Source organism: Reichenbachiella carrageenanivorans (genome assembly GCF_025639805.1).
GTDB lineage: Bacteria > Bacteroidota > Bacteroidia > Cytophagales > Cyclobacteriaceae > Reichenbachiella > Reichenbachiella carrageenanivorans.
In genome coordinates, this window is sequence record NZ_CP106735.1 from 2,558,187 (window position 1) to 2,673,529 (window position 115,343).

Here is a 115,343-nt window from a genome sequence, read left to right on the forward strand (position 1 = left end):
CTTCTATGGCTCCTTTTATGTTGTTATTTTTATCTCCAGCTTCTAGCTCTGCCTTGAGCCCTCCGCCAAATGTCACTTCATTTTTGTCTGCATTAGCGTCTTCGGCAAAGAGTTTATTTTCTATATCTTCTATACTTTCTTCGGCATCAGAGCTATCCATAGCACGATCCAAGACGCTTTTGTTCTTGTCTCCGTATATATAATTCAATCCATAATAAATGGCGGCTGAGGAGGTGAGGCCACTAGGGTTGACTACGACTGTTTCCCAGTCGTTGAGGATGTCTCCTGTCACACGACCCGCTTTATAAAATCCATAGGAGAGGAGTTGGGCAGTAGTGTCTCTGTTTGTACTCTCTGCACCTAAGAATACGTTGAGATCGGCCTTGCCTGATATTTCCTTGGAGATGTCCAGCGTGATGCCTGCTGTGGCCGAAAATTTCACACCTATGTGTGCATCTTCGGTGCTACTTGGCTTATCGTCTTTCTTTTCTTGCTCGGCTTCTAGCCCCAGTGAGACTGCTACTTTAGGATTGGATATGGGGATGTTGACTGTCAAATTACCGCTAAGCTTGGAGCCTTTGGTCCGTCCAAGAAATCTGGACATGCCTCTCATGACCGTCGCGAGGACGGACTTGATGGGGTCTTTGTCTGCTTTAGGTTTTTCTGCTTCTGCTTTTATTTTGTTGATCTGGGTCGAGTCGAGGATGTTGTTTAGCATAAACTCTACACCCCAAGGGTTTACGACGGTAGTGGCATCGTTTTCACAAGCATGTTGCGTCATCAAGTCATGATTGAGGTCAGGATATGGTGTCTCGTTCATGCTGTCCAGTAGTAGGGCATTTTCACTTTCTGGGATAGCCGCTGTTTTACCCGCTTTGCCGTCCTCCATGGCTTTGGCCCTGGGAAGAGCTTCGGCTTGTTTGGCCGGAGGTGTATGGGTTTTTTCTTTGTTGGTTTTCTGATGGAAAAGATTTGGCCAAGGGTCGTGAATGTTGGCTTCTTTTTTTGATGGAGGTATAAGAGGATTAGGTGTTTGTCCTTCTTTCTCAAAACTGGGTTGTGCAAACAGACTTCTCCAGTAGTCATTTTGAATGTCTTCTGTTTCCTTGGTATCTTTTTCTGTAGGAGCTAGAGGGCCGATACGACCCTGTGTTTTATTAGTACTGGTGTTTTGACGAGGCTTAGGGTCGAGGTTGGGTTTCTTCTGATATTGCATGAATCAATAGGGGATAATTGATGATACCAAATTAAGGAGTTTGGGTGATAGTAACAATAATCTTACTTTATTTACAGGTCGAAAAATCATGGTTTTTGAGTCATAAAATTTCAATGAATGTTGGTGAATAGTACTTTGTCTTTAGAAAGTGATATTAATTGGGTTAGGCAAGGGATATCCCTTCGGGTGGATCAATTTTTTAATCAAAAAGAGTTTAAAAACGAGCTGTTTGAAATGGCGCCAAAGGTGGAGAATTCTGATGTCTATGCTAAACTTCTGTTTGAGTATAATCTGACACTAGGTGAGCGGTTTGTGTTGGTTTTGTCATTGATGCCTTCGTTGTTTCCGGGTGCTTTGGATAAGCTAAGGGTAACTAATCCAGATACAGGGCAGGTTTATTCGGAGTTTGGCGGTGCTTACGTAGGGGCTGGTGTATTGGTGCCTACTGTCGAGACAGCTATTTTTTTATTGGCTGGCAGTAATATCTCTCATAGGATGGAGGTACAGGATCTTCTGGGGAGAAGTGGAAGGCTGGTCAAACACAACTTGGTTTGTCTGGATGAAGTAGTGCAAGGCATGCCTCCTATGAGTGCCACCTTGTACCCTACCAATGAATGCCTACACAAAATATTCAGGGGAGAAGACTACCACCCCAACTACAGTAGCTCATTTCCCGCACAGCGATTGGAGACGGGGCTGGATTGGGAAGACTTGGTGTTGTCTTATGACACCTTCGATGCACTGCAAGAGCTGGACGCTTGGCTGATGCACCATCAGGAAATGCAGGCTTTGCACGAAGTGTCCAAAAAATTCAAAAGAGGCTATCGAGCTCTTTTTTACGGGCCGTCAGGTACCGGCAAGACCCTGACAGCCTCGCTGTTGGGTAAAAAATACGGGCGTGAGGTGTACCATGTAGACCTAGCCATGATGGTATCTAAGTTCATCGGAGAGACTGAAAAGAACCTGAAAAACATCTTTGATACAGCCGAAAATAAGGATTGGATCTTGTTTTTTGATGAGGCCGATGCACTTTTTGGCAAGCGTACGCAGGCCAGTAGTTCCAACGACAGGCATGCCAATCAAGAGGTGTCTTATTTGCTACAGCGAATAGAAGACTATCCGGGATTGATCATACTGGCCTCCAATCTAAAATCCAATATGGACCAGGCCTTTCAAAGAAGATTTCAGTCTATGGTTTATTTTCCGATCCCTTCAGAATATGAGCGGCAAGCCTTGTGGGAAAAGGCTTTTTCGGCGTATCTCACCCTGGATGACGAAGTAGACCTGAGGCACATCGCCAAGCGACATGAGCTCACGGGGGGAGCCATCAGCAATGTGTTGCGCTACTGTACCCTGATGGCACTCAAGCGAAATGCTAAAAACGTGCAGGCTGATGAACTCGATGAAGGCATCCGCAGAGAACTGAAGAAGGACGGTAAGACGATGTAGCTGGTGGACAGAGTTGGTGTTGAGGTGCTGCCTTTGCCAGTCGGCATGACTTTTTCGCCTTGGTTTTCAAGTCTTGATCGAACCTTTCATTTTCATTCAAACATCTTTCCTTTGTCGGTCGTTTGTAAAATTGTGATTGACTGATTCGTCACTACATTGGCAGTGCCATGTACCAGAAGATGGTCTTGTGCTGTGATGCTGATCACATGGCCTATGTCGTCTCCATTCCCTCCAAAGGAAGTTTCCCAATCTATCGCTCCTTCTCTGCTCCATTTGGATAAGTAAATGTCTTTGTTTTCAGGGCCTGTGGATTGATAGCCAGTGACATAGTATCCACCCGTAGGGGAACTAATGGCATGAAATAGCTCATAAGAACTGCTCCGCTCGTTGGTTAATAGGTTGTTTATTTGCACGCCATTGCGGTATGAAAACTGGACGAGCATGCCCGATGTTTCTCCATTTGCAGTAGTGCTGCCAGAGATGAGATAGCTTCCAAAATCCGAACTCAGCGTATAGGCCTTGTCCTGCTTATTGTTGTTCAATCCGATTTGTGTGGTGCTCACTTTGAGGCCTGAGGTATTGAGTACATTGAGTGAGACGGAGGTTTCGGTTTCTGTAGAGCTGTTTTGTGAGCCTACCCATAGGATTCTGTCTGTAGCTACCTGTGCCAATCCTACCACATTGGCATTGGTGGATAGGAGTCCGTAGGATGTTTTCCAGATGGTACTATAGTCATTTGCGTCTAGTAAGTAGACAATATTGTCTGTGATATCATTGCCATTGGATATTTGAGCCGCTACTACATATCCCACCCCTTCTTCTAGTCTCATGATTTTGGGCAGTACTTCGTTGGCGCCAGCTATGCCTAAGGACAGGCTGTCTATGTCATTTCCTTCGAGGTCTGTTTTCCACAACACGAGGTCTTGATCGCCATTGCTGGTGGTCATATGGCCTGCGATGATGATGGACTGGTCTTGTACGATCATGTCTGACGCTACGGCAGCATGATTAGTGCCGATTTCTCGGAACCAGTCCGTATTGCCATAGGCGTCTGTTCGGAATAGAAAGTAGCTGCTAGTCAGGGTGTTATTAGGGTTTTTTGTAGCCAATACGATTTGTCCGCCATCTGAGAGGGCGTGAACCGTGCTTAGTTCTTCACGAGAGGCACCTCCTACGAATTTTTGAAAGAATTCGTCAGTGTTGTCGATGGAAGGTTCGTCTATGGTGCAGCTGGTAAAGATCGCGGCAACCATCAGAAAGGATAAGCAAATATTGCGCATGGTATGGTCTGGTTTATAGGTGGTGTTGGTTGGTCGTTTGAGACTCATGCCAGTCGAATGGCAAGTCGTGATTTTGTGTGACATTGAAAAACGGTCAGGTGGTGTAGGAGTGATTAATTGGTTTTTCGTTTGAGTACTTTGGGTTTGTATATCGGGATCGCGTAGCCTAGTTTGAGGCTGAAACTATTGAGTGAAAAGTCGTTGCTCACATAGTTGTAGTCGTAAATCAATTCGGTATTGTCGAATCGAGTAGTGGGGTTGGCAACATTAATTAACCCATAGCTGTAGCTGATCAGCCCAGTGAAATATCCAGGGCCTACAATTCCTTTCCAATTAAACCCTAGACCAAAGTCAATCAGCATATTCAGCTTTTCACGTTGTGCTAAGATGTCTATTGATGGGCCTACCACTGTTTGGTTACCTAATATCTCGCCCATGTTGTCTGAGCGAGAAGGAGTTGCATTAGCACTTAGCAGGTACTGAAAGGACAGGGTCGCTTGGGTGTATAGCCTGAATTTAGAATTGGTAATATAAAATTTGGCCCCGACAGGGAGCCCTACCCAGGTGGACTTTTCTAAGTAGTCTAAGGTGGAATAGCCGAACTGTTCTTTTTGATACTCATATTGTGTGGTCTGGTAGTCTAGCCCTGTGATCAGAGATAAGTGATCCCAGATAGCAAATTCTACAGAGATGCCACCTGTGATGCCAATACCAGAGGAATATTTGCCTAGCGAGGTGCTGGTGTTGTCGAGGCTGTAGTTATTTTGTACATGTACAAACGAAGAGTTGAGTCCTACATGTAAACCAAAAAGCAATATGGGTTTGGTTCTAAAGGTACCATACAACTGGATGAATTCGGGCGGGTCTTGGTTTTCATCTACTTTGTACTCAGGATCCATTTTCAAGAGTAGTTTCATGTATTTTTCTGCTTCTTGATTTTCATTGAAATACAAATAGGTAATAGCCAATAGGCGATAGCCTCTGATTCTGGTTTCAGCTGTCACTCTGGAGTTTTCAAGGCATGCTGGTAGTTTGGAACGAATGTCCTCAATTTGACCAGATCGGTACGATTGTTCTGCCTCGCTTACGCAGTTGCTATTTTCTTTCTGTGGTTTTTGGGCAAACGTTAGATGACTACACAAAATCAACAGCACATATAGGCAGAAAGTGTAAGCGGTTTTTTGGTGGGTGGTTTTCATTATTTTCATTAATTGTATGTCGTGCAAAAGCTGGTTTCAGGTCGTGCGATATCTTCGCCTACATAGTGTTTCCAGTCGGTATCACTGAAAGCCAGGTCAGCACCCAGCAAGTCACAAATTTCTATGGCCATGTCATGGGTTTTGGTTGGCCATGTTTTGATGTGGTAGTCCCGACTCCCTGCCCAGAGGTTGGAGCCATCGTGTGTGAATACGATAGACCAAACCCAGTCGTCGTGATCTCTCAGTATAATAGGTGCGTCGTCTAGGTGCTCTAAGTCCCACATCCTAACGGTTTTGTCAAAACTACCAGATGCCATGATTTTACCCGCTTGATCAAAAACAATTTGATTGACCCGGGCGTTGTGCACACGCAATATTTTTGGTGGCAGCGTTTGATCTTTTCCGTTGTACAGGTGGATTTTTCCTTCTTCATCTCCTACGGCTAAGTAAGTAGCGTTGGGGCTGAATTGAACTGCGTATAAAGGGATGCTTTGGTCTATAATGACTTCTGGAGGAGTAGAGCCGTCTAGGAAGTATCTGACCAGTTGACCATTTTCTTGTGCGGCCAGTACACTGTTGGAACCGGGATCTATGGTGAGTGCATTTATCTTGTTTTCACCATCGGATAGCGGCACAAAGACTCCGTCTGAAAGGAGCATGATTTTATTGCTAGACCCAACGGCTAATAATTTTCCATCTTTTGTGTAGGACAAAAACCAGGTGTCTGTCCAATTCGTGGGAATCGTTTTTGGTTTGTCGTCGGATTGACTCAAGTCGTATTCTTCTATATATCTAAAAAGTCCTCCGCAAGCGAGTCTGTTTTCGTCGGGGCTGAGTGCTAGCGATTTGTTCACTTTCACGCCTTTCGATTGGCTGATGGTTGTGGTGTTGGACTGATTTCCATTGATATCCCATTTGAGTATGGTGCCATCGCTTCCTGTGGAGTATATGCACTCGTTTTTAGCTGAGGAAATAAGGGCTCGAACATTTTGATCATGTTTGGTCTGATCAAATCTTTCAGGGTCAGTATTCAAAGCCTTTAGTGCATAATACAGTCCGTCGTAGATGTCGGGGTCGTTGGCGGTGCCATGATTCGATTGATTGAACTGATAGGCCAGACTGGCTACATAACCTTCCTTTTCAGGTGTTGTGATTTGCAGCGATTTGATGGCCATGGCTTTGCCGAGAGATCGAAGTCTTAGACTTTTGGCTTCTTCTGCATTTTGTATAGCGATTCCGCCCATGGAGTCAGCTTCAAGTTTTGCTAGTTCGGCTTCCAACTTTTTAGTCATAGCGTGAGACTGTGCTTTTCTGGCTTTTTCAGCACTTTTCTCTGCTTTTATTGCACTTATTTCCGCCTTTTCTCCCTCTTCTACTGCTTTCTTTTGGGCTTCTAGGGCTTTTAGGGTTTCTAGTTCAGCCCGCTCGCTTTCTTCTGATGCATAATAAAATGCGACAAAGGCACAGAAGCAAACAAACAACATGAGTGTGCCGAATTTTCTGGCGTTGTTTATTTTTCTCTTTTGATTTCTCTCATTGATGCGTTTTTTTCTTTCATATTCTTCGTCACTATGATCTAAAAATAGAATGGTACGCTCGTAGGCGGGGTCATATCTGAGGCCCCAATGCATGGTGGGTTGTTGTTCTTTCTTCCAGTTTTGAGCCAATAGAAGCCCAGGAGGTGTCCATAGACCTTCTTTGCCTTCTTGATGCATGGCCGCTGCGGTGGCTAGTGATAAATACAATTTTACAGATTCGGCTTCTTCGTCTACCCACTCAGCTAGCTCTACCCAGTTTCTCATCAAGCTTTCATGAGAAATGTCAATGATGGTGTCGTCTTCAAACTTTATCTGGCCAGAAGGTAGGAGTAGTGATCGGCCCGGCCTTCTGAATTGTTCTACAATGGCGACGACCTCTTCTTTGCTGGCACCCACTATTTGTGATATATCCTTCAGTGTAGTAGGTCGCCTTACACCTCTGCCATCTTCCCCTTTTTCAGTGATGCATTTAAAGATGCGCTTGCATAGTTGAAGTTCTTTGTGATTGAGATCACCGTAAGCTTCACGTGCATGTTTGGATAGTGCATTCTTCATTCCGCCTATCGCTTCGTAGTCAGATATGGCTATTGATTGTTCTCCAGACTGATTTTTTTTCCAGTAGTCAAATGTGCGCATGAGCGCATGCTGCATAATGGGCAATTGATCTGAATCGTCGCCCACTTCATCTAGGATTTTTTCAACTAAGTCATCTTCTACCTTGGCATTCATAAAATGAATAGGCCCTCTAATGGCTTTTTCTTTTTCTTCTCTTGTCAGCTGAGGAATGAGGTATTGACTGCTATTGATCGCACTTGTGAGTTGGGGAAACCGAGCGCAATCCCCAATGAAATCAGCTCTGATCGCGATGACAATGTGTACAGGCATTTCTTTTTGGGCGATGGTAGCCGTCAATAGATCCATCAAAGTTTTTACCGAATGGTAGGCATCATTGCTTTCCTGGGCAAACCTGAAAACTTCCTCGAATTGATCAATGAAGAGTAGGTGTTTCTTTTTGTTTTTTTTGAGTTTACCGTTTAATAGTTTAAATAATCTTTCTGGTTTTTTCCAGATCGTACGTTCTAGTTTGTCTATTTTTTCCTCTGTTTTGCTTGCGTCATTGTCAGATTCATCGTCTTTTTTCAGTATGCTGTTGTATATGCCTCTAGCAAGGCTTCTTGTGGGGGCGTGTCCAGGAGTAATAGACATCACGTTCCATCGATCTTTGTCGTTTGTGTCGGGATTGATCATGTCAGACAATACGCCACAAGACATGAAGGATGATTTGCCGACTCCTGAGGCTCCGATTACGGCGATGAACCCTTTTTCTTTTATCTGTTTGATGACATAATCCACCTGAGTTTCCCTGCCGAAGAATAGCTCTGCTTCATCGGATTTGAAAGGGCGAAGTCCTGGAAATGGGTTGCTGATTTTACTAGTTGTGATAGGTGTTTCGGTTGTTGGCATAATTAAATCTGGTGGTTGGTTGACGGTAATGAAGTATTGTTACACAAGTTCTAGAAGTGGGCGGTTAGCCGGAACACTTGTTTTAGCAAGAGGTGCACTGGCTAGGATTGAATTTGGGATTTCTTCATAGAAAGTCAACAGTTCATGAAAGACGACATTATCAATCTGCATCAATATAGCATCCGATATTGCATGTAGTTTGACGTTAGAATCTTCTGGCATGGTTAGAAAAAACCTGTGTGCCATTTCGTGGTTGAAATAGCTTAAGCTTTCTTTTTTATGGTTTAATTCAATACTTCCTTCATATACGATATAGTAGTCAAGGTTGGAAATGGAACCCTCAAATATTAAGTCTCCTTTTTTGTGCTTTTTCACCTTTACATAGCGGGTCATTTCGGAGAGGACCAAGCCTGGTATGTCTTTGAATTCGGGTATTTTTCTAATAAAGGAGATGATGTCGTATTTTAGAATATGGATGTTGTCTTGGTTGTTTTTTTGGTTTTCTACCGTTTGCATGGAGTGATGGGCAAATTGAAAATCACGTTCTTTTTCATATCTCACTTTTATCGATTCAAACAGAGGCTTGTGAAGTTCATAAAGCGATTGAGCTGCAGTTTCGCTCAATACAGGGTTGGGGTTGATCAAATGTGCAGCCATGATTTGACTGGAATCAAAGTCACTTATTTTTGAGAGTTCTCTTAGCGCACAAGTTTTGGTCCAGCTGTTGATCCATTTATAATCACGTTGTATGACATTGATAAGCAATTCTGATTTTCCCATCGGTTCGGTTGGGAAGGTGTTCATCAGTTCTTTTACTTTTTCAGCGTATGAGGATCTTTTGAATAACGGAATGAGAAAAAGCTTCATTTCATCGTAAATGAAAATGTCTAGCAATTGCGAAGCAAATTCAGACTCTTCAATTTGGTGGCTGTCGATGTTGTTTTTGACAGATTCTACAGATTTGGGGTCGTATAGCAAGGCTAATAACCTGAAAATTGTATTGTAATTGAAGGTGATTTCGTAATCGAGCGCATCAGTCAATTGCCTGTCGGACTGATGTCTAATTGCATCTTGATGAATAGACATGTTCCAGATCACCACATTGCAGACCTCATGGAGTTCTGACCTGACTTGTAAGGCCATTTTATCATTGGTGACAGTAAATCCACATCTACTTAGTGCATCCAAACAGGTCGTCACTACATTTTGATTTGGGTAGCTCAACTTGTCGAGCAGTAAGGTGACTGCCTGCTCTGAGCCTATTTTGCCATAGACTTGCAGTATTCTTTGCTGTAGCTTTTGATTCAATTTACCTAATTGAAAGGCCGTTTCTAGCTTCTCCACAAATGCATCCTGTGATGCTGCAATGGCGGACATCGAAGCGTTTACAAAAATGGGGTGGTTCAGCTTTTGAATTAAGTTGTTTTGAAGGACTGTGTCGTCGGTATTTACAGCTGAGAGTATGGCATTGAAAATAATCTTAGAAGAGTGATCGCCGAATAGTCGGTTTAGGATCTCTCCTTTTTTTGACGATTTGATGTGTTGGGCCAATAGGGCTCCATATACCCTTTCTTTTTCTAATTTGGACGAGGTTAATTGGTCTATATATTTGGTTTGCTTGATCCTTTTATTCCCTTCTTCCAAGGTCAGTATTGCATGCTTGACTTGACTCGATGTCCTCAAGTTTGGAAAGTGCTTCCATAGCGTGACCTTGGACAAGACAGGAGCCGCATCGATCAATTGATACTGGGCGATGTCGGTCACCGCATATTCCTGAATGTTTTCGTCGTTGTGATCGGCCAAAAAGACGAGCTTATCTCTGTACGCTTTAGGATCCATGACTTTGAGCAGGTTGAGTTGATAGATGGCCAATGGAAATTCATTGTTAGATATTTCATTTTCTAATTTTGAAATAATACTTTGGTTAAAAGAGTGCTCGTGTTTGATGAGTTGATTCTGCTCTCCTAGACTCTTTTGAAGCAGATCAGTATACAGACGGTACATGTAGGCCAGTGAGAAGAGCCACAAAATGCCTCCGGCAAGGACGATGAGCGAACAAGTCCATGGGAAAAAGGTGCCATCTACCTTGGTGAGTAGCCATGTGGCCGCACTACTGCTTTCCAATTTGGCGAGTAGCAGTAGCAGTAGACCAGTGATCAATACCCCCATATGTTTAATGATACCTTGTGTCAGGCTAAGGGTGTTTTCCCTCAAGGCTTCTTCTATAGGAGAAAAGAACAGTTCGAAGAGTGGTCTTTGAAGGCCAATAGTGAGGGAAGAAACGATGGCGATACCTGTGACTAAAAAGATGAAAAACAGAATGAAATCTAGTTCCTCGCTATTGAAACTATAGTAGCTACCGATTATTAAGCTAACAAAGGTGAAAAAGCATACCGCAAAAGGAATGGTTGTTAAGCTCAATTTGACCCCATATTGCCTGATGACTTGGCTTTTTGAGACGATCAAAAATATAAAGGTGAGTACGACCACACTCATGAGTAACTGGGCGAAAAAGGTGTACACCTCTATCATGCTCTTTCCAGACTCTTTTAATGAAAAGAGAAATAGACTGTTGAACGAGAGGGTAGAAATAGTAACACACAACGTGAATAGACTCAGTGCAATAAAGTACTTGTTTTTGATGAGCTTTTTGATGCGGGTATGGTACTTGATGAATTGGGCACTCCATTGCAACTCTCGAAGACTTTGGTTTTTGAAAGAGACGATTCGTATCACTATTATGCTTAAAAAACAGCTTCCAGAGGCTGTTAATAATAATAAAGAGATGATGTTATCGAAGAACTCTCCTTGGAGATGTGCTATATACACTAGAGAGGAGGCGATTGAAATGCTTCCTAAAATAATGCCAATATTAAGCTTAGGTGCATATGCTTTTCTTTCACGTATATCCATCAAGGCATTTGTAATGGATTGATAGAGGGCTATGGCGGTGGTGCTCACAGGTAGCAAAACTAATACGACTAGTTTGTTGAATTCCTTGTGGTTGAGCTCTATGATTTCAATGTGTAGAAAGAAATATAAGATAGATATAGTCAGAAGGTAGATCGTACTGATCACTGACGTGGAATATCTTTTTTGACAATAGTTTAGTGTCAGCGCAGTGAGTATGCCGATAGCTCCAGTTTCGACTAGCAACAACGGAAGTGCTGATATTTCAAATTGATCAATGAATATGCTGATCGTAGAGATGTAGCTGGAAGTCAAAAATATGCCCAAGCCGAAGCCTATTGCATTGACATACCAAAGCCGCTTCTTGAGCCTGGAGGTTGAGGTTAGGTTAGTTTTCATGTATTCTGATAATCGCTTTACATAAGCGCTTATTTAAAACGGTTTCGAAGATATTAATTTCGTGTTAAAATGGCTGATATTAATAGGTATAATTGAAGATATTTATTAGATATTTCATTTTGTGATAATCCAAATGCGTATTGAGCTTGTATTAATTTTGCCATTTTAGGCAGGAGAAAGGCGCAGGAGCTTGTATGTGCAATGAACCCTGAAGATTAAGCAAAAGATCAACTTGGAGTATGTGAGTAGGGTTGTCTCTAGTTATAATTGACTTTGCATTTCATTACGCTAAATCATTTGTATAATAGCTTTAAATGAACGATTGTGTTCGTTGAAGGGGCTGACTGGTGAAGTTTGTCTGTTTGGGCAGATTAAAGTGTAAATGAAGGTAGGGCTAGTGTCCGTCGAGATCGATTATCAATTTTTTATTTCTTTTAGATTCGTTTAGAAAAAAAGCAATTCGATCATCAACTAATATTATTGCATTTTTTACAGGTAAGTTGTAATTTTTATTATACTTGTGCCGTATTAGATTTTTAGTCTAATAAAGTTAATTTTTTATACCAACCGCCTGAATGAATATTAGCTTTTCAAAATCGTTGTTATTAACGATTTTATCACTTTATGTTAACGTACAGTTGACTTTCGCGCAAGCAGGTCTTAAGGACTTGATTAATGCGCGTATTGATCAGTACAGAAACATCCCCAGCAAACCTGTTGATTCTATTGCCAGTCCTACAGATTCGGTTGCCATCGATATTGTTGATGCCGTTGATGCTGTAGATGTATCAGAGGTAGAGGAGCGACCCGGAGTAGAGTTGTCGGGAGCTGAAATAAAAAATATTGACACAACATCCTTTGTCAGGCGAGCACTGTCTGTGAAGAAAAGAAAACCTGTCAGAGACTTCAAAAATCAATCAGAGTGGGATCGATATTTTAGAATAGAAGAAGGGGAGTCTTATAAGAAAGAACATGTCTTGGAAGAGGAATATCAGGTTTTTGGTTGGCATCCTTATTGGATGGGCTCGGCCTACGAGGACTACAATTATTCCTTGCTTTCCGTCTTGGCTTATTTTTCATATGAACTGAACCCAAGGACGGGCGGATACCAAAGTATCCACGATTGGAAGACGACCCATGTAGTGGATTCGGCACAGGCACACGGAACCAAAGTATTACTTAGTGTGACCAATTTTGGAGGGGAAAACAACAAACTGTTTTTATCCAATCACAAGGCTCAGAAGAAGTTTATCGTTCAGTTGATCTCTTTACTCAAAGAAAGGAATGCAGACGGTGTCAATATTGATTTTGAAAACATATATGGCTCCCTTCGAAATGAACTGACTGAGTTTATCATTGATTTGTCTAATAGTTTGAAAATGGAAAATGACAAATACATGATCACGCTGGCACTTCCGCCTATAGATTATTCTAACGTTTATGATTTCAAACAGATCAATCAGTACGTGGATCTATATGTCATTATGGGCTATGAGTTTTATGGAGTCAATAGTAGTGTAGCAGGTCCCGTAGCACCACTGGAAAGCGGAGATACTTGGTGGGATTATAATTTACAGCGTGCGATAGAAGATTACGAGTTAGAAGGGATTCCGTTGAAAAAGACCTTGATGGGGCTGCCGTATTATGGTGCCGAATGGCAAACTGAAAGTTTGAAATTCCCATCTACAGCCAAAAAATTCATCAAATATCCCATGTATCGCGATGTGAAAAACAAATATGGGGACTTGCCCTGTTGCGAGGATGAAGGTAGCAAAAGTAAGTACTATGTGTATAGAGATGAAGACAACGAATACCGGCAACTGTGGTATGAAGATAGCATATCCTTGGGCAAAAAGTATGATTGGATAAAGGAAAGCAAATTGGGAGGAGTAGGTATTTGGGCACTTGGATACGATAATGGACATGATGAACTGTGGAAGTTAATCGCCCTCAAGTTTGCAAAGGAATCAGGAGATGCAGCCATATCCAATATGAAGACTTTCTTTCAGAAGTTTTCACCGAGGAGACTGTTGGGACTGGTGGCTAGAGTGGCTAAAAACCCAGCATCCTTATTACAAAACCCTAGACCGCTTATGGGCATGTTTGGTATGATATCAGGAGTAAGCCTACTCGGTTTTTTCGTGATGTACAGATATGGCCATCGAATATCGAGAACATTTGGTGTGGTGATCAAAGGAAGCATCGTCATGGGGGTGCTGCTGGTCGTAGCCTTAGTATTTGTGGGGATGAAATTCATGAGCGTTCATTTCATGCTCTATTTGACTATTGGATTGCTAATAGGCGGAGGAGTCATGTTGCTGCTGAGTCGAAAATTTTTAAGAGAAAAAGATTTACCCTAAATCATTTTAAAACCTAACCTAATCTAACCGTACAACCTAAACAAACCAATGATCCATTCCGCATTTTCTACCGTGTCTAATTCGGTAAACGACTACTTTAGAAACCGTTTTTCTACAACAGAAGACAGGGTAGTAGTTTCTAGCCTGGTCAACCCAGATGGCACAGTGGCAGTTACAGAGCCTGACCGGGTCATCATGACCTTGGTCAATATTGAGCATGAAACCATAGGACCCAAGGGACACATATCCTCTAAAGACTTATTGAATCTAAATGTCTATGTGTTGTTTTCTGCCTCTTTTTCTGAAGGAAGTTATTTGGAAGGATTGCGGTATTTGTCAGGTATACTTTCTTTTTTCCAAGCCAATCGAGTACTCAGTCATTCGAATACTCCTGATATGGAACCAGGTATAGACAGGCTATCCTTCGAAATCGTAAAACAAGATTTACAAAATATGAGCCACCTATGGGGAGCTATAGGAGCCAAACATCTTCCGTCAGTATTGTACAAAATGAGGATGGTGACCATTAAAGATGGCGCGTTTAGTTTTGATAGGCCTATTTCTGGACTTGGAGTTAATTTATAATTGAATGATTGACCTGCAATTTCAATATAGCCCAATTGTGAATTTGAAAGTATCTCATGAATATTTTCAAAGCAACGCTGCCGAAAACTTACAATTTGTACCTACGGCCAAAACATTGAACACCCTCTCCAGTTTTGATCTGCTCTTTAGAAGCAACCATGAAGGGTTTCATGTGTTGGTGGATCAGGCAAGCAAGGATAGATGGTTGGAGTTGCTAAGAGACAAAAAACAGCTCTCTTTTGGGTTTTGGATTGGAGATACGAGTCCCTATTTTTCAAGTATCACAGAGGAAGCCTCACCCAGTCCAGATCAACTGTTTTATTTTAAAAATTTAAAGGAGTCCATAGGTGTGTCTGCACCGATGCATAAGGGAGATTTTGTTTCTAAAAACGAGATGACATCTGTGATGAATGCTAATTTCAAATGGGATAATATAAAAGAGGGGCAAGAGATGTCGATTATAGATTCCAATAGAATCGTACGATTGACAGGGGAGAAAGCTGCTTTAGAGGCGGCAGTTTCTGGTCTTCCAGAGGGGTACTATGAGGTTGAAGATAAATCTGGCAGTATACAGAGCCATTTTTTAGTGTTGCCATTTACAAAGCCGAAGTATCTAATTGGTTTTTTGGAAATAACGCTTGATGAGTCAATAATCGCTCAAATAACCGATGCCATCATCGAAGGAAGTCCAATTCCTAAATTAGATTTTTTTGTGGTATTCAAGGCACGACAAGCCTATTGGAGGTATGTACTGGTATCGCAGTATGTACAAGGCTTGGAGAAATCAAAACTAGAGGCAGAACAATCAGATATTGTGTTTTCTGGGCCTACTCCAGTGCGTTTGGCAAATGGAGGGGCTGCGGTAGAATTCTTATCCCAAAAACCATTGCGTATTACCAAGTACTCCGACCTTTCGTTTCGTCTATCAGCGAAAAAAAAAGGAAGTGGAGATGACGCAGAACGAATATTGGTAAAACGAATGCCTTTGCCTCGCATCGATAGTATTGTAGAAGATAGAATTAATCAAAAATTTATAGCAGAAATATTTATTAACATTTGAACCAATTTATTTAACCATGGCAATAAACTTAGCAACACCTGGTGTTTATATTGAAGAACTCAATGCGTTCCCAAATACTGTCGCAGGTATACCCACGTCAGTTCCGGCCTTTGTCGGATACACCGAAAAAACCAGCATGGACGGTAGGTCACTAATCAATGAACCTGTAAAAATCAGCTCGATGTCTGATTATATCAAGTTTTTTGGTGAAGGCACGAAAACCAAGTATAAAATCGAAGAATCAGATGACTTAGATGCATCGGCAGTCACTGTTGCGGGCAAGGGCTACAATGTAGTCCCAGAGTCTAGCAGCAGATTTATACTCTTTGATAGCATGCGACTTTACTTTGCCAACGGTGGAGGCACCTGTTGGGTAGTTACAGTAGGATCTTATACCACCACTCCAAAGGCTGCAAAAGGGCCAAAAGGAGAATCAGCAGGGTCTGCAGGTGCTCCACTTCCTACAGTGATTTCCAAAAAAGCATTAATAGACGGTATCCAATCTTTGGTGAAAGAGTCTGAGCCTTCTATACTGGTAGTACCAGAGTCTGTCATGCTTTCAGAAGGAGATTGTTTTTCAGTGCAGCAAGATATGTTGTCTCACTGTGGTTTCAAGATGAAAGATAGATTTGCGATTCTTGATGTACACAAGGGTAGCGAGGGGAGAACCAATGCTGCTGATGATGTCATAGACAAATTCAGAGCTGGTATTGGTCTCAATCAATTGGCCTATGGAGCTGCTTATTATCCATGGGTACACACGACGATCGTAGATGCCGACGAAGTAGACCTAACCAATATTTCTAATCTAGATGTATTGGCGACTGTACTTAGCAAAGAGGCTGATGTGATCAGTGAAACGCCTAAGAAAAGCGAAGAAGTCAAGAATGAGCTGAAAAAATTGACACAAAAGGATTTGGATGTTGAGTCTACAACACAGATGTTGAATGTGGTCAGCCCATTATTCAAAAAAATACAAAATGGTATCAGATCAAATCTGAATATTTTGCCTCCTGCTGCAGGTATGGCAGGAGTTTATTGTATGGTCGATAACGAAAGAGGTATTTGGAAAGCACCAGCCAATGTGAGCATCAATTCGGTAACAGCACCAACGGTTCGAATTACTCATGAAGAACAGCAAGACCTGAATGTAACGGTAAGTGGTAAGTCGATCAATGCGATTCGTGCATTTGTAGGCGATGGCACCACTGTATGGGGCGCACGTACACTAGACGGCAACAGTGGAGATTGGAAGTATATCAATGTTCGTAGAACAGTGACTTTCATCGAGCAGTCTATCAAAGGTGCAGCCAAAAAGTACGTGTACGAACCAAACACAGCTAATACTTGGGTCTTAATGAAAAGTATGATCAGTTCATTCCTGAACGGTATATGGAGGCAAGGAGGACTAGTAGGTCTCACTCCTGACCAAGCATATGATGTACAAGTAGGAGTAGGAGCAAACATGACGACTAACGATGTACTAGATGGCATCATGAGAATATCGGTAAAAATAGCAGTGTCAAGACCTGCAGAATTTATCGTTATCACATTCCAGCAAAAAATGCAGGAACTATAAATCATTCATTCAATAAAAAAATATAACATATCATGGCAGAAGAATTATGGCCTGTTCCCAAGTTTCATTTTGAGGTTTCTTGGGGCGATGTAGATTTAGGTTTTCAAGAAGTCACTGGGCTTGAAATGGAAACACAGTTAATAGAATACCGAGCTGGAAACGATTTGGGATTGATCACAAAAAAGATCCCAGGATTGAAAAAACACGGTACAATTACTTTGAAGAAAGGTGTATTTGAAAATGATACTACTTTCTACGATTGGTTCGCAGATGTGCAGACCAATACCGAAAGAAGAGAGGACATCATCATTTCTCTATTGAATGAAGAACATGAGCCTGTAATGACCTGGACAGTAACTAATGCTTTCCCAGTGAAAATTTCAGGGCCAGATCTTAAATCCGACGCTAACGAAATAGCCTTGGAATCAATCGAGTTGGCACATGAAGGAATAGAGCAAACTGCTGGCTAAGCAGAGTGCTGTTTTTAAGGGAAAGGACTTATGAAGAAAACTAGTATGGCGGCTAACAATGAATACCCATTGACAGGGTATAGGTTTGTAATTAATTTTGAAGGAGCTAAAACGCTCGGTAATAAAGCCACGGATGGTAGCGATGCTAGTTTTCAAGAAATATCAGGCATAAGTGCAGAAATCCCTGTGGAGGAAATCCAAGAAGGTGGGGAGAATCGGTTTGTACACCGACTCCCCCAACCTATCCGGTATTCAAATCTCATTTTGAAACGAGGGCTGACACAGAAAACTTCCGAATTGACCAATTGGTGCAAGACCACCATGGAGGGAGGGCTCAGGAAGCCGATCGAACTAAAGCAAGTAGTGGTTCAGCTTCTCGACGAAGAAAACAAACCCGTATTGGGTTGGAGTTTTTTGAATGCCTACCCTGTCAAATGGGAATATTCTGCCCTGGAAGCCTCTAAAGGAGACATATTCATTCAAACAGTAGAGTTGTCCCATCAAGGTTTTGTAGAATTAGACATGTGATCCCAATGGCCATAGAAATAAAGGAATTAAAAGTAATCATGCAGGTCAAAGACCCGCACTCGAGCACTGGAGCAAAAGTTGAATTTGAAAAAAATATGGAACAGCGAATTGTCGAAGAAAGCGTACGGAAAAGCGTAGAAATCGTGACTAAAAAGCTAGAACGGCTTTTCGAACGATAACCCAATGGGGCTATTCATCTATAAACCCTAACCTACTTATTCCAACCATACTTAACCATGCAAAACACAGGAAATTCAGATTCACTTCAAACGAAGGTTAAATTTATAGCCTATAGCGATGAAAAGGGCAAAGAAAAAAAAGGGACGCCTTATGAAGTGAAAATCAACCCTGCTTCAATTAGTCACAACAAGTCAATCGCCTATACCACGGAGGAGCAAGTCAAAGGCAGTATTGATCGAACCCATGCGTTTAAGCATATCAATGCAGAAACAATCAGCCTCGAAATCGTGATAGATGGAACGGGCGCTGGTGGAGCACTCAATGTAGTAGAAGATGTGAGTGAAGAGATAAAAAAATTAGAAGAAGTAGTATACCATTACGATGGTGAAATGCACGAAACCAATTATGTAGGGATTGTTTGGGGTGATTTAATGTTCTTTGGTCGATTGACCAATCTTGATTTTGCACATACGCTATTCAAACCAAGTGGACAACCACTAAGAACAAAGGTGAAAATGTCGTTTGTGAGCTCTAAGGGTATGTCGGCACAAGCCTTAGAAATGAATGTAAGTTCTCCTGATTTGAGTCACTTGGTCACCGTGACCATAGGAGATACTTTGCCTTTGATGTGTCAAAGGATATATAAATCAAGTCAGTATTACCTACAGGTGGCTAGACTCAACGGCTTGACTGATTTTAGGAATTTAGAACCTGGGAGACAGCTTTTGTTCCCACCTATAAAAAAGTAAATAATGGCAGGGAAAGGAGCAATGAGTGCAAGCGCAGGAGGAGTAGTTACTTATAAAATTAAAAGTGAAGGTCAAGAGTTGCCAGGTGAATACCTGCCATTTTCTATTAGAGTGTCCAAAGAACTCAATAGAATCTCTTATGCGAGAATAGAATTTTATGAAGGAGGGGTAGGTGAGACGGTAGAGTATGGCGTTACGGAGTCGGGCTTCTTTGAACCTGGCAAGGAAATAACCATTCAATTGGGGTATTCATCTGATGACGAAGATGTGTTTACGGGTATTGTCACCAAACATGCGATGAAGGTTACCGAATCGGGATCTTTCATGCTTCAGATTGAATGCAGAGACAAGGCAACCAAGATGACCATTGGGAGAAAGAATCAAATTTTCAATGAAAAGTCGGATAGCGATATTATCAAACAGCTCATAGAAGGCAATGGGTTGACCGCCAAAGTGGATGCGACCAGCACAAAACACCCTGAAATGGTGCAGCACTATGCGACGGATTGGGATTTTGTTATGACCAGAGCTGAGGCCAATAATCTAGTGGTGGTGAATGCCGATGGAGGAGTGACCGTGGTTGCGCCAAGTAAGCCAGGAGGGGATGACTTGGAAGCCAGGTTTGGTCAGAATATATTGGCATTTGAAGGTGCCATGGATGCAAGGACACAGCATGAGGAAGTTAGTGCAGTGTCTTGGGATCAAGACACACAGGAAATAGTGGAATCCACCAGCACCACTGCAAGAGTGGACGCTCACCAAGGAAATGTCACTTCGTCGGCGCTTTCTGACGCCATAGGCAACTCAGTTTTCCACATGCAGAGCGGAGCCAATGTCCCACAGTCCGTTTTGCAAGCATGGAGTGATGCCAAAATACAAAAATCGAGGCTTTCGAAAATATGCGGAACCATTAAAATATTGGGTATAGCTAAAGCAGCACCCAATACTTATATAGAAATAGAGGGGCTAAGTCCTACTTTCGACGGAACGGCCTTCATCAGTGGCGTAAGTCATGCCGTCGAAGAGGGTACTTGGGTGACAGAGCTGCACATTGGGCTGTCTGAAAAGTGGTATACAGAGCAGATGAGTGAAATAGAAGCCCCCTCTGCTTCGGGGTTGATCCCCGGGATCAAAGGCCTTCATATAGGAAAGGTGAAACAAATACACGATGATCCGAATGGGGAATTTAGAGTGAAGGTGGCGGTGCCTGAACTACAACAAGATAATATGCCCATATGGGCTCGAATGAGCAATATGTACAGCTCATTAGAAACGGGCTTCTTTTTTATGCCCGAGGTAGATGATGAGGTCATTCTTGGCTTTCTTAACAATGACCCCAATTACCCAGTCATACTTGGGTCATTGTATAATAAGATGAATACCCCGATGTACACACCTACTGAGGAGAATGAAATAAAATCCATACTCACCAAGAGTAAGCTGGAAATTAAGTTTGATGAGAAACTGAAAATTTTAACCCTGACCACGCCTGGAGTTCAACAAATCGTATTGGATGATGATGCCAAGTCTATCACTTTGACGGATGATGCCAATAAAAATAAGGTGGTATTGGGATCAGACGGAATTTTATTAGAGTCCCAAAAGGATATTGTTATGAAAGCACAAGGGAATATTACGCTTACCGCTACAGGCAACGCCGAAATTAAAGCCACGGGAGATTTTGCAGGAGAAGGCATGAACGTGGCTTTGAAGGGCTCTGCGAGCTTTGCTGCAGAAGGCCCTCAGGCAGAACTCAAAGGTTCGGCGATGACTACTATTTCAGGGGGAATTGTTCAGATAAACTAAGAAAATATGCCAATAGCAGCAGTAATGGGAGATAATCATGTGTGCCCTATGGTCACAGGTACAGTGCCTCATGTGGGCGGTCCACTAGTTGGGCCAGGAGAGCCTACCGTGCTGATCGGAGGGAAACCTGCCGCAGTATTGGGAGATACGGCTGTCTGCGTAGGCCCTCCAGATAGCGTGGCGATGGGATCGTTTACGGTCTTGATTGGAGGCAAACCAGCCGTTCGGGTAGGAGATACTTGTGGCCATGGTGGAGTAGTAGTAGGTCCAGGTGTACCTACCGTAATGATAGGATGAAATACGAAGAGTAATGAAACATAAGAAGTCATTTTTGGGTGTAGGGTGGAAGTTTCCTCCAAGCTTTGATCGAAAGTTGGGTAGTGTCATGCTCGTATCGGAGGAGGACGATATTCGTGAGAGCCTTTTTATTTTGCTTTCGACCAAACCTGGAGAGCGAATCATGACCCCAGAGTTTGGATGCAATCTACACTTCGTGGTTTTTGAAAATATAGACGCCTCTCTGATGACCGAAATTCGAAATGTGATCGAGCAGGCTGTCTTGTATTTTGAGCCGAGGATTACATTAGAAAAAATCAATATCGTACAAGATCCAGCAGATATGTCTAATCTGAATATAGAACTGATCTATACTGTGAGAAAAACCAACACCAGAAGTAATATGGTATACCCATTCTATATTATCGAGGGTACCAATGTCCAACACAAACCTAAAACCAAATCGGAGTAAGTGTCTATTATGAAATTAGATAGGAAGAGATTTAAGAATTTAGGTTCAGCTCAAAAGAATAGGTTTTTTGAGGCCATGGATAAAGAGTACGTCAAGATAGACGAGAAGAGCTTCGAAGATCATTTGGTCTTCGCTTCACGTTTGTCTAAGTTTTTTAGTTTCTACGGAGACGACAATAAAATACAAGGAGATTGGTCTCACTTCTTCTCAGACGATGTAGTTGTTCTTTCTTCTATTATTGATGTAGACCCCGCTAAAATTGAACGTAGGTTCAAATCATATATCAATAAAATAGCACTGTTCAAACGCTCCGAAAAGAAGAAAAAATATTTGTTGCGCTGCTTTTTGGAGGTGTATACGATAGCGAAGGATTTCGACAATTGGTACTTGCGTTTCAAAGAGGTAGAACATTTTTCTCAAGTCCAGCTGACAGTGCGTGTAGAGATAGATAGTGCTATTAGCACTAAGCTAGCCCCAGCACTTCGAAAATTCAAAACATTATATGGACATAGCTTTGACAAGCCAACTAAAAAAGTAAATCCTGAAATAGACTTTGATGCATTCAGCCCGATATGGGGACTGACTCAAGGGGATACGGCATCGTATAAAGGAAAAGCCAAGGAAGGCGAGGAAGAAGAGCTGCTCAGAACGATCCAAAATGTGTTTCAGAGCTTTTACGAAACACTGCTCTACCTCAAGACCAAAACGCCAGGATATCTCCAGCATGCTATGGAGAGTGACACACATTTCCCTGAAGTAGCTTTGTATCTCGCCTTTTTGAAACTCTATACCTATACGCAAGACAATATCAATGACCTGACAGGTAAGCATCTTGATTTTTATTATAAAGAAATACTGACACAAGTCTCTAGTGGATCTCAAGTAGACAAAATCTACTTGCAGATGGTGCTAGATCAGGGAGCCCGTACCACCAAAGTGCCAGCCCAAACCAAATTTATAGGAGTAGATGCTCGCTTCAATGACGATGTCGTGTACCGTTCTGTCGAAGATTTACTTGTCAGTCAAGCCAAGATCAAGAAAATATATGCTGTATTTGTAGACCAAACGATGTTGACTTTGGGCGAAAAGCAAATAAGAAAAATAGACAACATCCTGTTTTCTGAATTGTCTATGTCTGCATTGACCACCGACCTAGGAGGACAAGATCATGCAGGACATACTTCTGTAGCCTTGTTTGGCGAGGATCAAGGGGGTAAGGGGCATCTGGAAAAAACGATGGAAGATGCCAAAGTTGGTTTTGCTTTTAGTTCACCTAACTTATATCTCAAAGGAGGATTTAGAGATATTGAAATCTCTATTCAACTCAATGATGAGGCCTACGATCAGTTGATCGTACAGCTGACGGCACTAGGAAAAGCAGTGAAAGATGAAATCAATGAATTTTTCATCAAAGCATTTACCGCCTCATTTGTCATCTCACTATCTACGGCCGAAGGCTGGATGTCTATCGATCAGTACATCGTGAAGCGAGATGATAAAAAGAAGACCGTTAGTTTCACCTTTGATCTGACCAATACAGACCCTGCTGTTATCGGTTACGACCCAAATATTCATGGAGGAGGGTATTCCTCCGAATTGCCAATCGTACAGTTTATACTCAATAGTCAGACATTTATCTATCCTTACACCTTGTTGTCTCTATTGGAGATAGAGCAGGTTTGGTTTCATGTAAAAGTCAAAAAACTAAAGCATTTGCAGTTGCACAACAACATTGGTCAGCTGAGCCCTGATGCTCCATTTTTTCCCTTTGGCCCAAGCCCTAAATCTGGAGCTTACTTCGTCGTAGGTAGCAACGAAGCCTTTAGCAAAACGCTAGACGACATCAAACTCAATGTAGAATGGTTTGATCTGCCACTGCACAAAGAAGGTTTCAAAGAACACTATAAAGGATATGGCAAGGATTTAAACAACAGTTCTTTTGAAGTCAAACTTTCTATACTGGATGGCGGGTACTGGAAGCCGCAAGACAAAGGCGCACAGCAGAAGTTAAAATTATTCAGAACGGTAAATGGAGGCACTGAACATGAACCCATGCCTAATGGAGAACTTTCTGAACTGTCTGTGTTCTCAAACATCGACGCCAAGAAGGTGAATCAATCACCAGATTATGGTGAAATCACCAACACCGACCAATTGTCTTCGCTCTCGACTAGAGGCTATCTCAAGCTGGAATTATCCAGTCCTATACACGGTTTTGGCCATGGGGTATATCCTGCGGTTTTGTCCGAAACCATCATGGAAAATGCCAAACGAGGATTGTTTAAAACCAAGAGTGCATCGAAGCAAAAAGAGGCACCCAACCAACCGTATACGCCCCAGATAAAAACCATTTCTTTAGACTACACTTCTTCAGCGGCTATTTCGCTGGTAGAGCGAGGGCAGAAAAAAGCAGAGAGCACGGGGCAGATCTTTCACATTCATCCTTTTGGCCTGCAGCAAGTGCATCCAGAGGAAATGCATCGAAAAACTTTCCTGTTGCCTCACTACGATTACGAAGGGGCGGCCTATTTTGGCTTCGCTGATTTGAGTCCGTCCGAAACAGTGACCATACTGTTCGAATTGATCGATGAATACACCGAGTCTTCGGAGGAGGGGCTGCCAGACATACAATGGAGTTATTTGGTCAAAGACCAATGGTTGCCATTGGCGGCATCCAGAATCGTTAAAGATGAAACCAATCATTTTTTGAAAACGGGTGTGATCCAAATCGCCTTGCCCGATGGCCTCGAAAAAAACAATACCATTTTGGACCCCAACTTATACTGGTTGCGAGCTGCTGTGGTGAAAAATATCAATACGGTATCGTCCCTTATCAGTGTGGCAACTAATGTCACACAGGCCGTATTGTCTAATCTCGATTCGGTTTCTGAGGATTATTTAAAAGAACCACTGCCCAAAGGAACGGTCAAGCGTCTGGTCAATCACATTCCTGGGATAAAGGAAGTCAAACAATCTTTGGCCTCTTTCGATGGCGTCTCGGCTGAGCAGTCGGATCAGTTTCATACCAGAGTAGCCGAGAGGTTAAGACACAAAAGCAGAGCCGTCACTTCGTGGGACTACGAGCGAATGATCTTGGAAAAATTTCCTGAAATAGCACATGTGACCTGTCTGGCCAACATGACCAGCAAGAGCACCCATGCCCCAGGCAATGCCTTGATGGTGGTCATACCACGTCAGAGCGATTCTGCCAATAGAAATGAGCCCATGGTGAGTAGTGAGGTGCTCATCAATATAAAGTCGTATCTCAAAAATTATGCTTCACCATTTGTGAAAAATGAAATTAGAAACCCAAACTATGAGCGGATCAAGATCATTTGTGCGGTAAAATTTAACGAAGGGTCTAATCATGGCTACTATATTCAAAAACTCAATGAGCAGATCAACCACTACCTACGAGGTACGTTGCTGTCGCATGCTAAAAAAATAGAGCTTGGAGGCAGTTTGAATAGTTCAGATCTCTTGAGTTTCATCCGTACGCTGCCTTATGTCAACCTGATCACTGGGTTTTCTATGATTCAAGTGTCACGAGATGTAAATGGGGAATATCAGCTGGTAGACACAGCCAGAGAAGGCGCAGGTGACATTGGAGGGTCACTTCATGCCACCAAACCTTGGTCGGTGCTCGTGCCTGCGCCAGAGCATCAGATTTCAGTGATCAAGCATGAAGGGATGGATGCACAGGATTCACGTCAGGCAGGTATAGACCTGTTGGAACTAGGCCATGATTTTGTTATAGAGGAGTAAAACTAAGTAGTCAATAAAGGATTTTAAAATGTCATTACAGAACAGAGAAACGTTAAAGAATTATTTCAGGAAAGGCACATTGCCGTCCGAGAAAAGCTTTAATGATTTGATTGACTCGCTGATTAATCGGGTGGATGACGGTATGTCCAAGACCATGGACGACGGCCTGATGCTTGCCCCCATGGGAGATTCCGAAAAGCTTTTGAGTTTTTACAAAAGCATTGAAGAAAAAAGCCCAGCGTGGAGCTTTGGTATCGATAGAGGAGATGCCAAGTTGAACATCAAAAACCGAATGGGCGAACAGACCATGACCTTGACTCAAGCAGGAAGGGTAGGGGTCAACAACGAAGACCCAAAATCTGAGTTAGACGTGAATGGGGTCATTACCCAAAGAGGGCGAAGTGGTAGCGCACATACTGGCTGGGTGCCAGGCAATGGAGAGTGGCATACCATCATAGATGGACTGAACGGCTGCCATGCCTTAGAAATAGTGGCAGGCATCGGAAAAAAGAAAACAGGTAAATACGCTCTCATGGTAGCCAATGCCCTGTCTACCTATGGCAAATCCAACAGCTCGATAAAAATCATGCACGCCTATTATGGCTCTAGGGCAAATAGAATTCTCTTGAGATGGAGAGGAGACACCTACAACCACAGGCTGGAACTCAAGACAAGGGCCAACTATGGAGACGGGTTTGGGGTGCAGTTTCATGTATCGGCCTTGTGGCACGATACGCTCATGGACGGTAGTTTCCAGCCCAAAGAGTAATTCTTCAGTATAAAAAAAACAAAGACAATGGACAAAGAAGTAGAGTTGAAAGTAAGTGCTCAGGAGGTGAAACTCATTTTTCAAGCGCTGGGTAAGTTGCCATTTGAAGAGGTGTATGATTTGATAGGCAAGCTCAACGATCAAGTAAATGACCAGGTCAACGACCAGTCAAAGTAAGAAGTAAAATTTAAAAACCAATCATTCATATAGTGGAAGAAGCCAAGTTTATAGCCTACGAAAAAACCGACAATAAAGGGTTGGATTACGAGTTTCTTCGTGAAGAAGGAATACGTCTGGTTCAAAGTCTGACGGGAGCATTTTGGACGGATTACAACGTACATGACCCTGGGGTGACTATTCTTGAGCAGCTCGCCTATGCGCTCACCGAAATTTCATATCGAGCACAGTTCGACATCAAGGATATCCTGCATTCTGAAAATCAATCTGATAAGTCCTTTTTTGGACCAGGAGAAGTTTTACCATGCAATGCCCTTACGGTCAATGATTACAGAAAGTATTTGTTTGACTCCGTCTTCGAAATCAAAAATGTATGGGTGTTTCCAGTAGAGACCGAATCGAGCCGAATCAATGGCCTCTATCGTGTGCTTATAGATGTCGAAGAATCGGTGTCTACTCTGGAAGAAAAGGAGCAAGTGCGGGCACTTGCCTATGAGGCATACAACCAAGGGCGAAACCTTTGTGAGGATTTACTCACAATTGATGTGCTAGAGTACGTAGAGTTTCATCTTCAAATAGATATAGAACTGACCGGAGAGGTGAGCCAAGAAGAGGTAATGGGCAATATTTTTTATCTCGTAGATGACTTTTTATGTCCTGAAATGAAGTTTTACTCACTAGGAGAACTGCTGGATCAAGGGTATCAGCTCAACGATATTTTTAATGGTCCCCTCTTGAAACATGGGTTTGTAAAGACAGAAGACCTTCCTCCTAAGACAGACCGAATATTGATTTCTGAAATAATGAAAATCATCATGCAGGTGGAAGGCGTATCTAGTGTCAAAAACCTAAACCTAACTCTGGGTGATGAGATGTACGATACCCAAATCCACCTCAAATCCAACCAGCTCCCGAAACTATCAGGCGTAAAACCGAATGAAGAACAAGGGCATCAGATCCATTTTTATAAAGGAGAAGCGGTGCATCGCAAGTCTAATGTAGACGAGGTGAACCGGCTACTCAATGAATTAAAATCTGGAAACAAAAGAGTGTACAGATTGAATGAAAAGACCATGGATGTGCCTGAAGGCCAATCGTTGGACTTGAAAAATTACTATTCCATCCAAAATCAATTTCCAGATGTGTATGGCATAGGTCGAGATGGCATTCCTGGTGTACCTACCATCAAGAGAAAAGGACAAGCCAAACAGCTGAAAGGGTATTTGATGCTTTTCGAACAGATTTTAGCCAATGCCTTGGCGCAGTTGTCGCACGTCAAAGACCTCTTGTCTATTAGTGAAATCAACGATCAAAGCTATTATTCCCAAAGCTTGAGTACCGTGCCTGGAGCAGAGGATATTCTTCGTGACGTGGCCGGCAAAAAAGGTGAAAGCCCCGTGAGCTACGAAGACGGCCTGCATCAGATCATGAACTTGGGCGAAGATCATTTTGATCGAGTACATCGAATTTTAGACTATTTGCTCGCTCTGCATGGCGAAGAATTTGGGAATCACCTAGATGAGTTCAATTACTATTATACCGAGGACGAATTCCAAGAATATTTGATCAAAAACAAAACCTTCTTTTTGAGGTTTATTCCATTCATCAACCACGGAAGATTTAAAGGGCACAACTATTTGGAAGGCGACAGTGTGGTAGGCAATGTCTCTGGACTAGAGGTGAAAGTGTCCGTATTGCTAGGACTCAGTGCTTTCTTGAACTACGATGGAGGCGAATTGAACTACAAAAAAAAATCGCTACTCGATATATTTCAAAAAAACAAACTCACTTTGGCTACCGCCTACAAAGAGAAGGAATTTGACAAAGGCACAGTATTTATAGACAAAGAACTCGTAGCCGAAAGATTCGAACTGGTCGATGACGAAGACGTGGATATTAAAAACATGACTTCTGAAGAAAAATCGGCAGTGATCGATGGTTCGGCTTTCTTTTCGAGACCTTATATGGCTAGCGAAGAGTTGATCGCTGGATTGGAGGTAGAAAACTACCGGGTAGGGACATTGACGGATAAGTCAAAGACGGCTTCTGCACTCTATAAAATCGAACACGTAGACCAATGGATCGAACTCGGTCAATATAAAGATATCGTAGAGGCAGAGCGGAGTGTCATGCTACACATTGAGTTTTTTAAGACGCTCAATGTATCGACAGAAGGGGCACACCTCGTGGAGCATGTACTGCTCAGACCAGATCTCGAAGACCAACTTTTTGGGCTCTATCTGCTCAATGAAAAAGGGAAAAGAGTGTTGGGGTCTATTCAGACTTTTTCTTTTGAAGCTAGGGAACAAGAGGTGACTCAGTACCTAGCCGAACACCTAAAAGATCGAAAAAACTATTCCGTGGAAATCAATGGGGAACGAGATTTTGAAATACACTTTTCGGCAACGGTCGACGTCCCACAGGCAGTAGTTGATTCAGAAGAAGAGTCGGAGTCATCACAGCGGGGCAAGGACGAAGAAAAAGAGAAGACTAAAAAACTCAAAATAGAATTTGTAAGCCTGCATCCCAACAGTTCGGTAGAGGCAACTCATGAAGAAGTCGATTCTTTAGTGAGTTATTTTAATAATACGCAAATTTCGCTCAATAGTAGAATAGATTATTTTATTAGAAACAACGACAAGGGGCCAAGAATACCAGAAGATTTTTATGCCCACCAGTTGAGTGTGTTTTTGCCAGATTGGACGGCTAGATTCAAAAATCAAGAGTTTAGATCTGTAGCAGAAGAAATAATTTTTCGACAAAAACCAGCCACCATTGCTGCAAATATCAGCTGGCTGAGTTTCGAACAAATGACCGAATTTGAATCCCTGTACTTCACTTATAATGAGCTGAAAGTCCAGCGTAGAAACATGCCGAAAGCCTTTAGTCAACAGAAGGAAGTAGCTGGTCAAACCATCGAAAACAACGAAGCATATCACAAGGCCATCGACGAGTTGTCGCGATTTGTTTTTCAAATGCAGCAACAAAACCTCACATCGTAAGGTGTGGGTTCGCTAGTAAGCAGGCGGTGTAATGGGAGATCACAAAATACAAAGTTTAACATTTGACATCTCTGTAGCAGATGAGCAAACAGGAAGGGCGCAAATCTCCACCATCGAAAGCATTGTCAAAAACAGACTGATCCGAACGATAGAGCAGGTTTTTGATGAGTTCACAGGTCAAGATATTTCTCTCAGAGTCGATGAACTATCAATCGATTTGGGAGAGATTAGCCTCTATGAGTTAGACGCTGAGATGGAGTTTCGGCTGAGACAAAAGCTGAAGAGCCAGGTCATTGTACTTGTCGAGGAAAAGCAACAGGCTCTTGCCGTACAGCGTGCCGTGGCTGCACAGCAGGAGACCCAACAGAAGAAAGCCGCAAGTCAGGGGCAGGAGGAAATAAAGCGATCTGAATTCAAAAAAAAGACACAGCAGCAGGTGGATGAAGCCATGCTAACGGAGGAGGGAAAGCAAAAGCTAATTGTACAACAGGAGGAGGCTGCTCGATTGGCTGATATGGAAAAAGTCAAAGCGATCGACTGGTTAGAAAAGTTCTTCAGAACGGGGATACTGCCGTGGTGGATGAATGTAGGCACTTCGGATTTCAATACCGTGCAACAAGCCGTATCAGAAGTGCTTCGTAAGCATCCCGAAAGCATACTAGACCTGTTGGTTCGCAATTTTCTTCACGATCAGTTTCACCAGCGACTCATCAAGTACCTTCCGCTAGCCCAGCTCCACATACCATTTGGATTGGACTTTGGTGCACTCAAAAGCAACATCATTTCATTGACAACATCGATACCCGAAGCCCAAGGACTCACGCATGCGATATGGGAAGCTGTTCTGAAAGATCCTTCCCCTGAGACGGTTGAGTACAAAACCATACAGCATGTTTATCATGAAGTCAGCCGTCAGCAGCCAGTCACTTTATCAGAGTTTGTCCTGTGGGTCAGAATACAGACTCATCAGACCGCCCAGTTGAGTGCTGAAATGAAAGCTACACTGGAGAAAATGTACGAAGCAGCCGACTTCTCCTCGATTCAGTTTTTCCAACCTGCCGTACGGCTCAGTGTATTGCTACAGGACGTGAGGCAGCTGTCCGAATCCGCGAGGCGAGCGCTACTCTCTAAGCTATTTGCACCACGGCCAGAAATAGTCACCCATACCGATGCGGCAGTCAGACTGTTGACTCATGTAGCCGAATTGAGTGCTACTCAGCAGAGCCAGTTGGAGCTGCTTGTATGGATCGAGCTGATCCAAACATCGGTAAAAGCACCACTTCGCCAGATGAGCCCTGTGCACATTGTTCAGCAGGCACTAGCTCTGACAAGCAACCTGTCGGGACATGCTCGACAAATGATTTTGACGAAAGTCATGGCCTATGTGACGCAGGTATCTCGAAAGCCATCTGCAGTAGCGCAGGGGCTGTCGGGCATTACTAGCCATACGTACGATGCCTTGCGCAAAGACTTTGAGGAGGTGCAGCGAGAGGTCATGAAGAAAGAGAGCGTAGAAGAAAGACATCAGGAGAATGATAGCGTAGTACTTGGCCTGCAGTATATTTTGTTTGGGCTGACGAAAGTGAATGAGTCAGATGCCGCTACGCTTATCGCTGGTCTCAAGTATTTGATCGCCGGAGATCGACCCATTGCTTCACGATTTACCAGAGAAGAATACCAAGCACAGTTATCTGCTTTTGTACGTCGGCTACAGGGCGAGGAGGTTATTTTTGCTGTGGAGCGATTGCAGAAACTAGCTATGCCCGACAGCCAGCGAGACTCTCTTGCTCGGCTGATACTTGCAGCGCACCCTGAGATTATGCGGGCGTATTTAGCGGTCGAGCGTTTGGATGAATGGGCATCTGTTTTGGAATTTTCGCTTTCCTTTGCCATCAAGTACGGTAGGCTTCCCTTTCAAGACAAAGCGGCGTCCAAAACAGCACTAGTCTATTGGTATCAGTATCAGCCGGCGGATTTGGCTCGTGTCATGGAGCGGCTACTGCCGCTTGGAATCACACGTGCCACTCGTGCATCAGGCACCTCGGAGATACACGCTTTGATCTTAGGTGCGTTTGATCAGGCCATGGTGCCCTTGAGTAACCAAGAGCAAATCGAATGGAAACGAAAGTATCCTGCTTTGACTCCCACCCAAGCGTCTGCAGCGCAAGACCAAGTAAAAGAAGAGAAACCTAAAATGTCCATGGTACTCGAAGAGGAAGCGCAGCGGGCTTTGGCTTCTTCTGTGTTTATCAGAAATGCGGGTCTGGTTCTATTGGGGCCTTATCTCCCTATGCTGTTGGAGCGGGCGGGGCTGTTGGACGAAAAGAAAATGCTGAACGATGAGCAGCACAAGATCAAAGCCATAGAATGGTTCCATTATTTGGTCTTTGGGACGGAGGAGATGGAAGAATACGACGCCTTGTTGAGTAAAATATTGACGAATTTGCCAATCAGTGTTTCCTTGCCTTCCAAAATTAGCCTGAGCGATAGTGATAAAGAAATGTGTAATGGCCTACTGCAAGCCGTCGTGTCCAACTGGACCGTAAACAAGAGCAGTTCGGTGGCCAACCTGAGAGGCTCCTTTTTGATCCGTGAGGGAAAACTGACCAATGAAGAAGCACAATATACGCTAGTAGTGGAGGAAAAAGGCTATGACATGCTCCTAGACAAAGTGCCGTGGTCGTTTCGCCTGATCAAATACAAGTGGATGGACAAGGCTGTTTTCGTAGACTGGCGTTAGTCAGTCCTTTTGCTGGAATGGCGAAAAATAGGTAGCGATGTGGCTAACGGCCTTTGCCCTTTAAATTTTTCTTGATCTCTGTATGCTTTTTCAATAAAAAGTATAGCGCCTCCATGGCTTTAATGGTGGTAATCAAAAGGGGGTAAATGGATGCGAATTCAGACTCATCCCCAGATGCGGAGTGTTCCATTACTTACCTCCAAAAAACAAAAATCCCTTTTTCTCTTCTACAGCTCCGCCCACTTCTTCGGCGGCATTGGGTATTTCGAGAAGCTGATCGCCAGCCTGCTCCAGCTCCTCATTGGTGCCGTTGATCGATTGATCAAAGCCTTCTTTTAGACCTGAAGGAGTCGCTTCTATTTCTTCTCGCTTCTTAGCAAAGATTTTCCATAGGAAAAATGAAGGACGAACCTTAGGATCAGGCAGTTCTAAATAAAGCAGTCCCTTCATTGCTTTTTTTCCCTTCCTTTTCAATTTGTAGAAAGGATAAGTCTCAATATCGTTGATTACTTTTCTCCTGTTTTTCTGAATATAATAGTATTTGTTGGGCACGATCAGACTCATGCCTACAGACATAAAACGAGAGGCCAAATAGGGACTTTGATCGGTGCGTGGACCTCGTACGATGAAGGCTTCTACATTTTCGCTTTCTACCAGAGCCAAGATCCATGTTTTTTTGTATTTAAAGGCATATACGTCGTATGGAATACAATTCTCAGCATTGCCACTAAAACTCGTGGGGAGCGTTTTCAAAACTCGAATCACTTGCTGGGACGATACGAGCGAATCGGATTCTTGAGCTTGACATGGTAATAAGAAAAGGGAGACTAGGCAGGTAAGGGTAAATACACGTGTCATGTGGACTGAAATAAATACAAGTTAGGTGGTTTGTTTTCTTTATATATCTAGAGTTACTCACTCAAAAATATCTAGCAAGATTAACTCAAACCCATTTATCATGCAATCTTAAATTACAGTAATTGAGGCAGCCCCCTTCAGCGCCATAGCAAACGCTTGTAAAAGACCCGCCAAGGGTTGATCCGATATACAGGATATATGCGTTTGCCCTGCTTACCGCACTGGTGCTTTGATGTTTGAATAATCCACACTTTTTCGGAAACATTCTTTTATAATAACTGTTTTTAGATTTCTTTGTGGTTCGACTTGAAGCCATCATGATCGGATGGCTATCCATGTGTGAATTAAACCGAAATAACCGCCTATGCCTACCTATACCGCCACTGAAGAAGTGACGTCCCCTCGTGTGGTCAAAGACCAGTTGCTCACCCAACAGCAGGAATCTCAAAAGACATTAGATGTATTGACGCTCAATATTCAATCGTTTACAGATGCTGAAAGTTGGTTGAAAAAAACCATCAATCGACGCATCAAGGAAGTGACAGAGCAGTTGGACATTCTGTCGTTTCAAGAAATCAGTGAAGCACCCATTTGGGATACGGAGAGCGCGTGGGCCAAAGTAGCTCAAGAGTTTCATCTGGAGACAGAAGAAGTATTTATGCTGGTGGTCATCTATGTTGCACAGTTTCAGCCCTCATCGCTGAGCGAGCTATGGGCGGTCGACAAACTGGACTACAAAGCCGGTGGCAAAAAGAGAGAAGGCGATGGGCATCGTACACCCACTTTGCGTACTGTGCTGTTCTTGCTGGCCGGAGACAAAGCCATCAAACGTGCCTTCTACTATGCCAGACTCGTGCAGAGTCGATTGTTCAAAGAGCAGGTTTTGGTGACCAAAATAGGGGAGATGGACTCTCTCGAAGATCAGCAGATCAAAATGAACAATGAGTACTATCGCTGGCTGATGAACGGACAGAAAGCACGTATAGAAATCAGTGCAGATTTTCCTGCGAATGTTTTGGAAACTCATCTCTGCTTCGACGACCTGGTACTCAAGGACAGCGTACGTACACAGCTGCAGTATTTGATGGACTTCGTCCAACACCAAAGAGAACTCTACAGCAACGAGTCCTTTGCCAGCAAAATAAAACCTGGCTATGTAGCCATGCTCTATGGCCCGCCTGGCACAGGTAAAACCATGACCGTCTCCGTGATGGGCAAGGCACTGGATATTGATGTGTACAGCATCGATCTGTCTAGAGTGGTGTCTAAGTATATTGGTGAAACCGAAAAGAACCTAGAAAAAATATTCGAACGGTTAGAGGGGAAGCGATGTATCTTATTTTTTGACGAAGCAGATGCCCTGTTTGGCAAGCGTACCGAGGTGAAAGATGCCAAAGATCGCTATGCCAACCAAGAAGTGGCCTACCTCCTGCAGAAGATCGAGCGATTCCCTGGCTTGGTGATCCTCGCCAGCAACTACAGTCAAAATCTTGACAGTGCCTTCAGACGACGTATTCTGACTTCTATCTTTATGCCCCCACCAGGGGAAGAAGAAAGGCAAATCCTTTGGGAAAGAGCCATTCCTGATCATTATCGATGCGAATCAGCATCGCTCTTGGGAGAATTGGCTAAGAAGCATACCCTCACAGGTGCCAACATCGCCAACATAGTAAAGCTGGCCTGTATCAGAGCCAGCAAAGAAGGAGAACGGGTACTTACCCACAGGCTGCTAGCAGACTTGATCAAACTAGAGCAAAGCAAGGAAAAAAATTAAGTGCTCCATCACAGTACTTACCCATGCGGATCACCGATCTACCATTGGGTGATGACGGGAGCGGGGGCGACGAAAATAGAACATCAATTTAAATATTAGTCCCTTCGGTGGGCTGGCGAAAAATTGGTGGGGATGTGGGTAATGGCCTTGCGCCTTTAAATTTTTCTTGATTTTTGCATACTTTTTATCAAGAAAAAGGATGAGCCTCCATGGCTTTAATGGTGGTAATCGAAATTAGTTAAACTGAACATACATTCAGATTTTCTTCAGAAATACGAAGCGCCAGACGCATAAAGGTACTATCGGGTAATCTCCCACGGCGTGAAGAAAAGCCAAGCCTCATTGCCGCAGTACTTACCCATGCGGATCACCGATCTACCATTGGGTGATGACGGGAGCGGGGGCGACGAAAATAGAACATCAATTTAAATATTAGTCCCTTCGGCGGGCTGGCGAAAAATTGGTGGGGATGTGGGTAATGGCCTTGCGCCTTTAAATTTTTCTTGATTTTTGCATACTTTTTATCAAGAAAAAGGATGAGCCTCCATGGCTTTAATGGTGGTAATCGGAATTAGTTAAACTGAACATACATTCAGATTTCCCTCAGAAATACGAAGCGCCAGACGCATAAAGGTGCTATCGGGTAATCTCCCACGGCGTGAAGAAAAGCCAAGCCTCATTGCCGCAGTACTTACCCATGCGGATCACCGATCTACCATTGGGTGATGACGGGAGCGGAGGCGACGAAAATAGAACATCAATTTAAATATTAGTCCCTTCGGCGGGCTGGCGAAAAATTGGTGGGGATGTGGGTAATGGCCTTGCGCCTTTAAATTTTTCTTGATTTTTGCATACTTTTTATCAAGAAAAAGGATGAGCCTCCATGGCTTTAATGGTGGTAATCGGAATTAGTTAAACTGAACATACATTCAGATTTCCCTCAGAAATACGAAGCGCCAGACGCATAAAGGTGCTATCGGGTAATCTCCCACGGCGTGAAGAAAACCTTGGAGGGTTTAGGGCAGGCTTAGGCATCGCAGACACCCCATCCCCAGCAGCCTGTGGGTGACAACACGAACAGGGGCGACGAAGGCGCTGCTTTAACCAACCTACTTTCAGATAAATAACAGGCATAGGGTGTAATATTCTTACTGAGAATATCAATATTTAAACTTGAATAAATTATTTTCACGGCTTGCAATAGTGACTAACCTTACCGCTACACTACCTATCGATATGCCAGCTACGAAGGGAAGCCCACTCATATGCATTAAAGCAATATTTTTATAATTAAATAGTAAAAAAACATTAGAATTATGAACCTAACTAAGCCTTTCTATGACCTCGGGTCTAAGATATTTTCTGTGCTCTTTTTTGTATTGATGACTGCCACGATGATTTCTTGCAGTAGCGACGAGGCCGAAGAAATCACCTGCAAATTTACCGCTGCTGCTACAGTAGCCGACGACAAAATCACGCTGACCCTCACCGATGGCAAAGCTCCCTTCGCCTACGTGATCACCTATACCGGTGGCGCTACGCAAGAAGGCACTACTTCTGACAACCCCGCCACGATCACGGCCAACGAAAACGAAGACGCTGCTATCGCGATCAGCGATGCCAACAAATGTACCGCTACCGCCACCGCTACTCAGCCAGAGATAGAGTGCGAACTCAAAGCCACGGCAGTAGCCTCCGATGGCACCATCACGCTGACCCTCACAGGAGGTAAATCTCCCTATGCCTATGTGATCACCTACGACGGAGGCACCACGCAAGAAGGCACTACCTCTGACAACCCCGCCACGATCACGGCCGACGAAAACAAAGACGCGACTATCTCGATCACCGATGCCGACGACTGTACAGCCACCACGCAAGTGACCGCCGAGGACCTCACTTCCCTGCTCGACACCCGAGACGACCAGCGCTACAAAATCGTGACCATCGGCACCCAAACTTGGCTCGCCGAGAACTTCAACTACGATGCGACTGGATCACTATGCTACGACGATGATGCGACCAACTGTGAAACCTATGGTAAGCTCTACGACTGGGCTACAGCTACCGCAGATGACTTCGCACCTGAAGGGTGGAGATTGCCTACTAAGGATGAAAGAGATGCGCTCAAGACTTTCTTAGGAGACGACTCAGGGACTAAATTGAAAGAAGGAGGCTCTAGTGGGTTTGAGGCTCTTTTAGGGGGAGCCCTAACTAGTGACTTTTTATTAGAGGGGACAGCCGGATATTTCTGGACATCAACAGCTGAGAGTGAAGTAGATGCATATTATTTCTATGTAAATGCTTCTGTGGATATTAAAGATAACTTTAATGCCAAAACCTCCAAATTTTATGCGCGACTGATTAGAGGTTAAAGTGCAATAAATAAGTTTGTTATGGAATATTAAATGATTATCATGAAGAATATTATCTTTTGGCTGTTAATAATGGTGTCAAATGTAGCTTTTTGTGCTAAACCAGATACTTTGAGTACAGAATTTACCCCTGTATATTCTAAGAATATTGTTTCTCCGTTTGTATCTTTCTTGAAAATTAATTTTGATATTCCTGTTAATGACCCAAGTTTAACTCTATCTATATTTCCTAATCCGGAGAATATAAATTTAATATCCCCAGATTGGGATGAAGCATTTCCAAATAAAATTCGGCTAAAGTTTAATACAGCCTTAGCCTATGGGACTGCATATACAATTACTATGACTGATGTGATAGATGCCAGTGACCCTGGTACGTATGTTGACCCTGACAATGCTAGTAATTATAAGTCTGATATCTCCTACACCTTCACCACAGCCCCTGCCCCTAGCATCGTAGACCTAGGAGATCAGGGGATTGTCTGTCTGCGAGACTATCTTGAGCTAGACGATATCGTGATCAATGAAGGTCATGCCGCAAATTTTCAATCCTCAGGTACGGTAGCATTTTCCGTACCCGAGGGTTTTAGGTTTGAAAGCACCGGCAGTGTCGCGATAGGCGATGGTGTAGATGGTGACGACATATCCGATGCCGTATTGAGTTATTCAAATGATGATACAAGGATGCTGCTGACCTATACCGTGAGTGCAGCAGCTACAGCGGAGCTGGATCAGATGACTGTCAGCGGCGTGCGCGTCCGAGCGGTAGGCGAGTCGCTGAGCAGCGCCACCACGTACAATCTCAAGATAGCGAGTGCTACAGGTATAGATGGAGAAGACTTCGCAACCGACGCCACAGTAGCCAGTTTTGCGGTCAACAATACAAACCTCAAGGTGACCCTGAATGACAAACCACAGGGCGAGACAGGGGCTTCGGTAGTTTCAGGGGAGCTGCGCATCTGCGCAACTACCGAAATATACCTGTCAGGAAGTAGATCCGATGGGCATACGGGTACCATTAGTTATTTTGTAGGAGAAGAGGATGGGTTAGGAGATATCAACTACACCCTCTTGCCTGGAGTCGATGGCAACCTGGAGATCAGTGAGGATGCATTGAAGGACTACTTGGACAATGCAAATGAAGTATACCCTATCTATGTTTATGAAGTTATAGAAACGAACGAATTGGTGACGTGCCCCAGAGCCTATTCTGATGTGATCACGATTGTATCGTCAGCGCAAGAAATCACATCTACCGACTATGATTTCAAACCAGAAAGCACACCAAGTTCGATCATTACACCATATGTGGGCAATGATATCAAATTTTCACACAAAATAAATGGCGGACACCTAACGGCTATCAAAACCATACCAGGCCTCACCCAGACGATCGAGGATATCGATCCTTATATCGGCAATACATTGACCATAAGCTCTTTGGATATAGCCGATGCTAGTGACAATGTAGAACTACAAGTCCTTTATGAAATGAAATCTTCGGATACGCGTGGGGGGTGTATACTTGATGTAGATACCTTAGATTATACCATATTGCCAATCCCTAACATCGAAAGCGAAACCAACCTAAATCCCTATTACTGTCCAGGCAATAGTAGTGTGATTCCTATTCAATTTCACCCCAGAAATGCCTACAATACTGGAGGTCAGTATTATACAATCATCAGTGTGACGGGCAGTATAGGTGGAGCAATTACTGGTAATGTCAATCCAGATTGGGATCCCATTTCAGATAAAGAAACAGGCTTTTCTCTAGATTTGGGAGCAGCTTACGCCAATAAAGTTGGAGAAGAATCTACGCTGTTTTTGACGGTCGAATACAAGGGAGCGAAGCGCATATACATTCCTCGATATAAGACGGACTGTACGTACACCTCTAGAGCGAGATACACGTTGTGTTATGATAATCCCTCTTGTTCGATCACTTATAGTACATATGACGAGGTAGTGGCAAATAATTGTATATCCAATCCAAGTTGTTCAATTATTGAAATAGAAGAGGTTTCTGAAGCATCATGTTCACAAGTCTTTATAGGCAATGATATTGACTATGTTGAAGATCCAACGATCCAAACGGCACCTTATTTTATAGCGTTACCCGCAGATGTACCACTTGCGTTTACTACGGTTGATCGAGAGCCGTTGGCGTCTGTGTTTTGTGATGGCGAAGGTCAGGTGTTGCTATTGGGTACTCCTGGGTCTACCTTTCTGGACAAGACCTATGAGCTGCGCAATAAAGACAATGGCGAAACGCAAACCTTGGAAGAGTACAGTTTTTCGCCAGGCGAAGCTGGACTTGAACCGAATAACAACGGGTATGAACTGACTTACAATTACGAAGTCAGTGCTTGTGTATTTACTGCTCAGATGGATATTGAAATCATAGATAGACCAAGTACACCACAGCTAGCGAGTGGGCTGAATAGAAAAATACAGGATGGAACAAACGTATCTATCGTAGAGCATTGTTTGGGAGATGATCTCATTCCGCTCCTACCTCTCGATAGACAGGAAAATTATCGATTTATTTGGAAAAATGACTTAGGCACGCCCATCGATACCACAACGGCTGAGGCCTTTTTGCCCAAGGATCGCTTTTCCAGCGAAATAGCCTCCGAAGTAGGGCTATACAGATATTCGGTAGAGGTCAACGATAAGGTAGGAGAGTGCTCTGGAGATCCAGTCACCTTTTACTACCAGGTAGGCGCCAAGCCTTCAGCGGATTTTGATTATGAATCAGATTGTGAATCCAATCTAGTGTTTACCCCCTCTGTGCAGCATGCCCATTCGGTGCCCAATCGCGATACACTTCAGACCTTCACTTGGGATTTTGAATTGACCGATGTATTGGATGAGCGCGAAGTAGCTCCCGGAAGCGATATGCTGGCCAACTATGCCTATGCTACATCGGGCACCTACGACGTGAAGTTAGAAACCAAAACCTCCGTGGGCTGTATAGACACTGTGACTAAGCGAGTGACTGTCTTGGGTAAAATAAATATCGACAATAGCGCAGGAGCCGACGTGCAGTATCACGAGCAGTTTGATACAGGCCATGGAGGTTGGATATCTACCACCGAGGGAGATGCCACTGGCGCCAAGAATAGCAGCTGGCAATACGTAGACGATGCCCTAGGCCAGTACTGGCATGCAGATGGCAATAATGACGAATACAGCTGGCTGGTCAGCCCCTGTATAGACATCAGCCAGTGGGAGTCGCCCAAAGTAAGAGCGGATTTATTTGTAGATACCCCCGAAAACGAGGGCGTGGTACTCGAATACCGCGTAGATGGTACTGATGCTTGGCAAGCTGTAGGGCAGTATCAAGGCGGTTACAATTGGTACAATAGCAACAGTATCCTAGCAGGTCCTGGTACGGGTATCGTAGGATGGACAGGTGCATCAGAAGTGAACGGCTTCACAACTGTCGCCTACAGCCTGAGTGAAGTCAAAGCCGCAGCAGGTGATCAGATGGTTCAACTGAGATTTGCTACCGCTAGCCTCGATCTTTCTTATCGCGAAAACGAACCACAACTTGGTCAAGGTTTTGGACTCGCCAGCGTCTCTATAGAGGAAAAAAAGCGCATCAGTCTATTGGAGCATTCGACCAATATGAATGCGCCTGACTATGAAGCCGAGCGCCTCCTAGTAGATGCATTTGCCAAGGAGCTAGACGATGTGATTTATATCGAATATCATACCCAGCATCCGATTCCTGACGAACTATATTATGGCTATCATTTTAATAGCAATACGAGCAACGACCAAGGAGCCAAGAGTAAAAACATTGGCAGTACTTCCTTCAATGGTACCACGGGAGCAGCCGATAGTTTCGAAGAAGGATGGGTTGCGCAGCAGTATAGCTATGAGTCTCTCATTTCCCCTGCCTTTGATGTGGCGCTAGAGTATGGCGAATACGCCCCAGGGGAGCCGCTTCGGGTTTCAGCTTCGGCTGTACGAAACAGTATGCCTTATATTCCGCTGGACACAGCGAGTCAGGAGCTGCTGCTGATGCTAAATATAGCAGTGGTAGAAAAAAACGTAATTACATCCGATGGCAAGCAGCATCAAAATGTGCTGATCAAATTCTTGCCAGACTACGGCGCGGATTTTAAGTGGGCCGATTGGGATGTGGCACTCGGAGAAAGCCTCAGCGCTGAAGTGGAGTGGCAAGTGCCCGTAGCGGCCGATCCTAACCAATTTGCACTGATCGCTTGGGTTGAAAAAACCAACACCTCGAAAGACAATAAAATTACCATCCGACCAGAAATTTTGCAGGCGGTTCAGGTGGACATCGATGAGTCGTTGGTCGCTGTGCCAGTCACTGCAGTCGAAACGCTACAAGAGCCACATTATACACTGTACCCAGTACCAGCGCATGATCAGCTCATGGTTAGCAAAAAAGGGCAGTCGATCCCTGCTTCTGGCTGGGCGATCCACAATGTGTTTGGCCAGGAAGTAGCGGCTGGCAGTACACGACCAGTGAATGGTGCGCTTGTGATAGATCTGTCTGATTTAGGGGTGGGGACGTACATTCTCCAACTCCGCAATAGCGAAGGGCAATTTTATGAGCGCTTTGTGAAGAGGTAGCTGGGAGTCGAGAGGCAAGGCTTTAGAGAAATGATTGGGTAGCGTCTGCTTGGTAGTCGCTACCCAATTATCGCCTGGCAGATTTGTCCATGAGATATCTTCACTCGATCTGTCTTCGAAAATGACAAACTATGTGAGGGGGCTTTATATTTTAAAATGAATAGACTAGTTTTAGTTTTTTTAAATCCATATTTCAGGGTTAAACCCAAACCAACCAACCACCAATCTAACCTATGGGGACAGAGATAGCCTATGTAGATGCTATAGAAGACAAGAGAAGGTCTCCCTACGATAGTGAGGAATCGTATGTATCTGCGTCTTGCAAGACGGACGAAGAGCGTAGGATCGTAAGAGAAGTGGCGGCTTTCGATGCCAAGTTTGCTTCGGTGAAGGACAACAGCTTTGAAGCCATTAGAGCAGAGCTAGAGGAGTTAGAAAGTCTCAGTATCAAGCACAAATACAAGCAAGAGCCTGCCCCGCAACCTGCCCAACCGTCTCTGCGAAAAAAGGCACCTAGCCAAAGATCCACAGGGCAGCGGCCAGGGGTCAAACCTAAAAGCCAGCAGCCACCAGGTGTGGCAGACAAAAGTGCACACTTGGCCAAGCTCAAAGACATCACCGAACGACGACGACTCAAGGCGGCGTTCAATAAAGGGATTATGAAATATTATCGTGGGCTGAAAAATAGCCTGCTCACGTCTGCGCCATCCCGCCGTGCCAAGGAGTCGATGCGCACCAAGTTCAAGCGGTTTGACAACAGGATGATGCAAAGCGGCCACGCCTTTGGGTCAGCGCCTTTTGTGTCGGCTCTCAAGGCCGAATTTCCGGGTATCAAATGGGAAATGGCCGTCGAGACCTTCGATGATTCGACATCCGAAGCACCCACGCCTGCAGTAGCCCCTAAGTCACCTGATACAGGTGGGGCAAGTGCTGTGCCTCAAGAAGCGCAGACCCAAGCCGCCGCTCCCATGCCAACGGCCGCCACGCAACCTACCCAAAACCCAGAGATCGATACACCTACCGAAGCCAAGCAGGTCGATCAAAAAAATACAGCACCAGCTGCCGTGGCCACAGGGGTAGGTACTCCTGCTCTAATAAAGAGCTACCTGCAGCAACCCCCGAGTCAGATTATAAATACGGTAAAAACCACTTCTGGGCAAGCAGATAGTGCAATACAGGATGATGCGCAAGCAGCCTTAAAAGGTTTGACTGAGGTCACTGTTGCTAATAACATGCCTTTGGGGGACCGCCCTGCGCCACCCCAAGAAGCATTGAAAATGCCAGATGTCCCTGCGTTTAAAAATGAAAAGGCCAGCCAGCCAGTGGAGGAATTGCTGCAAAAAGAAAAAATACAGCCTGTCAAAGCGATAGAGGACACAGCCGAAGGTGAGGTAAGCGAATGGCCAGCCTTAGATACAGATCTTGGTTCAGCACCGTCATTGTCTTTGTCGGGAGATACCGACCCCGAAAATCTTACGGCGTTTGAATCCCAAGGACAAGCTGCAAGCCTCGAAGCACAGCGTAGAGCCAATAAACTAGCCGCCCAACCCAAAGGGCTGGAGCAAATAGGCGTTAGTGGAGAAGCGCAAAGCATACAGTCTAATGTGGGGGCACCTTCATTAGAGACATTGGATATCAATGTTGATGAAGTCAAAATCACCGTTCCAGAAGTTGAGGCAGCTTTCGACAAAGAGGCAGGAGCATCTGTGGGGCAGCAATTGGCTGAGCAAGAAGCCAAACTCGATGCAGCCAAAGCCCAGCTAGACGCTGGTAGCACAGCAGCCAAACAGGATTTTGAGTCCAAGATGTCTGGAGAGATAGAAGCTGTCGCTCAAAAACAAAAAGAAGCACAGCTCATTGCTCAAAAACAAACAGAGGCGCATCAAGCCAGTTGGCAAGCAGAAAATCAAAAGTTGATAGACGATCATCAACACCAAAGCGAAGCAGCACGCCGTAGTAGCGATCAGCAGATCCATGAGCAAGTCCAGAAAACTGATGCACAAGTCAGTAGTACCCTTGCCAAAGCTCAACAAAAAGCTGATGAGGCAGTCAGCAAGACTCACAAGGAAGTCGAGACTGTATCTAAAGAAACCGAGAAAGACAAAAGCCTCTGGGATCAGGCTACAGATTATGTAGCGTCCGTTTATAACAACCTTAAAGAAGCGGTCAATCACATATTTGATGCCCTCATTCAAGCAGTCAATAGTATCATAGAGATGGCTAAGACTGCTGTGTCTGCCGTGATAGATTTAGGGAAAAAGCTGATTGTAGGTTTTATCAAGACCTTTGGTGAAATCCTCAAAGCAGCCATCAAAGTATTGTTTGCGGCCTTCCCTCGTATAGCCAAGAAATTTGAGACCCTCATCGATGCAGCCATCTCCTATGCGATCTCTGCCGTACAAAAACTGGCCGACCTGCTCAAAGCAGCCATTCAAGCCTTGCTGGATTTTGTTGCCACAGTGATCGTGGCTTATATCCAAGCCTACCAAGCGATCGTCAATATGGTCCTCTCTGCGATAGAGGCTATTGCCAAAGTACTAAAAGCCGCCCTTCAAGGCATCACTCACCTGGTCTTGTCTGCACAGCAGTCACCCAGCCAGTTTTGGGGACAGCTATCCGAGGAGTTGCTGGGGCAGGATGTGACCCGACCACTACCCAATGAGATCATCCCTCCTGCCGTGGAGACCGCTCCCAGTACCAACGAGCTAAAGGATCTGATAGCGTCGAGTCCAGTCTCTGCCAATGACGCCAGTATCCTCCACAAAACATCCTACGAAGCGGGTGATTTCAGTGTAGAGCCGAGCCCAAGTGAAGTCACACTTGATGGAGGACTCATGAGAGACCTCAGCCTATTGGGAGATGGGACACATGAGTTTGGGCACAACGACCAAGACATCCAAGGGCTAAAAGCAGATGCACTGCAACAAGATGATACCACCGCAGAGGTCACGGAGACTACATCGGTCGATACACAGTCTGCCAGTCCTGATCTGGTAGGTCCCTTTCACACGCCGGGCGAACGAGCAACCTTCCTCATCGGTCAGATGAAAGATGGCGTGATGAAGTGGCTGGGCGAAAACAAAGTAGCCATCCTCGCAGGATTGATCGCTGGCATCACAGGAGTGATCCTCGCCAATATACTCACAGGCGGTGCGATCATGGCAGCTTTGCCACTGATCATGCAGCTCATGAGCGCCTACTTCGCCGCAGAGCTGGTCTATCAGGTAGCCAAGCGACTGGGTAGTTATCTTTCTAGCGCATGGCCAGGCAATCTGGTCGAGGGAGCCAAACACCTCGCCAGGGCCTTTGTGATCCTGGCCATCGAACTGCTCATGGCCCTTCTCTTTGGAGCCAAAGGAGCCATGAAAGCCGCCAAGGGAGCTGCCAAAACAGCCAAAGGAGGTAGGAAAAGCGCTCAACAAGCCGTCAAAGCAGGTGCTAAACAATACATCAAGAATCAACAACAAGCAGCACGCAAGCTAGCAGCCGTCTCCCAAGGTGGTGCCCAAGCAGCTATCAAAAACGGGAAGTTCGTGATGAAGGGCGTGAAGAAGAGCACACTCAAAGGCGCCAAATCTATCGACGACCTGACTCAAAAACTCATGAAGCAGCTTCGTTTCAAGAAGTTCCGCTTCACCCTCAAGCAGCGCAGATTCAAACTCGAAGGACAGGTCAACCCCTGGGTACTGCTGGCGAGTGGGAAAATAGAAGATCGAGACATCGATGGCAATGTCGGTGACCTAGTCAAAAAAGCAGACGGTTCAATAGAAGGAGTGATAGTCGGCACACGAGGTAGCAAAGGTGGTCCGAAGGGAGCAAAGAGTGCGTATGTAGATGACCTACAATTGGATGAAGCGAAGGCCATAGATGAATTCGAAGCACTCACGGATAAAAACATGACTGATATCTCCCGTGGTGACAAAATTCGGGGTGGCGCAAAAAGTGAAAGAGTATCTTTAAGGAAGGAAGTCAGAGATGAAATATATAGGAAAGCAAATACTGGTCGTTTAGATGAAAATGGCTATTCTATATATAGAGATATGAAAACCAGAAAGGATATTCCCAACTACGGTACACATTACCCTGACAAAACACCTCTGGGACACGACCACCCCAAAGCAGGGCAACCGGTACCTGAAAACTTGGTAGGTAAACCACGGGCAGATATTGGGCATGCACCAGGTGAGGCCTGGAAAGATAGGTTGGCTCAACACAAAAGGGACGGACTGAGTCGGGAGAAAATTATAGAGTTGGAAAACAATCCTAAGTGGTATGTGTTAGAGGAAAGAAGTTCAAACAGAAGTAGAAAATTAGACTAATGAATCAAGAAAAAGAAGATGAGTTTTTTAGGTCAATATCCAAAAATGACATAGAACAAATTCAGGCGTTACTTAAAGAGGGGTTCAATGTCAACCATATAGATAGGTTTGGAGAAACTCCATTGTTGTTTGCATCAAAGAAGGAAAATTATAATCTCGTAAAATTATTTATATCCAAAGGTGCAGACCTCAATGTCAAGACCAAACCAGGCTATACCGCCTGTCACTTGGCTGCTATGAGCAACAACCTAGAGGCCTTAAAGCTCCTGATAGAAAACGGCGCAGACAAGGATATCCGTGATCCGTATGGGAATACGTTATTAGGTACGGCCGTTGCAAGTTACAGAGATGATGATTCGATTGTAAAATACTTATTGAGCCTAGGAATGGATCCAACCATTGAAAATAATTATGGCAACAGTGTGCTAGTTGATTTTGACATGCCAAAGAACGAATCCATTCGCTATTTGTTTGAAAAGTGGCTGTAGATAGCCTCTGAGCAAGCAGCTCCCCCTACTGCAAATTCCGCTTCACCCTCAAGCAGCGCAGATTCAAACTCGAAGGACAGGTCAACCCCTGGGTACTGTTGGCGGATGGAAAAATAGAAGATCGAGACATCGATGGCAATGTCGGTGACCTAGTCAAAAAAGCAGACGGTTCAATAGAAGGAGTGATAGTCGGCACACGAGGTAGCAAAGGTGGTCCAAAGGGAGCGAAGAGTGCGTATGTAGATGACCTACAATTGGATGAAGCGAAGGCCATAGATGAATTTGAAGCACTCACGGATAAAGGCATGACTGATATCTCCCGTGGTGACAAAATTCGGGGTGGCGCAAAAAGTGAAAGAGTATCTTTGAGGAAAGAGATTCGAGACGAAATATTTGCTCGGGCAAAAACGAATAGAAAGGATGCTAACGAGTATCCGATTTACTTTGACGAAAAAGCTCAGATTGACATTCCCAACTACGGTACACATTACCCTGACAAAACACCTCTTGGACACGACCACCCCAAAGCAGGGCAACCGGTACCTGAAAACTTGGTAGGTAAACCACGGGCAGATATTGGGCATGCACCAGGTGAGGCCTGGAAAGATAGGTTGCAAAATCATAAAAAAGAAGGCCTTACAAGAGAAGAGATAATTGAAGAAGAAAACAATCCCCTATTATATATTCTCGAAGAAAGAAGTTCAAATAGAAGTAGAAAATTAGATTAGACTTATGAAATGGAATACTGAAGACCTCTTTGACGCTTCTTTAAGAGGAGAGGTTCAAAACGTAAAACAAATTTTGAATACGGGAGTAAATCCAGATGCCATGGGAAGTACTGGTCTATACCCTATCCATGCTACGATTACTTTATACAAAAAGTCAAACGAGAAAAAAAAACTACTACTTGAAATATTAAAAATTTTGATTAGCCACGGTGCAGACCTCAATGTCAAGACCAAACCAGGCTATACCGCCTGTCACTTGGCTGCTATGAGCAACAACCTAGAGGCCTTAAAGCTCCTGATAGAAAACGGCGCTGATAAGGACATTCGTGACCCGTATGGGAATACGCTGCTAACTACGGCAGTTGCAAGTTTTGATGGTGACGATTCAATTGTGAAATATCTACTGGATCTGGGAATGGATCCATTGGTAGAAAACAACAGAGGGAACAATTTGCTCAACGGTCTAGATATGCCGCGTAAAGATCCAATTCGCCATTTGTTTGAAAAGTGGCTGTAGATAGCCTCTGAGCAAGCAGCTCCCCCTACTGCAAATTCCGCTTCACCCTCAAGCAGCGCAGATTCAAACTCGAAGGACAGGTCAATCCCTGGGTACTGTTGGCGGATGGAAAAATAGAAGATCGAGACATCGATGGCAATGTCGGTGACCTAGTCAAAAAAGCAGACGGTTCAATAGAAGGAGTGATAGTCGGCACACGAGGTAGCAAAGGTGGTCCGAAAGGAACAAAGAGTGCGTATGTAGATGACCTACAATTGGATGAAGCGAAGGCCATAGATGAATTTGAAGCACTCACGGATAAAAACATGACTGATATCTCCCGTGGTGACAAAATTCGGGGTGGCGCAAAAAGTGAAAGAGTATCTTTGAGGAAAGAGATTCGAGACGAAATATTTGCTCGGGCAAAAACGAATAGAAAGGATGCTAACGAGTATCCGATTTACTTTGACGAAAAAGCTCAGATTGATATTCCCAACTACGGTACACATTACCCTGACAAAACACCTCTGGGACACGACCACCCCAAAGCAGGGCAACCAGTACCTGAAAACTTGGTAGGTAAACCACGGGCAGATATTGGGCATGCACCGGGACAGTCATGGAAAGAAAGACATGAGATGCATATTGAAAAAGGATTGACAAGGAAAAAGGTTATAGAGTTAGAGAATGATCCGAAATGGTATGTACTAGAGGAAAGGAGTTCGAATAGGAGTAGAAAATTAGATTAACAAAATGAAAAATTTAACTGATCAACTTTACACCTCAGTTGTTAGAAACGAGCTTAAAAAAGCTAAAAACTTAATCGCTCAAGGTGGTGAAATTAACGTTTTCTTGGATAGAACTGGTCAATATATGATTCATAGTCCGACACAAGATGGTAATACTGAAATGCTCCAATTACTAATCTCCCACGGTGCAGACCTCAATGTCAAGACCAAACCAGGCTTTACCGCCTGTCACTTGGCTGCTATGAGCAACAACCTAGAGGCCTTAAAGCTCCTGATAGAAAACGGCGCTGATAAGGACATTCGTGATCCGTATGGGAATACGCTGCTAACTACGGCAGTTGCAAGTTTTGATGGTGACGATTCAATTGTGAAATATCTACTGGACCTGGGAATGGATCCATTGGCAGAAAACAACAGAGGGAACAATTTGCTCAACGGTCTAGATATGCCGCGTAAAGATCCAATTCGCCATTTGTTTGAAAAGTGGCTGTAGATAGCCTCTGAGCAAGCAGCTCCCCTACCGCAAATTCCGCTTCACCCTCAAGCAGCGCAGATTCAAACTCGAAGGACAGGTCAACCCCTGGGCACTGCTAGCGGGTGGGGAGGTTACACATGTAGACGATGCAGACACTATTGGTAAAAAAGTTGGAGATACTATTCCTATTGGTAGAGATAGCGGAACAATTTTATTTGTCGCGCTTTTGCAAAGCGCGACAAATCTAAGTGAGCATTTGTGATGCGATCAAATCTGACAACCCTGCATAACTCTTTGGTACTACTATCTATAGTGCTCTGGCTCATACACATCCCCTTCTTCTACGGGGTTCAGACGCAGGCTTTATATTTTTTGGACATAAACACAAGATCGAAGCTGCGTAAGCGTATTACAAATACTTTAGGAGATCAGCACGCTTTGCTAAAGCACGCCAGTGAGAGGTATTATGCGAAAATGGTCATTATACAAAATAGCCAAGAAGGTATAATCGCTTAATCCTTCTTGGCTATTACTCCAATCAAGTTAGTATTGATGCTTTGAAGCTACTCCGTAGGTGCTGTGCCAGGCCCTACAGTCGCTGATTTAAACCATACTTCGGTATAGCATCCATTGGCATATTGTTTGGCTATGTCACCGCCGTATGTTTCTGACCCAGTACTCCACACCATATTGTCTTTGGGGTCTTTTCCGTTGGTCTGGTTGTATGCACCTTGCTTAAAGTACTGAATCTCTCCAGCGTAAGCATTTTTACGCTCTGTACCATCTCGACCTATCGATGCATACAAAGTCAAGATTTGTTGGGGGATTTTATCATAAGTAGAGAAGTCAGATTTTAGCAAATTCTTTGTGAACTTTACCGTTTCGTGGCCCTCACTGGTAAACGTGAGGTACATGATGCCTTGATATACGTTTACTTCATAGCTAAATTCTTCTCCTATTGCAATACCTTCTTTAGGCTCTGCAGGGTAGGTAGAGGGGCTTGACCCAACTACGGACATGTCATCACCCCAAACCGCTGTGGAATAATCCCATCTTTTTGAATTGTCCCCTTCAGTGTTGATTTCATAATTCCAAAAAACAGAGCCTTTCGTGTGACCAGGAAATTTTTTGTAGAAGATTTTTAAAGGCTCATTTTCATGCCCTTCATCACTATGGATTTGCCCAACGACGACCGAGTACGAAGCAGCCACTCTTGCATCACCAGACGTAGATACATGAGCCACTTTTAGCGTGCCTGTCAACTTGCCACCAGTCTCAGGTACCCAATGTTTTATTTGGCCTAATTCTGTTCTGGTGTTGCTTGAAGTTCGTGAGGTTACGCCCGAGTTGGGTGTTTTATATACGACCCAATCCGTTGTTCCATCATTGGCAACGTAAAAGAATTCTTTATCCTCATAATTGACCAATTGATTGGTGCTGGTACCATCACCCAGAAGGATTTTCCATTTGTCCATAAACGGAATAACATCACTTGGGTAAGTGATTTTATCAGTGTCTTTAGTCGTAGATTCTTTAGAAGTAGTAGCACAACTATTGAGTGATACTATAAAACCAATTATTAAAACTGATTGAAATATTAATTTAGCTGTTTTTGTATCCATTGTATTTTTATTTAGCCCTTGTTGATTGGAATAATTATTTTCTATTGGTTCGACTAATCATTTTTAGTGAAATAGCCTTGATTAGATACAGCACCATCACTTACCGATATACTTGCCGTTTTAAACCAAACTTCCGCATAGTTTCCGTCTTCATATTGTTTTTTGATGTCGCCATCATGCGTTTCTGCACCAGAGCACCAGTTCTTATTTACATCTGGGGACTTCCCATTGGTTTGGTTGTATGCGCCCAACTTAAAAAAGAGACCCTCGCCAGTATATGCTTGCTCACGCTCTACACCGTCTTGCCCAATGGGCAAGAATAGATCCTGTGTTTGCTTTGGCATATCTGCGGTTGTTGCATATTCGGATACGATCAAGTTTTTTGTGAATGTTTTGGTTTCATGTCCTTCACTTGTAAATTTTAAGTTCATTATACCATCCTTTACCACGATCTCATAGCTAAATTCCTCACCCAAAGCAATGCCCTCAGTCGGTTCTTCGGGGTAGGTGTCTGCTTCGCTACCTACTACAGAAAAGTCATGACCCCAAACCGCCGTGGAATAATCCCACCTTCCAGTGTTGTCATCGCCTGCGGTATTGATTTCATAATGCCAAAACACTGAACCTTTCGTATGGCCAGGAAATTTCTTATAGAAGATTTTAAGCGGTTCGTTCTCATGTCCGTCGGCACTATGGATCTGGCCAACGACTACAGCATGTGTCGAGGCTACCCGAGCATCACCTGTAGCCGATACATTCATTACTTTGAGCGTAGCCGTCAATTTATCGTCAGCAGTTGCTGGATACCATTTTTTCAATTGGGCCAATTCGCTTCTTGTATTGTTGGAGGTGCCATGTGTATCCCCTGCATTGGGTGATTTATAAACGACCCAATCTTCTTCGCCATCCTTTACCGTATAAAAGAAATCTTCATGTTCATAATTATTGGCTATCCCAGCATTTGAACCATCCCCTAAAATCAAATTCCAATGATTGAAAAACGGGATCACGTTACTTGCGTAAACGGTTTGTGGAACTTGCTCTTTACTTGCTTCTTTCGCTTTATTCGAACAGCTATTTAGTGAGAGCAACACACCTAAGCTCAATAGGAGTGGTAATGATTTGATGTTTTTCATATTCATTTAATCTATATGGAAGATGTTTGTTTAGTGAATTCAATGCTTGGATTTGCCTCGTTCTCTATTGTTTTTGAACCGTGGAAACCAATGAGGCGAGAAACTACATGTTGTAGACGCCCCCATTGATATCGAGCGTGGCACCGGTAATAAAGCCGTCGTATTCAGACGCTAGGTATAGCACGGCGCGTGCTACATCATCTGCATGGCCTGCTCGCTGTATCGGTATCCCGGCCGTAGTAGCGGCCGCTGATTCTTTGGACGTATGCGTGTTGTGAAATGAGGTGCCAAGGATAAGTCCAGGAGCCACCGCATTGACCCTTGTGCCCTGAGGACCCAATTCTGAAGAAAGCGCTCTTGTAAAAGTAAGGATAGCCCCTTTGCTAGTAGAATACACCAATGATCCAGGATGCCCTCCTTTTCGACCCGCAAGTGATGCCAAATTGACTATGCTGCTATTTTCATTTTTGGCTAAATGTGGAGCTGCGGCTCTTGTTACAAACATCATGGAGGTGAGATTGATGTCCATCACCTTATGCCAAAACTCAGCTTCCATTTCGTTGAGCATTTTACGTGCGACCAGCGAGCCTGCATTGTTGATCAGGATGTCCATACCACCTAGGGCTTCTATTGTTTTATCAACCATGGCTGTGGCATCGGCTTCTTTTGTCAAGTCGCCACTTATGGCGATCGCATTTTGCCCTTTGCTCGCGGCATATTCTACCAGTTGGTTGGCGGTGTCACTGCTCGAAAAATAATGAATAGCTACATCGGCTCCACTATCGATAAAGTGCCTGGTTATAGATTCGCCGATTCCTTGAGCACCAGCGGTAATGAGGACTTTTTTTCCGGTAATCTTATTGTTGTTTTTCATATTATTCCTTTTTGGTCTTCTAAATATTTTGATAATTTGATGAAGTGTACATTCATCATTTTGGTAGCAAGTGTTGGGTCACTAGATGCAATGGCTTTATACACATCTTCATGTTTTTTGATTTCGGTAATTACTTGATCCCCCTCACAAACGGTGTCTCTTTCGTAGGTGGAGAGAATAGGCGGAGTCAATAAAAGCATCAGTGAGACCATCGTGCTGTTTTTACTAGCTTTTGCAATGGCTAAATGAAACAGCAGGTCTTCCTCTAAGTAATCTTTCCCTTGTGTGATTTTGGCCTTGAAGGCCTCAAGTGCCTCACGCATCTTTTTTAGATCTGTCTCTGACCGTCGTTGAGCGGCCAACGAAACCATCTTCAACTCCAAGGATATTCGAGTTTCTACAAGCTCACTAAAAGAAGGCGCATCTAGGGAAACAATTTCATCTATTATGCCATTGAACCCGGTGAGGCCAATGGCCAGAATGGTACCGCTTTGAGAAACTGATTTTATGACGCCATAAAACTCCAATTTTCTAATGGCCTCTCTTATATGGTTTCTTTTTACCCCAAACTTTTCAGACATGATCCTTTCAGAAGGCAATTTGTCTCCACGTTCTAAATGCTTAGCGTTAATCAAATCTCGAATATTACAGATGACTTCATTCTGCAGGATTCTTTTCGCATCTTTTTCGATCAAACTTATCTTCACTACAATTGATACTTTAAAGTGGGTATTACAGTGTTATGACACTTACTAATCATATGACTTGCTCTCTTCTGCTATTGAAAATACCCCATCAGTGCGATGGTGCCATTGTATGAGATCACCAGCGAAAAGAACAGGGCAGCATACATCCCGATGTACACGCCTAGACTTGTTTTATAATCTTTCATTACTTTTTTATTACTCAGCATGAGTATGATGCCAAGTATGACTATGGGCAACACAAAGACGTTGAAAACTTGGGAGAGTATTTGGATTTGTATGGGGTTGGCACCAAATGCAGGCCCGATCAAGGCCACTAGGCAAGCTATGGCTGTGATGATGCGAAACTGTTTTGAACTGGTATCTAAAGTGCCCGATTGATAATCCGCAACTAACAACGGGGCGATCAATAGACAAGGGAAAATGGATGATAAGCCAGCACTCAAGGCACCACAAAAGAAAATCGTAACGGCCCACTTACCGGCCACTGGCTCCAGGGTACTGGCCATATCTATTACTTGAGTTACTTTCTTCCCTTCGTAAAACAATGCACCAGCAGCGACGGCCATGATCACACCACTGATCACAAATATCAGAACGGCTGCCGTAATGGAGTCCTTTTTTTGTTGATCCAAATTGGCGATAGTCCATCCCTTGCCTTGTATAAATAATGGACGAGACAAAAATGTAGCGGCCGCCATGGTGGTGCCCACAAAGGCAGCGACCAACATTTTGCCACCAGGCACATCTGGAATCGTAGGGATCAATCCTTTCACTACATCTATGCCATGTGGCTGTACGAAAAAGAATGAAATAATAAAAGACAAGCCCATGAAGCTGACAAATACCACAAGTATCTTCTCGAAAAAGGTGTACTTGCCCACTAGCATCAACAGGTAAAAGGTCACTATGATCGTAATAGCAACACTTAATATGATTTCATATTTATAAGGTGTTAACCCCGAGAAATTGAGCGCTAATATTTCAAATATGATATTGGATGAGATGCCTAATATCCCCATTAAGGAATTCCATTGGCCAAATGAAATGCCTAGAATAATTAAGATGGCGATAAGCTTGCCGAATTTTAGATGTTTTTTAAAACCATATAGGGCTGTTTCTCCCGTCACTAAGGCATAGTTGCCATAGGCAAACATGAGAATGCCAGAAAACAAACAGCTTAGAAAAAGTACCCATAGCAATTGCATACCAAACGTACTGCCCGCGACAATCATGGAAGTGACACTACCTGTGCCTATGGTGTAGCCTATGGCAAAAATACCAGGGCCAAATCCCAAGATTATTGAAATAATCTTTTTTAACAATGACTTCTTATTGTCCGATGCTGTCATGCGTCTATGGTTTAGTTAGTTGTTGATCCAATCTGTGTGATAGAACTTATTGGTGTGGTCATCATTTCTTTGGTAGGTATGTGCGCCAAAGTAATCGCGTTGTGCCTGCAATAAATTTGCTGATGAATTTGCAACCGAGAAGCTGTTTAAAAAGCTAATCGATTCAATAAGGTTCGGAGCAGCCACCTCATTGAGTATACACTGTGAAGTCACTTTCTGGGCGCTTGGTTTCAAAGCTTTGATTCTTTGAATGATTTCATCATTTTTCAATAAGTTGTCTGACACTTTGAAAATGGAGACCAATTCCATCATAAAGTCTGATCGAATAATACAGCCGTTGGTCCATATCCTGGACAACTCGCTTAAGTTCAATCCCCAATTATTGCTCAGGGATGCTTCTTGGATCAGTTTAAAGCCTTGGTAGTGATTCATTAATCTGGCAAAATGATAGGCTTCCAAGAGCTCTTCAGCACTGAAATTCAGGTTTGGGGTGTTGTTTGGTGCAAAATTTCTATTGGCCTCTATGCGTTCTTCTTTATAAAATGAGGTGTATCGTGCGAATAGTGCCGAAGTAATCATGGTACTTGGCACTCCGAGTTGAGTAGATGATATGGTAGTCCAGTTGCCCGTGCCTTTATTTCCAGCTTTGTCCATGATGCGATTCACTAACCAGTCGTTGCCTTCCTTTTTTCTAAGGATATCAATAGTGATTTCTAATAAATAACTATTGGTAGTTGCTTTCCAAGACGCTAAAATATCGGCGATTTGGTCTGGGTTATGACCCTTTGCTTTTAGGATAGTGAAGACTTCTGCCAACAGTTGCATTTCTACATACTCAATCCCATTGTGTACCATTTTTACAAAATGGCCACTGCCTTCTGTACCGATGAAAGTACAACAAGGTAAGTCATTGGCATCTTTGGCTGCTATCGTTTCCAGATAGGGCTGCACTTCTTTATAAGCTTCCAGGTCGCCACCCGGCATGATAGAGGGGCCTTTCAAGGCTCCTTCTTCTCCACCCGAAACTCCTGTCCCTACGAATCGAATGTTTTTGGATGCTAAATAGTCAAATCTTTTCTTCGTATCATTAAAGTTCGAATTGCCCCCGTCTATGATAATGTCTCCATTCTCTAAAAAAGGCAAAAGGTCTTCAATCACACCATCTACAGTCTTACCAGCATTCACCATCAACATAACCTTTCGAGGCTTTTGGAGTGAATTGACGAAAAGTGCTACATCGTCAAATGCAAGGGCGGTTGATAACTCTTCAAACTCATCTTTGAAGTTTTTAGCCACATCTTCTTCTTGGCCATCCACGTGTCTATTGAATAGAGAAATATCAAATCCTTTGCTTGCAAGATTTCTGGCGAGGCTTTTACCCATCACCCCCAAGCCAAACAAACCAAACGCTGACTTTTCTGACAATTGTTTACTTATCACTTCTACCATTTTTTTAGGAGTTAAACTTATATCTACATTAATCGCATACTTGGGGGCTTCCAAAATGTCAAACTGAGACTGGAGCAAATCTGAACTCATAAAATGCCCACTACGATTATTTATTCTCTTTTTGATTTGCTCAAATGAACCGTTTAAGAATATCCACTTCGAATACGCTTCAATGTTTTTGCTCAATATTTCCCGATAGCTTTCTTTCAGTGCTGAGCATACCATCACACAGCCTTTGTTTTGTGATGCTTCGAAGGCGATTTGATTCAAAGACTGTAGCCATCCGAATCTGTCGTCGTCATTGAGGGATTTCCCCTGCGACATTTTTTGGATATTTTGCTCAGGGTGGTAATCATCACCATCAAAAAACGGAATGTTGAGCGTTTCTGCTAGTAGGCTTCCAATCGTGCTTTTCCCAACACCCGAAACGCCCATGAGAAATATGATATGCGGTTTTATTTGATTCATAATATTTGGGCACCCAATCTGGGCACCCAAATATAGAATTAATTATTGACTTTGCATTCTTTTTTCGTAAAAGTCTAATAATCAACCCCCACAACAGCATAAGAGACTGTATAATAGGGCACGACAAACGGGCAATGATTAATGAAACATCGATAATAGAAGCCTTAAAACCCCTCTTCGTAAAACTATGATAATATAACGCTTCAATCCTTAATAAAATGGTAGTTGTCTGACAATCAGTAGGTAACAATTTTACGCTTTTATTGCAAAAAGCATGTTATGATTTCTACACAACTAAAACCGACGATGTCCTTACCAAGTGCGGGCATGTCTTTCAGTTTTAAAAGACCAAAAACTAGGGTGTTCAACGTCATGCAACATTTCGTAGAAGTGTTGACTTTAAATATTCTTTTAAACTTGATAAGGCCTTTGCATTCTCCATTCAAAACCAAATGAAGATGCGACCCAAGAAGCTGAGAAAGAGAAAAGTAGATATACTGGTCTTATCGGATATACACCTAGGTACTTACGGATGCAGAGCCAAAGAACTGCTCAACTACCTACGAAGTGTTTCTCCCAAGCAAGTCATCCTTAATGGAGATATTATTGATATCTGGCAATTCAGTAAGCGCTATTGGCCCAAGAGCCACATGAAGGTGGTTAGCCATTTGTTTAAATGGATGTCTAAAGGTGTGAAAATGCACTACATCACAGGTAATCATGACGAAATGTTGCGAAAATTCGAAGGCTTCAAAGTGGGTTCTTTTCGGCTACAAAACAAACTAGTCCTAGACTTGGATGGAGAAAAAGTATGGGTGTTTCATGGCGACGTATTCGACGTGACTATGCAACACTCTCGATGGTTGACTAAGCTTGGAGCTATTGGTTATGATACTTTGATTCTTATCAATCAAGTGGTCAATGCCATTAGTGAGTTTTTTGGGAAAGGCCGAATTTCATTATCCAAAAAAGTAAAAAACAGCGTAAAAGGAGCCGTCAAATTCATCAACAAATTTGAGGAAACCGCCACGACAATAGCTGCCGAAAATGGCTACAAATATGTAATGTGCGGGCATATACACCATCCAGAAATTAAAGCATACGAGACCGAACATGGACAGGTGACTTATCTCAACTCTGGGGATTGGATCGAAAACTTGTCCTCTCTAGAGTACAATAAAGGAGAATGGACGATTTATAAGTACAGAGATGAAGAGTATGCGCATCATGCCGCAGATGATACGCATCACGAGCAAGACTATATGTCTGATGCTACACCCAAAGAGCTGTATGGTAGGATGCTACAGGAGATGCTGATCGTGGCACCCAAAAACTGAAAATACTAAGGAAATGAAAATATTGTATGCGATACAAGGTACTGGCAATGGTCACTTGAGCCGTGCCAAGGATGTGATCCCAGCATTGATGAAACGTGCACAAGTGGATATATTGATCAGCGGGGTACAGGCTGATATTGATCTCCCGTTTCCAGTAAAGTATAAATACAAAGGCCTCAGTTTTATTTTTGGAAAAAGTGGAGGTGTGGATATGATGGCTACTTACAAAGCCAACCGTGTGAGAAGAGTCTGGAACGAAATCAAAAGCTGTCCAGTCAAAGACTATGATTTGGTTATCAATGACTTTGAGCCAATCTCGGCTTGGGCTTGTCGTTTGAAGGGCGTGAAGTGCATCGGGCTGAGTCACCAGAGTGCTCTGCGCTCCAAGAAGGTACCCGTACCCACTCATAGCGACCCGATGGGCTGGGCCGTGCTCAAATTTTATGCACCGTGCAATAGCTACTATAGCTTTCACTTTAGAAAATACGATGACCAGATTTTTACTCCAATCATTAGAACAGAGATTAGAGAACAAGAGATGTCTGACGAAGGACACTATACCGTATATCTGCCCGCTTATGGGGACAAGAAACTCATCAAGGTACTATCTGAAGTGAAAAATGCAGAATGGCAAGTATTTTCTAAGCATACCAAAGAGGCCTATGAGGTAGGCAACGTGAAAATAGAGCCGATCCATGCCGAGCGATTTAGTAAGAGCATGGCATCTGCTACGGGCGTGCTTTGTGGTGCTGGTTTTGAGACACCAGCAGAAGCCTTGTACCTCAATAAGAAACTACTGGTGATTCCGATGAAGCGTCAGTACGAGCAACATTTCAACGCAGAGGGACTCAAAGATTTGGGAGTACCCGTGTTGAAAAAACTAAATAAGAAAAACGCAAAAAATATCAAAAAGTGGGTAAAGTCGGATCAGCACGTACCTGTGCACTACCCCGACGAAACACAATTCATCATTGACAAAGTGCTGGAAGCGCACATTCAGTCTGAACTGACACCTGTAGTAACTAAACCCAGCTTTTTTTCCTTTTTAAAATTGAAATTATCCTAACGAGTGGCATATTCTAAATTTGATTTTGGTGAAGACTTTCATTGGGGAGTCTCTACTGCCGCGTACCAGATTGAAGGTGCGCATAATATTCACGGCAAGGGCATGTCTATTTGGGACAAATTCGTGCAAAACAGTGCTAAAATAAAAGACGGTTCACATGCCAATGTAGGATGCAATTTTTACGAACATATAGAAAAGGATCTCGACCTCATACAGGCTCTACAAATCCCTAATTATCGATTTTCTATAGCTTGGTCTAGGGTATTGCCCAATGGTATTGGAGAAGTGAATCAAGCCGGAATCGATTTTTATAACAGGCTGATAGATGGCTGTCTAGAGCGGAATATTATCCCTTGGATCACACTCTATCATTGGGATTTGCCACAGGCGCTCGAAGACCAAGGAGGATGGACCAATAGAGAAATACTCAATTGGTTTGAAGAATTTGCCACACTTTGTGCTCGTAGTTTTGGTGATCGAGTTTCCAATTGGATGGTACTCAACGAGCCGATGGTTTTTACTGGGGCGGGTTATTTCTTAGGCTATCATGCACCAGGAAGAAAGGGGATGAGCAATTTTTTATCGGCTATGCACCATGCTACACTTTGCCAGAGCCTAGGCGCTCGAATCCTTCGCAACGAACTAGAAGATGCGCGTATAGGCACTACTTTTTCGTGCTCGCATGTAGATCCTTTTTCCAAAGACGAAAAGGATGTGACGGCGGCCAAACGTTTTGATGCCCTGCTCAATCGTTTGTTTATAGAGCCCGCTTTAGGGTTGGGGTACCCGCTGCAGGATTTGCCTATCGCTCAACGCGTAGAAAAGTACATGATGCAGCACGACGAGAGTTTAATGCATTTTGATTTCGACTTTATAGGTGTACAGAATTATACCCGCGAGGTGGTAAAGTACAATTGGATGATCCCTTATATGAAAGGGCAAATCGTGAATGCAGATGAGCGAAACGTGCCATTGACGACGATGAACTGGGAGGTTTACCCTAAATCGATCTATTATATGCTTAAAAAATTTAATAGTTACGAAGGGATAAAGGAGCTTATTGTCACTGAAAATGGTGTAGCCTTTCCTGAAAAGGTCATAGATGGCAGAGTGAAAGATTTGGATCGAATCCAATTTATTCAGTCATACCTCCATCAAGTGCTCAAGGCACAGAAGGAGGGAGTCAACGTGACGGGCTACTTCTTATGGACGCTGCTCGACAACTTCGAATGGGCCGAAGGGTACACGCAACGATTCGGATTGATACATACCAATTTTGAGACTCAAGAGCGGATCATCAAGGATTCAGGACATTGGTATAAGCGGTTTCTGCAATCGGCCAGAGTGCGCAATTTGGTAGAGCAGTAAATATAGGCTTGCGCCAATTGTTGCGCGCTTAGTTAGGCTTGATTAGACCTTCTTCTAAAAGCTCTTTAATGACGATCTCAGTCATTTCACTTTTGAATTTGAACTCGTCACGGATCTCTAGTACATAGGCTTTGATCTTCATTTTAAATAAAGGGCCTTTTGGATGTAGCTCGTTGGAAAAGACGACCACTATGGGTTTATTTAAAAATACATACTTGGAAACTTGAGCTGCTTGTGTGGCTATGGCTCTGGCTCGGGTAGTGTCTACATCTATCGGAAGGTAGATTTCTGATACTACTTGACAGTTGGCTTCTCCAGCATTGGCATTGGCTACCGATCGATTCATGATTTCCCCATTAGGGATTGTTACGAGGTTGTCGTCTGGGGTGACAATGCGAGTAGAGCGCAGGCCAATTTCTACTACTTCACCATATGTATCACCTACCTGTATTTTATCGCCAGAGTTGAACGGACGATCAAATAGAATCATAATACCACCAAAGATGTTTTTGAGTATGTCTTGAGAGGCAAAACCTACGGCTACGCCAATAGATGCGGAGAAAGCCAATACAGTGGCTGTAGGAGGCTGGTATATGCCTGCCACGATCAAAAAAATCACAATCACCCAGCCCATGATTTTGACTACTGGGGTGAGGCTTTTTATCGTGATACGGTGCTTGATGCTCTGCTCGGCGAATATTTCCAGAATGTGTGAAATGAACCGAATAGCAAAATATCCTACTAGAATAAAAATCAAACTCCAAAACAGTTTGGACATAGAAATCAATTTGGCTACTGGCGGTGGTTTGGTCAGGTCTACTTTGTCCTTTTTATTGGCCGCATCAGCTTTGTCCATGGCTACGATCGTCGAGTCCAATACCTGACTAGGGTTGGCCTTGGAAGTCTTAGTAGAATCGGCCTTTGGTTGTGCTTGCTGTTGTTGTGCGATCGCGAATGACGACAGCAAGAGCACAAAGCCTATGAGTAGTAGCTTTTTCATCTTAGTGAATTAAATTTCTTGATTTTAGCAAGCTGATTGTATTTCTATATACTATGGGGTTGATCATAAATTGTTCGCCAGTTTTGGCCAACAGTCCATCTTCCAATAAGGCCAGTAGGGTCAGGTCGCTGTAGTTGTGTGTGACATTGAGTACATCGGCCAGTTGTGTTACTGTCAGCCCATCATGCAGAATGAGTGCATGCAATGCATAGAGTTTGTTCATGGATAGCACGTTCAAAAAGTTGAGATTTGGCTTTTTGAATGTGCCAATCGTGATGGTGCTTTCGTCTATTTCTTTGGTAGATAGTAGCCAGTAGATCAGGGCCAGACTGATATTGCTTTGTGCAAACACGTTAAGGTCAGAGAAGAATTTGTTTCTCAAAAATTCTTGCTGCTCGTCTTCGTCCATTTTGATAAATTTTTTATCGTCGGCTATAGATTGATCTATTTCGAAAAGTATTTTGAACCCGCTGATTCTATTTCTTTTCCAAATGATGCTGATAATCTGTTCATCTGTGAGTGTTTTTAGTTCTATCGTGTAGCTAAAAAATTCATTGATATTGATGGTTTTTTGAAGGTATGACCAGGTATATATTGTTGTGCTCGTTACCCAAAATACATTTTTGTAAGTTTTGTTGATGAGTTGAAAAAGCAGCACCATAGCGCCAAACCCATGCACCTTACGTTGATAGAGGTTTTGAATGTCTTCGAGTACCACTACACGCTTGGGAGAGTCGTTTAGGTGGTTTATGATATCGTCTACCGTTTGAAAGGTTTCTTTTTTGAATAGACTGCGCATAGTCTGAATAAAATGCTCTTCACTGCATTCGTTGCCACGAATGGCTAGCCGTGTGACGGTATAAGGGAAGCGAGCCTCATGCAGGGCATAGTTGAGAAAGGAGGTCAATCCGCCCCATTTTTCCCCTAGTATTACTGTGGCGGCATAGTGGCCTTTGCCCCAGCTATCAAATGCTTTTTTGAGTGTGCTCAATTCTTCCTGTCTGCCTTCGAATAGCTCCAAATCTTCGAGCGCTTCTATTTGATAGAGGCGCTTATAGATGAGCGGTAGCTTGTCTATGGCCTGCTGAGATTCGAGTAAAAAGTCGGATACTTGTTTGGAGATTTCTGCTTTTTTGGCTGTTAGTACAAACTTCTCACTAAGCGCACTTACGCTGTGGCGAGTGGCGTTGTATCCTCGGAGTAGTATTAGCTTGAGGTTCTTCTTACGAGCAGTCATTTTCTGCTCCAATTTCAATCGTACCTCCTTGGCCTGTTTGGCGGCTTTGGCTTTGGTTATTCTCAAGCGTAGCTCTCTTACATTCTCATTGAAGGTGAGCTCCATGATGTCCTGACAGAAGTCATTGACTGCTGCTTCGAGCGCTTCGCCATTGGCAGCAATCGATTGGTTCAGTGTGGTTCGCTCTTCATCTAGGCGTGCAGCTGCTCGTTTGAGCCCTTCGGTAGCGATGCTTACTGCTTGATCGGCATCTTCTTCATTATCGAGTGCTGCTATAGCCGAAGACAAGCTGAAAGTAATGACATGATCAAGGTCTTTGACATGATCAGCTGTGTTTTCTAACGAAGCAAAAGAATCTTGTTTGATTTTGTTGATTCTTTTTTTGAAACGAGGTAGTTTCTCAAAAGCAATCAATTCGTGAGGAGAGATGATATGCAAGTCCTCAGACTTCATAGGACTGTCGTATCTGTCGGTTTTTACGATGATTCTTTCGTCCGACAAATGTTCTACTTGCTGGTCTATACTTACCTCGAGTTTGTTGATCAGATTGATCACAGTCTGGTTAGACAGCTTGTCGCAAAGTCTAGGTACTACTTCCTTGTCTAATTTTTTAACAGCCTGATAGTTTAGCCGTTTCAATTCTTTCTGAAACGACTCGTGCTCTACGCCCACAGTTTTAATTCCTTCTTCGATAAACAACTTGATTTCATCCATTTCAGGGCCAATGTAGTCGTCTATCTTTTTGAATTGAGCCGTTTGGAATTCGGTCAAGCTGCCTAGAGTATTGTGTTTGAGCAAGTTGATATTTAGGTCCAATCGCCACTCTTCGAAAAAGGCATAGTTGGTGTTTTTCCAAGACAAATCGAAGGCACTCCACTTGCTTTTGGCTGTCTCTATCTTGGAGGAGATGATTTCATCGGCAAGTCTTCGGGCAGGTAGCTCTAACGTGCCCGCTTTTTCATACGCTAATAAAAACTGCTCGGGATAGGCTGCCGTGAGATTGTCTAGCTGACTAGTGAGCTCAGAGGTCAAGGTGGCTTTGAAAGCCAAAACCTCTTCTTCGGTGAAAGAGGTGTGCTCTGTCTCTTGTTTGTCCAGTTGCTCTTCCCAGCTTTTTATTTCCACATATTGTGAGGTAATAGCAGAGTAGTAGCTAGCCGTTATTTGCTGTAGGTCGAGTATCGTTTCGATCATCAAATTTTTCTTAGCCAGATTTTGCAGTGGAATTTTATGCAGCCAATAGGGCTTCTTCTTTTTGTTTTTCCTAAAAGGATTAGCGAGTGAGTTGGGAATGTTGCTGATCAGAAACCCTATTCTTTTGCCTAGTTTTAATGTCTTGAGCCAGCTGGGGTCATCAATGTCGGCTATAAAGCGCGCTGGCTTTTGTAGCTCCGTTTTGCTGTCAGGGATATTCTGAAAAATAGCATAAAGGCTGTTTAGAAAATTTTCGTGCTCGATAGCCAAGTCGAGCGCCTCGGGCTTGGGTTTGATTCCGTCTATTTGAACGAGTAGTGTATTCTTGAAGTCAGATATTTGGCTGTGAGAGGTGCGTGTCTCTGCGGGTAAACTGTAAAAAGTATGAATGGCAGCCACAATCTGCAGCATCTGTTCGATTTCCAGATCCAATTGTTTGAAGATTTCTGTCTGATAATTCTCTTTCAAACATTGATCAATTTTGCCTACAAGTTCGTCTGCTATAGAAGCCATTGTGTTAATTTTAATCAGTAAAGGTTAGTAAATAAATAGGACAACATTATTAATTCAGCCTGTTAGATTATATTTTTTTAACCCCACTGTATTTAGTCATAAGACTGAGACGCAATAAATAGAAAAAGTAACGCAGAAATGTGTAATTGTTAGTTTTAGTAAAAATACCATCGATTGTATTGTTGATATTTTAATAAATACGTAGTATTTCGTTTATATATTTTCATTTTGGCAATAAATCGTCTGTAATATTGAATTATTTTTCAATGAAATTCCAGATTCCTTCGTAGGTTTGCAACGAGCTAGCGCCCATGATGCAACTGACCCAAAATTGTATTTCTAGCGAAGTATAAAAATTATAGCATAATATGGTGATTGGTGTAGTTAAATGCACGGAAGAAAATCTAGTAGCCTTAGTGCCACAAGTGGCTTCCAAATTAATCAAAGACGAATATCAGATTGTAGTAGAATCAGGTGCTGGCAAAGCATCTGGCTACAACGATGAAATATATGAATCTACAGGAGCGGTCATTTCATCTCGGGATGAAGTCCTATCTAAAGCAGACGTCATTCTTACAGGGACAGGTATTACAAAATCAGATGTAGACCTTATCAAAGCCGATGCAATATTGGTAGGTAAGTTTAACGGGCGTGTAGCCTCCGAACTCATTACTAATCTTAAAGAATGCAAGGCACAAGCTTTTAGCTTGGATTTATTGCCTCGCTCTACGATAGCACAATCTATGGATGTGTTGTCTTCTTTGGCTTCTTTGTCTGGGTACAAAGCGGTGGTAACAGCTGCAGACGAGTTTGCAGGTTATTTTCCAATGATGACAACCTCTGCAGGTACGATACCTCCAGCCAGAGTATTGATACTGGGCGCGGGAGTAGCAGGTTTGCAGGCCATCGCTACAGCCAAAAGGTTAGGAGCGATCGTGGAGGCCTTTGATGTGCGTACAGCTGTACGTGAAGAGGTTCAGAGCTTGGGAGCCAAATTTATAGAAGTAGAAGGTGCGCAAGAAGACAGTGCGGCTGGTGGATATGCCGTTGAGCAATCAGAAGAATACATCAGTAAGCAAAAGGAGCTGATTCATGAGACGGCTTTGAAAGCTGATGTAGTGATCACCACGGCTAACATCCCAGGACGTAAAGCACCAGTACTTATAGAAAATCGTACGGTTGAAGCGATGAAGCAAGGTAGTGTAATAGTAGACATGGCTTCTGCGAGCGGTGGCAATTGCGAATTGTCTAAAGATGCTGAAACGGTAGATATCGATGGCGTAAAAATCATCGGAGATGCCAAACTATACAACCTGATGGGCAAGCAAGCCAGCTTGTTGTATAGCAACAATATTTACAACTTTCTCAAATACATTCTCAAAGAAGGTAAGGACAACTTGCCCTACGACAGCGAGATTGTAAGCCAATCGCTGTTGAAAGTAGAAGAGCCCGTATCGGCCTAATTATTCCCATTAAATTCTAAAGACCATGTTTGAGATATTAGATTATCTGAAAGATCATGTGCTCATGATCAACTTATTAATTATTACCATTTACCTAGGTTTTGAAATCATTTCCAAAGTACCTACTGTACTGCATACGCCGCTTATGTCTGGGTCCAATGCCATCAGTGGGATTGTCATTATCGGAGCCATTATTTTGGTGAGACAGGCAGATAGTTCGGATTACCTGACACTCGTGTTGGGAGCCGTCGGTATCGTATTGGGTACTATCAATGTAGTAGGAGGTCATGCGGTGACCAACCGTATGTTAGAAATGTTTAAGAAGAAATAAGATGCAGTACATCGAATTATTATATATCGTATCAACCGTCCTTTTGATTGTCGGGTTGAGAAAATTGAGTAGCCCATCTACGGCAAGAAATGGAAACGTAATCGCAGCCTTAGGCATGGGATCGGCTATTTTGGTGTCCATATTCAGCCCAATGGCTAATGATCAGGGCAACCTGCTTTATATCTTCGGCGCGATAGCCGTAGGGTCTGTGATTGGAATGGTCTATTCCAAAAAAGTAGAAATGACAGGTATTCCTGAATTGGTTTCCGTATTCAATGGATTTGGTGGTGCTTGTGCAGTAAGTATAGCCATTTTAGAAGCATATAAGTTTGATGCGTCCTCGACCATTGGATTGATGGGCACTACTTATATGGCTTTGTTTATCGGAGGAGTGGCTTTTACGGGTAGTTTGATCGCTTATGGAAAATTGGCTGGCAAAGTGAAGGATTGGAAAAGCGGCATTTCATCGTATTTCAACCTTGTGTGGTTGGCACTCTGCTTAGGCTTGATCGTCTACCAAGTAGCGAACCCGTCTGCTTACGAATACTTACCAATCATCATTCTAGTCGTTTCATTAATTTATGGGTTGAGTTTCGTATGGCCTATCGGAGGAGCGGATATGCCCGTCGTTATTTCTTTGCTAAATGCTCTGACAGGTATAGCAGCAGCACTTGCAGGGATGGTGTATGGTAATATGGTGATGCTGTTGGGGGGTGTGCTTGTGGGGTCTTCAGGTGCCATTCTGACGATCCTCATGTGTCAGGCAATGAACCGATCATTGATCAATGTAGTGGTAGGAGGTTTTGGCGCTTCGGCCACTTCTGTAGCGGCTGATCAAGGTGATATCAAAGAAACTACGGCCAATGACACGGCCATTATGATGCGCTATGCACAAAACGTGATGGTGATCCCTGGATACGGGATGGCTGTGGCGCAAGCACAAAAGGCGTGTAAAGAGTTAGATAAAAGTTTGACCTCACGTGGCGTGAATGTGAACTATGCCATCCACCCAGTGGCAGGTCGCATGCCAGGTCATATGAACGTATTATTGGCGGAAGCCGATGTGCCGTACAACAAATTGATCGATCTCGATGATGCCAACAGTATGCTTTCAGATACGGATGTATGTCTGGTAGTAGGTGCTAACGACGTAGTGAATCCGTCGGCACTCGATGACCCAGGAAGCCCGATCTACGGCATGCCAGTATTAGAGATCCTCAATGCTAAAAATGTAATTGTGCTTAAAAGAGGAATGAGCAAAGGATACTCAGGTATCGAAAATCCGCTATTCTTCCACGATAAGACTAAAATGCTCTTTGGTGATGCCAAAGACACCATCGAAACGCTGAACAACGAAGTGAAAGTGATGGATTAAGTAAACACACGCCTTTCAAAGCTTAACACTCTGAAAGGCGTGTGTTTTTCATTCAGGAATATTAACACCCCATCCAGCGAAAAAAATAATCAAGACGTATGACATGAATTAGCTTAGGGCAAAATTCAGATTCATGCGAAAGATTTTTTCACCCTTCTTTATTTCAATTGTACTTTTTAGCTGTACGTCTAAGCCAATAGCTCTTTTCGAAGCCAGCGACTGGGCGTATGTAGGTGAATATAGTCTGGGGCTAGAAGGCCCTGCTGTGGATATAGAGGGCAATCTGTTTTTTGTAAACCCACAAAAAAACGGAACCATAGGTAGACTGTTGCCCACTGGTCAATTCGATTTGTATATAGACAGTTTGCCTCAGGGAAGTGTGGCCAATGGTATTCGGTTTGGCAATGATGGCCTTATGTATCTCGCCGATTATGTCAATCATAATATTTTGACTATCGATCCTGTGCATCGTGAAGTAGTGGTTTTTGCACACGATAGCACCATGAATCAGCCCAATGACCTTGCGATCAGCGAAAGGGGTGTATTGTTTGCGAGTGATCCCAATTGGGTCGACAGTACAGGTAATCTATGGCGAGTAGAGCTGGATGGGAAATTTGTAAAACTGGCCGATAACATGGGTACCACCAATGGTATAGAAGTGGCCCCAGGTGATCGTTTCCTTTATGTAAATGAAAGTGCACAGCGAAAAATTTGGGCTTTTGACTTGAGTCCAGAAGGGGAGATATCCAACAAACGATTGTTGATCCAATTTGCAGATCATGGCCTCGATGGCATGCGTTGCGATACCGCTGGCAATCTGTATGTAGCGCGATATGGCAAAGGGGTCATTGCTGTGATATCGCCAGCAGGTGAACTACTGCAAGAAGTAGAACTCAAAGGGCTAAAGCCGACCAACATAGCCTTTGGCGGCTTAGACGGGCGCACCTGTTATGTGACTTGTCAGGATCGAGGATATATCGAGACTTTTCATAGCGAATACCCCGGACGCAGTTGGGCTTTGCGGCCATAAGATACTTGTCGGATTTTTGTCTCTAAAGAGATTTTTCTTCTGCCATGCGAAACTAAAATGGGTATAATCGGTACATTTATCTCATGTACGTTTCGATTACCCGCCTTAAGCTTAAGTCTATTTGGCTCTTGCCAAAATTTGCCAAACAATCTGGAAGAGTAGCCAAGCAGGCCCAAGACTCTCCAGGGTATATTAAGGTGAAACTCTCCAATCGCTGGTTTAGATACTTTTATACGCTGACTCTATGGAGGTCTCGAGCAGATATGCAGCAGTTTGTGATACATGGCGATCACAAAGTAGCGATGCAGGAATGGAGCAAATTTGCAACTGAAGTAAAGGCTCTGGGTTATGAAACAGAGGCCGCACCCAAGTGGAAAGAGGTACGCAAACGAATAGCAACCGAAGGAAAGACCACACGTTAAATTTATCGATGAATAGGATAGATAGACTTACGGCCATCATGCTCAAGCTACAGAGCAAAAGATATGTAACGATAGACGACATCGCAGAGCAGTATAGCATCAGTGAACGCACCGTTTTTAGAGACATCAAGGCACTGGGAGAGGCAGGTGTACCTATTGGGTTTGAAAAAGACCGAGGGTACTATATTGTAGAAGGTTATAGCATACCTCCTGTCATGTTTACCAAAGAGGAGGCCGGAGCTATCTTGTTGGCTAGCAAACTACTCAAACGGCAAGGTGATCAGTCGCTAGTAGATCATTTCGAGCAAGCTTTGACCAAAATCAGAGCCGTGTTGAAAAACACTCAAAAAGACTATGTGCAAGAACTAGAAAAATATATCGAAGTCGTTTCCCCAAATGTGTCCGTAGAAAAAGCCTTTCCAGATTTGTATTTGACTGACATTAAAGATGCGTTGGTTCATCATCAAATCTTATCATTTGAGTATTATGCTAATTATAGCGATAGCTATTCGTCGCGAGAAGTAGAGCCCTTAGGTATTTGCCATTATGCCAATCATTGGCATCTGATCGCCTATTGCCGTATGCGCCATGGCATTCGTGATTTTCGTACAGATCGCATCAGCAAGCTCCATGTGTTAGATCAGTTTTTTGACCCATCGCTTAGAGATGATTTCAAGGAGCATATATTCGTTCGTCAGATGTCTCAGGACGTTAGAGAGATCAGGGTTTTGTTTGAACCCGATGTGGCACGATTGATTGGAGATCAACGCTATTATTATGGTTTTATAGAAGAAAAGAAAACCGAGGCTGGCGTAGAGATGATTTTTATGGTGGGTGAGTGCGAATACTTTGCCCGCTGGCTACTCATGTTTACCGATCGTGTGCGAATTCTCAATTCTGAAAAACTGGAACAACAAATACAGCAATTCATAGAGCAACTGAGTAGTCACTATGCCATGGTACATTAATTTTTTATTAAAAAATAAACGCTTTAAAATTCACTGACATAGGGTTGTCAGTAGAGGGTATTTCATTTGTATAAATCAAATTCAAAAAAAAACTAAACTTTATACAAATGACCGATCAAGTAGTGGAATTGGTGATTTACAAAATCAAACCCAACCAAGTGGAAAATTACCAATCCAAAATCATTCATCATTTTAGAGAACTGGTCAAAAGCTTTGACGGCATGATAGGGTATAAAACCTATTGTGCGATCAAGGAAGAGGGATTGTTCGTGGATCAGGTAGAGTGGCGGGATTTGGCAAGTGCCGAATTTGCTGCAGAAAAAGTGAAAGAAATGCAGGACGATGAGATCTATGCTCCTTATCTGTCGGCATTCGAAGAAGTTAAATTTTTCTTACATCTCAAACATGTAGCCTAATGGAAAAGCTGAATCTTGTAAAACAACACCCTGCCTACTATAAGGCGCAAAACAAACCGGTAGAAGTTGAAATTGAGCCTGTTCATTGTTTGACAATTAGTGGGATAGGAGCGCCAGAAGAAGAGCGGTTTCAGTCAAGTGTAGGAGCAATATATGCGGTGGCTTATACGGTAAAAAAGTATGCGAAATCAGAACAGAATGATTTTGTAGTGCCTAAGATGGAGGCTTTTTGGTGGGTAGACGAAGGACTCGTTTTTGATGAAACCCCAAAGTCTGACTGGCAGTGGCAGTTGATGATCCGAATGCCTGATTTGGTGTCCGACGAGCATGTAGATCAGGCGGTAGAGGAGGTGATCAAAAAGAAGGGCATATGTCTAGCCAATGAAGTACAGCTCAAGGCTATTCATGAAGGTCGATGTGTGCAAGTCTTGCACGTCGGGTCTTATTACGAAGAAGGGCCTTCGATCAAAAAAATATTGGAGTATATGAAATCAAATGGTTTGGAAATGAATGGTTATCATCACGAGATTTACCTGTCAGATCCTACACGTACCGCTGTAGAAAAGCTGAAAACCATTATTAGGTACGCGGTAAAATAGCGAAGATTACTTAGATAAAACGACATGGCAGAGCCACTGAAAAATGAATTTAATGCATCGTTTGTTGCCCAACTGGGTAGCCAGCTGAGCGACAAAGACTCATCCTTCCGATTGGAGGCCTTTGTTGCCGCTGTTCTCGATGAAGAGTGGGAGGGGCGTGAACTTAAAAACCGAATGAGACATCTTACGTGTATGATTCGGTCGCATACGGCCTTGGTTTTTTTGGATCAGCTAGAAGTGATGAAGTCACTTGCTGTACACTATAGTGGCCTGCAAGGCATGACTTTCCCGGATTTTGTGGAAGTATACGGTCAGGAGTATTTGGCAGAATCTCTGGTGGCCATGAAGCACATGACTCAATACTCCACGGCCGAATTTGCCATTCGTCCTTTCATTATCAAATATGAAAAAGAAGTAATGAATACTCTGCTCGACTGGAGTATGGATGCCAACGAGCATGTGAGAAGGTTGTCGTCAGAAGGTTGCCGTCCGAGGTTGCCTTGGGCGATGGCTTTGCCTGCTTTCAAGAAAGATCCGAAGTTGATTTTGCCCATTCTGGAAAACCTGAAGGCTGATGATTCGCTCTACGTTAGAAAAAGTGTGGCCAACAACCTTAATGACATCACCAAGGATCATGTAGCGTTGGCTTTGGATTTGGGTGAGCGCTGGTATGGAGATTGTACACATACCAATTGGGTCGTGAAGCATGGGTTGAGAAATCTACTGAAACAAGGTCATCCTCGTGCTTTGCAAGTGATTGGTTTCGATGATAAAGCCAAATTTTCAGTGCCTGTATGCTCGCTCTCGGAGCGTAAGTTGAAAATAGGAGATGTTTTGCATTTTGAGTTTGAAGTAGTAAGTGAGGAAGCTCAATTAGCTTTTGCTAAAGTCGGTTTTGTGGTGTCTTATCAAAAGGCAAATGGTACACTTTCGGATAAAATTTTTCATGTTGCAGAAAAGGAGTTTGACAGAGGGTCGTCCTTCTGGTTCAAAAAGAAGCTCTCTTTTAAAGACCTCTCCACCCGCAAACACTACTTGGGTAGACACAAGTTGGGCATTTTGGTTAATGGTAAAAAACTGACAGACGAAGTGTTTGAATTGGTTTGAAAGTGAAGCAGGGCTAGGCATTTGAAAATTTGGTGCTTAAATTTAAGGACTAAAATCACAGGCCATGACCGACGGAACCATCAGAACAAATATACAAGTAGGCGCAGCAGTAGAGGTCGTACAGAAGCACCACCAGCGCTCTGGAGAACTCACAGAAGGAATCGTAAAGCGCTTGCTCACGAAGTCCCCCAAGCACACCCATGGCATCAAAGTTCAGTTAGAAACTGGCGAAGTAGGTCGGGTGAAAAACATCCTTAACGACTAAGCTACGCTGAATTCAGAATCCAGTTAGGATTAACCTGTAGGAAAGGAATACTTAGAAACAGGTATTTACTGCCAGTAAGTAATTAATGACCTTTGGAATCATTGGCCGAATAGGTAAATTCGGTTTTAATCATTTCTAAACTTAATTTTAATTACTATGAAAACACTGCGCTATTTGCCAGCCTTCTTTGTGATGGTTGGTTTGTATTCATGTGGGTCTAATGCTGGTAATGATAAAAGCATAGCCAAGTTGACAGCCGAAAGAGACTCTTTGAAAATGGAGTTGGAGAGATTAGCTCCAAAGGAATTTGTATACTTTATCGATAGTTCGGAAAGCAACAAATCCGCAAAAGAGGAACTGTGTGAGAATTTAGCAAACAGCATGGCTTCTCCTACTGCTACAGCCAATTCATTTATTAACGCACCCGAAGCAGCTAAAAAAATCAGAAATTGGATTAACACGAAACGTTCAATATACACACAGCGGTATTTTTATGAAGAGTCTGACGATATCCTTGCGTTCTATTTTCCTCTTGAGAATGTACAGGAACTATTGAAAAGAATAAAGAACCACCCAAATGCCAATGATATTGCAGGGATCAGGGTGTACTATGGTGCAAAATCTGGAACCGTGCCCGACGCATTCATGATACCAGTGAAAAAAGACTTGTCTGACATCGTAAAAGTATATTATAAGGAAGGAGAAGAGATTCCTGATGTAGTCGCTCAAGACCCTCCTCCAGTATTGAATAAATCTCTCCCATGTCCTAATTCATGTCCTTGATGGAGATGGAAAAATGGGTGGTATATGGATCGATGTTTAGTGTACTACTGCCTCTTATTATAGGCAGTAGTACCTTAATGAACAAGCCCGACAAGGGTGTCCTGCCCATATTACTACTTCTTTTATTATCATTTCTGACTGACCTAATTTGTTATTTTTATGCCCCTTATGGCCCCACTTATTGGATCATCAATTTATTCTCGATCTTTGAGATTTTAATCCTTGGGTTTATTTATTCTACACAATGGAAATCTAGGTTTATTTTTTTGATTGTTCCGATCATTTGGTGTGTCGCATTTGGCATCAAATTATTTGAAAACATAAATGGTTTTCATGGCGAATATTTTGCAATCAGTTCATTTATCGTCATGGCATTTGCATGTTATGCTTTCTACAGGATTTTTATAGAAGAGAGCGTATTGTCACTCGAATCCTATTATTTCTTTTGGATCAATACAGGGTTTCTAATTTATGCATCGGGGAGTTTGTTTTCTTTTTTACTTAGTCATCATATTTTAATGGAAAACGAATCGTCCTGGATGCTACACAATGCTGCCAATATTCTTAAAAACCTACTTTTTGCCATCGGCCTATGGAAAGCCAGACTCACCCGTTAAATACCGAAATGGTGCTCATATTAGGCACCAGTGGTATGCTGCTGCTCACCACAGTAATTGTGCTGTTTGTTTATCTATATCAGCGCAAGCTCATTAAGCGCAAGCTGGAATACCAAGAAATCGAAGACCTGCTCAAAAAACAAGAGCTAAAATCGGCCTATGCGATACTAGAGGGGCAAGACCGAGCCTACAAGCAAGTAGCCGAAGAGCTGCACGACAATCTCGGTAGTATGCTCGTTACCCTCAATATGCTCTCTGATACACTGCCCAAGAAAACGGATCCAGAGTCGCTAAAAGTACTGGCAGATAAGATCAGTTCGGTTACTACACAGGCCACCGAAGCCACTCGACAGATTTCGCATAGTTTGCATTCGGGGGCACTCAAGCATTTCGGGCTCGCTGTAGCTATACAGGAGCTGATAGATGCACTCAACGAAAGCCATAGCATCACAGTAAGCAGTCATATTGATCTGGGCGAGGAATTAGAAAATCAGGTCAATGTACAACTGTACCGTATTGTTCAGGAGCTGGTCAACAATACGTTGAAGCACGCCAAAGCCAGTACCATCAACATGGACTTGTCTAAGACTCCTGAGTTTCTTACCTTGATATTTGAAGACAATGGCATTGGATTCGATCTTCATCAGCAGGGAGAAAAAGGACTGGGGTTGAAAAACCTGAAAGCCAGAGTAGATCGTCTCGACGGCCAGATCACCATAGAAAGTAACAAAGGTAAGGGAACCACCAACATCATAGAAATACCGATATGAACACCATAAAAGTTTTGCTTGCCGATGATCATACCATTGTGATGGAGGGACTTCAGGTCGTCCTCAGTGCTGAGGAGGAATTTGAAGTAGTAGGTACCGTGCTCAATGGTGAGCAAGTGATCCAATTTGTAGGGAAGCACCCTGTGGACGTAGTGGTGTTGGATATCAATATGCCAGTGATGGACGGAATCTCCTGCGCCAGAAGGCTCAAGAAAGATTACCCTGAGCTTAAAATAATTATACTTACCATGTATGCTCAGCGTTCTTTTGTGGACGAAATTTTGAAAATAGGAATCGATGGGTGTTTGCTCAAAAACAACACAGGCAAAGAACTGACGACGGCTATATTTCGAGTAATGAATGGTAGCCAGTATTACGATCGACTTAAGAATTTTAACTCATCAGAAGAGGAGGTAAAACAATATAAACTTAGCAAACGAGAATTGGATGTGATCAAGCTAGTGGCCGAAGGCAAGACGAGCCAGCAGATTGCCGATGAGTTGTTTATCTCAGAGCTCACTGTACAAACCCACCGTCGAAATATGATGCGCAAATTAGATCTCAAAAACAGTATGCAGGTCGTGCAGTTTGTGCAAGACAATGAGTTGATTTAATCACATGAAATGCTAGCAAGGGCGGTGATTTTTATTTTAGAATAAAAGGCATAGACCAAATTTTACGATGAGTGAACAGCTGTGCATGCTTTTTTCTTGGGTCCTGTGCTATTTTCTCCTTGAGTTCCACCTGCTAAGCCATATATTTGTATGACAACGATCCCCATTGATGAAACTTAAATGATTTGCTGTATACCTAATTTATAAATCCCTTCGAAATGTCCCAAGAATTAAAGAAACTCGATAAAATACTAGTAGCCAATAGAGGAGAAATAGCGATACGTATTTTACGAGCAGCCGCAGAGCTCAAAGTTAGAACTGTAGCCATGTATACTTATGAAGACAGGTATTCATTGCATAGATACAAGGCCGACGAAGCTTATCAAATCGGACAGGATGATGCTCCTCTCAAACCTTATTTGGACATCGAGGCTATTATCAAGCTAGCCAAGGAGCATCAGATAGATGCCATCCATCCAGGGTATGGTTTCCTTTCTGAAAACGTGACATTCGCACGCAGATGCGAAGAAGAGGGCATCATCTTCGTAGGGCCAAGGTCTAGTATCATGGCACAGCTGGGAGACAAAGTAGAAGCAAAAAAACTAGCCATCAATGCCAAAGTACCTGTTATACAAGACAGTAAAGAAGATTTGGTAGATGTAGCTATTGCAAAAAAAGAAGCTGCACGAATAGGCTATCCGATTATGCTAAAGGCTGCTTCGGGTGGAGGCGGTCGTGGCATGAGAGTGATCCGTTCGGAAAAAGAGTTGGAGAAGGCTTTTCACGATGCCAAGAGCGAAGCAGAAAAATTCTTCAGTGACGATACCGTTTTTATTGAAAAATTCATTGACCAGCCCAAACACATCGAAGTACAGCTCATGGGCGACAATCATGGCAATATCGTGCACTTGCATGAAAGAGACTGCTCTGTACAACGTCGATTCCAGAAGGTGGTAGAAGTAGCACCGAGTCCTAACCTGAAAGAAGAAACGCGACAGGCTATTTTCGAGTACGCCATCCGAATTGCCAAGCACGTCAGCTACAACAATGTAGGTACCGTAGAGTTTTTGGTAGACAAGGAGGGAGAGGTTTTTTTCATAGAAGTGAATCCTCGAATCCAAGTAGAGCACACCATCACCGAGGAAGTAACAGGTGTAGACATTGTGCGGTCTCAGATTTTGATTGCGCAGGGGCATCCCTTGTCGTACAAAGGTATATTTCTTAGGAGTCAGGAAGACATCAAAGTCAACGGATTTGCTATACAGTGTCGAGTCACTACCGAAGATCCCGTGCAGGATTTCAAGCCAGACTATGGTACCATTATCGCTTATCGCAATGCCGCAGGTTTTGGGATTCGACTAGACGAAGGATCTACCTATCCAGGTATGCGTATTTCGCCGTTTTTCGATTCTATGCTGGTGAAAATAAGTGCATCTGGTCGTACGCTTCGAGGCGCTAGCGAAAGATTACAACGTACCTTGACGGAATTCAGAATCAGAGGGGTCAAGACCAATATTGGTTTCTTGAAAAATGTGATCTCTCACCCCGTATTCAATGCAGGAGACTGTACGGTTAATTTCATAGCCAATCATCCAGAGTTATTCAAAATCACCAGAACACAAGACAGAGGAACCAAGACACTGAAGTACTTGGCCAAAGTGAGCGTGAATGGCAATCCAGATGTAAAGTATGTAGATCCTACCAAGACCTTTGTGACGCCAGTAGTGCCGGCGTTTGACAAGTATGCCGACTATCCTAAAGGCACCAAAGATCGCTTGAATGAATTGGGTAGAGAGGGCTTTGTGAAATGGATGAAGGACGAAAAGCAGATTCTATTTACCGATACTACCTTTCGCGACGCACATCAGTCGCTACTGGCGACTAGGTTTCGAACGATAGACCTGCTCGGGGTGGCAGAAAGCTACGCCAAAAATGTGCCGCAGACATTTTCTATGGAGATGTGGGGCGGAGCTACTTTCGATGTGGCCATGCGCTTTTTGCACGAGTGCCCATGGGAGCGATTGAAACTACTTCGACAGGCCGTACCCAATATCTTATTCCAAATGCTGCTTCGTGGATCGAATGCCGTGGGCTATACCGCCTATCCAGATAACCTTGTAGAGAAGTTTATTGAAAAGGCAGGAGAAGAAGGGATCGACGTGTTCAGGATTTTTGATTCACTCAATTGGCTCGAAGCCATGAAAGTGAGTATCAAAGCGGTAAAAGAAAGAACCAACTCACTGGCGGAAGTATGTATCGGTTATACAGGAGATATTCTCAATCCAGCACATAAGAAATATAACTTGGCCTACTATGTAGATTTGGCCAAGCGGATCGAAGACGAAGGTGCACACATACTAGCCATCAAAGACATGGCCGGACTACTCACGCCGTATGCTGCAGAGCAGTTGATCCCAGCGCTTAAGGCGGCTGTGGATATGCCGATTCATTTGCATACTCATGATACTTCGTCTATGCAAACAGCCACTTACCTCAAGGCCATAGAGCAGGGGGTAGACGTGGTGGATTGTGCCTTAGCTTCTATGTCGGGTCTTACTTCCCAGCCCAATTTCAACTCTATAGTGTCGGTATTGGCGCAGCACGAGCGCAAGCCTGAGTTGGATTTGGATGCGATCAACAAGCAGTCCAATTATTGGGAAGACGTACGAGAAATTTACTACCCATTCGAGTCGGGGCTCAAAGCAGGTACAGCTCAGGTATATGAAAACGAGATTCCTGGCGGGCAATATTCTAATCTCAAACCACAGGCTGCGGCTATTGGCTTGGTAGGAGAAGATTTCGAACGAGTCAAAAAGAATTATGCCGTAGTCAATGAGATGTTTGGAGACATTGTGAAAGTAACGCCAAGCTCCAAAGTGGTAGGTGATATGGCCATCTTCATGACGTCAAACAACCTGACCCCAGCGGATATCATGGACGAAAAGAAAAACCTATCTTTTCCTGATTCTGTGATCGGGTTTTTCAAAGGAGACTTGGGGCAGCCAGAAGGCGGCTTTCCAGAAAAACTACAAAAAGTGATTCTCAAAGGAGCCAAAGCCATTACTGGCAGACCCAATGAGCACTTGGCACCGATAGATTTTGATAAAGAATTTGAGGCATTCCAAGAAAAGTATTCAGAGTATTCAGACTTCCTGGATTTCTTGTCATTCAAACTTTATCCTAAGGTCTTTGATGAATACTATCAGCACCATGCAGAGTTTGGTTATGTATCACAGATCCCTTCAAAAGCTTTTTTCTATGGGATGAAAAAAGGAGAAGAAATTCTCGTGACCTTGTCCAAAGGCAAGACCATCATGGTGAAGCTGATGTACATCCTAGATCCAGACGATAGTGGCATGTGTACTGTAGGTTTTGAACTCAATGGTCAAGTCCGTCGAGTTCAGGTCAAAGACATTCACGTGAAGGCCACCGCCATCGCACATCAGAAGGCAGACAAAGACAATTCGAACGAAGTAGGTGCGCCACTACAGGGCAAGCTATCGGGTGTTTTTGTGAAAGTAGGAGACAAAGTGGAGGAAAACGATCCGCTATTCGCGATAGAAGCGATGAAGATGGAATCGACGATCTCTGCCGCAAAATCTGGTACAGTGAAAGCCATTCTTATCAAAGCAGGAGAAATGGTGGATCAGGATGATCTGGTCGTAGAACTAGAAGGATAAAAAAAGGTTCTCCATACTAAAATTATGATACATAGACGCAGCATGATTTTAGTATGGAGAACGACTTTTTACTGATGTATCGGGCGGTTTTATTTCTTACTAAAAAGCTTTCGTAGCCCCGATTTTTTCTTGGGAGCTTCTGGTTCAGGTACTATACCAGCCAGCCAGTTAGATGCAGGGAGAGCGAAATCGAAGGTTTCGGACTCTATCGATGGGTTTACTTTTTTGATGGCTTCAGCCAATATATTAGATGAAATAGCGGCCATAACAGATTCTGATTCGAGTACTGCTATTTTATCTATTTTCATAATCATCTCTTTGCCCTCTTTGGTGACAAAATCGTTTTTAATCCAAATCCTGCATTCAGGGGTATAGCCTTCGAGCGTTCTGCGGTCTACGAGCCAATGTACATTTTCGTGCTCCTTGGCTATTTCTGTTGCCATTCGCATCACTTGTTGCATAGAGGTTAGCTCCACTATTCCTTTCCATCCAAACTGGAAAGTAGTATGCTCTTCGTCAAATTGAAAAATAGCATCATCTGCTTCAAAAAGAATTTTCATATAGAATATTAAGTATCTGGTTTTGTATCTGAGAAAGGCGGATGGCAAAATTAATCCAAATGAAAAAGATAAACTAGTCTGTATCGAATGAAAAAGTCAGGAATACATGAGCGGAAAAGTATTTGATTGATAAATTTGCCAACTATTTAAACAAACGAAATTCAATGACATCAGATCAATTGAAAGAAGCAAGGGCCCGAGTGAGTGATCTCCGGGGCTATCTTTGACTACGATACAAAAGTAAGAGAGGTTGAAGAGGAAGAATCCATAACTACACAAGCAGATTTTTGGAATGATCCCAAGCAGGCAGAGGCCATGCTCAAGCAAATCAAAGCCAAGAAAATTTGGACAGACGGTTTTGAAAGGGTAAACAGCCAGTTGGAAGACCTAGAAACACTCTACGAATTTTATGAAGCCGATGAGGTGGAAATGTCCGAAGTAGATGGAGAGTACAAAGAATTTATAGTAGCGCTAGAAGAACTCGAATTTAAGCGCATGCTCAATGGTGAAGAAGATCAGCTAGGAGCAGTGATGGAAATCAACCCAGGCGCCGGCGGAACAGAGAGCCAGGACTGGGCATCTATTCTGATGCGGATGTATATCATGTGGGGTGAGAAAAATGGCTTCAATGTGAAGCAGCTCAACTATCAAGCAGGTGAAACCGCAGGTCTCAAATCAGCTACGTTGGAGTTTGATGGGCCGTTTGGTTACGGCTATCTCAAGTCCGAAATAGGCGTGCACCGGTTGGTTAGAATCTCCCCGTTCGATTCGGGAGGGAGAAGACATACATCGTTTGTATCTGTCTATGTGTACCCGATCGTGGACGATACCATCGAAATCGAAATTTCTCCAGGAGACATCGAATGGCAGACTTCTAGGTCTGGCGGTGCTGGCGGGCAGAATGTAAACAAGGTGGAAACGAAAGTGCAGCTTACTCACAAGCCTTCAGGGATTGTGATTGTGTGTTCGATCGAACGTTCGCAGCTTGCCAACAAAGAGCACGCCATGAAAATGCTGAAGTCTCGTCTATATCAGATTGAAGTAGACAAGCGCAACGAAAAGCGAGATGAGATAGAAAGCAGTAAAATGAAAATCGACTTTGGAAGTCAAATTAGAAATTACGTATTACACCCCTATAAATTGATCAAGGATGCTCGCACAGGTGTGGAGCGGACAGATGTGCAGAATGTGTTGGATGGTGATTTGGAGGATTACATCAAGGCTTTTTTAATGGGTCAGGGATTAGAAACCGATTAAATGATATTAGCAGCCATTGATATTGGTTCGAATGCCGTCAGGCTTCAAATCAATCGACCAATCACCTACAATGGGGTGACCATCTTCAAGAAACTTCAATACATCCGTTTCCCGTTGAGACTGGGATCGGATGTATTTGAAAATAATCAAATTGGGGATCAAAAATTCAGAGAATTCATCACACTCATGCGCGCATTTAAGGCCATGATAGACCTGTATAAGGTGGATGAATACTATGCCTGTGCTACTTCAGCGATGCGTGAAGCCGAAAATGGTAATGCTCTAATACAAGCCGTAAAAGCGGCTTGTGATTTGGATATCAATATCATTAGTGGAGACCTAGAGGCCGAGTTGATCAATCGAGTAATTGCCTTCAATTTGGTCGAAGATCAGCAATATCTGCATATTGATGTAGGGGGAGGTAGTACAGAGCTTACGCTCTACAGAGGAGAAGTCAAAAATGTATCTAAATCTTTTCCGATCGGAACGGTCCGGCTACTTAAGCATTCTGAGCGCGTAGGTACTTGGGATGAAATGCTCCAATGGATCATCGATCACAAAGGCAAGGTGGGACATTTGATAGCTATAGGTACTGGAGGTAACATTCGTAAGCTTTACGAATTGACCAACAAAGAGAAGGGTAAATACATTGGGATACAGAAGCTGGAAGAGGAACTCGAAATATTGAAAAACATGCCTTATGAAGAGCGTGTGGTCAATCTACAGCTCAACGAAGACCGTGCCGACGTAATTATCCCCGCCTCAGAAATTTATATTTCTATTATGAAAAAGGCTGGTGCACGCAAGATCATGGTGCCCGATGTAGGGCTCAAAGATGGTATTATCAGCTATCTTTATGACAAGAACCAAGTGTCCTCATAAAGCAATCTTCAGTTTTCCTCATGGATATTTCTACCAAGATCAAAGCCGTTTCTGAATTTATCAAAATAGACATCTGGCGCAGTACAGATCGTACCGGATGGAAGGGGTTCAGGTTGCGTGTGCTTAAAATCTTGGTTATTACCGCTCAGGAGTTCAAAAAAGACAAAATTGTACTCCAAGCCTCAGCGCTTACCTACCTTACCATTCTGTCGATCGTGCCCGTAGTGGCCATGCTTATTGGGATATCCAAAGGCTTTGGGATCGAAAAATTGATCCGATCGGAGTTAGACAAGATTTTCTTTGGGCAGGAAGTGGTCAGAGAAACCATCTTTGAGTTTGCACAAAACATGCTCAACAATAACAAAGGGGATTTGATCATTGGGATCTCCATAGTGGTGTTGTTTTTTACTGTGATGAAACTGCTCAACAACATAGAGGAGGTATTCAATAGCATCTGGGGCAAGCTCAAAGGGAGAAATATCATTCGAAAATTCACGGATTATCTAGCCATCATCGTGATCTCTCCAGTACTGATCATACTATCTAGTGGCGTGACGATATTCGTACAAAACCAATTGCAACTCATTGGTAGAGGGGTGCAGATGGAGTCGGTAGTTTCCCCTTTGGCGGCCTTCTTTGTGCAGTTGTCTTCTTACGTGCTGATTTGGCTGCTGTTTACGATGATTTACGTGATCATGCCCAATACCAAAGTGAAAATAGGGTATGGACTGATCGCTGGGGTGATCGCTGGTACACTCTTTCAGTTGCTGCAGAAGGGCTTCATTACCTTTTCATTTTTGATGGGCAATTATGGAGCGGTATATGGTGGATTGGCTGTACTGCCTTTGTTCTTTATTTTCTGTCAGTTGAGCTGGGTGATCGTCTGTATAGGAGGGGAGCTGTCTTATGCAATTCAAAAGGTGGATGAGTACATTCCAGATGAGAAAGAGGTAAAATTTAGCATGTCCGAAAAAAATAAGATCGCACTAGTGATCGTACATACCATCGTAAAAGCTTTTGAAAACGATGAAGAACCATGGACGAAAAAGCGTCTGGCTATTTGTTTAGAAATCCCACATCGATTTGTCAGCAATACGGTAAATAGACTGGTGAGTGCGGGAATTTTGTCGAGAAGTCTGAGTGTACATGGAGGAAACTATATGTACTTGCCCGCCCTTGATATTAATAAAATTGACATCAATTTGGTGTTGAGGAAACTAGAAGAAGATGGAGAACGCAACCTACACCGCTCCAAAGTCAAAACCCTTCCTGTCATAGAAGAGTCCCTCAAGGCACTGTATGCGGATTTGTCGAAGTCCAAAGACAATAAATGCCTAAAAGACATTTGATGACATTGATATTTTAAAATTCATTGTTGAAATAGTTATATTTGCTAGCCAGCAGCAGATTTTAAAACTAAGGAACAATGAAGCACTCCTCTAAACTCTCTCTGCGAAGAAGCATATATATTATATGCTTGTCGCTAATTGTACAATCATGTTTTTTTCAAAAAGATGAAGAGCCTCCCGATGATGACGGTGATGGAATCGAAAATGCAGTAGACAATTGCCCTGGACTACCCAATCCCGATCAGGCTGATGCCAATGAAGATGGTATCGGAGATGCTTGTGAAGGTGACATGGACGAAGATGGGGTGTTGGACTATCTGGACAATTGCCCTGAAACCGCCAATGAAGACCAGGCCGATTTTGATGGAGACGGTATCGGAGATCTCTGTGATGAGACTACGGTCACCGAAGACCAAGTCAATATCCAAAGCGCGCTAGATATTACTTTCAACAACATCAGGAATCTCAAAAATGGAGATGGTTTGGATGTGGTATTAGAAGATCTGATGGGATTTTCTAATGGAGAAATGGATGAAGAATTATGGGTAGATGCTTTGACGGCCAAACTAGGTGAGGCCCTAGGTTTAGACGAAGAAGGTGAGCAGGGTATCGACCTGAACCAAATGGGAGGGGTTTATACGTTCAAAAAGTCGGATAGTACCTGGATCAAAAACAGCTCCTCTACGAGTGTACTCGAATTGAAATTTCCGACGGCACAGAACAAGACAACAGCCAATGGGCAATTGCTACTCGAAAACTACAAGGATCAGACGCAGAGCCAAGCGGTAGGGGAGGAAAGTTATAAACTGCCTACGACTTTAGATCTGAGCCTGAGTGTGGATGGGGAGAAGGCTGTAGGTATTTCCCTAAAGGAGATAGTCTATGGATCGGGGAGCTGGCCGATACCCCGTAAAGCAGATGTGGAGTTATTCATAGCACCCCATTCCCTGCATTTGGTGATCGATAGCGAATCGGATACGAAGTACGATGTGGATCTGGATATATCTACCGAGGATGGTGATTCTTTTGGTGTCGGCATAGAGGTGGAGCTGGCTCACAATGATTTTGAAAATATCGTGTTCGAAGAGGATATCAAAAAGCTTAAGGCTGAGATACGTTTGCAACACCTCACCATCGTGTCGGTGTCGGATCTAGCAGCTTTGATTGCTTTAGAAGACCCTACAGAAGCGCAAATCAATGAATTATTGGATTTGGATATTTTGATCAACGATATGAAAGTAGCAGATGTGAAGTTTAGCGAAAGCGAAGAGATCTTGTATCTCGTATTCAAAGACGATAGTAGCGAAGATGCATTCAATTATTTCGAGGACTTCTTCAACGATGTGCTCGCCATGGTAGAGGACTATACAGGAGATCTTTTTGCCGAAGAAGAATAATTTCTTTTCCTGACTAGGAAGAGCGGTGGCTATGACTGAAAAGACATAGTCACCGTTTTTTTTATACTCTATAAGTATAGGTTTATTTCTGCTTGCGTTGTTTAAACGACCATGTGAAGTGAAATACAGCCACTACGGTGCCGTCGGCTGTTTTGCCTTCGGTTCTTAATTTTACCGTTTCTGATTCGCCAGAGGAAAGGCACTTGGCCACGGCATCAAATACTTTTTGCCCTTCGCTGCAGGTAAAGTCTACCCTAGAATTGGCCCGCTTGATAAACTCCCCATCCATGCCTACGATGATCAGCGCCACGCTGGGTTTGATGCCTTCTATAGCCATCAGTGCCAAGGCGCCAGTGGATAGTTCGGCAGTCATGGCCATCACCGCAAAATACATGGATCGAAAGGGATTTTGATTGAGCCAGCGATGGGCTACTGTGGTGGTGGCGTGATCGGCAGTAAGGGCGATGGCTTTCATGCCAGCGATCCACCCCATGGGGAGTTTGGTCAGTAAGAATAACCTGAAAAGCCAGACGTTGAGCATACGCTTTTTGAAGCGCTCTTGTAGGGGAGATAAGTTCATCGTATATGGGGTAAATGTCAATGGTATGTTTTTGTGAATCTAATCATTTTCAATCAGGATGGCCAATGGGATCGGTGAGGTCTCATCGCTGGTGCCTTGTCCTCAAGTCTCAGAATCTCATAAAATTTTTATTAAAACGTTGATTCGTTGGTTTTGCTGCGTGCCAGGGCTCGTTGTAGTATAGCTGATATTTGGAACTCAAATGACATGAGCTATTCTTGTTTAGCTGCTATTAGGTTATGAATAGCCAGATAGTTATTCTAATATTAATCTTTAATAAAAACATAAGGGATATATCAACCACTGGTGTGTTATATTCGGATGTTAGAGTTAACTAGATTATATTAATTTGTCTTTTTCCACCAAAATTTCGAAAGTAATTGAATCAGCGAAAATAGAGCTTATTCATCCCGTAATGGACTACATCAATGATGAGAATGAATATCGGAAATTTGTTTTCACCATTCTATTTAAGGTTACAAACGGATTGGAAACTGTAAATACTCTTTATAGTCAACTCAACAATAAACCACAATTTTCCGATACGATTTTCATCTCTTTAAGAGCACTCTTGGCAGATAAGATTACAATGGACTACCTACTCTTTAAATCTGATTTCAAGAACGAAAACGTACATGATAAGCTTGAGTGGTTAAAATATGACCACATTAAGTACACTCTAAATAATTTGAAGATTTTTAAATCTATATACGAAACTGATGACAAGAAAATACAAGAGAAGAGAGATGATTTAAAATCAGCGTTTCCAAATTATTTTGATTCAGGTGGCAATCTGAAAAAACAATATGACAAACTGCCAACTATTGGACATATGGCAAAAGAAATTATTGCGGGTACACCCAATAATTCAAAATTTCAATCACACCTAATCTTATCCTTTGAACATTATGATATTTATTCTAAATACGAACATCTAGGTCAGTTAACTCCATATCTAGTTTTTAGAGGGTATAAAGATCAAGAACAAGACTCCATATCAACTGAAATACAGAACTGCATAAAAATATTAGTAGATTTTATAGCAGACCTAATAACGGAATTCCATGAACCTGAATTTATTGAGCGTACTGACTACTGGACTAACATTAAAAAACTGACCTCAGATTAAAATAACTCTAACATGCTGTGATCAAATCATGGCGGTTCGGAGGTGAATGAAAGTTCTCTGTATTCTGGAAGCCCCGCATATCTCAGATTAGCTCTATGGAATCAAAAAGGAATAGCGCAAATCAGAGATTTGGCTATTTTGTTAAGGAAACATTATCTTCACCAAAAGCCACGATTGATACAGTGGCGATAGCAAGAATACGATGTACAATCCTGATAATAAGTACGAAATTGGAACTGAGTTTTTCTTGCTTTCATTTTTAGATCCATTTCAGATATTACATTCTGGTGATATCAAAGGATATATTGAAGAGCTAAAAGAAAACAACTCAAAAGATCAGAGCAATATTTATTTTATCCTTCGAAGACCAAAGATTTGCCTAATTCCTGAAAGTTTTAAAACACAAGGAACTTTGGTTTCAATGGATTTCGAAGTTTGGAATAAGCGAGATAGGCTAATTCTCACATCTCAGATGAACTTTCCAATGATGCAAGGTAAAATAAGTATGGAAAGTGAATATCCATTTACCAAATTCAAACTAGTAGACACTCAAGGAAATTCTATCTCGAGTAGACCCACTTCAATTATTGGCAACTCCAATCAAGAAATAGGGGAATTTCAATTCCTTTTGGATTATGAGATACTGTACATTGGTAAATCATATGGAACGGATGGGAATAGAAATTCCCTAGACAGACTAGTAAATCATGAAACCTATCAGCAGATTTTAACAGATTCTATGAACGACCACCCAGACAAAGAAGTCTTCGTTTTAATAGGAAACTTTGCTCAAAAGTATTTCATGGTGTCTTTGCCCTATGAACAATACCCAGAGAATGATAACGAAGAAATGCAGCAACATTTTTTCAATAATTCGGGGTTAAACATATCCGAAAGTCAACTTATCTCGGTTACAGAAGGGATGCTAATAAGGTATTTCAGCCCTGAGTACAATGAAAAATTCAAAGAAATTTTCCCTTCAAAATCTCATGTTTCTTATTCGAAGCTATTTGATATGAACGTAAGGGCTCTCGCCTTAGAAGTTATCACTGGTCATGAGCAAACTAATTTCTTCACCAATAAGACTGGGCGATTAAAAAAACACTTCCAGAACTTTGAATTAGTGAAAACTGATGGGCGATTCAATATTTTCGAAATAGACAATTACTCTTGCTAACATATGCTATGAATGAATGGGGTTTCATGGGTCAGGATATTTTCGTGGGGATTGTGAAGTCCGCCACAAGTTTTAAATTTAAATCAAGGTGTGGCTATGTGCGAGACGAGAGGTTAGTGCTTTCTAATCCCCACTCATTATAGCCGGGCGATATCTATGATTTTAAAAAGACGACCGTAAAAGAATGAAGATAGCGATATTGACACTTGGAACTCGTGGAGACGTTCAACCTTATGCGGTTTTGGGACAGGCACTCAAACAACATGGACATCAAGTAACTTTATCAACTGCCAAAAACTTTGAGCAACTTGTAAAATCTTATGACATTGACTTCGCCCCAGTAGAAGCAGACTTTCAAGAAATCTTAAACTCTGACGAAGGTAAAAAGATGATGAAAGGAAATCCTTTTGCTGTTAAGAGAAATCTAAATACTTGGGTTTATCCACTGATTACAAACTCGTTGACAGAGTTCTACAAATTAGCAACGGAAAGCGACATTGTCCTTTATCACGTAAAGACATTGGCGGACAGTTTTGCCGACCAATTTCCGCACAAAATGATTAGAGCTAATGTTTTGCCTATCGTTGAGCCGACAAGTGAATTTGCAAATCCTGCATTTAGTGGTTTGCCAATACCAAGTTTTCTGAACAAACTGACATACAAATTTTCCAACCTGAGCATTAAACTTTTATCAAAGCCCATCGGACAATTTAGAGCAAAGTTTGATTTACCTAAAAAGTTTTCAGTTCCGACAGTGAAGAATATTTACGGAATAAGTTCTCATTTTTTATCAGTTCCGCAAGACTTTCCAGCTCATCCAAAATTCAAGGGATTTTGGTTTGGGACTTCATCAACTGAACTTACAACAGACCTGACAGACTTCATCAATACAGGAGAACCACCATTGCTATTGACATTTGGAAGTATGCCTTTTAAGAGCAAATTTGATTTGCAGACAGCCATTGTTAAGCTAACAGAACAATTTGACATAAGAATAATTGTAGTTAAAGGTTGGGGACTTGACCAAACCGAACGACTTGAAAACAATCCCAAGATTAAAGTAATTTCTTCTGCACCTTATGAAAAGTTATTTCCATTGACAAAGGCAATTATTCATCACGGTGGTATTGGGACAACCGCAGAATGTTTGAGAGCAGGAAAACCATTTCTAATTTGCCCAATTCTTTACCCTATTGGCGACCAACAATTTTGGGGACAACACGCTTACAAAAAAGGACTTGCAGTTAAACCGACATCCATCAGTAAAATGACAGAAAAGATATTTTTGCAAAGTATAAATGACCTTTTGACAAACAAGCAACTTTATGACAATGCAAAACAGATACAAAAATCAATTAACAACGAAAACGGACTTGAAAAAGCGATTAACGAAATAGAAAAAAACCACAGCTAACAGCACCTACAAGAAATTGGCGATTCAGTGGTTAAATGAAGTTTTGTGCTTCGTATCAAGTGTAGTGCTGGCAGACAGTTTTGTGCTCCGAAATCGCCAACTTCTTGTAGGTGCAAAACGTTATATCAGAAAGTCAGACTTTGAGTCAAATATCAGATGAATAAAATCAATATAAAAAAGAAGCAAATCCTGCAAAGGAAAGGTAGCCTGCATAGTCAGGCATATATTGTAGAGTCTGGTTTACTCAGAAGTTATACCATTGATAAAAATGGGAAAGAACATATTTTTATGTTCGGCCCTGAGGGTTGGATAGTTACCGACTATGCTGCCGCAGATGAACCTTGCGATTTGTACATTGATGCCTTAGAAGATTCCGTGGTTATACAAATAAAAAAAAACACTGAGTTAGAAATCGATCACAAAAAAATCATCAAGCGAATAAGGGTGTTGCAAAGAAGAGTTATTATGCTCATGAGCGCATCTGCCATTGAACGCTACAACCACTTTGTTTCAACCTACCCTACTATTGTTCAAAGAGTACCTCAATACATGATTGCATCCTATCTGGGGATTACCCCCGAAGCATTGAGTGCGGCTAAAAGTCAGCACCTTAAGCATCTAAAATAGTACAATCCGCTTTTCTTAATCTACATTAATGCACAGGCATTTTTTTCCACTGATCTTTGTATCGTAAATAAATTATTAACGATTAAAATCAGAAGAAATGAATGTAATACTGTGGATAGTTCAAGGTCTATTGGCTCTCATGTTTTTAATGGCCGGAGCAATGAAGCTCAGCAAACCCAAAAAAGAGCTTCGCGAAAAACTAGGAGACTGGGTAGACCAATATTCCGACATAAGCATCAAGTTAATAGGCCTTGCAGAATTACTAGGAGCTATAGGGCTCATCCTGCCCATGGCTATGGGTTTCTTTCCAATACTAACCCCTCTAGCTGCAATTGGGCTGGCTATGACCATGGTTGGGGCTATGAAAGTTCACTATCAACGAAAAGAAAAAAGCAAGGTGATAACAAACATAGTTTTGATGTTGCTCGCCTTATTTGTGGTGATTGGAAGGCTATACCTAGTGCCAATTATATAGATAAATCTTAGAATTTGAACTCATAATCGGAAAATTATGAAAGATAAAATTTTAGCAATAGAAGCGCTGCAAATGCCTTGGCGTACAGAAGATCCCTTTTTGTTTGCTGTACATCATTTGGATTCTGTAATCAAATCATGGCTGTTTAGTGGTAGATGAAAGTTCTCTGCATTCTGGAAGCCACGCCATATCTCAGGTTAGCTCTACGGAATTGAAAAAGGGATAGGCTACGTGCCTCGGCACAAATCAGAGATTTGGCTATCTTGTAGCCGAAACTTAAACTGAATCACACGCCACGGATGATATGGAGGTTAGCGGTCACTTTAGAGGGTTTTCAGAGAAATCAGCAAAAATCATTATCGAAAAATGTCGCTTAAAAGAGAACTGATATACATTGACGAAAAAGACGAAACTGATAGAATTGCTGAGTATTCGTATCAAGGCGACAAAATAAGAATCGTTTTCAAAAACACGACCAAGGAGTTCTTATATGGCAGGGAGAGAGCAAGAATCGTGAGAACGGCTGTTAGCAGTGACAAAGCATTTAATGTTTTCAATTACCTAAAAGAAATCGCTGAAACAGTTGGTCTAAAAACAGAAGAAGGCAACAATATACTCGCAAGAAGTTATGACAGCATTGCTGCAATTCCCGAGGATTGTGTGCTTGAGGTTTTTTTAAACCATTCTTTATCTGCACCAAAAGGAAAAAGTACAAATCCGGGTTTTTTCCCTTTTGGCTTCAATCTAAGCCAACGAAAGGCCGTGAATACTGCCTTTTCCAATAAGCTAAGTGTAATTGAAGGCCCTCCAGGGACAGGCAAAACACAAACCATTTTGAACATCATTGCTAATGCCATTTTGAATGAGCAAAGTGTAGCAGTAGTTTCAAGTAATAACTCAGCTACCAAGAATGTTTATGAAAAGCTTGAGAAGAACGGGGTTGAATTTATTGCAGCACTTCTTGGAAATTCTCGAAACAAAAAGGAGTTCATTGATTCTCAAAAGGCAATTCCTGATTTGTCGGAATTCCATTTGGGTGATGAAGAAAAAACTAACTTGAAAGAAAAGGCAACAACGCTTATTGCTGAGCTCTCTGGAAATCTTCATAAGAAAAATGAGTTGGCTTTATTAAGACTTCAACTTGAAAATTTTGAAACAGAATACGAGCATTTCAAAGAAACTTATAAAGACAAAGCCAAGAAAGTAGTAGCCTTTAAAAGGGCAATTACAGTAGACAATATTCTTCAGCTTTGGATAAAACTTGAAGCCTTCGGTAATAGAAAAAGGAAAATCGGATTCATCAAAAGATTAATTTTTCGCTTGAAATACGGAATTAAGGATAAATCATTCTATACCAATTCACTTGGTGAAATGATTTACATCTGTCAGTCCAAGTATTATCCAACCAAGATTAGTGAACTGATAGAGAAAATAGGATCATTGGAAATCTCTTTAAGGTATTTTTCATTTAATAACAAAATGAAAGAATACACAGAAACGTCAATGCAACTTCTTAAAGCGGAGTTGTGTGAGCGATACAATAATCAAAAACGTGAACCATACACAATTCAAGAGCTTCGCATTAAGTCAGACAAATTCATCAAAGATTACCCTATCATAATGAGTACAACTTACTCATTACGACAAAGTTTATCAGACAATATTTCTTACGATTATGTAATCATTGACGAATCTTCACAAGTAGATTTAGCGACAGGCGCACTGGCTTTTTCATGCGCAAAACGAGCGGTAATTGTTGGCGATACTAAGCAACTGCCAAACGTCGTGGATGCTGACATGCAGGAGAAAACTAATATGGTTTTCAATTCATACGAACTGCAAGAACCTTATCGCTATTCAAATCACAGTTTGCTATCATCTCTCATTGAATTGTTTCCCAATGTTCCTAAGACACTATTAAGAGAACATTATAGGTGTCACCCCAAAATCATAGAATTCTGTAACAAGAAATTCTATGATAATCAACTTATTGTTCACACAAAATACTCAGAAAAACGCCAACCTCTTGTCGTTTATAAAACGGTTCAGGGAAATCACGCAAGAGAGCGAATGAATCAACGGCAAATAGACATTATAAAAAATGAAATCATTCCAAAAGAGGGACTTGAAAATGTGGATTTAGGTATTGTTACTCCATATCGCAATCAAACCAATGCATTGCAGATGGCATTTCAAGGAACTTCAATTAAGTCTGATACAGTAGATAAGTTTCAAGGCAGAGAAAATGAAGTCATAATACTTTCAACTGTTGATAATAATATTTCAGAATTTACGGATAATCCTAATCGCTTAAATGTAGCAGTTTCCAGAGCTATTGATCAATTGATCGTAGTTGTCAATGGAAATGACAATGAAAGCGACAACAACATTTCTGATTTAATAAAATACATTGAGTATAATAACTTCTCTATTGTTCAAAGTGAGTTAAGTTCAATTTTCGATTTGCTCTATAGAGGCTATGAAGAAGAACGATCAAAGATTCTTAGAAAATCAGGTAAGATTTCGGAGTTTGACAGTGAGAATTTAATGTTTGGTTTGATCAAACAAGTTTTAGCCGAAGACCAATTTCTGAAGTACGACACACTCCCACACTTTCCCTTAAGACAACTCTTTATGGATTTCTCGAGATTGAACGAACAAGAAGCAAAATACGCTTCAAACCCACTGACGCACTTAGACTTTTTGATATACAACAAGCTTAGTAAAGTTCCTGTACTCGGAATAGAAGTTGATGGCTTTAAATTTCATAAACGAGGAACTAAGCAAGCCGAAAGAGACAAACTGAAAGACCAAATATTGAAAGAGTACAACTTCCCAATCTTGCGCTTTAGAACAAATGAAAGCAACGAAAAGGAAAGATTGAGAAATAAAATAATTGAACTACAAACCCAGAAGGAATTGTGGTAAACCGCTAACAAATAATATAGCACATACCTCTATTGAGCTACTTGTAACTGAAATGCAAAACAGATAATCAATAGATAATCAGATTTAAAAACATAAGCCAATGGAAATTTTAAAAGTCGCCCAAGAGTGGGCCAAAGCGGAGGTTTTCTCTACACGATTCTTTATCATATTCGCTATTTTATTTTTAGCTGCAAGTGTAGGTTTTTGGCAACTCGGCAAAACCGAATTAGCCAAGGCTTATATTATCCCGATGCTGGTAGCAGGTTTATTACTTATGACAATAGGACTTGGTTTGTTTTTCACCAACAAGTCAAGAATCACCCAATTTGAAAAAGCGTACCATCAGGATGCTGCTGCTTTTGCAGACTCAGAAATCACTCGTGCCGAAGGTACTTTGAAAGAATACACGGTGGTTTTCAAGGTAGTCCCAACCATTATCGTTGTAGCGGCCTTATTGATTATTTTCATCAACACGCCAACTTGGCGAGCTATTGGTATCACTACGATTGCCATGATGATTATAATTTTATTGGTTGATGGTACGGCTCATGCCAGAATTGAAGCTTATTATAAGCAGTTGATCACTGTAGTAAGGCAAGGTGGCAACTAATGACTGTGAGTAAAATACAAATAACACGGTCTATATCCCATAGCGATTCAGTAGTAGACTCGGCCTTTTTTGCTTTCTGGTAGCACCGAAAAAAAACTCCATTTTTTTACATGAGATAAAAAAGGTATGATGAAAATCGGAGATTTTCCCTACTTTGAGTCACTTTAAACCGAGATAGTACTTTCAGTCCTTTTGAACAACTCTATTACCAAAATATGGATCATTATAGTCGTGCTTGCCCTTACCTATGGGTCGCTGATTTTTTGGGGGGCTAAGAGCTATAGGGATTCATCAGCGTCTATAGAGAGTATTATCAGACCTGATGAAGAGTCTAATGCGATCAATTTTTTGTACCGGTTTATAGTCCAGTCAGATCTTCATTTTAATAATTTTATTCTCACGGGCGACAGCTTACAGTGGCATTATTCGTTGGGGTATACCCAAGAGGTAGATAGCCTGCTGCTGCAGATGGAGCAGCATACAGGGGAGTATGTCCGAAACCACGAAAGCTTCGACACGCTAAAAGCCATCATTGCTAAAAAATCAAGGATCAATGCCATCTTGATCGAGCTTAAACAAAAGGAGAATTCTCATTTTTTCACAGAACAGGCGCTGATTAGAATCAAACGACAACTTTCAGATTCTGTATATGTAGATAAAGCGATTACCCGTAAAGGAGATCTAGTGGCGAAAAGGGATACCCTAGAGCATGTAGACGTAGTAAAAAATCCGGACAGCTACAAAGGGCTGAGTGGACTCTTTCGTAAGGTGTTTGGTAAGGAGCGCATTGAAATCGATACCATCATCACCTGGCAAGAGCAGATCAACTATGGTCTGGAGGTGTCGATAGACAGTAGCATCGTGAGAGACTACTATGTGGATACTACGCTGGCGTTGGTGAAGACCATACTGATAGATGTGCTAGATGAAGAAGTGCGTTTGCAAACCAAACTACATGCGACCGAGCTGGAACTCATTACCTACAATGAACTGCTTTTGAGGAATATTCGATCCTTGCTCAACGATATCGCGTTGGCCAATGAAAACAGAGTTCGTACGGAGCAGATACTGGCCAAGCAAAAGATAGAAAAGGCAAATACCCAATTTCTGATTATTGCTGGCGTCGGTATATGTATGGGGTTTGTATTGCTCTTTATCCTAAGCCGGGACATTACTCGAACTAATCTGTATCGAGGAAGGTTGGAAAAAGAAAAGGAGCGAGCCGAACAGTTGGCTGCCGCCAAAGAAATATTCTTGTCGAAAATGAGCCATGAAATTCGTACTCCGCTGCATAGTATTTCTGGGTTTACCCATCTGTTGGACAAAGAGATTATCAACGGAAAACAGCGAAAGTTTCTAAGTGGAATCAGCCACGCCAATCACTATCTCAATGAATTGATTAGCAATATTTTGGAACAGGCCAAGATCAATGCAGGTATATTCAAACAGGAAATGTCGAGTGTGTACATTCCGGATTTGTGCCATGAGATCAAGCTCCTTTTTAAACTCAGGATGGAGGAACAACTCAACCTGTTTGAATTGAACTATTCCCGAAATCTGAGTGCATACAGTGTATTGGTTGATGGTATAAAACTCAAGCAAGTGTTGATTAATTTGCTGAGCAATGCTTTCAAGTATACTACAGCGGGCAAAGTTTCATTGGAGTTTGAGCTTCTGCCATTGGAAGAAAATTATGAATTGAAGGTAGTGGTGGCAGATACAGGTATGGGTATTGCCCCTGAGGATCGCGAGACAATTTTTCAGCCTTTCAATCAAATATCTAATTTGCGCCCCGACAATGTGAGTGGTACTGGGCTTGGTCTTTCGATAAGCAAGCATATCGTGGAGCAGTTTGGGGGACATATGCACTTGGAGTCCGAAGTGGGCAAGGGTAGTGTTTTTACCCTTACTATCCCAGTCACCAGTAAGCGGTACGAAAAGCACACGGAAACGGTTGAAAGTAATGAAGGGGTATATTACCCCATCCGTGTGCTGGCTGTAGAAGATGACAAATGGAATGCGTATCTGTTGGAAAATTACCTTTCAGCACATCTCAATGAAATAAAATGGTGTAGTACGGCGCTAGATGCTTTGCAAATACTAAAAAGTACCTCCCATCACTATGACCTCATTCTGACCGATCTCAACTTGCCACAGATGGATGGTAGAACTTTCTTTCGCCAGATTTCAGACGATATTTCTATCCCTGTGATCGCTTTGTCTGCCAGCCTGGGTAAGGAAGATTATGATGCATTGATCCAGCTTGGATTTGCTCATGCGCTTGGCAAGCCATTCGATCAGAAAGATTTGCTAGATGCCATTGATGGGTTGTTTGAAAGTCAGCCGAGGCCAGAAAAACACAATCGGCAAGAAGGTCTAGAGATCGATTGGAGTGGTGTGGTTGGTTTTTTGGAGCATTCTTCAGTAGAGATACAAGTGTATTGTAGGGAGTTTACGTCCTCGTTTGAAAGCAAGGTAAAAACCTTTGAACAAGCGATTGATTCTGATTTGAAAGAGCTTGGGCGCATGGCACATCAGTTGAAATCTAATTGTGAGCAAATAGGTATCATGGAATTCAGCGAGGAGTTACACTCTATAGAGTTGTTTTCAGAAATGCGGAATAAATCTCGAGCTTACGAAGAAGCTAAAAACCTATTGCCTAAACTCACATCTATCCTTGCCAAGCTACAAAGTGACCTCATGTCAGATTGATTTACATGTAAATATTTCCCTCATACTGTGGTAAAATCCAACAGTTTGTAGGAAGGCTTTTGCCTAAAAAGGGGCTTTTCTGCATGCTGGGCGCATGGCATAGTAGTTGGCTATCACTTCCCAACTCTGTCACAAAACTTATTGTAGCTTATGAAAATCACACAATTACTCAATACCCCAGTAGGAATATTGAGCAGAAAAAATTTGATACAAAACACTGGCTTTCAGAAACAACACAATCTCTCCACTCCCAAAAGCCTGCTTCAAAAAATTGCAGGAGTGGTACTGACTCCATTAGATTATTTGGTCTTGTTCAGTACTTTTTTCCTCTTGTTTGGTGCTGTTTTTTTGGTGCACGAGTTTCAACCATATTTTGAACAAATCCATCTAGATAGGATGAATAGTGCATGGGGCAAGTCTTTTATCATGGTTTCGCTGGCCTTGTTGTCTTTTAGGCTGTTTTACATCATGTATATTTTCATCTTGCATAAGAAATACAAACCAGTGCCATCAGTTTCGGATGATGAGTTGCCCAAATGTACAGTGATTGTGCCTGCTTACAATGAAGGAAAATTGGTATGGAAAACCTTGAAAAGCCTAGCCGAAAGTGATTACCCAGAAGATCACTTGCAGCTGATTTGTATAGACGATGGCAGCAAAGATGACACTTGGGAATGGATGAAAAAAGCTAAAGAAGAGCTGGGTGATCGAGTGAGCATCTATCAACAACCCAAAAATATGGGCAAGCGCCATGCTTTGTATCGAGGGTTTAATCTGGCCACAGGGGAAGTGTTTATTACAGTGGATAGTGATTCGATTGTCAAAAAAAACACACTTAGAAATATGGTGAGCCCTTTGGTCGTCAATGAAAAATGTGGCGCAGTAGCGGGTAACGTGAGGGTGCTCAACAACAAGAGAGCCATGATACCCAAAATGTTAAATGTGAGTTTTGTGTTCAGTTTTGAGTTCGTTAGATCCGCTCAGAGTGTGTTGGGGTCTGTCCTCTGTACGCCAGGTGCATTGTCTGCTTATCGTAAGGAAGCTGTGATGAACTGCCTGCCAGATTGGATCAATCAGACTTTTATGGGACAACCCTCGGATATAGGGGAAGATAGAGCCATGACCAATATGATTTTGAAGCAGGGTTATGAAGTTCGATTCCAAAGTAATGCCTACGTATTGACAGACACGCCAGAAAAATACAACAGCCTCTACAAAATGTTTATCCGCTGGGAGCGCAGCAACGTGCGAGAAAACATCATGATGAGCAAATATGCTTTCAAAAATTTCCGAAAAGGACCAAAGGCAGGCACCAGGCTATTGCTTGTCGATCAATGGATCAAGGTCATTACGGCGTATCCCTTTCTGCTGTTGATGCTGTGTTTGATCATCATGCAGCCATTGCTATTTGTCTGCTCTACTTTGATGGGTATTTTGATTTTTTCATCTATTCCTGCCTTATTTTTTGCCAGACGACATTCTAAGTCGGAAGCGGTTTGGGCATACTCATATGGTATTTTTCATACGTTTGCCCTGTTTTGGATTACGCCATATGCGATCGCTACAGCCAGCAAAAAAGGTTGGCTGACCAGAGGATAGATAGATTTTCTGTAGGTGGTGGGATGACCTTGTCACCTACGGAATAGATAAGCCTAGCAGTCTATGCTATATTGTTTGATTTTGTAATACAGTGTAGAACGGTCGATGCTCAGGGCATTGGCTGCTTTGGTTTTATTGTATTTGTACTTTTCTAACGCATTTTCGATGAGTTGTTTTTCCTGTACTTGGCTGTGGTTTTTTATATTTAGTTCCTCTTGTAGTACCAAGTCGTTTGCTGGAGCGAGAGGCGTAGCTTGTTTTTTGCGGTGATCTTCCATCAGGCCTGTTGGCAAAGACTCAATAGTTATTTGATCACCTGTGGCGAGTAAAACGGCTCGCCGGATTATATTTTTCAATTCTCTCAAATTGCCAGGCCAGTGATAGGTTTGGAAAATGTCCCTAACCTCGGTTGAGATAGGTAATGGTGTTTTTTCGAGTTCGATACAGGCCTGTTTGATGAAAAACTGACAGAATTCATCCAAGTCATCTAGTCGGTCTTTCAATGGTGGTACGTTTAATTCAAACTCATTGAGACGGTGGTAGAGATCGTTTCTAAAAGTGTTCTCCTCTGTAGCACTGTCTAAATCTTCATTGGTGGCAGCGATCAGTCTGACATCAACTTTGATCTCTTGATTGTTACCCACCTTTTTTATGATGCCTTCTTGTATTGCTCTTAGTAGCAAGACTTGTACTTCATAAGGGAGGTTGCCCACTTCATCTAGAAACAGTGTGCCTCCATGCGCTTCTTCAAACAATCCCTTTTTGTCGATATGGGCACCAGTAAAAGCACCTTTGACATGGCCGAAAAGCTCACTGCCAGCCAGATCTACGGAGAGTGCGCCGCAGTCTACCGCTACGAATGGGCTGTTGTTTCTTCTGCTTAGTTTATGAATAGTCCTGGCAATATGTTCTTTTCCAGTGCCACTTTCACCAATCATCAATACACACATTTTGGTAGGAGCTACCATCGTTACATGTTTCCACAGCTGATTGGTATGGGTATTTTGTCCGATTATATATTCGCTTGAATCTATACTTTTCTGTAGGCTCCTTTCTTCCTGGGTGCCAGATTTGGCCATGGCTTGCTTGATGACTTTCAAGAGTTCATCCGGGTTGACAGGCTTGGTTACAAATTCATAAGCACCCAATTTGATAGAATCTACAGCTATCCGTATGTCGGCATAATTGGTGATCAAGATGACAGGCAATCCAGCGTAGCTGGATTTTATCTTTTTTATCAAGGCCAACCCGTCTAAGTCGGGGAGCTTGTAGTCGGCCAGTACCAGATCAAATTTGTCTTTGCTCAATTCTTCGAGGCCGCCTTTCGAGCTGTGTCTGGAGGTTATCATGAAGCCCTGTCGCTGGAGGTAATTGCTCACCAATTGATTGAAAGCAGGGTCATCATCTACCACTAATATTCTCATAACTTATATTAAATAATTTAATATTATTAAGCGCTTCGATCATTCAAAATTAGGCACAAATACTTTAGTAAAACAAAGATTGTCTGCTGTATAGCTATTTCTCCTGTTTAGGAAACGATACAAGAATAATAATGGTCTAAACTGATAAAGGAAGTTTGCGTTTTTTTCAATGACAGTAATAACTATCATTACGCGAAGTAGTTGTCTATTCGTTATTCTTTTTTACTCCTCAAACTGGCTTTCAATGTCTTGCTCTTTTTGAATGGCAGGTCGATAGATTTCAAACTCTACTCTGCGGTTTAGTTTTCGGTCTTCTACAGTCACTTCTTCTACGATGGGTTGGGTGCTACCATAGCCTTCGTTTTCTACACGGTTGGAGGCTACACCTCCAAAGATCACGATATAGTCGCGAATGGTCTGTGCTCGATCCTTGGATAGCTGAAGGTTGAGCTGATCCGAGCCATATTTATCTGTATGCCCCGAGATGCGTAGATAGAAATCTGGGTTGTCATACATAAAATTGATGATCTTATTGAGGTCTCCATACATCTCCACTTTCAGGTTGGCCTGTCCCGCATCAAATTCAATCGATTCAAATTTCACTTTACTAGCAATAGGCTCTGTCACTTCGTCAAACTGTGCAGGTCCATCGAGATAAAACATTTCCTCTATTCTAAAAAATTCATCTCCTTGTATGATCAAAAGGTAGTTTCTATGGTTGATCAAATCAAACTCAAAACTACCGTCGGGTTTGAGATACTTGGGTGCTACTGCTGTGCCTTCGTCTAAGTCTATCACCGACACGATACCCGTAAAAGGCTTACCCGTGAGAGAGTCTGTAAGTGATCCAGTGATTTTGGTAAGTGCTTCTGGTTGTGCTTCCATCGGGAGGGGAAAGGAGTAGAGGTCCAGTAGGTTAAGGTCTTGTGTTGCCGATCGGGCATAAAAAAGGTCTTTAGAGTCTGAGTCTATCGAGAAGTAAAATTCACTGCCTCTCCCGTTGACCAACGGACCGATGTTGATGGGTTCGCTCCACTGGTTGTCGTTGTGATATGACTTATAGATATCGAATTCTCCAAATTTAAACAGCTGCCCATTCGAGCTAAAAAATAAGACTTGATAATTGGGGTGGTAGAAGGGACTTACTTCATTTTGTCGGGTGTTGATCACAGGGCCTAGGTTTTGTGCAGGCATCCATTCTCCCTTGCCGTTTCGGTAAGTGAAATAAATATCAGATAGGCCGAATCCTCCAATCCGATCCGAGGCAAAGTACAGGGTGTCTTCTGTGTGAGACAAACTTGGATGAGAATCCCAGCTCACACTATTCACTGTAAAACCTAAATTTTCTATATCAGTCCACACGCTGTCTTCCCCGAGTTTAGCCATAAATAGATCGCAATTGCCCATAGACCCAGGCGATTCGCACCGAGAGAAGAAAAGTGTTTGGCCATCTTTCGAGATACAGGCCGATCCTTCGTTGTATCTTGTGTTGATTTCCCTCATTTCGGTGCTTAGATCCCAGTACCCGTCTACCTTTCGGGAAATGAACAAGTCCTCATTTTTTCGGTAACTCAGGTTTTGCAGCTGCTCATTACGCTTAGAGGTAAAGATCAGTGCTTGATTGTTCATGCCTAGCGTAGGAGCATAGTCTGCTTGGCGTGAATTGATTTTTCTTCCCATATTCAGCAAGACACCACGAGGTGGGCGGATGGTGTCTATGGCTTTGCGGTGTTCTACCAGTTTGTAGTAGTAGTCTAGCGGTACGAAATTATCCACCTCTTGTGTGTTGAGTGAGTCATAGTACAGCTCAATCTCTCGTATATCTATACGCTGGTGGTGGTGGCGAAGGGCGAGTTTGTAGAGCGAGCGAGCTTCTCCTTCTGTGCCATAGACTTCTGTCAATTTGGCTAGTCGCCAAATCCAGTATGTGTCTACATAAAAATTTCTAATGCCAAATTGCATCACATAATCTTGCAAAAGAGGATAGAGCTGAGCCCAGTTTTTCTCTTGCTCCAATTTCTGTATTCGATGCATCTTGCCCTTGTCGTAATATTCATTGACGACATTGATATTCTTGAAATTGTAAATGCTAAAATTTCCTTCTGTACCGAGGGTGTCTATCTGCAATAACGCATGGCTATCCTTCTTTTTCCCCAAAAACTGGGCGTGAGACGATGCCTGTGTTAGCACCAAAAGCGATAGCAAAAAGAAGATATTTTGGGATAAAAATTTAATCAATGAAAATTCCTTTTTTCGTTACATGCACATCAGCTATCTTAAGTTGTCATAGGATCGCGTCGCGTTTTTCAAATTTAGTGCAGACAACCGTGATAACGAATGAAAGCTGAAATTAAATATACTTACTTTGGCATACCGATTGTAATTAATGTAGCACTAAAGAATAGATCAGCTGTCTGCGTGCAATTGTGCCAATATGACAGCTTTGGATGAATAGTTTATGGAGTTGAATAATTTTTATAATTCTTATCTTTTTTCAGAATTGGGCGACGAAGAGGCAGAGGAGCTTATTCCTTTGGATTTGACAGGAGAGGATGACGAATTAGAAGCTGGCGAACTGCCAGATGACTTGCCAATTTTGCCTTTAAAAAATGCCGTATTGTTTCCTGGTGTTGTGATTCCGATCACAGTGGGTAGACAAAAATCTATCCGGCTGGTCAAAAAAGCCTATCGTACCAATAAAATTATCGGAGTAGCTGCACAGCTTAATTCTTCTGCGGAAGATCCAGGGGAAAAAGAAATATATAAAATAGGTACTGTTGCTAAGATTTTGAAAATGCTGGTATTGCCTGATGGTAATACTACGATCATTATCCAAGGCAAAAGCAGAATGGAAATTCAGCAAGTGGTGCAGGAGAATCCATACCTTACAGCCAAGGTAGATTTATTGACGGAGAATTTTGTAGAAGAGGAGACCAAAGAAACTGTAGCCATCATCTACTCGCTCAAAGATGCGGCGAAGAAGATATTGAAGCTTAACCCTGAGATTCCCAAAGAAGCGCAAGCCGCACTAGAAAATATCAACAGCTTTAAATTTTTGACTCACTTTCTGTGCTCTAATATCAACTCAGAGGTAAAAGACAAGCAGAAGTTGCTCGAAATCAACGATGGCAGCAAGCGTGCAGAGGCACTCTTGAAGTATATGTTGAAAGATATACAGGTGCTAGAGCTCAAGCATGAGATTCACGATAAAGTGAATACCGACATCGATCAGCAGCAACGTGATTATTATTTGCGTCAGCAAATGAAGGTATTGCAAGACGAACTGGGACAAGGAGGAGTAGAGCATGAGGTAGAAGAACTGCGAGTCAGAGGACTAAACAAGAAATGGTCTAAGGAAGTCGCCGAGCATTTTGAAAAAGAACTGACCAAAATAGAGCGCATGAATCCCATGGCAGCAGAATATCCTGTTGCGATGAATTATGCGGAGTTATTGGTAGATCTACCTTGGAACGAAATCTCTGAGGATAATTTCGATCTGAAAAGAGCTAAAAAAATACTAGACCAAGACCATTTTGGCTTGGAGAAAGTAAAGGATCGTATCATCGAGTATCTAGCGGTTCGTAAATTAAAGAACGATCTTAAAGGACCTATTTTGTGTTTGTTTGGCCCTCCTGGAGTAGGAAAAACCTCTCTAGGCAAGTCTATCGCCAAAGCACTAAACCGTGAATACGTACGTATGTCGCTGGGTGGCGTGCACGACGAGGCGGAGATCCGTGGGCATAGAAAAACCTACATTGGCGCCATGCCAGGCAAGGTGATTCAAAACATCAATAAGGCCAAATATTCAAATCCAGTTTTTGTGCTGGATGAGATAGATAAGGTGTCGTCTGACTTCAGAGGAGATCCTTCGTCTGCTTTGCTAGAGGTACTAGACCCAGAGCAAAATGAGACTTTCAAGGACAACTTCCTTGAGGTGGAATATGATTTATCTAAGGTGCTTTTTATCGCTACTGCCAATTCGTTGGACACGATCCAGCCAGCCTTGCGAGACAGAATGGAGATCATAGAGATCACAGGCTATACACTAGAGGAAAAGATTCAGATTGCTAAAAAGCACTTGCTACCTAAGCAGCTCAAAGAGCACGGCATGAAGTCTAGTCAGTTGTCTATGGATCAGAAGGCTTTCGCCAAGCTGGTGGATGATTACACCCGAGAGTCAGGGGTGAGAAATCTTGAACGTAAGGTGGGGGCTGTAGTGCGTGATGCAGCCAAATCTATTGCCATGGAAGACGATTATCAGAAAAAAGTAACACCAGACGAAATTCGTAGAATTTTGGGTGCGGAGGTTTTCGATAAAGAACTGTATCAAGACAACAAACATGCAGGGGTAGTGACAGGTTTGGCCTGGACATCTGTGGGTGGAGAGATCCTGTTTATAGAATCTAGTCTGAGCAGGGGCAAGGGTAAGTTGACCCTGTCTGGTCAGCTGGGTGATGTAATGAAAGAGTCTGCCATGACAGCACTTTCATATCTCAAGTCTAATGCGGATTCTCTTGGTTTGGATTATAGAGTGTTTGATAATTATGATCTGCACATTCACGTGCCAGCTGGTGCAGTGCCTAAGGATGGGCCTTCGGCAGGTATTACGATGCTCACATCGTTGGCTTCGGTTTTCACACAGCGCAAGGTGAAGCAGAAGCTAGCCATGACTGGCGAAATCACCCTTCGTGGGAAAGTGCTGCCCGTAGGTGGTATCAAGGAGAAAATTTTGGCAGCGAAGAGAGCCGGTATCAAGGAAATTATTCTTTGTCAGAAAAATAAGCGAGATATTGACGAAATAGATGAACGATATGTCAAGGATTTGAAGTTCCATTTTGCAGAGACCGTAGAGGAAGTATTGGCGGTGGCCTTGCTGCCACAAAAGGTGCAAAATGCCATCAAACTGGTGACTACAGAGCAGAAACCAGCTTAATCCACTTATCGAATAGGCCATATATTATGAATATGAAAAAACCTGCTTTTATCTTTTTGTTTTGGATTCAAGCAGGTTTTTTGTTTGCGCAGCTCAACGATTCCTATCATTTTTTGGATTTGCCTGTGGGAGCCAGAGTGGCTGGCCTTGGGGGAGTGATTGCTTCGTCCACGGATCAGGATGTTAATTTGTTTTTGTCTAACCCTGCCTTGTTGGATTCTGCCGATGACAATCACGTGTCGTGGAGCCATCTGGGCTACTATGCTGATGTGAAATACAATACTTTGGCATATGCCAAAACTTTTGAGCGAGCGGGTACTTTTGGAATAGGCATACAGCACTTGGGGTATGGGACTATCGATAGCTATGATCCTGCGGGCAATTCGGTAGGTACTTTCGATGCTAGTGAGACAGCTGTGGTGATTTCTCATAGTCATCAGTTGGGTTTATTCAAGTTGGGAGCCAATTTGAAATATGCCTATTCTGGCATTTATACTTATCATTCTTCGGCCTTAGCTATGGATATTGGAGGGTCATTTATTCATCCTGAAAAGGAATTAGTAGTATCCATTCTTTTTAAAAATTTGGGTTTTGTGATGTCTGATTATTCGGATACCTCCGACTCGTCGTTGCCCACAGATTTGCAGGTGGGGCTTACATTCAAGCCAGAGCATATGCCATTCCGTTTTTCGTTTACAGGACATAATTTATTGCACCCCAGTGAAAATTATTTTGACGAAAGTATGAACGATGGTACGGAAGAACCAGGTGTGGTAGATCGATTTTTCAGACATGTGAATATCGGAACGGAAATCTTGTTTAGTCCAAACTTTAATGTCCGGTTAGGTTATAATCATCAGGTAAGAAAAGAATTGAGTCTAAGCGAAAAATCAGGCTTGTCGGGCATGTCTCTCGGCGTGATGGCGAGAGTCAAAGCCTTTGAACTGAGTTATACCTTTACTACGTATCATGTAGATGGCGGACGGAGCTACTTCACGATTACGAGTAATTTGAATAGAGTATTTAAGAAAAAGTCAATTATATAATGTTATCAAAAGATCAATACCTCACCCCTAAGCAGATAGTCGCGGAGTTGGACAAGTACATCATCGGTCAGCATGATGCCAAGCGCAATGTGGCCATTGCCCTACGAAACCGCTGGAGAAGGATGAATGTGAAGTCTGAAATCCAAGGAGAAATAGTCCCCAACAATATTTTGATGATAGGAGCGACAGGTGTAGGCAAAACAGAGATTGCTCGCCGACTGGCCAAGGTAGCAGATGCACCGTTTGTGAAGGTAGAAGCCTCTAAGTTTACCGAGGTGGGTTATGTGGGGCGAGATGTAGAAAGTATGGTGCGAGACTTGGTGGAGCAATCCGTTAATCTTGTAAAGTTGGCACAAAAAGAAAAAATAAAGGAGAAGGTAGAAGACATAGTAGAAAACATCATTCTTGATGCTTTGATTCCTCCAGTCAAAAAAGCACCAAGCACGATAGCTACAAGCACTGATGGGATACAGTCGATCCCTGTGGATGATGCTGATCTCAATGAAAAAACAAGAGAGCGATTCAGAGAGAAGATTCGTAATGGCGAACTGGAAGATCGCAAAATAGACATCAGTGTACAGCAAAATTCTTCTGGCGGCATAGGGATGATCGGTGGCGGTGCAATGGACGAAGCTTCTATGATGAATATTCAGGATATGATCGGACAGATGATGCCAAAGAAATCTAAGAAAAGAAAAGTAACGATTGCCGATGCTCGCAAGCTATTGATGGAGGAGGAATCTTCTCGACTGATCGATATGGACGAAGTGAAAGAAGAAGCGATTGCGAAGGCTGAAAATACAGGTATTATCTTCATCGATGAGATAGATAAAATAGCCGTTGGGGCATCAAAAAAGGGCGGGCCAGATGTGAGTAGGGAAGGCGTGCAGCGAGACTTGCTCCCTATTGTAGAAGGCAGTGCCGTCAATACCAAATATGGAGTGATCAATACTGATCATGTACTGTTTATAGCTGCTGGTGCTTTCCACTTTGCTAAGCCTTCGGATTTGATCCCTGAGTTGCAAGGTAGGTTCCCAATCAGAGTAGAATTAGAAAATCTAACCAAGGCCGATTTTGTTAGGATTCTGAATGAGCCTAAAAATGCGCTGACTAAGCAGTACACTGCATTGATTGGGTCTGAGGATGTAGAGATCAGTTTTAGCGAAGAAGCGATTGATGAGATCGCATCGATTGCGTTTAATATCAATGCTGAGATAGAAAACATAGGCGCGAGAAGATTGCATACCGTGATGAGCAGGTTGCTCAACGATATTTTGTTTGATATACCTGATGTGATCGAGGCCAACTCTAAGATCGTGATCGATAAAGCTAAGGTGCAAGAAAAACTGGATGGTATGGTTGAAAATAGGGATCTTAGCCAGTTTATTTTGTAAATTAGAAAATGCTCATAACCACAAAAATTCCCCTTAAATATATCTTCAAAAGCACATTTAGAGATTTGTTTTTTGTGCTTTGTGTGGCGCTTGTTTCCGTGGGTGCTTATCGCTATGGAGATATAGCGGATATTCCTCCCAACATTACAGGTCTGGTAGGTACGTCTATTTCGTTAGTGCTTGCTTTTAAGTTGGGGCAATCCTACGATCGGTGGTGGGAGGCTCGTAAAATCTGGGGTGCGATTGTGAATGATTCTCGGACGTTAGTCATACAGATACGAAGTTTTACGCAAGGCCAGAGTGTGGAAGTGGTAGAGAGAATGGCTGACAGGCAAATTGCTTGGTGTTATTCTTTGGGTCAAGCTTTGCGAAAAAAGTCGCCCATTGCGGGGATAGCTGATTTTTTATCGAAAGAGGAGTTTGAAACGATCAGCAAGCACAAAAATGTACCTTTGGCGATGTTGGATTTTCATTCAGCAGATTTGACCAAACTACGAAATGCTGATGTTATCAATGACTTTCAACAGGTTCAATTAGACAGGACCATTGTCCGACTTTGCGAATCTATGGGACAAGCAGAGCGAATCAAAAATACAGTGTTTCCGACTACTTATCGATTGTTTCTTAAGTGGTTTATTTATCTGTTTGTAGTGCTGCTATCCATTACGTTGGCCGAGACCGAAGGCTATGGGGACGTGCCTTTGTTGCTTTTAATTACAACACCTTTCTTTCTGCTGGAGAAAACGGCCTTTTTCTTACAGGATCCATTTGAAAATAGGCCAACAGATATCCCGATAACACAAATAGCAAAGACCATCCATCTGAATATCAGACAATTGATAGGGAGTGATGATCTGCCAGAAGCACACGAGAATGGTGAGTTTTACGTCATGTAGACTTCCTTTTATTGCATAAAAGGAAGCAGATCGCTTCGATAGTCCCGAACAAGGAGATATCGAAGCGATTTAGTTCTATTTTTCGTCTTCTTCTTCGCTATCTACTTCCTCGTCGTGCTCATCTTCTTCGTCGATGCCATCTTCGAATTCCTCGTCTATATCTTCTTCATATTCTTCGACTTCTTCTTCGTTTGCCACATCAGCTAGTGGTTTCAAGTTGGCAGGGATCTCGTCGTCCATTTCTGGGAATACTTCTACTATATTAGTTTTCGAGATGCTCGAAATTTCAAAAGGGACAAGCATATTGTCTAGGCTTTGCTCTGTCCGTTCGTAGGCCTGTTTTAGGTTGTCAGCACTGGTTAGTATGTAGGTGGTTATTTTTACTTCTTTTTCAGAATCACCATCTACAGTAGCGTATTGTACTTTACACTTGTACCAGTAGTCTGTGTCTTCAAAATTGATCACTTCTCCAATGTTGGTTTTGGAAATGGTCATGATCTGAAATTCGCCACTCACTGTGCGTTCCATCGCGCCGTAGATTCTAGCCTCAGCATCAGTATAAGATACCGCATCTACCAAGTGTAACTCGGATGTTTGTTTGAGGATACCTTCATCGTTTTCTTTTGCATATTTTGCTTTGCACTGATACCAGATTTTCATAAGTGGTTGCTTTTTAGTTTGTAAATAATTGTAAAATGAGGGCGGCAAAAATAGAACTAATCAGTCCTGCTTTCCAACCCATTTAGCTAATGATATTGTAATAAAAAAGGTTTCTACATATTTTCGAATTGCACTATATATTCAATAGTTTTCAAAGGCATATTTGTAGCAGCGAAAGCGCTCATTTCTTGCGGACAGAGAAGACGCTCAGGGAGTATCTGGTGAAATGATTAATTTAACGATATGAATTTTTTAGAGCAGTCCCTGGACGGGCGAAACCAAGCGGGTAAATATGCCTTGGTCATTATTTTTGGTTTTATTGGAGGACAAATCCTGGGTGCTTTGCCTTTGTTGAAATATGTCAATCAAAGTGGCCAGACTACGATGGATTTTGGGACAATGGGTTTAGACCTTAATTTCGGTATGATTTTGATGCTGTTGCCTTTTATCGTATCGTTGATTCTCTGTGTGCTATTGGTAAAGGTCTTGCACAAGCGCAGTTTTTCGCAAACGGTCAATGGTACTGCCAAGATCAGGTGGGCAAGAGTCGGATACGCCGCAGGTCTCTGGGCGGTGTTGATGGTTGTCTATATTCTCTTCGAGCTGGCCGTCGATCCAGACAATATTGCTTTTCAGTTGAATTGGAGTGCTTTTCTTCCATTAGTCGTGGTGGCTGTTTTGTTGATTCCTCTTCAGACCACATGTGAAGAATATTTACTAAGAGGCTATTTTACACAGGGTGTAGCAGGGCTTACTAAAAGTCGGTGGTTGGCAGTGCTGGTGCCAGGGTTGATTTTCGCACTGATGCACGCTTTTAATCCAGAAGTACAAGCACATGGTTTTTGGATTGTTATGCCGCAGTACCTCACCTTTGGAGTGGTCTTTGGACTTCTTTCTGTGCTCGACGATGGTATAGAGCTGGCCATGGGTGCGCACGCGGTCAACAATGTTTTTCTTTGTCTCTTTCTTACTAATAAAGATTCGGTACTTCAGACTGCTGCGGTTTTTGAGCAGCTCGAAATGAACCCAGTTAGAGATACGATAAGTTTGATGGTGTTGAGTGTTGTATTCTTCATTATACTTTACAAAAAGTTTCATTGGGACTTGAGCCTTTTGGGAAGACGGGTGCAGAAGTAAATGCATATTTTCCGTTGACTATACCATACCCACCACTCTCAAAATAAACTTGCATTTCTCTACAGATATGGCCTAATTGTGTACTCGTTCATTAACCATATACGACTATGAGAATTGCTATTTTATCTATCCTTACCTCCGTTGTCCTATTAGCTACTTGCCAGCCCAAAAAAGAAAAGAAAAGCCTGAATAATCTCGCCACAGACTATGTGCGATTAGGTCTAGAAATTGGTGCATACGACCCCGTATTTGTAGATGCCTATTATGGTCCAGATTCATTGAAATTCACTGGATTGGTTGCGGATTCGTTTCCTGCGGCTATTTTTCGTGAAAGGGTAGCGGCATTGAAGACAGACCTAGAAGAACTAGCTATCTCTTCCGAGGCCACGGAGGAACAAATCATGAGAGCTACTTGGATTTCGTCGCAATTGACAGCTTTTGATCGACGCATTAGAATTGTAGCTGAAGACTACGGTACGTTTGATGAGGAAGCAGAAGATCTTTTTGGCGTTGAAATACCCAGTTATGATTCTACTCATTTTATTGCCTTGATCGCTGAACTCAATGCGGCATTGCCTGGAGAAGGTACCTTGCAGGAAAGAAAAAATGCCTTAGCCGATAAGTTTGCCATTCCACAAGATAAGATGGATACGATTTTTCAAGTGGCGATCGAAACGGCTAGAAAAATCACGCAAGAGAAGTTCGATTTACCCATAGAGGAAACATTCACGTTAGAGTATGTACAAGACAAAACGTGGAGTGGATATAATTGGTATCAGGGTGGTTATAAAAGTTTGATCCAGATCAATACAGACCATGCTATATTGGTGGATCGTGTGATTGATCTCGCTTGTCATGAAGGCTACCCTGGGCATCATGTGTACAACATGATGTTGGAGAAAAATCTGTTTGTAGATAAAGGCTGGGTAGAAATATCGCTTTATCCATTGTTTAGTCCACAGTCATTGATCGCCGAGGGGAGTGCAAACTTTGGTATTGATATGGCATTTCCAGGTAAAAAATATGATGAGTTTGCCACTGAAGTTTTGATGCCATTGGCAGGCTTGGACACTACAGGGGCAGCAGCTTATTTCAAATATATTCGAATTAAGCAAAAGCTAAACTACGCTCGCAATGAAGCTGCTCGTGGGATCATAAATGGCACCATGACTGAGGAACAAGTAGACAGATGGCTGGGTGAGTATGCATTGATTACCACTTCGGTGCCTTTTATCAAACGATACAGGAGTTATGTAGTGAATTATAACTACGGCAAAGATTTGGTAAAAAACTATATTGAGTCACAATCAGAGACTTTGGACGATCGCTGGGTGCCATTAGGTCAGCTGCTGAGTAATCCTGTTTTGCCCAAAGAAATGTTGCCTGAAATGGAATAATAGAGGATAATTGATATATTACGAATCAGACCTGTATCTGTCGGGTCTGACTTTTTTTAGACAAATATTGAAGAGGGATGAAAATAATCATAGTAGGAGGACACGGGTCTATAGGACGAAGAGTAGTACATGTATTAGCCAAAAAACACGATATCGTAACAGCCAGTAGATCCAAAGGAAATGTGAATGTAGATCTGGTGGATATAGAATCTATTCGAGAATTGTATGAAACGGTAGGAGAATTTGATGCCGTTATTTGTATTGCAGGAGAAGCTAAGTGGGGTGCTATGACAGAAATGAAAGAGGGGGATTATTATGTAGGGATTCGGAGCAAGCTTATGGGGCAGGTCAATCTCGTACGTATAGGCATGGAGTACATCAAGCCCAACGGTTCTTTTACGCTTACTACAGGTATTCTTGGAGATCACCCTGTCGATCAGACCACAAGTGCAGCTATGGTCAATGGCGGTATTCACAGCTTTGTGAAAGCGGCTGCTTTGGAAATGACCAATGGCATTCGTATCAATGCCGTATCGTCTGGGCTAGTAGAAGATGCCGTAGAAAAATATCAGGATAATTTCCCAGGTCACAATGCGATTCCTATGCGTAAGGTGGTAAATGGCTATATCAAAAGCCTTGAAGGTAAAGGCAATGGAGAAATCATCAAAATGTACGACAACAGCTGAAAATAAGGTTGGAATGGTATTTGGATAAACGAGTAGTATAATCATGTTTTATCTAAACCCCATGGTCATGAAAACTTCCATATTCCGACTTGTGTTTTTATCTGTATTGCTAACTACTTTTTTTGCGAGAGCAGAGGGCAATACACTCAAAAGAAACTCACTCTTATTTTTTGACCTAGATGATTGGGTAGAGATATATGTAGATGGTAAAAAAGTTGGTCGAAAAGCTGCTCATTATGGGCAATTGCACGAAGAATTTGAATTTGATCTCAACCCATATCTTATAGAAGGTAAAGATCAAATTGTAGAAGTGAAATTGTTTAACTCATACTGTCCTTCTTGTGATGGAAACGAATGGCGCCTAGGTTTTGAAGTTTTTCAGGATGGAGAGTCTGTCGATTATGTCTATGAGGAGGGGAACGAAAAGGCAGATCGACCTAAGATGACATTTAGTATCAAATACGAGTGGGGTTATATCTAATCATTGTCGTGGCACATAGACGACTTTTTTAGTATCGAAAAAGTCTTCTGCAAAATAAGAAGGTAGCTCGTAGATCTTGTAGCGGAGTTTAGATTCCAAAAGCTCTTCAGTCAAGTCACCGCCTTTGAGATACAAAATGCCATTAGGGAGTTCATGATTGGACTCCTTTTTTATTTTTCCTTTGGTCCAGCCATAAAAGGGTTTCATGCGAGTGACGGCTCTACTCACCACAAAATCAAATTGGCTGTCGATGTCTTCTGCTCTGGCGTGTACACCTTGTACATTGGACAGGCCTAAAGCTTTTGCTACTTCGTTTACCACTTTTATTTTTTTGCCAATACTATCCACCAGCAAAAACGATGTTTCGGGAAATAAAATAGCCAAAGGAATACCAGGAAAACCACCGCCAGTACCGATATCAAGTACTTGAGCACCAGGTAAAAAGGCTTGTACTTTGGCAATGGCTAAAGAGTGTAGCACATGCCGAACGTACAGTTCTTCAACATCTTTTCGGGAAATGACATTGATCTGAGCATTCCATTCCAAGTATAAGGGCATCAACTGAATGATTTGCTCCTGCTGTTTCGCTGTTAGGTCTGGAAAGTACTTGAATATTACGTCCTGATGTATCATACCGCAAAGCTACTCACATCCCACTTTGGATTTGAACTAGATGTGTTTCTTTTTGTCTTTGACCAAATCGTACATCAACTCTCGCGCTCTGTGTAGTTGGGCTTTTACCGTGCCTAGTGGTGCTTCGAGTGTCTTGGCTATTTCATCGTACGACAATTCATCAAAGTATCGGAGTCTGACTAGTCGTTGATACTTGGGAGGTAGTTTAGATACAAACATCTGAACAAGCTCCTTTTTTTGGGTATTGATGGCTTCGTCTTGCGGGTTTCTGTTTTTGTCCTCTACATCGATAGTGACTGCTTCGCCACCATCATCTGTAAACGAAGTATTCAAACTGAAAGTGTTCAGTTTTTTCTTTCTAATAAAATCGATGGTGTTGTTGGTCGCAATACGGAAGAGCCACGTACTAAACGTGTAGTCTTTTTTGAACTTGTGAAGGTTTTTGAAGGCTTTAGCGAAGGCTTCGATGGTCAAATCTTCAGCGTCATCTGTGTTTCTGATCATCTTCAAAATCATATGATAAACTGGCCTTTTGTATCGTTCCATAAGCTCAGCAAAAGCCTGCTCATCCCCAACGCCCACGGCTTTGTCTATGAGTTTGAAATCTTTTAACGCCTTATCAGAGAATTGTTTTTTTATTTCTTCCATCTAACCTTCTTAGTGAATAACGCAATCGTGCCAAAAATAGAGGCATATCCTACGTGCATAATGTCCATCACGGGTACAAGCCAAATGTTCATACGGTAGCCGAACTTTTTGGATGTCGAATTCACTAAAATGACTACAAAAACCATTCTAAAAATTAACAGTCCAGCAGGAATGAGGTAGTTATCGGTTTGTATGGCTAAAATAAGCAAAGCCAACCAAAAAACTAGGCTTGATAAATTTTGAAGGCCAAGTAGTATTTTGTCTTTGAGGCGGTAGTGTTTGCCGACTGACCAGTGTCGTATTTTTTGATCTATATAATCCCCCCAAGTGGTTTTAGGAATAGAGTAGGTGAGCGATTGTGCGCCGAGTACAATTTGCGTATTGTTTTTGGAGGCTCTGTCGTTGATCAGAAGATCATCGTCTCCTCCAGTAATGTGCTGGATCTTATTGAAGCCTTTTTGCTCTAAGAAACTAGATTTTCTATAGGCCATGTTTCTACCTACGCCCATGTATGGGTTTCCTGCGAGTGCAAACCCTATGTAGTTCATGGCGGTCCATTGCGTTTCGAATTGGATGAAATTACCCAAAAAGCCTGCGCGTTGTTCGTAAGGAGCCACGCCAAGTACGTATGCTGTTTGCTCGTTGAAAGCACCAGACATTTCGCTGATCCATTGAGGGGAAGCGGGTGTGCAGTCGGCATCGATCAATAGCACAACATCGTGTGTCGCTGCTTTGATGCCCATGGTGAGGGCGAATTTCTTGGCGTTGATGTGATCATGTACTTGATCTACTCGTACGAATTTGAGTTGTTTGGTCTGTGCACCTAGTAGGTAGTCGTAGGTACCATCATCGGATCTGTCGTCTACCAATATGATTTCAAAATGGGGATGCTCTTGTGCCAGCAGCAGCGGGATCAGTCTTTTGAGATTGGCGAGTTCGTTGTGTGCGCAAACAATCACAGATACGGGGTGTTCTTTTTTTTCTTTTGGCTTATAGCTTACGATATTTGCCAATAATACAGTTCCATAGACTGTCCATATACTCAAGGCGGTTGCCGCCAACACCACTATAATTCCTTCCATTCAATCTCTTTCTTATAACGATGGCAAAGATATGCGTCTCAGCGAAAGATTATTTTATAAATCAACCTATTTTTGCCCGCAACATGAATTTCGAATTACTCAAGAAGGATCCCAAATCAAAAGCCCGTGCGGGCAAAATCACTACTGATCATGGTGAGATAGAAACGCCCATATTTATGCCAGTAGGTACTGCTGGTACAGTCAAGGCAGTACATCAGCGTGAGCTCAAAGAAGAGGTGAAAGCTGAGATTATTTTGGGAAATACCTATCACTTGTATCTGCGACCAGGTTTGGACGTGATCGAGTCGGCTGGTGGATTGCATAAATTCAATGGATGGGATCGTCCCATGCTGACGGATAGTGGAGGGTATCAGGTGTATTCGTTAAAAGACAGAAGAAAAATCACGGAAGAAGGTGTACGGTTTCAGTCGCATCTCGACGGATCCAAACATAATTTTACTCCAGAAAATGTGATGGATATTCAGCGCACGATCGGTGCGGATATCATGATGGCTTTCGATGAGTGTACCCCGTACCCATGCGATAAAAAGTACGCCAAAGACTCTATGGAGATGACGCACCGCTGGCTCAAACGCTGCTGCGATCGATTCGACGCAACAGCACCAAAGTATGGGTATGATCAGACGTTGTTTCCCATTGTGCAAGGCAGTACGTATCACGATTTGAGAACCCAGTCAGCGGAGACGATCGCTTCTTTTGGTCGCGAAGGTAATGCCATTGGAGGCTTGTCGGTAGGTGAGCCAGCCGAGATGATGTACGAATCCACAGACTTGGTTTGCAGTATTTTGCCAGAGGATAAGCCCAGATACTTGATGGGGGTGGGTACGCCTAGTAACCTCATCGAATGTATTGCCTTGGGTGTAGACATGTTTGATTGTGTGCTGCCTACGAGAAATGCCCGACATGGCATGATATATACCTCAGAAGGTATCATCAATATTAAGAATGAGAAGTGGGAAAAGGATTTTTCTCCCATAGACCCTAACCTCGCTGGTCATGTCGATATGAATTATTCGAAGGCCTATTTGAGACACTTGATCCGCACAGGTGAAATGCTGGGTGCTCAGATCGCAAGTATTCACAATTTGTCGTTCTATTTGTGGCTGGTCAAAGAGGCACGGGCACATATTTTGCAAGGAGACTTTGCCTCTTGGAAAAACACTATATTGCCCAAACTTTCCACTCGATTATAAGATTTGACAGTTGAAACTACTAGATAAGTACATACTCTCTAAATTTCTAAAAACCTACGTTTTTGTGGTTGGACTATTGGTCATTGTGATCATGGTGATTGACTTTACAGAGAAAAATGAAAAGTACATTAAAAATGATGTGCCTGCCGATGCCATTATTCAGTACTATCTGGCATTTGCACCTTGGATAGCCAATTTGATATCTCCGATTACGGTATTTATCACTACGGTATTGGTGACTTCTGGTATGGCGGTCAAGACCGAAATTGTGGCTATTCTTTCGGGAGGAGTGAGCTTTCGTAGAATGCTCGTGCCGTATCTGATGGGGGCGTGTATGATTGCGGTGCTTAGTTTTTATGTCAATGGCTGGCTGATTCCAGATTCCAATAAGTATAGAATTGGTTTTGAAA

The 115,343-nt window shown here is 42.6% G+C and carries 90 protein-coding genes (2 of these 90 cut by a window edge); 68 read left to right on the top strand and 22 right to left on the bottom strand.

Annotated elements, in window-relative coordinates; translation table 11 throughout:
• Positions 1–1,216: the 5' portion of a hypothetical protein gene (locus tag N7E81_RS10100; RefSeq protein ID WP_263049467.1), read on the bottom strand. The gene continues 731 nt to the left of window position 1, outside the view; only the first 1,216 of its 1,947 coding nucleotides appear in the window; the start codon lies at positions 1,214–1,216; its stop codon lies beyond the left edge, outside the window.
• Between the two features lie 117 nt (positions 1,217–1,333).
• On the opposite strand from N7E81_RS10100, the gene N7E81_RS10105 reads away from it, so the two are divergent.
• On the top strand, positions 1,334–2,665 hold the full coding sequence (locus N7E81_RS10105) for an ATP-binding protein (RefSeq protein WP_263049468.1): 1,332 nt from the start codon (positions 1,334–1,336) through the stop codon (positions 2,663–2,665).
• 92 nt (positions 2,666–2,757) lie between these two features.
• Here N7E81_RS10105 and N7E81_RS10110 read toward each other — a convergent pair whose 3' ends face one another.
• Genes N7E81_RS10110 through N7E81_RS10125 form a run of 4 tightly spaced genes read right to left on the bottom strand, consistent with a single transcriptional unit; the run spans position 2,758 to position 11,455 of the window.
• Positions 2,758–4,029, bottom strand: a complete 1,272-nt coding sequence (locus N7E81_RS10110) for a hypothetical protein (RefSeq protein ID WP_263049469.1) — start codon at positions 4,027–4,029, stop codon at positions 2,758–2,760.
• Positions 4,030–4,058: 29 nt separating this feature from the next.
• Positions 4,059–5,153: a porin family protein gene (locus N7E81_RS10115; RefSeq protein WP_263049470.1), complete on the bottom strand. Its 1,095-nt coding sequence runs from the start codon at positions 5,151–5,153 to the stop codon at positions 4,059–4,061.
• Positions 5,153–8,146 carry a WD40 repeat domain-containing protein gene (locus N7E81_RS10120; RefSeq protein WP_263049471.1) on the bottom strand — a complete coding sequence of 998 codons (2,994 nt, stop codon included), beginning with the start codon at positions 8,144–8,146 and terminating at the stop codon, positions 5,153–5,155. Before N7E81_RS10120 ends, N7E81_RS10115 begins: the two co-directional genes overlap by 1 nt.
• Before the next feature lie 39 nt (positions 8,147–8,185).
• Positions 8,186–11,455: a hypothetical protein gene (locus N7E81_RS10125; RefSeq protein ID WP_263049472.1), complete on the bottom strand. Its 3,270-nt coding sequence runs from the start codon at positions 11,453–11,455 to the stop codon at positions 8,186–8,188.
• Positions 11,456–12,030: 575 nt separating this feature from the next.
• On the opposite strand from N7E81_RS10125, the gene N7E81_RS10130 reads away from it, so the two are divergent.
• From N7E81_RS10130 to N7E81_RS10205, 16 genes are all read left to right on the top strand, one after another.
• Complete coding sequence (locus N7E81_RS10130) at positions 12,031–13,815, top strand: glycosyl hydrolase family 18 protein (protein ID WP_263049473.1); 1,785 nt, start codon at positions 12,031–12,033, stop codon at positions 13,813–13,815.
• A gap of 48 nt (positions 13,816–13,863) precedes the next feature.
• Positions 13,864–14,400, top strand: a complete 537-nt coding sequence (locus N7E81_RS10135) for a DUF4255 domain-containing protein (RefSeq protein WP_263049474.1) — start codon at positions 13,864–13,866, stop codon at positions 14,398–14,400.
• A gap of 4 nt (positions 14,401–14,404) precedes the next feature.
• Complete coding sequence (locus tag N7E81_RS10140; RefSeq protein ID WP_263049475.1) at positions 14,405–15,460, top strand: hypothetical protein; 1,056 nt, start codon at positions 14,405–14,407, stop codon at positions 15,458–15,460.
• Between the two features lie 16 nt (positions 15,461–15,476).
• Positions 15,477–17,039, top strand: coding sequence for a phage tail sheath family protein (locus tag N7E81_RS10145; RefSeq protein ID WP_263049476.1), 1,563 nt, complete (start codon positions 15,477–15,479; stop codon positions 17,037–17,039).
• 32 nt (positions 17,040–17,071) lie between these two features.
• Positions 17,072–17,509, top strand: coding sequence for a phage tail protein (locus N7E81_RS10150; RefSeq protein ID WP_263049477.1), 438 nt, complete (start codon positions 17,072–17,074; stop codon positions 17,507–17,509).
• 30 nt (positions 17,510–17,539) lie between these two features.
• On the top strand, positions 17,540–18,037 hold the full coding sequence (locus N7E81_RS10155; RefSeq protein WP_263049478.1) for a phage tail protein: 498 nt from the start codon (positions 17,540–17,542) through the stop codon (positions 18,035–18,037).
• A 5-nt stretch (positions 18,038–18,042) separates the two neighbouring features.
• A complete protein-coding gene (locus tag N7E81_RS10160) occupies positions 18,043–18,216 on the top strand; it encodes a DUF5908 family protein (RefSeq protein ID WP_263049479.1) in 174 nt (57 codons plus the stop codon).
• Positions 18,217–18,273: 57 nt separating this feature from the next.
• Positions 18,274–18,966 carry a CIS tube protein gene (locus N7E81_RS10165; RefSeq protein ID WP_263049480.1) on the top strand — a complete coding sequence of 231 codons (693 nt, stop codon included), beginning with the start codon at positions 18,274–18,276 and terminating at the stop codon, positions 18,964–18,966.
• Between the two features lie 3 nt (positions 18,967–18,969).
• A complete protein-coding gene (gene vgrG, locus N7E81_RS10170) occupies positions 18,970–20,772 on the top strand; it encodes a type VI secretion system tip protein VgrG (protein WP_263049481.1) in 1,803 nt (600 codons plus the stop codon).
• A 6-nt stretch (positions 20,773–20,778) separates the two neighbouring features.
• A complete protein-coding gene (locus N7E81_RS10175; protein WP_263049482.1) occupies positions 20,779–21,069 on the top strand; it encodes a PAAR domain-containing protein in 291 nt (96 codons plus the stop codon).
• 13 nt (positions 21,070–21,082) lie between these two features.
• Positions 21,083–21,520, top strand: coding sequence for a GPW/gp25 family protein (locus tag N7E81_RS10180; RefSeq protein ID WP_263049483.1), 438 nt, complete (start codon positions 21,083–21,085; stop codon positions 21,518–21,520).
• 75 nt (positions 21,521–21,595) lie between these two features.
• A complete protein-coding gene (locus N7E81_RS10185; protein WP_263049484.1) occupies positions 21,596–25,285 on the top strand; it encodes a baseplate J/gp47 family protein in 3,690 nt (1,229 codons plus the stop codon).
• A gap of 28 nt (positions 25,286–25,313) precedes the next feature.
• A complete protein-coding gene (locus N7E81_RS10190) occupies positions 25,314–26,054 on the top strand; it encodes a hypothetical protein (protein WP_263049485.1) in 741 nt (246 codons plus the stop codon).
• Between the two features lie 27 nt (positions 26,055–26,081).
• Complete coding sequence (locus N7E81_RS10195; protein ID WP_263049486.1) at positions 26,082–26,231, top strand: hypothetical protein; 150 nt, start codon at positions 26,082–26,084, stop codon at positions 26,229–26,231.
• A 32-nt stretch (positions 26,232–26,263) separates the two neighbouring features.
• Entirely contained in the window at positions 26,264–29,233 is a 2,970-nt protein-coding gene (locus tag N7E81_RS10200; protein ID WP_263049487.1) for a hypothetical protein, read from the top strand.
• A gap of 31 nt (positions 29,234–29,264) precedes the next feature.
• The gene (locus N7E81_RS10205; protein WP_263049488.1) at positions 29,265–31,973 is read left to right on the top strand and encodes a contractile injection system tape measure protein; all 2,709 of its coding nucleotides are present in this window, start codon (positions 29,265–29,267) and stop codon (positions 31,971–31,973) included.
• 189 nt (positions 31,974–32,162) lie between these two features.
• Here N7E81_RS10205 and N7E81_RS10210 read toward each other — a convergent pair whose 3' ends face one another.
• Positions 32,163–32,831, bottom strand: a complete 669-nt coding sequence (locus tag N7E81_RS10210; protein ID WP_263049489.1) for a hypothetical protein — start codon at positions 32,829–32,831, stop codon at positions 32,163–32,165.
• Between the two features lie 364 nt (positions 32,832–33,195).
• On the opposite strand from N7E81_RS10210, the gene N7E81_RS10215 reads away from it, so the two are divergent.
• From N7E81_RS10215 to N7E81_RS10255, 9 genes are all read left to right on the top strand, one after another.
• Positions 33,196–34,605, top strand: coding sequence for an ATP-binding protein (locus tag N7E81_RS10215; protein ID WP_263049490.1), 1,410 nt, complete (start codon positions 33,196–33,198; stop codon positions 34,603–34,605).
• A 1,316-nt stretch (positions 34,606–35,921) separates the two neighbouring features.
• Positions 35,922–36,980: an FISUMP domain-containing protein gene (locus N7E81_RS10220; RefSeq protein ID WP_263049491.1), complete on the top strand. Its 1,059-nt coding sequence runs from the start codon at positions 35,922–35,924 to the stop codon at positions 36,978–36,980.
• Between the two features lie 342 nt (positions 36,981–37,322).
• Positions 37,323–41,591, top strand: coding sequence for a T9SS type A sorting domain-containing protein (locus N7E81_RS10225; RefSeq protein WP_263049492.1), 4,269 nt, complete (start codon positions 37,323–37,325; stop codon positions 41,589–41,591).
• Between the two features lie 233 nt (positions 41,592–41,824).
• On the top strand, positions 41,825–45,910 hold the full coding sequence (locus N7E81_RS10230; RefSeq protein ID WP_263049493.1) for a GH-E family nuclease: 4,086 nt from the start codon (positions 41,825–41,827) through the stop codon (positions 45,908–45,910).
• Positions 45,910–46,398 carry an ankyrin repeat domain-containing protein gene (locus N7E81_RS10235; RefSeq protein WP_263049494.1) on the top strand — a complete coding sequence of 163 codons (489 nt, stop codon included), beginning with the start codon at positions 45,910–45,912 and terminating at the stop codon, positions 46,396–46,398. The genes N7E81_RS10230 and N7E81_RS10235 overlap by 1 nt, the downstream gene beginning before the upstream one ends.
• A 98-nt stretch (positions 46,399–46,496) precedes the next feature.
• Complete coding sequence (locus N7E81_RS10240; protein ID WP_263049495.1) at positions 46,497–47,126, top strand: GH-E family nuclease; 630 nt, start codon at positions 46,497–46,499, stop codon at positions 47,124–47,126.
• 4 nt (positions 47,127–47,130) lie between these two features.
• Positions 47,131–47,643: an ankyrin repeat domain-containing protein gene (locus N7E81_RS10245; RefSeq protein WP_263049496.1), complete on the top strand. Its 513-nt coding sequence runs from the start codon at positions 47,131–47,133 to the stop codon at positions 47,641–47,643.
• Between the two features lie 98 nt (positions 47,644–47,741).
• The gene (locus tag N7E81_RS10250; RefSeq protein WP_263049497.1) at positions 47,742–48,371 is read left to right on the top strand and encodes an HNH/ENDO VII family nuclease; all 630 of its coding nucleotides are present in this window, start codon (positions 47,742–47,744) and stop codon (positions 48,369–48,371) included.
• Between the two features lie 4 nt (positions 48,372–48,375).
• Complete coding sequence (locus N7E81_RS10255; RefSeq protein WP_263049498.1) at positions 48,376–48,864, top strand: ankyrin repeat domain-containing protein; 489 nt, start codon at positions 48,376–48,378, stop codon at positions 48,862–48,864.
• Positions 48,865–49,409: 545 nt separating this feature from the next.
• Here N7E81_RS10255 and N7E81_RS10260 read toward each other — a convergent pair.
• The 6 genes from N7E81_RS10260 to gndA all read right to left on the bottom strand — a co-directional run bounded on the left by N7E81_RS10260 (position 49,410) and on the right by gndA (position 56,451).
• Complete coding sequence (locus N7E81_RS10260; RefSeq protein ID WP_263049499.1) at positions 49,410–50,468, bottom strand: polysaccharide lyase family 7 protein; 1,059 nt, start codon at positions 50,466–50,468, stop codon at positions 49,410–49,412.
• Between the two features lie 53 nt (positions 50,469–50,521).
• Positions 50,522–51,604 (bottom strand): polysaccharide lyase family 7 protein, encoded by a 1,083-nt coding sequence (locus tag N7E81_RS10265; protein WP_263049500.1) that lies wholly within the window; start codon positions 51,602–51,604, stop codon positions 50,522–50,524.
• A gap of 103 nt (positions 51,605–51,707) precedes the next feature.
• Entirely contained in the window at positions 51,708–52,478 is a 771-nt protein-coding gene (locus tag N7E81_RS10270) for an SDR family NAD(P)-dependent oxidoreductase (protein ID WP_263049501.1), read from the bottom strand.
• Positions 52,475–53,185: a FadR/GntR family transcriptional regulator gene (locus N7E81_RS10275; RefSeq protein WP_263049502.1), complete on the bottom strand. Its 711-nt coding sequence runs from the start codon at positions 53,183–53,185 to the stop codon at positions 52,475–52,477. The genes N7E81_RS10270 and N7E81_RS10275 overlap by 4 nt, the downstream gene beginning before the upstream one ends.
• Before the next feature lie 71 nt (positions 53,186–53,256).
• Positions 53,257–54,534 (bottom strand): Nramp family divalent metal transporter, encoded by a 1,278-nt coding sequence (locus N7E81_RS10280; protein ID WP_263049503.1) that lies wholly within the window; start codon positions 54,532–54,534, stop codon positions 53,257–53,259.
• Between the two features lie 15 nt (positions 54,535–54,549).
• Complete coding sequence (gene gndA / locus N7E81_RS10285) at positions 54,550–56,451, bottom strand: NADP-dependent phosphogluconate dehydrogenase (protein WP_263049504.1); 1,902 nt, start codon at positions 56,449–56,451, stop codon at positions 54,550–54,552.
• A 458-nt stretch (positions 56,452–56,909) separates the two neighbouring features.
• On the opposite strand from gndA, the gene N7E81_RS10290 reads away from it, so the two are divergent.
• The 3 genes from N7E81_RS10290 to N7E81_RS10300 are packed head-to-tail and all read left to right on the top strand — an operon-like array spanning position 56,910 to position 60,222.
• Positions 56,910–57,788 carry a UDP-2,3-diacylglucosamine diphosphatase gene (locus tag N7E81_RS10290; protein WP_263049505.1) on the top strand — a complete coding sequence of 293 codons (879 nt, stop codon included), beginning with the start codon at positions 56,910–56,912 and terminating at the stop codon, positions 57,786–57,788.
• Between the two features lie 13 nt (positions 57,789–57,801).
• Positions 57,802–58,854, top strand: coding sequence for a glycosyltransferase family protein (locus tag N7E81_RS10295; protein ID WP_263049506.1), 1,053 nt, complete (start codon positions 57,802–57,804; stop codon positions 58,852–58,854).
• Between the two features lie 3 nt (positions 58,855–58,857).
• Positions 58,858–60,222 carry a GH1 family beta-glucosidase gene (locus N7E81_RS10300; RefSeq protein WP_263049507.1) on the top strand — a complete coding sequence of 455 codons (1,365 nt, stop codon included), beginning with the start codon at positions 58,858–58,860 and terminating at the stop codon, positions 60,220–60,222.
• Between the two features lie 28 nt (positions 60,223–60,250).
• On the opposite strand, the gene N7E81_RS10305 is transcribed toward N7E81_RS10300, so the two are convergent.
• Positions 60,251–61,222, bottom strand: coding sequence for a mechanosensitive ion channel family protein (locus tag N7E81_RS10305; protein WP_263049508.1), 972 nt, complete (start codon positions 61,220–61,222; stop codon positions 60,251–60,253).
• Between the two features lies 1 nt (position 61,223).
• The gene (locus N7E81_RS10310; protein ID WP_263049509.1) at positions 61,224–64,166 is read right to left on the bottom strand and encodes a hypothetical protein; all 2,943 of its coding nucleotides are present in this window, start codon (positions 64,164–64,166) and stop codon (positions 61,224–61,226) included.
• Positions 64,167–64,534: 368 nt separating this feature from the next.
• Here N7E81_RS10310 and N7E81_RS10315 point away from each other — a divergent pair, with 368 nt between their 5' ends.
• The 15 genes from N7E81_RS10315 to N7E81_RS10385 all read left to right on the top strand — a co-directional run bounded on the left by N7E81_RS10315 (position 64,535) and on the right by N7E81_RS10385 (position 78,606).
• Positions 64,535–65,629 carry an NAD(P) transhydrogenase subunit alpha gene (locus N7E81_RS10315; RefSeq protein ID WP_263049510.1) on the top strand — a complete coding sequence of 365 codons (1,095 nt, stop codon included), beginning with the start codon at positions 64,535–64,537 and terminating at the stop codon, positions 65,627–65,629.
• A gap of 25 nt (positions 65,630–65,654) precedes the next feature.
• The gene (locus tag N7E81_RS10320) at positions 65,655–65,960 is read left to right on the top strand and encodes an NAD(P) transhydrogenase subunit alpha (RefSeq protein ID WP_263049511.1); all 306 of its coding nucleotides are present in this window, start codon (positions 65,655–65,657) and stop codon (positions 65,958–65,960) included.
• 1 nt (position 65,961) lies between these two features.
• The gene (locus N7E81_RS10325) at positions 65,962–67,335 is read left to right on the top strand and encodes an NAD(P)(+) transhydrogenase (Re/Si-specific) subunit beta (RefSeq protein ID WP_263049512.1); all 1,374 of its coding nucleotides are present in this window, start codon (positions 65,962–65,964) and stop codon (positions 67,333–67,335) included.
• A 133-nt stretch (positions 67,336–67,468) separates the two neighbouring features.
• Positions 67,469–68,365, top strand: coding sequence for an SMP-30/gluconolactonase/LRE family protein (locus N7E81_RS10330; RefSeq protein WP_263049513.1), 897 nt, complete (start codon positions 67,469–67,471; stop codon positions 68,363–68,365).
• An 83-nt stretch (positions 68,366–68,448) separates the two neighbouring features.
• Positions 68,449–68,787: a hypothetical protein gene (locus N7E81_RS10335; protein WP_263049514.1), complete on the top strand. Its 339-nt coding sequence runs from the start codon at positions 68,449–68,451 to the stop codon at positions 68,785–68,787.
• An 8-nt stretch (positions 68,788–68,795) separates the two neighbouring features.
• A complete protein-coding gene (locus tag N7E81_RS10340; RefSeq protein ID WP_263049515.1) occupies positions 68,796–69,755 on the top strand; it encodes a helix-turn-helix transcriptional regulator in 960 nt (319 codons plus the stop codon).
• Between the two features lie 107 nt (positions 69,756–69,862).
• Positions 69,863–70,171: a hypothetical protein gene (locus N7E81_RS10345; protein WP_263049516.1), complete on the top strand. Its 309-nt coding sequence runs from the start codon at positions 69,863–69,865 to the stop codon at positions 70,169–70,171.
• Entirely contained in the window at positions 70,171–70,770 is a 600-nt protein-coding gene (locus N7E81_RS10350; protein ID WP_263049517.1) for a GyrI-like domain-containing protein, read from the top strand. The genes N7E81_RS10345 and N7E81_RS10350 overlap by 1 nt, the downstream gene beginning before the upstream one ends.
• A 24-nt stretch (positions 70,771–70,794) precedes the next feature.
• Positions 70,795–71,877 carry a DNA alkylation repair protein gene (locus N7E81_RS10355; RefSeq protein ID WP_263049518.1) on the top strand — a complete coding sequence of 361 codons (1,083 nt, stop codon included), beginning with the start codon at positions 70,795–70,797 and terminating at the stop codon, positions 71,875–71,877.
• Between the two features lie 64 nt (positions 71,878–71,941).
• Entirely contained in the window at positions 71,942–72,142 is a 201-nt protein-coding gene (locus tag N7E81_RS10360; protein ID WP_263049519.1) for a YwbE family protein, read from the top strand.
• 156 nt (positions 72,143–72,298) lie between these two features.
• A complete protein-coding gene (locus N7E81_RS10365; protein WP_263049520.1) occupies positions 72,299–72,925 on the top strand; it encodes a hypothetical protein in 627 nt (208 codons plus the stop codon).
• Entirely contained in the window at positions 72,925–73,542 is a 618-nt protein-coding gene (locus N7E81_RS10370) for a hypothetical protein (protein ID WP_263049521.1), read from the top strand. Before N7E81_RS10365 ends, N7E81_RS10370 begins: the two co-directional genes overlap by 1 nt.
• Positions 73,518–74,312 carry a sensor histidine kinase gene (locus N7E81_RS10375; RefSeq protein ID WP_263049522.1) on the top strand — a complete coding sequence of 265 codons (795 nt, stop codon included), beginning with the start codon at positions 73,518–73,520 and terminating at the stop codon, positions 74,310–74,312. Before N7E81_RS10370 ends, N7E81_RS10375 begins: the two co-directional genes overlap by 25 nt.
• Complete coding sequence (locus N7E81_RS10380; RefSeq protein WP_263049523.1) at positions 74,309–74,926, top strand: response regulator transcription factor; 618 nt, start codon at positions 74,309–74,311, stop codon at positions 74,924–74,926. The genes N7E81_RS10375 and N7E81_RS10380 overlap by 4 nt, the downstream gene beginning before the upstream one ends.
• A gap of 218 nt (positions 74,927–75,144) precedes the next feature.
• Positions 75,145–78,606, top strand: coding sequence for a pyruvate carboxylase (locus tag N7E81_RS10385; RefSeq protein WP_263049524.1), 3,462 nt, complete (start codon positions 75,145–75,147; stop codon positions 78,604–78,606).
• Between the two features lie 89 nt (positions 78,607–78,695).
• Here the strand turns inward: N7E81_RS10385 and N7E81_RS10390 are convergent, their stop codons facing one another.
• A complete protein-coding gene (locus N7E81_RS10390) occupies positions 78,696–79,166 on the bottom strand; it encodes a hypothetical protein (RefSeq protein WP_263049525.1) in 471 nt (156 codons plus the stop codon).
• 164 nt (positions 79,167–79,330) lie between these two features.
• Between N7E81_RS10390 and prfB the strand changes: the two genes are divergently transcribed.
• The 4 genes from prfB to N7E81_RS19500 all read left to right on the top strand — a co-directional run bounded on the left by prfB (position 79,331) and on the right by N7E81_RS19500 (position 84,051).
• Positions 79,331–80,423 (top strand): peptide chain release factor 2 gene (gene prfB / locus N7E81_RS10395; protein ID WP_263049526.1). Its coding sequence is split into 2 segments (ribosomal slippage): positions 79,331–79,390 and positions 79,392–80,423, totalling 1,092 coding nucleotides; the frame shifts between segments, so codons are not numbered across the junction.
• Positions 80,424–81,305 carry a Ppx/GppA phosphatase family protein gene (locus tag N7E81_RS10400; protein WP_263049527.1) on the top strand — a complete coding sequence of 294 codons (882 nt, stop codon included), beginning with the start codon at positions 80,424–80,426 and terminating at the stop codon, positions 81,303–81,305.
• A 20-nt stretch (positions 81,306–81,325) separates the two neighbouring features.
• Positions 81,326–82,654 (top strand): YihY/virulence factor BrkB family protein, encoded by a 1,329-nt coding sequence (locus N7E81_RS10405; protein WP_263049528.1) that lies wholly within the window; start codon positions 81,326–81,328, stop codon positions 82,652–82,654.
• 77 nt (positions 82,655–82,731) lie between these two features.
• Complete coding sequence (locus tag N7E81_RS19500) at positions 82,732–84,051, top strand: thrombospondin type 3 repeat-containing protein (protein ID WP_263049529.1); 1,320 nt, start codon at positions 82,732–82,734, stop codon at positions 84,049–84,051.
• A gap of 82 nt (positions 84,052–84,133) precedes the next feature.
• Here the strand turns inward: N7E81_RS19500 and N7E81_RS10415 are convergent, their stop codons facing one another.
• A complete protein-coding gene (locus N7E81_RS10415; RefSeq protein ID WP_263049530.1) occupies positions 84,134–84,631 on the bottom strand; it encodes a DUF4442 domain-containing protein in 498 nt (165 codons plus the stop codon).
• Positions 84,632–85,046: 415 nt separating this feature from the next.
• Here N7E81_RS10415 and N7E81_RS10420 point away from each other — a divergent pair, with 415 nt between their 5' ends.
• From N7E81_RS10420 to N7E81_RS10465, 10 genes are all read left to right on the top strand, one after another.
• Positions 85,047–85,760 carry a hypothetical protein gene (locus N7E81_RS10420; RefSeq protein ID WP_263049531.1) on the top strand — a complete coding sequence of 238 codons (714 nt, stop codon included), beginning with the start codon at positions 85,047–85,049 and terminating at the stop codon, positions 85,758–85,760.
• 202 nt (positions 85,761–85,962) lie between these two features.
• Positions 85,963–86,937 (top strand): hypothetical protein, encoded by a 975-nt coding sequence (locus tag N7E81_RS10425; protein ID WP_263049532.1) that lies wholly within the window; start codon positions 85,963–85,965, stop codon positions 86,935–86,937.
• 184 nt (positions 86,938–87,121) lie between these two features.
• Positions 87,122–88,351 carry a glycosyltransferase gene (locus tag N7E81_RS10430; protein WP_263049533.1) on the top strand — a complete coding sequence of 410 codons (1,230 nt, stop codon included), beginning with the start codon at positions 87,122–87,124 and terminating at the stop codon, positions 88,349–88,351.
• A gap of 156 nt (positions 88,352–88,507) precedes the next feature.
• Positions 88,508–88,978, top strand: coding sequence for a Crp/Fnr family transcriptional regulator (locus N7E81_RS10435; RefSeq protein ID WP_263049534.1), 471 nt, complete (start codon positions 88,508–88,510; stop codon positions 88,976–88,978).
• A 97-nt stretch (positions 88,979–89,075) separates the two neighbouring features.
• Entirely contained in the window at positions 89,076–89,453 is a 378-nt protein-coding gene (locus N7E81_RS10440) for a DoxX family protein (RefSeq protein WP_263049535.1), read from the top strand.
• 36 nt (positions 89,454–89,489) lie between these two features.
• Complete coding sequence (locus tag N7E81_RS10445) at positions 89,490–89,612, top strand: hypothetical protein (RefSeq protein WP_263049536.1); 123 nt, start codon at positions 89,490–89,492, stop codon at positions 89,610–89,612.
• Between the two features lie 207 nt (positions 89,613–89,819).
• Positions 89,820–92,381, top strand: a complete 2,562-nt coding sequence (locus N7E81_RS10450) for an AAA domain-containing protein (protein WP_263049537.1) — start codon at positions 89,820–89,822, stop codon at positions 92,379–92,381.
• 100 nt (positions 92,382–92,481) lie between these two features.
• Positions 92,482–92,991 carry a hypothetical protein gene (locus tag N7E81_RS10455; protein ID WP_263049538.1) on the top strand — a complete coding sequence of 170 codons (510 nt, stop codon included), beginning with the start codon at positions 92,482–92,484 and terminating at the stop codon, positions 92,989–92,991.
• 192 nt (positions 92,992–93,183) lie between these two features.
• Entirely contained in the window at positions 93,184–95,703 is a 2,520-nt protein-coding gene (locus N7E81_RS10460; RefSeq protein ID WP_263049539.1) for an ATP-binding response regulator, read from the top strand.
• A gap of 150 nt (positions 95,704–95,853) precedes the next feature.
• Positions 95,854–97,302 (top strand): glycosyltransferase, encoded by a 1,449-nt coding sequence (locus N7E81_RS10465; protein WP_263049540.1) that lies wholly within the window; start codon positions 95,854–95,856, stop codon positions 97,300–97,302.
• A gap of 53 nt (positions 97,303–97,355) precedes the next feature.
• Here N7E81_RS10465 and N7E81_RS10470 read toward each other — a convergent pair whose 3' ends face one another.
• Both N7E81_RS10470 and N7E81_RS10475 read right to left on the bottom strand, forming a co-directional pair.
• Positions 97,356–98,726, bottom strand: a complete 1,371-nt coding sequence (locus tag N7E81_RS10470) for a sigma-54-dependent transcriptional regulator (RefSeq protein ID WP_263049541.1) — start codon at positions 98,724–98,726, stop codon at positions 97,356–97,358.
• Between the two features lie 222 nt (positions 98,727–98,948).
• The gene (locus N7E81_RS10475; protein ID WP_263049542.1) at positions 98,949–100,964 is read right to left on the bottom strand and encodes an OmpA family protein; all 2,016 of its coding nucleotides are present in this window, start codon (positions 100,962–100,964) and stop codon (positions 98,949–98,951) included.
• A 220-nt stretch (positions 100,965–101,184) separates the two neighbouring features.
• Between N7E81_RS10475 and lon the strand changes: the two genes are divergently transcribed.
• From lon to N7E81_RS10495, 4 genes are read left to right on the top strand one after another with little or no spacing between them, the layout of a single operon-like run.
• Positions 101,185–103,659, top strand: a complete 2,475-nt coding sequence (gene lon / locus N7E81_RS10480; protein ID WP_263049543.1) for an endopeptidase La — start codon at positions 101,185–101,187, stop codon at positions 103,657–103,659.
• A gap of 26 nt (positions 103,660–103,685) precedes the next feature.
• On the top strand, positions 103,686–104,705 hold the full coding sequence (gene porQ / locus N7E81_RS10485) for a type IX secretion system protein PorQ (protein WP_263049544.1): 1,020 nt from the start codon (positions 103,686–103,688) through the stop codon (positions 104,703–104,705).
• Positions 104,705–106,099: an ATP-dependent protease ATPase subunit HslU gene (gene hslU / locus N7E81_RS10490; RefSeq protein WP_263049545.1), complete on the top strand. Its 1,395-nt coding sequence runs from the start codon at positions 104,705–104,707 to the stop codon at positions 106,097–106,099. The genes porQ and hslU overlap by 1 nt, the downstream gene beginning before the upstream one ends.
• An 8-nt stretch (positions 106,100–106,107) precedes the next feature.
• Positions 106,108–106,995 (top strand): bestrophin family protein, encoded by an 888-nt coding sequence (locus N7E81_RS10495; RefSeq protein WP_263049546.1) that lies wholly within the window; start codon positions 106,108–106,110, stop codon positions 106,993–106,995.
• Between the two features lie 75 nt (positions 106,996–107,070).
• On the opposite strand, the gene N7E81_RS10500 is transcribed toward N7E81_RS10495, so the two are convergent.
• A complete protein-coding gene (locus N7E81_RS10500; RefSeq protein ID WP_263049547.1) occupies positions 107,071–107,655 on the bottom strand; it encodes a DUF4494 domain-containing protein in 585 nt (194 codons plus the stop codon).
• A 243-nt stretch (positions 107,656–107,898) separates the two neighbouring features.
• On the opposite strand from N7E81_RS10500, the gene N7E81_RS10505 reads away from it, so the two are divergent.
• The 4 genes from N7E81_RS10505 to N7E81_RS10520 all read left to right on the top strand — a co-directional run bounded on the left by N7E81_RS10505 (position 107,899) and on the right by N7E81_RS10520 (position 111,356).
• Positions 107,899–108,792 carry a CPBP family intramembrane glutamic endopeptidase gene (locus N7E81_RS10505; protein ID WP_263049548.1) on the top strand — a complete coding sequence of 298 codons (894 nt, stop codon included), beginning with the start codon at positions 107,899–107,901 and terminating at the stop codon, positions 108,790–108,792.
• A 107-nt stretch (positions 108,793–108,899) separates the two neighbouring features.
• Positions 108,900–110,189: a hypothetical protein gene (locus N7E81_RS10510; protein ID WP_263049549.1), complete on the top strand. Its 1,290-nt coding sequence runs from the start codon at positions 108,900–108,902 to the stop codon at positions 110,187–110,189.
• Positions 110,190–110,266: 77 nt separating this feature from the next.
• Entirely contained in the window at positions 110,267–110,875 is a 609-nt protein-coding gene (locus N7E81_RS10515) for a short chain dehydrogenase (RefSeq protein ID WP_263049550.1), read from the top strand.
• 67 nt (positions 110,876–110,942) lie between these two features.
• Positions 110,943–111,356, top strand: a complete 414-nt coding sequence (locus N7E81_RS10520) for a hypothetical protein (RefSeq protein ID WP_263049551.1) — start codon at positions 110,943–110,945, stop codon at positions 111,354–111,356.
• Here the strand turns inward: N7E81_RS10520 and rsmG are convergent, their stop codons facing one another.
• The 3 genes from rsmG to N7E81_RS10535 are packed head-to-tail and all read right to left on the bottom strand — an operon-like array spanning position 111,357 to position 113,719.
• The gene (gene rsmG, locus N7E81_RS10525; RefSeq protein WP_407692714.1) at positions 111,357–111,986 is read right to left on the bottom strand and encodes a 16S rRNA (guanine(527)-N(7))-methyltransferase RsmG; all 630 of its coding nucleotides are present in this window, start codon (positions 111,984–111,986) and stop codon (positions 111,357–111,359) included.
• Between the two features lie 39 nt (positions 111,987–112,025).
• The gene (locus tag N7E81_RS10530) at positions 112,026–112,637 is read right to left on the bottom strand and encodes an RNA polymerase sigma factor (RefSeq protein WP_263049553.1); all 612 of its coding nucleotides are present in this window, start codon (positions 112,635–112,637) and stop codon (positions 112,026–112,028) included.
• Positions 112,625–113,719, bottom strand: coding sequence for a glycosyltransferase (locus tag N7E81_RS10535; protein WP_263049554.1), 1,095 nt, complete (start codon positions 113,717–113,719; stop codon positions 112,625–112,627). Before N7E81_RS10535 ends, N7E81_RS10530 begins: the two co-directional genes overlap by 13 nt.
• An 83-nt stretch (positions 113,720–113,802) precedes the next feature.
• On the opposite strand from N7E81_RS10535, the gene tgt reads away from it, so the two are divergent.
• Complete coding sequence (gene tgt, locus N7E81_RS10540; RefSeq protein ID WP_263049555.1) at positions 113,803–114,933, top strand: tRNA guanosine(34) transglycosylase Tgt; 1,131 nt, start codon at positions 113,803–113,805, stop codon at positions 114,931–114,933.
• A 10-nt stretch (positions 114,934–114,943) separates the two neighbouring features.
• On the top strand, positions 114,944–115,343 hold the start of the coding sequence (locus N7E81_RS10545) for an LptF/LptG family permease (protein WP_263049556.1). 677 nt of this gene lie beyond the right edge of the window; 400 of the gene's 1,077 nt are visible here — the first part of the coding sequence; it begins with the start codon at positions 114,944–114,946; the stop codon falls past the right edge of the window.

Coding starts and splice junctions, on each gene's coding strand:
- N7E81_RS10105 (WP_263049468.1), top strand. CDS start 1,334: ATGTTGGTGAATAGTACTTTGTCTTTAGAAAGTGATATTAATTGGGTT.
- N7E81_RS10110 (WP_263049469.1), bottom strand. CDS start 4,029: ATGTCACACAAAATCACGACTTGCCATTCGACTGGCATGAGTCTCAAA.
- N7E81_RS10115 (WP_263049470.1), bottom strand. CDS start 5,153: ATGAAAATAATGAAAACCACCCACCAAAAAACCGCTTACACTTTCTGC.
- N7E81_RS10120 (WP_263049471.1), bottom strand. CDS start 8,146: ATGCCAACAACCGAAACACCTATCACAACTAGTAAAATCAGCAACCCA.
- N7E81_RS10125 (WP_263049472.1), bottom strand. CDS start 11,455: ATGAAAACTAACCTAACCTCAACCTCCAGGCTCAAGAAGCGGCTTTGG.
- N7E81_RS10130 (WP_263049473.1), top strand. CDS start 12,031: ATGAATATTAGCTTTTCAAAATCGTTGTTATTAACGATTTTATCACTT.
- N7E81_RS10135 (WP_263049474.1), top strand. CDS start 13,864: ATGATCCATTCCGCATTTTCTACCGTGTCTAATTCGGTAAACGACTAC.
- N7E81_RS10140 (WP_263049475.1), top strand. CDS start 14,405: ATGATTGACCTGCAATTTCAATATAGCCCAATTGTGAATTTGAAAGTA.
- N7E81_RS10145 (WP_263049476.1), top strand. CDS start 15,477: ATGGCAATAAACTTAGCAACACCTGGTGTTTATATTGAAGAACTCAAT.
- N7E81_RS10150 (WP_263049477.1), top strand. CDS start 17,072: ATGGCAGAAGAATTATGGCCTGTTCCCAAGTTTCATTTTGAGGTTTCT.
- N7E81_RS10155 (WP_263049478.1), top strand. CDS start 17,540: ATGAAGAAAACTAGTATGGCGGCTAACAATGAATACCCATTGACAGGG.
- N7E81_RS10160 (WP_263049479.1), top strand. CDS start 18,043: ATGGCCATAGAAATAAAGGAATTAAAAGTAATCATGCAGGTCAAAGAC.
- N7E81_RS10165 (WP_263049480.1), top strand. CDS start 18,274: ATGCAAAACACAGGAAATTCAGATTCACTTCAAACGAAGGTTAAATTT.
- vgrG (WP_263049481.1), top strand. CDS start 18,970: ATGGCAGGGAAAGGAGCAATGAGTGCAAGCGCAGGAGGAGTAGTTACT.
- N7E81_RS10175 (WP_263049482.1), top strand. CDS start 20,779: ATGCCAATAGCAGCAGTAATGGGAGATAATCATGTGTGCCCTATGGTC.
- N7E81_RS10180 (WP_263049483.1), top strand. CDS start 21,083: ATGAAACATAAGAAGTCATTTTTGGGTGTAGGGTGGAAGTTTCCTCCA.
- N7E81_RS10185 (WP_263049484.1), top strand. CDS start 21,596: ATGGATAAAGAGTACGTCAAGATAGACGAGAAGAGCTTCGAAGATCAT.
- N7E81_RS10190 (WP_263049485.1), top strand. CDS start 25,314: ATGTCATTACAGAACAGAGAAACGTTAAAGAATTATTTCAGGAAAGGC.
- N7E81_RS10195 (WP_263049486.1), top strand. CDS start 26,082: ATGGACAAAGAAGTAGAGTTGAAAGTAAGTGCTCAGGAGGTGAAACTC.
- N7E81_RS10205 (WP_263049488.1), top strand. CDS start 29,265: ATGGGAGATCACAAAATACAAAGTTTAACATTTGACATCTCTGTAGCA.
- N7E81_RS10210 (WP_263049489.1), bottom strand. CDS start 32,831: ATGACACGTGTATTTACCCTTACCTGCCTAGTCTCCCTTTTCTTATTA.
- N7E81_RS10215 (WP_263049490.1), top strand. CDS start 33,196: ATGCCTACCTATACCGCCACTGAAGAAGTGACGTCCCCTCGTGTGGTC.
- N7E81_RS10220 (WP_263049491.1), top strand. CDS start 35,922: ATGAACCTAACTAAGCCTTTCTATGACCTCGGGTCTAAGATATTTTCT.
- N7E81_RS10225 (WP_263049492.1), top strand. CDS start 37,323: ATGACTGATGTGATAGATGCCAGTGACCCTGGTACGTATGTTGACCCT.
- N7E81_RS10230 (WP_263049493.1), top strand. CDS start 41,825: ATGGGGACAGAGATAGCCTATGTAGATGCTATAGAAGACAAGAGAAGG.
- N7E81_RS10235 (WP_263049494.1), top strand. CDS start 45,910: ATGAATCAAGAAAAAGAAGATGAGTTTTTTAGGTCAATATCCAAAAAT.
- N7E81_RS10245 (WP_263049496.1), top strand. CDS start 47,131: ATGAAATGGAATACTGAAGACCTCTTTGACGCTTCTTTAAGAGGAGAG.
- N7E81_RS10255 (WP_263049498.1), top strand. CDS start 48,376: ATGAAAAATTTAACTGATCAACTTTACACCTCAGTTGTTAGAAACGAG.
- N7E81_RS10260 (WP_263049499.1), bottom strand. CDS start 50,468: ATGGATACAAAAACAGCTAAATTAATATTTCAATCAGTTTTAATAATT.
- N7E81_RS10265 (WP_263049500.1), bottom strand. CDS start 51,604: ATGAAAAACATCAAATCATTACCACTCCTATTGAGCTTAGGTGTGTTG.
- N7E81_RS10270 (WP_263049501.1), bottom strand. CDS start 52,478: ATGAAAAACAACAATAAGATTACCGGAAAAAAAGTCCTCATTACCGCT.
- N7E81_RS10280 (WP_263049503.1), bottom strand. CDS start 54,534: ATGACAGCATCGGACAATAAGAAGTCATTGTTAAAAAAGATTATTTCA.
- gndA (WP_263049504.1), bottom strand. CDS start 56,451: ATGAATCAAATAAAACCGCATATCATATTTCTCATGGGCGTTTCGGGT.
- N7E81_RS10290 (WP_263049505.1), top strand. CDS start 56,910: ATGCGACCCAAGAAGCTGAGAAAGAGAAAAGTAGATATACTGGTCTTA.
- N7E81_RS10295 (WP_263049506.1), top strand. CDS start 57,802: ATGAAAATATTGTATGCGATACAAGGTACTGGCAATGGTCACTTGAGC.
- N7E81_RS10305 (WP_263049508.1), bottom strand. CDS start 61,222: ATGAAAAAGCTACTACTCATAGGCTTTGTGCTCTTGCTGTCGTCATTC.
- N7E81_RS10310 (WP_263049509.1), bottom strand. CDS start 64,166: ATGGCTTCTATAGCAGACGAACTTGTAGGCAAAATTGATCAATGTTTG.
- N7E81_RS10315 (WP_263049510.1), top strand. CDS start 64,535: ATGGTGATTGGTGTAGTTAAATGCACGGAAGAAAATCTAGTAGCCTTA.
- N7E81_RS10320 (WP_263049511.1), top strand. CDS start 65,655: ATGTTTGAGATATTAGATTATCTGAAAGATCATGTGCTCATGATCAAC.
- N7E81_RS10325 (WP_263049512.1), top strand. CDS start 65,962: ATGCAGTACATCGAATTATTATATATCGTATCAACCGTCCTTTTGATT.
- N7E81_RS10330 (WP_263049513.1), top strand. CDS start 67,469: ATGCGAAAGATTTTTTCACCCTTCTTTATTTCAATTGTACTTTTTAGC.
- N7E81_RS10335 (WP_263049514.1), top strand. CDS start 68,449: ATGTACGTTTCGATTACCCGCCTTAAGCTTAAGTCTATTTGGCTCTTG.
- N7E81_RS10340 (WP_263049515.1), top strand. CDS start 68,796: ATGAATAGGATAGATAGACTTACGGCCATCATGCTCAAGCTACAGAGC.
- N7E81_RS10345 (WP_263049516.1), top strand. CDS start 69,863: ATGACCGATCAAGTAGTGGAATTGGTGATTTACAAAATCAAACCCAAC.
- N7E81_RS10350 (WP_263049517.1), top strand. CDS start 70,171: ATGGAAAAGCTGAATCTTGTAAAACAACACCCTGCCTACTATAAGGCG.
- N7E81_RS10355 (WP_263049518.1), top strand. CDS start 70,795: ATGGCAGAGCCACTGAAAAATGAATTTAATGCATCGTTTGTTGCCCAA.
- N7E81_RS10360 (WP_263049519.1), top strand. CDS start 71,942: ATGACCGACGGAACCATCAGAACAAATATACAAGTAGGCGCAGCAGTA.
- N7E81_RS10365 (WP_263049520.1), top strand. CDS start 72,299: ATGAAAACACTGCGCTATTTGCCAGCCTTCTTTGTGATGGTTGGTTTG.
- N7E81_RS10370 (WP_263049521.1), top strand. CDS start 72,925: ATGGAGATGGAAAAATGGGTGGTATATGGATCGATGTTTAGTGTACTA.
- N7E81_RS10375 (WP_263049522.1), top strand. CDS start 73,518: ATGGAAAGCCAGACTCACCCGTTAAATACCGAAATGGTGCTCATATTA.
- N7E81_RS10380 (WP_263049523.1), top strand. CDS start 74,309: ATGAACACCATAAAAGTTTTGCTTGCCGATGATCATACCATTGTGATG.
- N7E81_RS10385 (WP_263049524.1), top strand. CDS start 75,145: ATGTCCCAAGAATTAAAGAAACTCGATAAAATACTAGTAGCCAATAGA.
- N7E81_RS10390 (WP_263049525.1), bottom strand. CDS start 79,166: ATGAAAATTCTTTTTGAAGCAGATGATGCTATTTTTCAATTTGACGAA.
- N7E81_RS10400 (WP_263049527.1), top strand. CDS start 80,424: ATGATATTAGCAGCCATTGATATTGGTTCGAATGCCGTCAGGCTTCAA.
- N7E81_RS10405 (WP_263049528.1), top strand. CDS start 81,326: ATGGATATTTCTACCAAGATCAAAGCCGTTTCTGAATTTATCAAAATA.
- N7E81_RS19500 (WP_263049529.1), top strand. CDS start 82,732: ATGAAGCACTCCTCTAAACTCTCTCTGCGAAGAAGCATATATATTATA.
- N7E81_RS10415 (WP_263049530.1), bottom strand. CDS start 84,631: ATGAACTTATCTCCCCTACAAGAGCGCTTCAAAAAGCGTATGCTCAAC.
- N7E81_RS10420 (WP_263049531.1), top strand. CDS start 85,047: ATGGACTACATCAATGATGAGAATGAATATCGGAAATTTGTTTTCACC.
- N7E81_RS10425 (WP_263049532.1), top strand. CDS start 85,963: ATGTACAATCCTGATAATAAGTACGAAATTGGAACTGAGTTTTTCTTG.
- N7E81_RS10430 (WP_263049533.1), top strand. CDS start 87,122: ATGAAGATAGCGATATTGACACTTGGAACTCGTGGAGACGTTCAACCT.
- N7E81_RS10435 (WP_263049534.1), top strand. CDS start 88,508: ATGAATAAAATCAATATAAAAAAGAAGCAAATCCTGCAAAGGAAAGGT.
- N7E81_RS10440 (WP_263049535.1), top strand. CDS start 89,076: ATGAATGTAATACTGTGGATAGTTCAAGGTCTATTGGCTCTCATGTTT.
- N7E81_RS10445 (WP_263049536.1), top strand. CDS start 89,490: ATGAAAGATAAAATTTTAGCAATAGAAGCGCTGCAAATGCCTTGGCGT.
- N7E81_RS10450 (WP_263049537.1), top strand. CDS start 89,820: ATGTCGCTTAAAAGAGAACTGATATACATTGACGAAAAAGACGAAACT.
- N7E81_RS10455 (WP_263049538.1), top strand. CDS start 92,482: ATGGAAATTTTAAAAGTCGCCCAAGAGTGGGCCAAAGCGGAGGTTTTC.
- N7E81_RS10465 (WP_263049540.1), top strand. CDS start 95,854: ATGAAAATCACACAATTACTCAATACCCCAGTAGGAATATTGAGCAGA.
- N7E81_RS10470 (WP_263049541.1), bottom strand. CDS start 98,726: ATGAGAATATTAGTGGTAGATGATGACCCTGCTTTCAATCAATTGGTG.
- lon (WP_263049543.1), top strand. CDS start 101,185: ATGGAGTTGAATAATTTTTATAATTCTTATCTTTTTTCAGAATTGGGC.
- porQ (WP_263049544.1), top strand. CDS start 103,686: ATGAATATGAAAAAACCTGCTTTTATCTTTTTGTTTTGGATTCAAGCA.
- hslU (WP_263049545.1), top strand. CDS start 104,705: ATGTTATCAAAAGATCAATACCTCACCCCTAAGCAGATAGTCGCGGAG.
- N7E81_RS10495 (WP_263049546.1), top strand. CDS start 106,108: ATGCTCATAACCACAAAAATTCCCCTTAAATATATCTTCAAAAGCACA.
- N7E81_RS10500 (WP_263049547.1), bottom strand. CDS start 107,655: ATGAAAATCTGGTATCAGTGCAAAGCAAAATATGCAAAAGAAAACGAT.
- N7E81_RS10505 (WP_263049548.1), top strand. CDS start 107,899: ATGAATTTTTTAGAGCAGTCCCTGGACGGGCGAAACCAAGCGGGTAAA.
- N7E81_RS10510 (WP_263049549.1), top strand. CDS start 108,900: ATGAGAATTGCTATTTTATCTATCCTTACCTCCGTTGTCCTATTAGCT.
- N7E81_RS10515 (WP_263049550.1), top strand. CDS start 110,267: ATGAAAATAATCATAGTAGGAGGACACGGGTCTATAGGACGAAGAGTA.
- N7E81_RS10520 (WP_263049551.1), top strand. CDS start 110,943: ATGAAAACTTCCATATTCCGACTTGTGTTTTTATCTGTATTGCTAACT.
- N7E81_RS10530 (WP_263049553.1), bottom strand. CDS start 112,637: ATGGAAGAAATAAAAAAACAATTCTCTGATAAGGCGTTAAAAGATTTC.
- N7E81_RS10535 (WP_263049554.1), bottom strand. CDS start 113,719: ATGGAAGGAATTATAGTGGTGTTGGCGGCAACCGCCTTGAGTATATGG.
- tgt (WP_263049555.1), top strand. CDS start 113,803: ATGAATTTCGAATTACTCAAGAAGGATCCCAAATCAAAAGCCCGTGCG.